The following is a 111982-nucleotide window of genomic DNA, read 5'->3' as shown; positions in this document are numbered from 1 at the left end:
CTGGTTTACCTCGCGCGCCATGACCGACACACCGCGCCCTCCAGACCGCCCGATTGCGCGCCTCTTGCGCCTTGTGCTGGGCAATTTCGATGCCCCGCCCGGCAAGCGCCGCATCGCGCTGGCCCTGGCCTATGGCGCGCTCTGTCATTTTGTCTTCGCGGCAGCGGTCCTCTGGATGTTCTGGACGCTCTACAACGGTATGACGACCGGCTTCGGCGCGGTGCCCTGGCCCTGGGCGGCGCTGACGAACCTTGCCCTGCTGCTGCAATTTCCGGTTCTGCATTCGCTCCTGCTGAACGGCAAATTCGCCTCGTGGCCGGCGCGCGTGTTCCCCGAGCCTTATGGGCCAGTCCTTGCCTCGACGACATACACGATCTTTGCCTCGCTGCAGCTGCTGGCACTGTTCCTCCTCTGGACCCCGTCCGGCATCGTGTGGTGGCAAGCCGAGGGCGGCGCGAAGGTCGCGGTGACGCTGCTCAACCTCGCTGCATGGGGGTTTCTGATGAAATCGAACCTCGACGCCGGGGCGGAGCTGCAATCGGGTGCGCTCGGTTGGATGTCGCTGCTGCAAAAGCGCAAGCCCAACTATCCGGACATGCCCCAGACGGGCATCTTCCGCTTTATCCGCCAGCCGATCTATCTCGGCTTCGCGCTGACCCTCTGGACCGTGCCGACCTGGACGCCGGATCAGCTTGCGCTCGCGCTGGGCCTGACCGCCTATTGCGTCATCGCGCCGCGCCGGTTGAAGGAGCCGCGCTATCGCCGCCGCTTCGGCGCGCGCTATGAGACCTACCAGGAAAATACCGGCTACATGCTGCCGAAGCGGACGGGGACGCGATGAGCGAACAGAAGCGCAACAACCTGGCGATCTACGACGACGTCGCCGCCAAGTGGTGGTCCGACGAGATCCGGTGGGTCCGCACATTGAAGAACCTCGTGCCCGCGCGCATGCGATACTTCGACCGCTTCGCTTCATGGGACGGGGCCAAGGTTCTCGATCTTGGCTGCGCCGGGGGCTTCATGGCCGAGGCGCTGGCGCGCCGCGGCGCGCATGTCACGGGGCTCGATCCGGCGGAAGACGCGATTGCGGCGGCCCGCGCCCATGCAGACGAAGAAGGTCTCGCAATCACCTATGATATCGGCACGGGCGAGGGGATGTCTTACCCGGACGCGGCCTTCGACGCGGTGGTCTGTGTCGATGTCCTCGAGCACGTGGCCGATCTGCAAAAGACCCTGGACCAGGTCGTGCGCGTCCTGAAACCCGGCGGGCGATTCTTCTTCGACACGATCAACCGCAACCGGATCGCGCGGCTCGCCGCGATCACCATCGCCGAAGACGTGGTCCGCATCCTGCCCAAGGGCACGCATGATCCCGAGATGTTCATCAGGCCTGAAGATCTGCGCGCAGGCTTTGCCGCCGCCGGTTTGACCGATCTCGACATGACAGGCCTTGGCCCGCGCGGCATAAGCCTGCGCGGCGATCTGACCTTTGGCGCCCTCCCGTTGAAAACCGTTCAATATATGGGCGTCGCGGAGAAACCGGCATGACGGTGGCGGCGCTTCTTGCAACTGCGCTCCTTTTCGGCGGCAGCGTGCTCTACTCCTTCGGCTTCGCCGCGTTCCTCTTCAAGAACCTCGGGGCACAGGAAGCAGGCCGGCTCCTGCGCCTGGCTTTCCCGCACTTTTATGTCTTTGTCATCGCGATCGCGTCGATCGCCGCCGCGTTGCGCCTGCCCACGGACGGCCTCTCCGCGATCATCCTAGCCGCCATTGCGCTTTCGACGATTCCGGCGCGGCAGATCCTCATGCCCGCGATCAACCGCGCCTCCGATGCCGGTGACAAAGCCCGCTTCGGCCGGTTCCACGGGGTGTCGGTCGCGCTCGGCCTCGTTCAGATCGCTGCGATGGCATACGTTCTGACGCGCTTTCTCTAATCCTGTCTTTGGATTGGCGAAAATACCGCGGGAGCGCGAGGGCAGCGCCCTCGCCGCCGCGCCCGAGGCGCGGCGCGGGTCGCCTCGGGCCTTTGCCCGAGGCGAAACCCTTCAGAGACCGATCATTTCCGCCTGGCGCACGATCACCTCGGCCTGCTTGATCGACGCGATATCGACGAGCCGCCCTTTGTAGACCGTCGCGCCTTCGCCGCGCTTGGTGGCCTCTTCCATCGCCGTGAGGATCTCGCGCGCCTCGCTCACCGCGTCCTCCGACGGTGTGAAAACCTCGTTCGACAGCGCGACCTGCTTAGGATGGATCGCCCATTTGCCGACCATGCCGAGCGTCGCCGAGCGCCGCGCCTGCGCGCGGAAGCCCTCGTCGTCCGAGAAATCGCCGAACGGGCCATCGACCGGCAACACGCCATGCGTCCGGCAGGCCGCGACGATGGCCGCTTGCGCCCAGTGCCAGGGATCGGACCAGTACTGCTGACCCTCGCGGTGCATGTAATACCATTCCTGCGTGCCGCCGATCCCGGTTGTCGCCATGCCCATCGAGGCGGCGAAATCCGCAGCGCCGAGGCTCATCGCCTGAAGGCGTGGCGTCGCGGCGGCGATCTCCTCAACATGGGCAATGCCCGCAGCGCTCTCGATGATGACCTCGAAGCCGATCGCCTTCTTGCGCCCCTTGGCGCGCTCCACCGCCGTGACCAGCGCGTCGACCGCGTAGAGATCGCCGCCATTGCCGACTTTCGGGATCATGATCTGGTCGATCCGGTCGCTCGCCTGCTCGAGGATCTCCACGACATCGCGATACCAATAGGGCGTATCGAGCCCGTTGATCCGCACCGAGAGCGTTTTCTCGCCCCAGTCGATATCGCCGATAGCGGCAATGACGTTGGCCCGGGCGGTGTCCTTGTCGTCCGGCGCGACCGAATCCTCGAGATCGAGATTGATGACGTCGGCCTCCGAGGCCGCCATCTTCTCGAAGATCGCCGGGCGTGAGCCGGGCCCGAAAAGCTGGCATCGGTTGAGGCGGGCGGGCGGAGCGGGCTGGATACGGAAGGACATGTGGGTAATCTTCTTTCGTTTCGCGTTGCCTGAGGGATATTATGTTGCGTCGCAGCATTCAAGCGGCTTTTCCGCAGCGCGGCAGGACCGCCTCTTTTCCGGGCAGCTCTCCCGCGGGAGCGCAGACCGGCGTTCGCCGGATCTTGCCGCCCCGGCCGCCTCGTCTACCTTGCGACGCAATGACACGCACGGGGGCAAGACCGATCCCCGCGCAAAAATCGTCGCAGAGATGCCGGTCTTGCGGGACAGGATTCGCAGAACCGGCCCTGCGGCGCATGAAAAACGAACGCAATTCGCAACGGGCTCGCCGATACCGAACGGCAAGCCGACGGAGGACAGACATGATCGAGACGCCATATCTTCTTTTCCTGGGCGATGCGCCCGACCCTCTTGCCGCCAAGGTCGCGCAAGGGATCAAGGATTGGCGGCCCGACAATTGCGTGGGCCAGATGCGGCTCGAGGGCTGCAATGCCGATATGGGCCTTGAGGACATGACCCTCGCCGAAGCGAAAGCCGCCGGTGCCAAGACGCTGGTGATCGGCGTCGCCAACCGGGGCGGCGTGATCTCGGACAAGTGGAAGGCCGTTCTGATGGATGCGCTCGACGAGGGCTTCGACCTTGCCAGCGGCCTGCACAACCTTCTTCGCGACGAACAAGAGCTGGCCGCGAAGGCCGCCGAGACCGGCCGCACCTTGCACGATGTCCGCATCCCGACGGTCAAGTATCCGATCGCCGACGGCAAGAAGCGGACCGGCAAGCGCGTCCTTGCGGTCGGCACGGATTGCTCCATCGGCAAGATGTACACCGCTCTCGCTCTCGATGCCGAGATGAAGGAACGGGGCATGAAATCCTCGTTCCGCGCGACGGGCCAGACCGGCATCCTCATCACCGGCGAGGGCGTGCCGCTCGACGCGGTGATCGCCGATTTCATGGCCGGTGCCGTGGAGTGGCTGACGCCCGACAACGATCCCGACCATTGGGACGTGATCGAGGGGCAGGGCAGCCTCTTCCACATCTCCTATTCCGGGGTGACGCTGGCGCTCATTCACGGCGGCCAGCCCGACGCGCTGATCCTCTGTCACGAGCCGACGCGCACGCATATGCGCGGTCTGCCCGATTACGCGCTGCCGAGCCTCGAGGATCTGCGCGATCTCGCCCTGGCGCTCGCGCGGGTTGCGAACGAGAAGTGCGAGGTGGTCGGCATCTCGGTCAACACCAAGGCGCTCGGCGAGGATGAGGCGAAATCCTATCTCGCGAGTCTGGAAGAGCAGCTCGGCCTGCCCGCGGTCGATCCCTATCGCCACGGCGCAGGCAGGCTCGTCGACGCGCTGGCCACGATCTGAAGCAAGCCTTGAGCGGAGACGAAACATGACGATCACCGTCACCCGTGACCTGTTCAGGCTGGCCGAGGCCTTCACCATCAGCCGCGGCTCGCGCACCGAGGCGCAGGTCTTGACCGTTCGGATCACCCGCGACGGGGTGACAGGCTGGGGCGAATGCGTGCCGTATGCGCGCTACGACGAGACGCTGGACAGCGTGACCGCCGAGATCGAGGGGCTGCCGCAGGGCATCGACCGCACCGCCCTGCAAAAGGCGCTGCCCGCCGGTGCGGCGCGGAACGCTGTCGATTGCGCGCTCTGGGATCTTGAGGCGAAGGCGGCGGGTCGCCGCGTCTGGGAGCTTGCGGGCCTTGCTCGGCCTGGCCCCGAGATCACCGCCTATACGCTCTCGCTCGATACGCCCGACAAGATGGAAGCCTCGGCGCGGAAACACGCCCACAGACCGCTGCTCAAGATCAAGCTCGGCACCGAGGACGACATGGCCCGGCTCGAGGCCGTGCGGCGCGGCGCGCCCGAGGCGCGGATCATCGTCGATGCCAATGAAGGCTGGAGCACGGAGATCTATTCGGAGCTCGCGCCGCATCTTGCGCGCCTCGGCGTCGCGCTGGTGGAGCAACCCCTTCCGGCAGGCGATGACGAGGCGCTGGTCGGGCTCGACCGTCCGGTGCCGCTTTGCGCCGACGAGAGCTGCCATGATCGCGCGTCGCTGCCCGGACTGCGCGGCAAGTACGATGTGGTGAACATCAAGCTCGACAAGACCGGCGGCCTGACCGAGGCGCTGCTTCTGAAAGAGCAGGCGCTGGCCGAAGGCTATGACGTGATGACCGGCTGCATGGTCGGCTCGTCTCTCGCGATGGCCCCGGCGGTGCTCGTGGCGCAAGGCGCGGTGGTGACCGATCTCGATGGCCCGCTTCTCTTGGCCGAGGACCGGGATGTGCCGCTCGTATTCGACGAAGAGGGTGTGCATCCTCCGGCGGCGGCGCTGTGGGGGTGAGGGCAGACGTCAACCTGATCGAACAGCAAGACGTCTGGACGCCCGCACGCGAGCAGCCTGCCTGCGAAGTTTCGCACTCTTGACGCGCCGCCCCGCGCCCGTGAAAACCGAGATCCGAACCTTCAGGAGATCGATCCCATGACCCGCACCGTCTACGTCAACGGCGAGTACCTGCCTGAACACGAGGCCAAGGTGTCGATCTTCGACCGCGCCTTCCTGATGGCGGACGGCGTCTACGAGGTGACGAGCGTTCTGGACGGCAAGCTCATCGACTTCGACGGACATGCGAAACGGCTCCAACGCTCGCTCGACGAGCTCGACATGAAGAGCCCGGTGACGATGGACGAGCTGCTCGAGATCCACCGTGAACTCGTGCGTGTGAACGAAATCGACGAGGGTCTCGTCTACCTGCAGGTCACGCGCGGCGCGCCCGCCGACCGCGATTTCGTCTTTCCCGATCCCGAGACGACAGAGCCGACGCTGGTCCTTTTCACGCAGTCCAAGCCCGGCCTCGCCGACAGCCCGGCGGCAAAGCGCGGTATGAAGGTCATCTCCATCGAGGACCAGCGCTGGGGCCGCCGCGACATCAAGACGGTGCAGCTGCTCTATCCGTCGATGGGCAAGATGATGGCCAAGAAGGCCGGGGCGGACGACGCCTGGATGGTCGAGGACGGCTTCGTTACGGAAGGCACCTCGAACAACGCCTACATCATCAAGGGCAACACGATCATCACCCGTGCGCTCTCGAACGACATCCTGCACGGCATTACCCGCGCCGCGGTGCTGCGCTTCGCCCGCGAGGCGCAAATGCAGGTCGAGGAGCGAAATTACACGATCGACGAGGCGAAAGAGGCAGATGAGGCGTTCATCACGTCTGCCTCGACTTTCGTGATGCCGGTGATCGAGATCGACGGCACGCCCGTGGGCGAAGGCACGCCGGGTCCGCGCGCCGCCCGTCTGCGCGAGATCTATCTCGAGGAAAGCCGCAAGGCCGCGATCTGATACGTCAGTCGAAGTAGCTTGCCGCGATCTCGGCAAGCCGCTCGGCCGACAGGATCGGTGGAACGAGGGAGCGAAGCGCGACGTCGCCTCCGAGCACGTTCGCATGGCTGCCATGCGCATGGACGGGCTGGACGTGAGGCTTACGAGACAGCACCTCCGCTTCCACCGCGAAACACGGCCTGATGGGCGGTCAGCGGCGCACGGATCGTCGCGATACTGTCCCGTTCGGGATCGATTGTGACCATGAGCGGAACCGCCACGATGCCGCGCGCCGTCTTGCGCGAGAACGGGTGCTGCCGGCAGCGACAGACCTGCGGCAAAAAGTGACGTGAACTTCATGTGGGTGTCCCAGCGTTCCCTAGGGGAAGGTTGGGCCCGCCGCGGCGAAACGACGTTGACGATCTCGTGCAGGACGCCGGGCCAGCGGGGCCGGTCTCGCAGTGGAACCCGGCGTCTTCGGGTCTACCTGTCACCACGACGAAAAGGAGGCATCATGTCCAAGACCATCCTCTACGGCTTCAACGGGTCGACCTATGTGCGAACGACGCGAATTGTCATGCGGCGCAAGGGGGTCGAGTACGACCAGGTCCCTGTCGATGTGCTCGAAGGCGAGCCGAAACAACCCGAACATCTCGAGCGGCACCCTTTCGGCAAGGTGCCGGTGCTCGATATCGACGGGCACCGCATCCGCGAGACCGATGCGATAGTGCGCTACATCGAAGCGACCCGCGACGGACCCACGGCGATGCCCGAGGACGCCTGGGACCGCGCGCGTATGGACGAGATCATCTCGCTCATTCACGGTTACGGCTATGACGCGCTCGTCGGTGCGGCCTTCTATCACCTGATCCCCGGTTTCATCGGCGACCCGGACGAGGCGCAGCATCACGGGACGGTCGAGACGGCCAAGACCTTCATGCGCCTTGTCGGCGAGATCCGGGGCGATGATCCCTGGCTCGCAGGGAACAGCGTGAGCCTCGCCGACTACTATCTCGCGCCGCTTGTCTTCTATATCGGCCTGACGCCGCACCGGCACGAGTTCCTCGAAGCGGGCGGCTTGTCTGAGTGGTGGTCCAGCATCTCGGACGATCCCGATTTCGCCGCGACCGAGCCCGATATGGGCTGAGCCGCACAAAGGCCGCCGGTGCGCTGGACAAGGTGCCGCGCGGCCTTTGACATCGCTTGCATAGCGCCCCATTTTTACGGATAAGCCGATCTTGAAGACGGAGGTCACTCATGCGCGCACGCATCTATCAGCCCGCCAAGACGGCCATGTCCTCGGGCTGGGCGAAAACAAAGCATTGGGTTCTCGAGTTCGTGCCGGAAAGCCCGCGCACGGTCGATCCGCTCATGGGCTGGACCTCGTCGGATGACACGCAGGCGCAGGTTCGGATGACCTTCGAGACCAAGGAAGCCGCTGTGGAATATGCCCGCGATCACGGCATCGACGCACAGGTCTTCGAGCCGAAGCGGCGCAAGCATAACGTGCGCCCGCGTGGCTACGCGGAGAATTTCGCCTATCACCGCCGGTCGGCCTGGACGCACTGAGCGTTACCGACCGGACCCACAAACAGATGAGCCGCGTCGCGCAAAGCACTGACGCGGCTTTCTTTTATTTTTCGGTCGGCCGGGCGCCCCAGGATGTTTTCACAAGTCCGCCGTTGCGTTTGTCGCGCCTCACTCAGCAGTGATCCGCCGAAACATCGCTCGACGCGACGTAAAGATCTTCCTTAGGTTGCGGCCATTCTTGGTCTTGCTACGCTTTGTGCAGTTTCGGCCACGCGACCCTCCAGGTCCGACGCCGGAGAACCTTTTCCGATACAGGGAGAAAGATTTGACCCGCATCGCGCGATTGACCCTGACGGCATTGCTGTCGAGCACCGTTCTGACCGGTGCAGCCACCGCCGCCTTCGCCCAGGAGACGCATCCCGAAACCGGCGAGGAACTGGCGGAAGACCAGACCTTCACCTATCGCCTGCTTGACGATGTCAGCTCCCTCGATCCGCAGATCGTCGAGGACGTGGACGGCTCCGATGTCGTTCGCGACCTGTTCGAAGGTCTGATGAACCAGGACGCGCAGGGCAACCTCGTGCCGGGCGTGGCCACGGGCTACGAGGTCAGCGACGACAACCTTACCTATACCTTCACCCTCCGGGAAGATGCGCGCTGGTCGAATGGCGAGCCGGTCACCGCCGAGGATTTCGTCTACGCCTGGCGCCGCGCGGCCGATCCCGCGACCGCTTCGCCGTATCAGTGGTTCATGGAGCTGATGTCCATCGAGGGCGCGTCCGAGGTCATCTCCGGGGATGCCGAGCCCGACACGCTGGGCGTCCGCGCGATCGATCCGCAAACCTTCGAAGTCACTCTGACGACGCCGCTGCCGTATTTCGCGCAGATGACAACGCACTCGACCACCTTCCCGACGCCGCAATCGGTGATCGAGGAGCACGGCAATTCCTGGACCCAGCCCGAGAACATCGTCTCGAACGGTGCCTATGTTCTGACCGAGTATCGCCCCGGCGAGCGGATCGTGCGCGAGCGCAACGAGGAATACTGGAACAACGAGGAGACGATCCTCGACCGCACCGTCGGCCTCATCATCAACGACGAGAACGTGGCGCTGACACGCTACCTCGCAGGTGAGCTCGACCGGACGGAGATCCCCGCCGGCCAGTTCCAGCGGCTGAGCGAAGAATACCCCGAAGAGGCAACGAGCTTCCCGCGCCTGTGCAACTACTACTACACGTTCAACCTCAGCGATTCGGGCCCCGAGGCGTTTAAGGATCCGAATGTCCGCAAGGCGCTAGCGCTCGCGGTCGACCGCGAAATCATCGTGAACAACGTCAAGGGCGGGGGCTGGCCGCCGGCTTATACCTTCACGCCCGATGCGGTCGCGGGCTTCTCCCCGCCGACGACCGAAATGGCCGAGATGACCCAGGCCGAGCGTGACGAACGCGCCAAAGAGCTTCTGGCCGAGGCCGGCTACGGCGAGGACAACCCGCTCGAGTTCGACATGATCTACAACACCGACGAGGCGCACCAGAAGATCGCCGTCGTCATGAGCCAGATGTGGAAGCAGAAGCTCGGTGTCGAGACCAACCTGTCGAACATGGAGTGGAAGGTCTTCCTCGAGACACGCGGCCAGCAGGATTTCGATCTCGCGCGCGGCGCATGGTGCGGTGACTACAACGAGGCGTCGACCTTCCTCGACCTGCTCGACACCGATTCGGGCTACAATGACGGTAAGTACTCCAACCCCGACTACGACGCCCTTCTCGAAGAGGCGAAGACGGCCGAGGATACCACGCCGCTCTACACCGAGGCCGAGGAGATCATCGCCGAGGACATGCCGGTGATCCCGATCTACCATTATGCGGGCGTCTACATGCTCGACAGCGATGTCGGGAACTGGCCCACCGAGAACGTGGAGCAGAACTGGTACTCGCGTAACCTCTACAAGATCGCCGAGTAAGCACACCCGGTCCGAGCGCCGCCCTGCATTCTCCGACACGGGGGATCGGGCGGCGCTCTCGTTTTTCGCGGATTTCGTCACATGCTGCTTTATACCCTTCGCCGCCTCCTGGTCGCGATTCCGACGATCCTTTTGCTGGTGATCGCGGCCTTCTTCATGATGCATCTCGCGCCCGGCGGGCCCTTCACCTCCGAGCGGCCGCTGCCGCCCGAGGTGATGGCCAATATCCAGGCGCAATACGGTCTCGACCAGCCGCTGTGGAAACAGCTCTGGGACTACTTCTTCAACATCGTCGTCAACTTCGACTTCGGCCCCTCCTTCGTGCAGAAGGACCGCTCGGTGAATGACGTGATCGCGCAAGGCTTTCCGATCTCGCTGACCTACGGCGCACTGTCCTTCCTCGCGGCCACGGTGATTGGCGTGATCCTCGGCATCGCGGCGGCGACCCGGCACAACAGCTGGGTCGATTACTCTGCGGTCTCGCTCGGCATCGCGGCGCAAGCCCTGCCGAACTTCATCATGGGTCCGATCCTGATCCTCGTCTTCACGCTCTGGCTGGGCCTTCTGCCGGGCGGCGGCTGGAACGGCGGTCAGTGGGAATATCTCATCATGCCGGTCATTGCGCTGGCCACCTCCTATATCGGGTCGATCGCGCGGATCACGCGCTCCTCGATGCTCGAAGTGATGAACTCGAACTTCATCCGAACCGCGCGAGCCAAGGGGCTGCCGGACCGCACGATCATCTGGCGGCACGCGATGAAGCCGACGCTGTTGCCGGTCGTCTCCTACCTGGGGCCGGTCTTCGTCTACGTGCTGACAGGCTCGGTCTTCGTGGACCTCTACTTCTCCACCGGGGGTCTGGGGCAATCCTATGTCAGCTCGGCGCTGACGCGGGATTACGCGGTGCTTCTCGGCATCACGATCCTCTATGGCGCGCTGACCGTGATCGTGAACCTTCTCACCGACCTGGCCTATGCCTGGTTCGATCCGAAAATCCGGTACTGAGGGGCGGGCAATGTTTGGTAGATCTGAAAAAGCCGCTGCACTCTCGGCGGACATCACCGATTTCAAAGCGGTTCGCGGCCGGTCGCTCTTTCGCGATGCGATGGGGCGCTTCGTTCGCAACAAGGCGGCGATGGCGAGTGTCGTCATCCTGACGCTGATCGTGGCCTTCGTCATCTTCGGCCCGCTTTTCGCGGTCTGGGACAATGAAGAGATCGACTGGGCGAACATGGGCGATATCCGCCGCATGGGCGCACCGTCGCTCGAGAACGGGCATTATTTCGGCCTCGACGAGCTTGGCCGCGATCTATACTCGCGCACGATCCAGGCGACCCGCACATCGCTGCTCGTGGGTCTCATCGGGGCGACGATGGCCCTGATCGTCGGCACAGCCTGGGGCGTCATCGCGGGCTTTTACGGCGGACGGCTCGACAGCGTGATGATGCGCTTCGTCGACATCCTGCTCGCGATCCCGCTGACGCTTGTCCTCATCTTGATCCTCGTCGTGGCAGGACGCAGCTTCATCGCGCTTTTCCTCGCGCTCGGCGCCGTGTCGTGGCTGACGATGGCGCGGATCGTGCGCGGGCAGACGCTGACCCTGAAGACGCGCGAGTTCATCGAGGCCGCGCGGGCAGGGGGCGTCTCCGAACCTGCGATCATCTTCCGGCATATCCTGCCGAACCTCATCGGGGTGGTGATCGTCTACGCCTCGCTTCTCGTGCCCGAGATGATCCTTGCCGAAAGCTTCATCTCCTTCCTCGGCCTTGGCATCTCCGAGCCGATGACCTCGCTCGGTAAGCTCATCGCCGAAGGGGCCGGAACGATGGCCTATGGCACGCTTTGGCAGCTGATGTTCCCCTTGTTCTTCTACGTCACGATTATCATCACGATGTTCTTCATCGGTGATGGCCTTCGTGACGCGCTCGATCCGAAGGATCGCTGACATGACCGATGTGACACAGACCTCGACGGCAGGCAGCATCCTGTCGGTGAAAGACCTGAAGGTCGGATTCGAGACGCCAGACGGGACCGTCGAGGCGGTAAAGGGCGTCTCCTTCGACATCCGTGCGGGCGAATGCCTCGGCATCGTGGGCGAGTCGGGCTCCGGCAAGAGCCAGAGCTTCATGGCCGCGATGGGACTTCTGCCGCCGAACGGACGCGCGACGGGATCGGTGACGCTCCAGGGGCATGAGATCCTCGGCCAGCCGATCTCGCACCTCAACCGCGTGCGCGGGGCCGATGTCGGCATGATCTTCCAGGATCCGCTCACCGCGCTCACGCCGCACCTGAAGGTCGGCGACCAGATGGCCGAGGTTCTGAAGGTCCACAAGGGTCTGACCGGACGCGCGGCCCGGCGCCATTGCCTCGACTGGCTCGAGCGCGTGCGTATTCCCGAGGCGGAACGGCGTCTCGGGCAATATCCGCACGAATTGTCGGGCGGGATGCGCCAGCGGGTGATGATCGCGCAGGCCATGCTCTGCGAGCCGAAGCTTCTGATCGCCGACGAGCCGACGACCGCGCTCGACGTGACGGTGCAGGCCGAGGTGCTCGACCTCATGGACAATCTCAAGCGCGAGCTCGGCACGGCGATCGCGCTCATCACCCACGACATGGGCGTCGTGGCGCGGATGTGCGATCGCATCAAGGTCATGCGGTTCGGCGAATTCGTGGAGGACGGCTCGGTCGACGATGTGTTCTCGAACCCGCAGCACGCCTATACGCGCCGGTTGCTCGAGGCGATGCCGCGGATCGACAAGGGCGATGCCGGCGGCCAGGTCGCAGGCGAGGAGATCCTGCGCGTCGAGGATCTGAAAGTTCATTTCCCGGTCAGCGTGAAGGGTGGCCTCTTCGGGCGCACCGTGCCCCTGCGCGCGGTCAACGGCGTCAGCTTTGGCGTACGCGGCGGCGAGACGCTGGGCATTGTGGGCGAGTCGGGTTGCGGCAAGTCCACGCTCGCGCGCGCGGTCCTGCGGCTGATCGAGCCGTCCGATGGCAGCGTGAGCTGGCTCGGCAGCCCGCTCCACGCCTTCGACAAGTCCGCGCTGAAATCGGCGCGAAAGGATCTGCAGATCGTCTTCCAGGATCCGCTCGCGAGTCTCGATCCACGCATGACCATCGCCGACAGCATCGCCGAGCCGCTCAAGACCTTCCGCCCCGATCTCACGCGCCGCGAGCGCCATGACGAGGTTATCGCGATGATGGAGCGGGTCGGGCTCGAGCGCGAGAAGTTCAACCGCTATCCGCACGAGCTCTCGGGCGGGCAGAACCAGCGCGTCGGCATCGCGCGGGCGATGATCAACAAGCCCAAGCTCATCATTTGCGACGAGGCGGTTTCCGCGCTCGACGTGTCTATCCAGGCGCAGATCGTGACGCTGCTGAAGGAGCTGCAGGCCGAGTTCGGCATGTCGATGCTCTTCATCAGTCACGATCTGTCGGTGGTGCGCGAGATCTCCAACCGGATCATGGTGCTGTATCTCGGCCGGATCGTAGAGATGGGCGAAGCCGACACGATCTGCGCGCGGCCGGTCCATCCCTATACCCGCTCGCTGATCTCGGCGGTGCCGGTGCCCGATCCGCAGGTCGAACGCACGCGCCAGCGCATTCGCCTGCCGGGCGAATTGCCCTCGCCGCTCGACACCAAGGCGGCGTTGCGTTTCCTGCCTTCCAAGCTCGAGGCGGGTGAGACCGATTACGTGCCCGAACTGCGCGAGATCGCGCCAGGCCATTTCGTGGCAGAGCATGACGATCTCGAGGTCATCATGAAATCCGAGGCGGCCTGAGGCGCGACCGCACGACAGGACAAGAAAAAAGCCCGCCGATCTGGCGGGCTTTCTTCGTTTCAGGAATGGCTCACGCCGCCACGTCGTAACGGTCGAGCATCATCACCTTGGACCAGGCCTCGACGAAGTCCTTCACGAGCCGCGCTTCGCCGTCGCTCGCACCATAGACCTCAGCGATCTGACGCAGCTGGCTGTTCGACCCGAAGATCAGATCGCAACGCGTCGCGGTGAACGCGGTTTCGCCACCCTCGCGGGTCTTGATGTCGAACAGCATCTCGCTCTCGTCCTGCGGCACCCATTCGTAGTCCATGCTGGTCAGAACGTCGAAGAAGTCATTCGACAGAACGCCCGGCCGATCAGTGAAAAGCCCATGCTTGGAGCCGTCCCAGTTCTGGTCGAGCACCTTGAGTCCGCCCGCAAGCGCCGTCCATTCAGGCGCGGTCAGCGTAAGGAGCGCCGCGCGGTCGAGAAAGATCTGCTCGGGCGAGACATTGTAGCCGATATCCGTGCGGTGGAAGTTGCGGAACCCGTCCGAGACCGGCTGAAGCCATTGGAACGTCTCGTCGGTCCATTCCTGGCTCGCATCCATGCGGCCGGGCGTGAAGGGCACCTCGACATCGTGGCCGGCGTCCTTCGCGGCCTTCTCGACCGCTGCCGCGCCGCCAAGGACGATGAGATCGGCCATCGAGACGCACTTGCCGCCGCTTTGGGCCGCGTTGAACTCGGTCTGGATCTTTTCCAGCGCCGCGATCACCTCGGCAAGCTCAGCCGGACGGTTCACTTCCCAATCCTTCTGCGGCCAGAGCATCACCCGCGCGCCGTTCGCACCGCCGCGCTTGTCGCTGTCGCGGTAGTTCGACGCCGAGGCCCAGGCCGCCGAGACGAGTGCGGGCACGCCAAGTCCGGTCCCGAGAATCTTCGCCTTCAGATCCGCGATGTCCGAGGAATCCACGACCTCGTGATCGAGCGCCGGGATCGGATCCTGCCAGGGCAGGTCCTCTTCGGCGACCTCGGGGCCGAGATACCGGACCTTCGGGCCCATGTCGCGATGCGTGAGCTTGTACCAGGCGCGGGCGAAGGCGTCCGAGAAGTAGTCGAAATCTTCCAGGAACTTCTCGCAGATCTTGCGGTATTCTGGATCTTCCTTGAGCGCGATGTCCGAAGTCATCATCATGAGCGGGTGCTCGACGCCGTCAAGATGCGCGTCCGGGGTCTTGGGCGCATCGGGATCTTTCGGCTTCCACTGGATCGCGCCTGCGGGTGAGGAGGTCTGCTCCCACTCATAGGCGAAAAGGTTGGTCAGGTAGTCGTTGTCCCATTCCGTCGGATTGGGGGTCCACGACCCTTCGATCCCGTTGGTCATCGTGTACTCGGCAAAGCCGGTGCCTTCGGGATTCATCCAGCCCATGCCCATCGCCTGAATCGGTGCGCCCTCGGGGGCAGGACCGATCTTGTCGGCACTGACCGCGCCATGCGACTTGCCGAACGCGTGGCCGCCCGCGATGAGCGCGACCGTCTCCTCGTCGTTCATCGCCATCCGGGCGAAGCTTTCGCGAATATCGCGCGCGCTCTCGAGCGGGTTGCCGTTGCCGCGCGGACCTTCCGGGTCGACATAGATCAGAGCCTGGTGCGTTGCACCGAGCGGATTTTCGAGCTCGTAATAATCCTCGTCCGGCTCGCCGTTCCAGCGCATGGTTCGGGTGACCATCTGGTTCGGATGCCCTTCGAGCGGCCCCGGCGCGGTCTCGGACGGCTTCTTGCCGTTCCAGCCTTCAGGCCCCCAATAGGTCGCACGGTCCGGCTCCCAGGCATCGATGCGCCCGCCGCCGAAACCGAAGGTCTTGAACCCCATGATCTCCAGCGCGCAATTGCCGGCCAGCACGATCAGGTCGGCCCAGCTCAGCGCCGCACCGTATTTTTTCTTGATGGGCCAGAGCAGGCGGCGCGACTTGTCGATATTGCCGTTGTCCCACCACGAGTTGATCGGCGCGAAGCGCTGCATCGCCTCGCCAGCGCCGCCGCGCCCGTCTGCGATCCGGTATGTGCCTGCGGAATGCCAGGCCATGCGGATCATCTGCGGGCCGTAATTTCCATAATCCGACGGCCACCAGGAGACCGAAGAGGTCAGCAGCCCCTTGATCTCGCGCTTGAGTTCGACGAGGTCGATCTTCGAGAACGCCTCGGCGTAATCGAAGGATGTCCCGAGGGGATCCGCCTCGGTGGGGTTCTGGTGCAGTAGTTCGACCTTCAGCCGGTTCGGCCACCAATGGTCGAGCTGCGGCTCGGAGCCGATCGCTCCGCCGACCCGGTCGCCGCGAAACGGGCAGCGCCCTTCGGTCTGTGCGTTATCTTTCATGAGGCTGGTCCTTCTGAGCATTCCTTGAGCCGCAATGGCGTCGCATCCGGTGATCCTCGCGCACGGCTCTTGAGGGCAACACATGAGGCCCGCATTCGGTTCGTCCAGCCTCGGAAACGTGAGGAGGCCCGCACGCTCTTGCCTCGCGCCGCCTTTCGCGGCATCACCAAGGCCGTGCGGTCCCTTAGCTCAACTGGATAGAGCAGCTGACTTCTAATCAGCAGGTTTGGGGTTCGAGTCCTCAAGGGATCGCCAGAACAGCCTTTCCCGAGCTGAACCCTTGACCGCTTGCGCGGCCTGCGTCCTACTTTGCATAAGCGAAGGAGAGGCGCATGGCGATACCGATCCAACCACCGGGACCGACCGAGGTCGACGCGATCCGCGCCGCGGCGTTTCTGACACGCATCGTGAACGGAGAGAGCGAGGTCGCGGCCGAGTTCGCGGACCCTTCCGTGGAACACGGATATGGCGACGATTACGCCAGCTTCATCGCGGCGACGACAGCAGGTGCCCCGGGCGGCGCATGGCACGTTCTGGGGGCGGAGGATTTTCCGCCGGGCAGCTTCGGCGCGGACGTGCGCTACACCGAGGGCGGGCTCTATATCGGCGGGCCGCGCAACGGGGCCGAGGCCTTGGCGGTGCAGGCAGAGATCGGCGGCGAGACCGTGCTGATCCTGACCTTCCGAGGCTCGGACGGTGTGGACGCGCTGCTTGGCCAGACCTTCACCGCCCAAGGCGCTGCGGCGTATTACGACGACCTTTCTCCGTTCATCGAGGCGGCGGCACTTTATGCGGGCGATCCCGCGAACGGGATCGATGCGGTGATCGTGGCAGGGCACAGCCTCGGCGCGACGATGGCCGACATTTTCACGCTGACCGACGCGGAACTTTTCGCCGGGTTGCCTCTGACCGTTGTATCGATCGCCTCAGCAGGCGTGCCGCCAAGTCTCTTCCCGGATGCAAGCGGTCCTTTGACCCCGCCCGAGGCGGTCACGCATCTCGGCATCGCCCATGCCGGCGATCCGATCCGCTTTCCCGAGGCCGAGCCGCTTGTGCTTAACCAGGTTCTGGTCGACAACCTGCATTTCGCGCCCGACATCGTGATCGAATTGCCGAGCGTCGACACCGATGTCCGCGGCGATCCGCCCTTCGGGGCGGAGCACAGCTCTGTTCTTTACTGGGAAAATCTCGCCGCGCTCACCGATGATCCGCTCTTCGAGTTCTACGAGGATCAGACGCTGATCCTCGGCGCGTCGGACTACGGAACCGTGCCAGACTATACCGGCACGGGCACATTGCCTTCGGGCGAGGTCATCGGTGCGGAGGGCTTTTCCGTGGACGATGACGCGCCGGGGCTCCTCGGAACGGAAGGCGATGATTTCATCCTCGGGCTCGACGGCAACGACCGGCTGATCGGGCGTGCCGGCGATGATCTTCTGTCCGGTGGAGAGGGCGCGGATACGCTCATCGGCGGGGCGGGCGATGATGTCCTTCTCTTGCGTACGGGCGATGCCGCATCTGGCGGCAGCGGCGCGGATCGGTTCATCGCCGATGCCGGAGCGGACAGCGCGCTGATCCTCGGTTTCGATCCGGGCGCTGACGTGATCGACCTTGCGCTGACCGGCGCGGAGGAGGCAGACCTTGTGATCCGATCCGGCGCATTCGTGGCGCATGTCGATTACGGATCCGGCGCGCTCACGCTCTTCGGCGCCGGCACGAGCCTTGTCTCGCCCGAGGATTTCGTTTTCGCCGAGCCCGAGCTTCTGGTCTAGGCGGCGGGCAGGTCCACCGCCTCGACCGACAGAATTGTAGGCAGATGACGCGCGATCTCGGACCAGCTCTCGCCCGCGTTGTGGCTGGCGAAAAGAGACCCTGTATTGGTGCCGAAATAGATACCGAGGCTATCCTTGCCGCCCGTGGACATCGCCTGCCGCAGAACCGTGAAATAACAGTTCTTCTCAGGCAGTCCGGCCTGGTGCTTCGTCCAGGAGGCGCCTCCATCCCGGGTGCGCCACACCGCCGCCGAGGCGTCCGGCGGATAGCGCCCGGCCATGTCGCCATTGAGCGGGATTACCCAGGCCGTGTCGGCGTCGTCCGGATGCGAAGCGATGGGAAAGCCGAAGGTCGAGGGCAGGCCCTGACCCACATTCTCCCACGAGCGGCCGCCATCGGCCGACCGATAAGTGCCGTGGTGGTTTTGCTGCCAGATCACGTCGCCCGCGGCAGAGGCCGCGCGCACCATGTTGTGCACGCAAAAACCGATGTCCTCGGGGGTGCCGGCGGCAGGGTGGGCGGAGACCTCTGAGGGTGTATTCGCACGCCGGACCCGCCGTTCCCAGCTGTCGCCACCATCCTCGGAGGCGAAAACGCCTGCCGCGGAGATTCCGACCCAGAGCTTCGCGGCATCGCGCGGATCGGTCAGGATCGTGTGCAGCGTCAGACCCGCCGCGCCGGGGGTCCAGTCGGCTGCGGTGGGATGGTCGGTCAGCGCATCGAGCGCGTGCCACGTCTCTCCGCCATCGGTGCTCTTGAGAAGCGTTGCGGGCTTGGCCCCGGCATAAAGCGCATCGCCCGACAGGTGCAGCGACCAGATCGCATGGAGACTGTCCGCGAAGGGCGCATCGCGCACGGGCTCGAGCCCGAACATCTCGCGTGCGCTTTCGTCGGCTTCGAGCCAGCTGTCTATCTCACCGGTGGATAGCTTGGCGAGCCGCCAGTTTTGTCCCCCATCGCTCGAGCGGAAGACGCCCGCGCCAAGAAAGTCGTTGCCCCCACCGGCCCAGATCGTGCCGGTCTCAGGGCAGCCGGCCATGTGGTTAATCGGCCAGCCTTCGCAATGCGGGCCGGAGATTTGCCAGTCCGTGCCCGTGTCTTGGGTCAGAACGAATGCGCCTTTGGTGGTGCCGACAAGAAGATGGGTCATGCTGCGGCCTCTTGTGCAGGAACACCCCAGCATATCACGACGGGCGCGCGCACAGGCATGAGAAATCGGGCCGGAACCCTGCCGGGGTCACTCCGTCGCTTCGGTTTCCGTCGGCGATCCGCTATTGCGCGGCCCGGCGTCGCCCAGGCGCACGGCGGAGTTGCTCGCCGTCCGGTCGGCGGCCGAGAAACCGTAGGTGTTCAGCCCGAACCAGGCTCCGACAGACACGACGGCGATAGCGACAAAACCCAGGATCATGGCTTTCATTCTTGGTCCTCCTTGGGGGCGGTCTCCTGGCGCAGATAGGCGATCAAATCCGCCCGATCCTCTGCGCCCGTGATCCGCTGCATGGGCATTTTCGTGCCCGGAATATAATGGTCCGGGCCGATATCGAAGAGGGCATCGACGGTCTCTTCCGTCCAAACGAGGTCGGAGACTTCGAGCGCGTCGGAATAGGTGTAATCGTCGACGGTGCCCGCCCGGCGCCCGAAGAGATCATGCAAGGACGGGCCCGCGCGGCGCGCCGAGCCGGGGGTGAGGGTGTGGCAGATCGAGCATTTGCGTTTGAACTGTCGCTCGCCGTTCGGCATCTCGTCGGGATCGCTGAGGAAGGCGGCATCCTCTGTCTGCATCTGCTCTTGGTCGGAGAGGGTCGCAACCGGCCAGGCATGGACCGCAGTATCGAGCCCGGCGGCATAAAGCATCTCGCTCGATGGCGCGAAAGCCAATGCCCAGATCGGCCCGCGTGTGGCTGCGCGGAAGTCCCGCTCGATGCTCCAATCCTCGGTTGCGACCACCGAGATGAAGCCCTCGCCGTCGCCAATGGCCAGCCGTGCGCCGTCCTGCGAGCGCGCCAGCGCCAGGATCGGTCGACGGTCAAGGGTGAGATCGGCAAGCGATCTGCCCGTCCCCAGCTCGATCACCCGCGTGACGCCATCGACCGCGCCATAGGCGAGCCAACCTGCGCCTTCATCGAGGATGAGCTCGTTGAGGCCGAAGCCGTGTTCGACGACGCGTGTTTGCTCTGTCCCGGTGTCGACAGCCCAAGTGCGGATCGTGCCGTCGGCGGAAGCCGAGTAGAGAAGGGCGCCGCCATCGGCGAAAGCCACGTCGTTGACGGGCCCGTCATGGCCCAGAAGAAAGCGCGGCGCGCCGCCGCCCCTGGGCCAGAGACCGACCGACCCGTCCCAGCTCGCCGAGGCGATGAATTCCTCCGAGGAGGCGAGGGCCATGACCTTGCCCTGATGTCCTTCGAGCCGCTCGGAGCCGCCCGAGACGAGATCCCAGCGAATGAGGTCGAAATCGTCCGCGCCCGAGACAAGCGCGCTGTCGGAAAGGAAGTGCACGGTATTCACGGCGGCCTCGTGACCGTCTTGCCAAGCGGGCTCCGCATCGCTCCAGAGCCCGACCGCGTTGTCGAAGCTTGCCGTCGCAACCTTCCCGGAAGAGCCAACGGCAATATCCATCACGGGACCGCCATGACCCTCAAGGCGGTGATACTCCTCGGCTGCGACGGGCAGGGCGCAACCGAGGCTCAGGGCGAAAAGAACGCCGCGCATGGGTTCATTCCGCCGGGGCGGTGCTGCCTTCGGGCTGTTTCACCTCACCTTTTGCGAGCTTCTTCTCGGCCCAGATGGAGTGGTGCTCCCGCGCCCATTGCTCTTCGACCTGGCCGGAGCCCATCGCGTCGAACGCGCCCTCCATGCCGATCGAGCCGATGTAGATATGCGCGAGGATCACAGCCATCATCACGAAGGCGACGATGGCGTGCCAGAGCTGCGCGAACTGCATTTCTTCCTGCGGTTCTAGATCGGTCGGGAACGCCTCCATCCCGAAGAGCGACGGCACGCCCCAGGAGTTGAGGTGTTCGAAGGTCGGCTCGAAAAGCGTGATCTGGAACGGGAAGAGGAGCGCGAGCCCCGAGGCCGACACCGACGCGCCGAAAAGCACCACGACCCAGAAGATCATCTTCTGGCCCGCATTGAACTTCTTCGCGGGCGGATGACCCTTGATGAGCAGGCCGCCACCCTTCGCGATCCACTTGATATCGGTCTTGTCGGGTATGTTGTGCGCGACCCACATCACGAAGACCATCACGAGACCCAGCATGAACGCCCACGCGACGTTGTTATGCAGCCATTTCGAAGCAATCGCGATGTCCGAGAAAAGGTTCAGCCCGAGGATCGGGATCAGGAACTCGCGTCCCATCAGCGTTATGAGCCCCGTAATCCCGAGTATGATGAACGACCCCGCGATCAGCCAGTGTCCGAAGCGTTCGATCCCGGTGAAGCGTTCGATCCGGCGGCCGGTTTTCTGCCCATCGATTTCGATGCGGCCTTTGACGAAATAGAACAGAGCCAGCAGGGCCAGCGTGCCCAGAAGAAGGTACCCGCCCCAATGCAGGACCGGCCCTTCGCGCAGCTCGAGCCACCATTGCCCGCCATCCTGCATGATGACGTTGGAGGCCGGACCCCGCGCTTGCGTCGTGATCTCGCGCTCGTCGAAGCGGAAGGCGCGCCAAAGATCCGCGTCGGAGGATCCGCCGAGCGTGCCGAGCGGGCCATCCGCGCCCGCCGAGGGATCGGCCTCCTCGCCCACGAGCGTGCGCCGTGCCGGAGTGTCGCTCGAAGAGAGGCCCTCCTGCCGCCGAAGGATGTCCTCGAGCGTGGTGGTCGCCTGATCCGGCGTGGCCTGTTGCACCTCGGGGTCGACCGCCTGTGCGGAGACGCTTCCGGGAAGCGCGAGTGCAATCGTCAGACTGAACAGAAGCGATTTCAGGAAGGGCATCATAGGTATCCTCTGGATTCATCGCCGTGACTGGGATGGGTCGGAACGGCCTTGCCTGAGGCCGCTCGGAGTCATCCGCCGAAAGCTGTATCCGCCTGACAAATCGGGGCCGGCCTTGCGACCGGCCCCCGTGACTGCGTGCCGAAGGAACTACTGGCCCTTCTGGTCGTAGGCCGTTCCCCAGCCCCATGCGCCGGAGCCGAAGCCGCGGGCGACGACGCGTTCGCGGTAGATGTCGGAGACGACATCGCCGTCACCGGCCAGAAGCGCCTTTGTGGAGCACATCTCGGCGCAGATCGGCAGCTTGCCCTCCGCGATGCGGTTGCGGCCATATTTCTGGAACTCCGCCTGCGACATGTCCTCTTCGGGACCGCCGGCGCAGAAGGTGCACTTGTCCATCTTGCCGCGGCTGCCGAAATTGCCCGCTTGCGGGTATTGCGGCGCGCCGAAGGGGCAGGCGTAGAAGCAGTAACCGCAGCCGATGCAGAGGTCCTTGGAGTGCAGGACGACGCCATCGGCGGTCTGGTAGAAGCAATCCACCGGGCAGACCGCCATGCAGGGTGCGTCAGAGCAATGCATGCAGGCGACCGAGATCGAGCGCTCGCCCGGCTGGCCGTCCTGGATCGTCACAACGCGGCGGCGGTTGATGCCCCAGGGGACCTCGTGCTCGTTTTTACAAGCCGTTACGCAGGCGTTGCATTCGATGCAGCGTTCGGCGTCACAGAGAAATTTTGCGCGTGCCATTTTTCTTGATCCTCCTTACGCGGCCTCGATGCGGCAAAGCGTGGCTTTGGTTTCCTGCATCTGCGTGACCGAGTCGTAGCCGTAGGTTTGTGCGGTGTTTGTGGATTCGCCGAGCACGTAGGGATCGGCACCCTCCGGATAGTAGGAGCGGCGATCCTCGCCCTGCCAGAAGCCGCCGAAGTGGAACGGCATGAAGGCGACGCCCGGCGCGACACGTTCGGTGACCATGGCCATCACGCGGATCTTGCCGCCGTTCGGGCCGTAGACCCAGACCTGGTTGCCGTCGCGCACGCCGAGATCGTTGGCGTCACGCGGGTTCACCTCGATGAACATGTCCTGCTGCAATTCCGCGAGCCAGGGGTTGGAGCGCGTCTCGTCTCCGCCGCCCTCGTATTCGACCAGACGGCCGGAAGTGAGGGTGATCGGGAAGTCCTGCGAGTAATCGTCCTTCTGGATCGACGAATAGAGCGTCGGAACGCGCCAGAACTTCTTGTCCTCGTAGGTCGGGTAGTCGGCCACGAGGTCGTAACGCGGCGTGTAGAGCGGCTCGCGATGGACCGGGACCGGATCGGGGAAGGTCCAGACCACGGCGCGGGCCTTGGCGTTGCCGTAGGGCGCGCAGCCATGGGCGATCGCGACGCGCTGGATGCCGCCCGACAGGTCGGTCTTCCAGTTCACTCCGCCGAGCGCGGTGTTGTAATCGCTCTCGATCGGACCGGTCTGTGACTGCTCGCCGACATCCTGCTGACCGTTGCCCTGCGTGGTCGGGCGCTCGCCCTCCCAGCCGGCGACGCGCTCGATCGCGGTGCGCTCCTCGTCCGTCAGGTCGCCGTCCCAACCGAGATCGACGAGCATCTGGTAGGTGAACTCCGGGTAGCCGTCCTGGATCTCGGAGCCGACCGGGTAGACGCCTTCCGCAAGAAGGTTGTCGCCGTCCCGCTCCACGCCGAAGCGGGCGCGGAAGCCCATGCCGCCATCGGCGACAGGCTTGGAGATGTCGTAGAGGTTCGGCGAGCCCGGGTGGTTCATCTCGGCCGTGCCCCAGCTCGGCCAGGGCAGACCGTAATAGTCGCCGTCAGCCGGACCGCCGAGCGCTTTCAGCGTCGTGCGGTCGAAGGTGTGCTGGTTCTGCATGTGGGTGCGCATCCGCTCCGGCGACTGGCCGGTATAGCCGATGGTCCACATGCCCCGATTGAACTCGCGTGTCAGGTCTTCGATCAGCGGCTCGTCGCCATTGACCTCGATATTGCGGAAGAGCCGGTCCGAGAAACCGAACTTGTCCGCGAACATCTTCATGATGACGTGGTCGGCCTTCGACTCGAAGATCGGATCCACCACCTTCTCGCGCCATTGCAGCGAACGGTTCGACGCGGTGACCGAGCCGTAGGTCTCGAACTGGGTTGCCGCGGGCAGCAGGTACACGCCGTCGGTGCGGTCCTGCATGATCGCGGTCACGGTCGGGTAGGGGTCGATCACGACGAGAAGGTCGAGCTTCTCCATCGCGGTCTTCATCTCCGGCAGACGCGTCTGCGAGTTCGGCGCGTGACCCCAGAGAACCATGGCACGGGTGTTGTCGGGCTGGTCGATATTCTCGGCATCCTCGAGGACACCGTCGATCCAGCGCGACACCGGGATACCGGTCTCGTTGATCATCATCCGGTCGGCCCCGTCGGCGCCGGCGCCTTCCATCACGGCGAAGCGGCCGCGGAGCCAGTCGAGATCCTCGTCCCAGACGCGCGCCCAGTGGCCCCAGGCACCATCCGTCAGGCCGTAATAGCCAGGCAGCGTGTCGGCGAGAACGCCGAGGTCGGTCGCGCCCTGCACGTTGTCATGGCCGCGGAAGATGTTGGTGCCGCCGCCGGCCGCGCCCATGTTGCCAAGCGCAAGCTGCAGGATGCAGTAGGCGCGGGTGTTGTTGTTGCCGTTGGTGTGCTGGGTGCCGCCCATGCACCAGATCACGGTGCCGGGACGGTTGTTGGCCAATGTCCGCGCGACGCGCTCGAGCTGCGAGCCCGGCGTGCCGGTGATGCGCTCGACCTCTTCGGGATCGTACTTGGCGACTTCGTCGCGGATCTGGTCCATGCCCCAGACACGGGTGCGGATGAATTCCTCATCCTCCCAACCGTTCTCGAAGATGTGCCACAGGATGCCCCAGACGAGCGCGACGTCCGTGCCCGGACGGAAACGGACATACTCGTCCGCATGCGCCGCGGTGCGCGTGAAGCGCGGGTCGCACACGATCATCGGCGCGTTGTTCTGCTCTTTCGCCTTGAGAAGGTGCAGGAGCGAGACCGGATGCGCCTCGGCGGGGTTGCCGCCGATCACGAAGATCGCGCGGGAATTGTGGATGTCGTTGTAGGAGTTGGTCATGGCGCCGTAGCCCCATGTGTTCGCAACGCCCGCAACCGTGGTCGAGTGGCAGATCCGCGCCTGGTGGTCGATGTTGTTCGTGCCCCAGTAGGCCGCGAACTTGCGCAGAAGGTAGGCCTGCTCGTTGTTGTGCTTGGCCGAGCCCAGCCAGTAGACTGAATCCGGACCGCTCTCGTCACGGATCGACATCATCTGGTCGCCGATCTCGTTGATCGCCTCTTCCCAGGAGATGCGCGTCCACTCGCCGTCGACCTTCTTCATCGGGTACTTGAGGCGGCGCTCGCCGTGGGTGTGTTCACGCACCGACGCGCCCTTGGCGCAATGCGCGCCGAGGTTGAACGGGCTGTCCCAGCCGGGCTCCTGACCCGTCCAGACGCCGTCGCGGACCTCTGCGATCACGGTGCAGCCGACCGAGCAGTGGGTGCAGACGGATTTCACGGTCTTGACCGCGTCGTCGACCGCTTCCTGCGCCGAGGCGCGGGTGACCGAGCCGGCGGTCGCGCTGATCGCGGCAAGGCCACCGATGGCGAGGCCCGATCCGCGCAGGAAGGCGCGGCGGTCGACGGACTTCCCGGCAACCTCGGACAGAAGCCCCGTTCGGGCGGCGCGTCGCGCAACTCCGCTTGTCTTTTTCTTGAGCATGGTTCCCTCCGTTATCGTCACCCACGGGCGCTTGTGCGTCTCGGGGCTGATGCCGGCAGGCGGGGACGTGACGCCCGATGTGCCGGCAGATTCTGTGCGCGCGCCTTAGAAGCGGGCGCTGTCGAAATAGGCGCGGGTATGTGCGGTATCACGCAGGCCGGAGCCCTGCTGGCCGTCATCGACCGCCGCTTCGGCCTCGGTGCCCGAGGTCGCGACGACGGCAAGCGCGGCCGGGGCCGCGGTGCCGGCGAGTTTGAGGAAGCCGCGGCGGCTCTTGTCCGCTTTCTGGTCTTTGGACATATCGTCTCTCCCTTCCTTGGCGGACGCGGGCCGATCTCTTCGGGCTCGTCCTTGGGTGTCTAGCGGCCCGGCTGAGGCCGCTTCGTGCCGGATCACTCCGACGTCAATCTGAAACCTTCGCGCTCGATCTCGACGAAGGCGCGGCCGACCGAGCCCACCGCGGCGTAGAGCATCGCGGATTTGGCGGTCTCGAGATCGGCAAAGAAATGGCCCGCCCAGGGCGCGATATGACGGTTGAAGAACGTCCTCTGATCCTCGAGCGGCGCAGGCTCTCCGAAGCGGCCGACGATCAGCGCGCCCATCACTTCCATCAGCGAGGCGATGTTGTCCTCGGGCTCGAATACGTTGGGCGAACGGCTGAGGCCCCGCGCGCGCAGATCCTGTCGCAGCGTGGCGAGCGGCTTCTCGTTCAGGAACCCGGTGAGGTAATAGCTCGCATAGGGCAGAAGCTCGCCGCGGCCGAGACCGATGAAGAGCTTGTTGAACTCACGTTCCACGTCCTTGGGCGAGGAGGTCTTGGCGCAGTCGGCAAGCCGCACGATGGCCTGACCGAGATCGCTCTTGTCTCCAGACAAGCCGCCGACCTGCGCGAGGAGCAATCCATCCGGCGGCCCTGCAAGAAGCAGGCCGAGGAAATTGTAGAGATCGGCGCGGAGCCGGTCTTCCTCGGTCACCTCTTGGTTCGCCGTTCGAGCGATGCTCATTCTCCCCCCTCAAATCTGAAGCGCATGCGGCGGGGTCGCCGCTCTGCGTGCTCCTCCGTATGCCAAGGTGTTCCGACTTCCGACACCCCCTCCACTACGACCTTGGTCGTATATTCAGGGTTCGACTCAGATGCGCGCTGCATATTGTTGTCTGACGCTGCATAATTTCCCGAAGCCTCTTCGGTGGCTTCGGATGCAGGTGCAGAAAATGCCGTCTCCTGAGGCGTTTCGGGCTCGGAGTTGACCCTGTCCGGGGTGGTCGCGTTCGCCTTCTCCTCGGCCTCGCGCGCCAGCGCTTCGACATGGGCGCGCATCCCCTGGCCGAGTTGGTAGGCGGTTTTCACGCCGGGGCTGTCGGTCGCTGCCGCGGTGAAGTCCCCGTCGTAATCGTTGAGACCATCGACGCAGGCGAGAACCGGGTTCGAGCGCCACAGCTTCCGCATCGCGCGGCGGCGAAGCCGCTCTGGAATTTCGCGGCGCATGAAGCCCGCGATCCCGTCGCCGGGCATCAGGTCGTCCGGGTCGGGCAGGCCGAACTGTTCGAGGATGTCCGCGTCGCTCTTCTCTTCGAGGGATCGCGCCTCGGCATCGAGCGCCGCCTCTTCCGACCGACGGACCTCTTCGACTTCTTCAGCCGCGACGCGCGCCTTGCGGCGCGACCAGAAATCACCGCCCCTCATCGCGTGCCCCGTTGGCGCCGCTCGGTCGGCGCGCGATAGATGTCGCTCGGCTTCGAGATCCGCGGATCGCCGAGGCGCGCCTCGCCCTCTTCCATGGGCCGCCGCTTGCGCTTGACGAATTTCTCTTCGCGGTAATGCGTCTCGATCCAGCGGCCCGCCCAGCCGATGAGCCCATCGGGCAGCGCGACCTTCTCGACCAGCTCATCGCCGGATTGCTCGAAAAGGGCCGCTTCGTGCGGGGAAAGCGTGACGAGATGGACGTACCAAGGGAAGCCCTCGCGCGCCGAGGGGCGCAGGATGACGTATGCCGCGGGCACCGGCTCGGACAGCGCGACGCGATACGCCTCTGCCTCGCCTCGATACAGCGTCAGGGGGACGGTTGCCGCGAGATATTCCACGCGATCACCGTCACGGCGCAATTCGCGCCAATCGGCGTTCCTGGGTGCGTCGACGAGAAGCGCGCGGGGCTGCCAGACTTCGCGCTGCCAGCGCGTCACGCCCGGTCTGCGCTCCACGATCACGCCGACAGTCAGGCTGACCGACTTGCGGCCTGCCATGTCATTGTCTTCGGACAAGTCTTTCTCTCCCTGTAGCCGCACATCTTTGTGGCTTTCGCACGGCTGGATAGAACTATACCATCCAGCTCCGAAATCCGAAATCACGATTTCCCGAATTGCGGGATCGCCGCGCCGCGCGGCATCCCCGGCCGGAAGAGCCGCGGGACTAGGGGGAGCCATGCCGAAGAAAATCCTGCTTTGCGATTGCCTGGGCTCGCAAAGCCTTGATGCGGAAAAGATCGCCGCCGCGACCGGGCTCGAGACGAGCCGCGTGCACACCAAGCTGTGCCAGGGCGAGACCGAGGCCGCCGCGAAGGCGCTTGGGCAGGGCGACACGCTGGTGGCTTGCGGACAGGAGACCGCGTTCTTCGAGATGTTGGCCGAGGAGTTGGGCGTCGAGCCTCCCGCCTTCGTCGATCTGCGCGACCGCGCAGGGTGGTCGGACGAAGCGGATGAGGCCGGTCCGAAGCAATCCGCGCTCGCCGCCGAGGCCCTGATCGAAGTGCCGCTGCCCGGCACCCGCGATGTGATCTCGGAAGGCACCTGCCTTCTTATCGGGTCGGGTGAACTGGCCTTCGAGACCGCCGCGACGCTCGCCGACCGGCTTGCCGTGACCGTTCTGCAGGGCGACGAGACGGAGCCGCCCGCCGACCGACGCTTCGATGTGGTTCGGGGCCGGATCCGCAAGGCGCACGGCGCGCTCGGCGATTTCGGGGTCACGATCGACGGCTTCCGTCAGCTTCTGCCCGGAGGACGCGGCACCTTTACCTTCGACGAGCCCGTCGATGGCGCGGCCTCGTCCTGCGACATCATCCTGGACCTGACGGGCGGCACGTCGCTCTTTCCCGCGCCCGAAAAGCGCGAAGGCTATCTGCGCGCAGATCCCGGCCGCCCGGTGGAGGTCGTGCGCCAGGCCGCGCTCGCCGCAGAGATGGTCGGCACCTTCGAAAAGCCGCTCTACGTGCGGACCGAGCCTGCATTGTGCGCCCATTCGCGCGCCGGTCAGACCGGCTGCACGCGCTGCCTCGATATCTGCCCGACCGGTGCGATCCAGCCCGAGGGTGAGCATGTCCGCGTCGATCCGATGATCTGCGCGGGGTGCGGCGCGTGTTCGGCTCTGTGCCCCTCTGGAGCGATCACCTACGACGCGCCGCCCGTCTCCAGCGTCTTCCGCAGGCTCGAGACCCTGGCGCGGACCTTCCGGCGGGCAGGCGGCGCCGCGCCGAGATTGCTCGTGCACGATGCCGACCATGGCGCCGAGATGATCCGCCTCGCTGCAAGATTCGGGCGCGGGCTTCCGGCCGATGTCATCCCTTTCGAGACCACCGCGCTCGCCGGCTTCGGTCACGCGGAGATGGTCGCGGCGCTTGCCGCCGGGTTCTCCCGCGTCGACGTGCTGATGTCCCCGCGAACCGAGCGAGACACGCCCGAGCGCGAGACGGCACTGGCCAATGCGCTGACCGGACAAGACGCCGTGCGGCTCCTCGATGTCGCCGACCCCGACGCGCTACCCGAGGCGCTTTACGGCGGCGCGTCGCCCGCACTCTGCGCGCCCGCATTGCCGATGGGCACTCGGCGGCAGGTGGCCCGCGTCGCTGCGAAGGCTTTGCAGCCCGATGCGGAGATTGTCGATCTGCCGCAAGGCGCGCCTTATGGCGCGGTGCTCGTCGATACGGATGCCTGCACGCTGTGCCTGTCCTGCGTCTCGCTCTGCCCCTCGGGCGCGCTTGGCGATAACCCCGACAAGCCGCAGCTCCTGTTCCAGGAAGACGCCTGCCTGCAATGCGGGCTCTGCGAGAATATCTGCCCCGAGGATGCGATCGCGCTCGAGCCGCGCATGAACCTCACCGACGGGGCCCTCTCGCAGCAGGTCTTGAACGAGGAGGAGCCCTTCGCCTGCATCGAATGCGGCGCGCTCTTCGGGGTGAAATCCACCGTCGAGCGGATCACGGAGAAGCTGGCCGGGAACCACGCGATGTTCTCCAACCCCGATGCGATCCGCATGATCCAGATGTGCGACGATTGCCGGGTGCAGGCGCAATTTCACAGCCAGAACAACCCGTTCCAGGGTGGTGAGCGTCCGCGCGTCCGTACGACAGAGGATTACATGGGAGAGAGCCCCTCCAAGCGCCGCGACCATTGAGGCCGAGTGTCAGAGCGCGTTCGGCACGAGATCCCGCGGAGGCTCTGCGGCGTCCGTGGCGCGCTGTTCGTGGGGCGGCAGGATCATCCGCAGCGCGTCGAACGGCAGCCTGCCCGTCAGAAGATCGCGATAGAGACGCATGAGGCCGGGCCGCGTATAGGCGGACCAATGGCAGATGGGGTGGCGCGGCGCGCCGATCTGGTAGCCCGCCGCTGAAAGACGCTGGAGGCTCACGGCGTCGTCGATCCGCAGGGAGACACCGCGCCCACATTCGACATCGCTGCGGACAAGGGGCAGGGCGGGCCGCCCGCCGGCCGCCATCGCCGCAAGGTAGAGCGCCTCGAACACCCGGTTTTCCCGCCCCGCGACCGATGCGATCCGAACCGTCCGTCCGGCAGCCGAGTGTCGCGCGGTCGTCAGGTCCGCCCGCGTCGCGGCCGGAGCCAGAAGCAGCGCGCTCTCGATGCTGCGCGCGGGCGCGGCGGCGAGCGCCCTCAGGATGACCTTCGCACCGAGCGAATGGCCAATGGCCGAAATCGGACGATGCGGTGCGAGAAGGCGCAATTCCCGCACGAGCTCGGCAAGGCGCGCACCTGCGGCATCGGCCTCGCGCGCCGCTTTCCAGATCGAGCCCCGCGCGGGCCAGCCGAAAGAAATACCAAGCGCGGCATCCGGTCCGGCCTCAAGACAGCCGAGCCGCCGCGGCCAGCTCATCCGCCGCGTGCCGTCCGCCCGCCGCTGCGGATAGGCGTTGAAGAGCGTCTCGTGCGGGCAGTGGATGCCCCGGCCCGGTGCGTAGGTGAACCCGTGAACCATCAGGATGATCGGCCCCGAGGAGCCGGCGAGGGCTTCGGCCATCTGGGCCGCAAGGGGCATGTCCGCGTCATGCGGCACAAGCCCCTCGGGCAGCGCTGTGACGGGCAGGACGGGCATCTGCTCGGGCCTCCTGTTTTGCCCGAGCGGATACGCCCCGAGGATGATGCCCACGTGACGTCTGCGCGACGTCTCCATGACAGTCTTGACGTGTGGGAATCGGGCCGCTACCAGCAGCTTCGTGGCGATTTGTTCACCGGATTGCGGGCCACATTAAACATGCCGCTAAAGAGGTCAGACGAGAGCGTTCTTCCAGAAGAGCCCCTTTCGCTTGACCGCGACGGGGCTTTTTTGATGCGCCGCCCGGACGAGGCGGCAGGAGGCTGAAATGACGACGCGCAAGACCCGCACCAACCTTGTCCACGGCGGCACCCGCCGCTCGCAATATGGCGAGCTGAGCGAGGCGATCTTCCTCACGCAGGGCTTCGCCTATCCCAGCGCGGAGGATGCCGAGGCACGCTTCCTCTCTGCCGGGGAAGACGAATTCATCTATGCCCGCTACGGCAACCCGACCGTTCGCATGTTCGAGGAACGGATCGCGCTGCTCGAGGGTACTGAGGACGGGTTCGCCACGGCGAGCGGCATGGCGGCGGTCAACGGTGCGCTGATGTCGATGCTGAAGGCGGGAGATCACCTTGTATCCGCCCGTGCGCTCTTCGGCTCGTGTCTGTACATCGTGGACGAGATCCTGCCGCGCTTCGGCGTCGAGGTGACGCTGGTGGACGGCGCGGATCTGGACCAGTGGCGCGACGCCGTGCGGCCGGACACCAAGGCTGTCTTCTTCGAGTCGATGTCGAACCCGACGCTGGAACTGGTCGATATTGCAGGCGTGGCCGAGATCGCGCGCGGCGTCGGCGCGGCGGTGATCGTCGACAACGTCTTCTCGACGCCGGTCTATTCCGATGCCGTCGCTCAGGGCGCGGACGTGGTGATCTATTCGGCCACCAAGCATATCGATGGGCAGGGGCGCACGCTGGGCGGCGTGATCCTCGGCACGCGCGAACATATTCGCAAGGTCGTAGAGCCTTACATGAAGCATACCGGCGGCTCGATGAGCCCGTTCACCGCCTGGGTGCTTCTGAAGGGTCTAGAGACGATCGACCTGCGTGTCCGGGCGCAAACCGAGAGCGCGGGCCACATCGCCGAGGCGCTCGAGGGCAACACGCGGCTGTCCCGCGTGATCTATCCCGGCCTCGAAAGCCACGCGCAGCACGACCTGGCGCTGCGGCAGATGGGCGCGGGCGGCACGATGCTGGCCTTCGAGATTTCGGGCGGCAAGGAGGCGGCCTTCCGCTTCATGAACGCCCTCGAGATCGTTCTCATCTCCAACAACCTCGGCGATGCCAAGACCATCGCGACGCATCCCGCGACAACGACGCATCAACGTCTGTCGCAAGAGATGAAGGACGCGCTGGGTATCAGTGACGGGCTCATTCGCCTGTCCGTCGGGCTTGAGGATGCAGAAGACCTGATCGGCGACCTGGAGCAGGCGCTCGCGGCCATGTGATCGGGGGACTACCCCCTCCAAATCATTGAAATTCCGCTGATCCGGGTCACTTTGTCGGACGTAAGATGAAAGCGGTCGGCAAATCGGGCGGCCGCGTCCTATATCTTCGCGTGACCAGACGGAGTGCCCCTCATGAACGTCCATACTCCAGAACTCGAGCGTAAGCCGAGCCGTGAGGCCGCCAGGGAAGCCCTGGCGCTCCTGCGCGACTGGGCCGGCGCGTCCGATGACGACGAGATCGCCGAGCTCGATCCGGCCATCGCCCGTCTCGTCTCGGGCGCGGATGCCTATCCTGACCTTGCGCGCGAATATGATGCGGCCTTCGACGTGGATGCCGAATACAAGGACACGCTACCCGATCTGCAGAACGGGCCGTCCTCGCTGATCCGCGGCGCGCGCCGCGCGATCCAGCATGTCGGCATCTCGAATTTCCGTCTGCCCGTGACTTTCCGCACCCGCGACAACGGCAACGTGACGCTCGAGACCTCCGTCACCGGGTCCGTGAGCCTCGATGCCGACAAGAAAGGCATCAACATGTCGCGGATCATGCGGTCCTTCTACAAGCACGGGGAGAAGACGTTCTCGTTCGAGGTGATCGAGTCGGCACTCGACGATTACAAGAGCGATCTCGAAAGCTTCGATGCCCGCATCAACATGCGCCTGCGCTTTCCTCTCAGGGTCGAGAGCCTGCGCTCGGGGCTCGAGGGCTTCCAGTATTACGACATCGCGCTCGAGCTGGTCGAGACCGCAGGGCAGCGCCGCAAGATCATGCATCTCGATTATGTCTATTCGTCGACCTGCCCGTGCTCGTTGGAACTCAGCGAACATGCCCGCAGGGAACGGGGCGTGCTCGCAACGCCGCATTCGCAGCGTTCCGTCGCGCGCATCTCGGTCGAGACCACGGGCGATGACTGCCTCTGGTTCGAGGATCTGATTGAGCTTTGCCGCAAGGCGGTGCCGACCGAGACGCAGGTCATGGTCAAGCGCGAGGATGAACAGGCCTTCGCGGAGTTGAACGGCGCGAACCCGATCTTCGTCGAGGATGCCGCGCGTCTGTTTGCCGAGCAGCTTCAGAAGGACGCCCGCATCGGCGATTTCCGCGTCGTGGCAAGCCACCAGGAAAGCCTGCACAGCCATGACGCCGTTTCGGTTCTGACCGAAGGGCCGCTCTTCGAGCAGGAGAGCCTCGATCCAAAGCTCTTCTCGACGCTCTTTCACGTCGGCTGACATAGGCTCGCAAAAAGCCGAACGCGCCCGCCATGTCCGGCGGGCGTTTTTCTTTCCGTTGCGTGTAGGCGAGAGATCCTACGGGAGGCATGGGCGCATCGCATCGGAGATCCCGCGACCCTGCGCGCTTGACTTGGCCCAAGGCCCACGCCAACGCTCGCCGTCATGTTCGACGTCCGCCCCGTAGCCTATGTGATCGGCCTGCTGGTGACCTGCCTCGGCTTGACGATGCTGGTTCCGATGCTGGTCGATATTGCCGAAGGCCGGGGCGAATGGCCGGTCTTCGCGGAAAGCGCGATCATGACCATCGCCGCCGGCGGGCTGATCGCGCTCGCGACGCAGAATGCGGTCAAGGAGCGGATGTCCTTGCAGCAGATCTTCCTGCTGACGACCGGCGTCTGGCTGGTTCTTCCGATTTTCGGTGCGATCCCATTTATCCTCGGTGCAACCGAAGCGCGATTCATCGACGCCTTCTTCGAAGCGATGTCAGGCATGACGACGACTGGGTCCACCGTCTTCACAGGGCTCGACGAGCTGCCCAAAGGGCTGCTTCTGTGGCGCGGCCTGCTGCAATGGTTGGGCGGGATCGGTATCATCGTGGTCGCGATGGTCTTTCTGCCCGAGTTGCGCGTGGGCGGGATGCAGATCTTCCGCTCCGAAGCCTTTGATACGATGGGCAAAGTCCTGCCGCGCGCGGCCGAGATCTCGTCCTCGATCTCCTCGATCTATATCACCATCACTCTGACCTGCACGCTCGCCTATATCGCGACCGGCATGAACGTGTTCGATGCCACGGTCCACGCGCTGACGACGGTTTCGACGGGCGGATTCTCCAATTACGATGCGTCCTTCGGCACCTTCGCGGGGCCGGCGGAATACGTCGCTTCCTTCTTCATGATCCTCGCGGCGCTGCCCTTCGTGCGCTACGTGCAGCTGGTAAACGGCCAGGAACGCGCGATCCTGCGCGACAGTCAGATCCATGTCTTCCTGATCATCATCGGCGTTCTGGTGGCCGTCACGGTCTCGGTGCTTCTGACGCTCTATCCGCGCCATCCCGAGGCCGCGCTGCGCGAGGCGCTGTTCAATATCGTCTCGATCATGACCGGCACGGGCTATGCCTCCGTCGATTACATGACGTGGGGACCGTTCCTGATCGCGATGTTCTTCTTCATCGGCCTCATCGGTGGCTGCGCGGGCTCGACCGCATGTTCCATCAAGGTCTTTCGCTGGCAGCTCATGATGGCCTCCGTTCGCAGCCAGCTGCGCCGGATCCGCACGCCGCACGGGCTTTTTGCGCCGCGTTTCGAGGGACGGCCCGTGGGCGAGGACGTGCTGTCCTCGGTCGTGACCTTCTTCCTGTTCTTCATCGTCACGCTTGGGCTTTTCGCCGTGGCGCTCGGCATGACAGGGCTTGATTTCATAACCTCACTCTCAGGTGCGGCCTCTGCACTCGCCAATATCGGTCCCGGCCTCGGCCCGATCATCGGGCCTGCGGGCAATTTCGCGCCGCTCAACGATGCCGCGAAATGGCTTCTATGCCTTGCGATGCTGATGGGGCGGCTCGAGCTGATGGCGGTGCTCGTTCTGTTCACCCCGCGGTTCTGGCGGGGCTGAGGGATGGCGCACCTTTTCGACATGGTGGAGGAGACCGGCGCCGAGACGCGCGAGCTGGCGCTGTCGGGCCGCCTGACCGTGTTCGAGCTGACAGAGGCGCAAGCCGCCTTGGACGCACTGCCCGCCGACCGCGACGTCCGTGTCGATCTGTCGAACCTGTCGCGCATGGACACGGCGGGGGCCTGGGCGCTGGAGCGGCTGCGGGACCGGCTGGAAGCGGCGGGCCATGATCTGACGCTTCTCGGGGCGTCCGACGCGCTCTCGCAGCTCATGACCCGCGTGGACCACGCCATTGCAGAGCCCGAACCGTCATCGCAACCTGTCCGGCGCGGGGTGGCCGACCGGCTCGCGGAGCTTGGCGAAGGCGTTGTAACGGCGGGGCGCGGCGGGGGCGTCTTTCTTGGCGTCTTCGGCCTGTTTCTCGCCCGTCTCGGTCGGTCGCTGCGGCATCCAAGCGAGTTCCGACTGACTGCCCTTGTCGCGCATTGCGAGGATGTCGGCTTGCGCGCCGTGCCCATCGTGAGCCTTCTGTCCTTCCTGATCGGCGTTGTGCTGGCGTTCCAGGGTGCGACGCAGCTTCGGCAATTCGGGGCGGAGGTCTTCGTGGTGGATCTCATCTCGATCTCGATCCTGCGCGAGCTCGGCATCCTTCTCACCTCGATCATCGTCGCGGGCCGCACCGCCTCTGCCTTCACCGCCGCTATCGGCTCGATGAAAATGCGTGAGGAGATCGACGCGATGCGGACCCTGGGCATCGACCCGGCAATGGCGCTCTTCGTGCCGCGTATCCTGGCGCTCGTCTTGATGCTGCCGATCCTCGGTCTCGTCGCCAACGTCATGGGGCTTCTCGGAGGCGGCATCATGTCGCTTCTCGTCCTCGATATCTCGCCCGCGATGTTCCTCACGCGTCTGAGCGAGGGCACGGATCTGGCCAACGTGCTGATCGGCCTGTCGAAAGCGCCCGTCTTCGCCATCATCATCGGTGTGGTGGGCTGCAATGCCGGGATGCAGGTCGGCTCCAACGCGGAGAGCCTGGGGCGGCAGACCTCGAAGGCGGTGGTGCAGGCGATTTTCGCGGTGATCGTCGCCGATGCCATCTTCTCGGTCTTCTTCGCGCAGTTGGGGGTCTGACATGGAGGATCCGGTCATTCGCCTCCGCGGCATCCGCAACCAGTTCGGCAGCCAGGTCGTGCACGACGATCTCGATCTCGACGTGCAGCGCGGCGAGATCCTTGGCGTTGTCGGCGGATCGGGAACGGGCAAATCGGTTCTGATGAAGACCATCATCGGTCTTCAGACGCCCCGGGCCGGAAAGATCGAAGTTCTGGGACATGATCTGACGGGCGGCGATCCGGCAGCCCGCGCGGTGGTCGAGGACAATTGGGGCGTGATGTTCCAGGACGGCGCGCTCTTCTCGTCGTTGACCGTGCGCGAAAATGTCGAAGTGCCGCTGAAGCGGGTGCCGGGTCTTGCCCCCGAGGCGCGCCGCGCGCTTGCGGATCTGAAGATCGCGATGGTGGGTCTCGGTCCCGAGGCGGGCGGCAAATATCCCTCCGAGCTCTCGGGCGGGATGCGTAAACGGGCCGGGCTGGCCCGCGCGCTGGCGCTCGACCCCGAAATCGTGTTCCTCGACGAGCCGACAGCCGGGCTGGACCCGATCGGGGCTGCGGAATTCGACCGGTTGATCCATGGACTTAGCCGGGCGCTGGGTCTAACGGTGTTCCTGGTAACGCATGATCTCGACACGCTTTATGCGGTCTGCGACCGTGTGGCGGTTCTGGCCGAACGGCGCGTTCTCGTCACAGGCACGATAGAGGAGATGGCCCGCGTGGATCATCCTTGGGTTCACGACTACTTCCACGGCCCGCGCGCTCGCGCGGCGCAGGGCGGGGCGTGATCGCGCGGTATGGAGACGCGCGCGAATTATATCCTGATCGGGGCCTTCACGCTTCTGGGCTTCCTGGGGCTTCTGGGTTTCGTTCTGTGGTTCGCAGGCGTCGAGCTCGATGACGAATACGCCTATTACGACGTGAATTTCACCTCGGTCGCGGGGCTTTCCAACGCCGCCGACGTGAGGTTTGCGGGGCTTCCCGTGGGCCGGGTCGTGAGCCTTGGCCTTTCGCCAGATCGTGACGGCACGGTGCGTGTGCGCCTCGAGGTCGAAGCGGACACGCCGGTGCGGACCGACAGCGAGGCCACAGTGGAAGCCCAAGGCGTCACGGGGGTGTCCTACGTCGGCATCAGCGCGGGCACGGCGGATGCGCCGTTTCTGGCGGAAGCATCCGACAGCGCGATCCCGACGATCCCGGCAGGCACATCCGTCCTGCAATCCTTGAGCGAGGATGCGCCGGAGCTTCTCTCTGAAGCGCTCGAAGTGGTGCAGGATCTCAATGCCTTGATGAGCGAGGAGAACCGCGGCCGCGTAGATACGATCCTCGGCAACGTGGCCGATGCCTCCGAGAGTTTCTCGAGCGTGCTCGAAAGCTTTTCCAACGTGACCGAGCAGATCTCGGATTTTTCCGAGCAGATCGACCGGTTCAACACCACGCTCGAAACGCTCTCGGCGGACCTTTCGGTCGTTCTCGATACGGCCAACACGACGCTCGTCTCCGTCAACGATCTCGCGCAGGACGGGCAGGTTCTGCTGCAACGGGGGCAGGGCACGCTCGACGCGGCGACCGAGACGATCGACAGCACGCGGGGATATCTGTCGAATGACCTGCCCGCGCTGACCATCGAGTTGCAGGGGGCCATCGCCGATCTGCGTCTCGAACTCATCGAGTTGACCGATGACGCGACCGAGACGCTGGCGACGCTGACCTCGGCTGGCGCCGTCGCGCAGCAGCGCTTTGAAGAGGCCGGTCCGCTCATCGCGGAAACCTCCGCGTTGATCGAAAGCTTCGAGATCGCGTCCGACTCGATCTACGAGACATCCGAGAATATCGACCTCCTCTTCGAAGAGGACGGCCAATGGCTCATCGACGAGATGCGCGCCGTGGTCGCCGATACCGCCGAGGTGGTCGAGGTGATCTCGGGCGTCGCTCAGGAAGATCTGCCGGTCGTCATCGCCGATGTGCGCAGCGCCACGCAAACCGCGCGCCGCGTGATCGAGGAGGCGGGCGCGGATGTGACCCGCACTGCCGAGGGTGTGGCGGGGCTTACCGATGATGCCGAATTGGCGCTCGCGACCGCGACGACGACTTTCGCCACGGCGAACGGCACGCTCGAGGCGGTCAATGAAGCGCTTGTGACCGGCAACCGGACACTGGTCGCGGCAGAGCGCGCCTTCAACGGCGCCGACCGGGTGATCAACACCGAGATCGCGGCCATTACCGAGGATCTGCGCGGCGCGATCACCAGTTTCGACGCGGCTATCGCAGAAGTGTCGGAGGACATTCCCGCGCTCAGCCAGGATCTTCGCGAGGCCGCTGCCGTCGCCGAGGCGACATTCCGCGAAATCCAGAGCGTCGTTGCGCGGAGCGGCGGGCCGGTCGCGACCTTCGCCGCCGATGGGTTGCCGCAATACTCCGCGCTTGCGTCCGAGACGCGGCGGCTCATCCGCAATCTCGATCAACTGACGCGGCAATTGTCGCGTGATCCCGCGCGGCTTCTTCTCGACCGCGACACGCCCGAATTCCGCAGGTAGACTGACCCTATGACCCGCTTGGCCCTCATTTTCGCACCGCTCGCATTGTCCGCTTGCTCGGCGCTCTCCGCGTTGTCGGATGCGACCCAAGTGCTCGACGTCTACGAGCTGCGTGCGCCCGAGGGTATAGCGGAAGCGCCGCGCCGGTCTCGCCTCAACGTGACCGTGGAGTCGCCGACGACCACGGGCGCGCTCTTGACCGACCGGATCATGATCAAGCCATCCGAGCTCGAAGCGCAGTATCTGCCGGGGGCGCGCTGGGGCGAGGAAGTGCCGGTCATGGTGCAATCGCTGATGCTCCGCAGCCTGCAGGCCACGGACGGTTTGTCCTATGTGGGACGCGAGCCGCTCGGCCTGTCGGGGGACGTCGCGATCGTCAGCGATGTCATCGACTTCCAGGCGCGCGATCTTGGCGAGCAGGCCGAGGTGACGCTGCGGATCTCGGTCCAGCTCGTGCGCGAGGAGGATGTCGCCATCCTCGCCAGCCGCACCTTCGCGAGCCAGGCGGTGTCGGCCTCGCTCGAGACGCCGGATATCGTCGCTGCCTTCGATGCGGCCTCGGACGAATTGATGGTGGCCTTCGCCGATTGGGTCGTGACGGGGCTGCGCTGAGGCCCGGTCAGTCCACCGAGCGGAAGCTGTCGGCGCGCGCCCGTTTCCAGCGCAAGCGGAAATCGGGAAAGTCGTCGGCATCGTCCAGAAGCGCGCCTTCGCGAATGTAGGGATAGACGCGGTCCATCTCGGCCATCTCGCTGTCCTTTTGACGCACCATGAAGTGCCGCGGCAGGAATTCGCTGGGATTCGATAGCCCCGCGGCACCGGCCATTTCCGCAAGCGCGTGCAACGTCTTGCGGTGGAAATTGTAGACCCGTTCGGCCTTGCTTGGCACGTCGAGCGCCCGCTGGCGCAGCGGATCCTGCGTCGCGACGCCGGTCGGGCAATGGTTGGTATGGCAGGCCTGCGCCTGGATACAGCCGACGGCGAACATGAAGCCGCGCGCGGCGTTGCACCAATCCGCGCCGATCGCCAGCGCCCGGGCGATGTCGAAGGCCGAGGTGATCTTGCCCGCGGCCCCGATCTTGATCCGGTCCCTCAGGCCGGCGCCCCGCAGCGCGTTGTGCACGAAGGTCAGTCCTTCGACCATCGGCATGCCGACATGGTTGGCGAATTCCAGAGGCGCCGCGCCGGTGCCGCCTTCCTTCCCGTCCACCACGATGAAGTCCGGGGTGATCCCGGTCTCCAGCATCGCCTTCACGATGCACATGAATTCGCGCCGGTGCCCGATGCAGAGCTTGAAGCCGACGGGCTTGCCGCCCGACAGATCGCGCAATTGCGCCACGAATTCGAGAAGCTCGATCGGTGTCGAGAAGGCCGAATGCGCCGCCGGGGAAATGCAATCGACGCCCATCGGGATCTCGCGTGCTTCTGCAATCTCGGCCGTGATCTTGGAGCCGGGGAGCATGCCCCCATGTCCCGGTTTCGCGCCCTGGCTGAGCTTGATCTCGATCATCTTGACCTGCTCGAGCGCCGCCTGCTCTGCGAAGCGGTCGGGGTTGAAGCGCCCGTCCTCCGTCCGGCAACCGAAATAGCCCGAGCCGATCTCCCAGATGAGGTCGCCGCCGCCTTCGCGGTGATAGCGGCTGATCGCGCCTTCGCCGGTGTCATGGGCAAAGCCGCCCTTCTTCGCCCCGGTGTTGAGCGCGAGGATCGCATTGGCCGAGAGCGAGCCGAAACTCATCGCGGAGATATTGTAGAGCGAGGCATTGTAGGGCTGCTTGCAATCCGGCCCGCCGATCGTCACGCGGAAGTCTTGCTCATCGAGCTGCGTAGGCGCGATGGAATGGGTGAGCCATGAATATCCGGCCTCGTAGACACGTTCCTGCGTGCCGAAAGGCCGGCTCGATTCGTCCTGCTTGGCGCGCTGGTAGACGAGGCTGCGCGCCTCGCGGCTGAACGGCTCCTCGTCCTTCTCGCTCTCGATGAGGTACTGACGGATCTCGGGGCGGATGCCCTCGAAGATGAAGCGCATGTGCCCCAGGATCGGGTAATTTCGCAGGATCGCGTGGCTGCTTTGGGTGACGTCATAGACGCCGACGAGCGACAGCGCCAAGAAGAGAACGAGCGGAAGGACGAACCAGACGGAGACGGCAAGGGTCAGGATCAGCGAAAGCACAGCGAACGCCACGCAGCCCGCGAAAGTCCAATAGCGTTCGTGTTCGCGCGCCCAATCCATTCCGGTCTCTCCTTTGCGTCTTGCCTACCTCCCAATCGTGAAGCTTTTACCTACGGTTTCCAACGCACTTTCTGTTTTCAGGGCCGCTGCCGCAATCTCACCGCACAATCGCCGCGTCCGAAGGATAGGGAGATTGTCACGTAGCGATGCGACAGCTTCCGGCGCAGCGAGGTCACGACGTGGCGAAACCGAGCCTGCAAGAACTTGCCTCCGCAAACGAGGCACGCATTCTGCGCGTGCTCTCGGTGGCCGAGGCTGTCTGCGGTGAACCGGTCAGCGATGTCGAATCGCCCGGCGGGGTGTTCCGGGCCAGCCTGCGGCTCAAGATCGATGGACGCAGCGTGATTGCGACGGCGCGCAGCCAGGGGCGCACGGCACGCGAGGAAGCGCTCGTTCTCAGGGCGCTCTCGGATATCACCGATCGCGTGCCCGTGGTTCTGGGCTGTCAGTCGGGCGTTCTGTTGCAATCGGATCTCGGCCAGAACCGGCTCGACCTCGCGATTGCGCGGGCACCGGTGGGACGCCAGGCACTGCTCGCCGAAGCCGCCGCATCGAGCCTTGTCGATCTGCACGCAGCGGCCGATCGCACCGCGCTGTCACGCGCGCTCGATCCGCTTGATGATCCCGAAGAGCAGGCGGCGCGGCGTATCCTCTCGGCCGACGCGCTGGCCCCTTTTGCAGCAAAGGGCGAGGTGGTGTTCGACCGGGCAGCCGTGATGCGCGCGCTTTGCGCCATCCCGCGGGCTTTCGTCAAAGGAGATTGCCGTCCCGCGAATGCGACGCTTGGCGCTGACAGGCGCGTTCGCTGGTTCGACTTTGAAACCTGCGGGCCTGGTCCGCGTGTGCGCGATTTCGCCGAGCTGATTGTCGACCCGGTCTGGACACTGCCGCCAGACCGGCTCTTCGCTGCTGTCGGAGCACGCGCCGGCTGCGCCCATGCAGCCCTTTCGCTGCATACAGCCTTGAGGGCGGCAGAAGCTCTCGAACGGCTGATGACCGAGGCGCAGGCCCATGGCTGGCAGTCACGTGGGCAAGTGCTGGTCGAGGATGGGCCTGGCGCGAATGCAACCTTCGCGGCGCGCATTGCCGACATGGGCGCGATGGGCGCGGGACAGTCGCGGCTGCTCGAACCGCTGGTCCTGCCATTCTCGCGCGCTGCGCGGCATTTCCGGCAGGTTGCGCGGCAACCGGGCCGGACAGGGACGCGCTGCTCCTAGCCGTGCTCTCGCACATGCATCAGCCGGGCCATGTCGAGCATCCGCGCGGAGAAGCCCCATTCGTTGTCGTACCATCCGAAGATGCGGAGCTGCCGATCCCCGACAGCCATCGCCTCCTGCGGCGCAAGGACGATGCTTTCGGGACGTGCCCGCAGATCGACCGAAACGCACGGATCCTCGGTGAGGCCGATCACCGCCGAGGTGTCGGCGAGGGCGCGCACAGCGTCCGCGGCGTCAGATCCGTGGGGGCGGGTCAGTTGCACCACCAGATCGACCGCTGAAACCGAGATCGAGGGCACCCGCACCGCCGCGCCCGTGACGCGGCCTGCGAGCTCCGGCAGCACATGGTCGATGAGCTTCGCCGCGGATGTCGTCGTCGGGACCATCGACACCGCCGCTGCGCGCGAGCGTTCGAACGGGCCGCGCGGCTTGTCGACGGTCGGTTGGCTGCCCGTATAGCAGTGGACCGTCGTCATATGTCCCGTCTCGACCCCGTAGGCGGCATCGAGCGCTTTCAGGAGTGGCGCAAGCGCATTCGTCGTGCAGGACGCGTTCGAGACGATGCGGGCGTCGCCCAGCATGTCCTCGTTCGCGCCGAGCACCAGCGTGCGCTCGGCCTCGAGGCACGGGCCCGAGATCAGCACGTTGCGCGCCCCTGACGCCAGCCCCGCCTCCGCCGCCGCCCTTGCATCTGCCGCACCGGTGCAGTCGAGTAGAATATCGACCTCCGACAGATCGAGATCGGCGGGCGTTTCGGCCGCGTGGAATGGCATCTCGTAATCGTCGACGGTCAGGTGTCCGTCCGAAGTCGTGGTCTTGCCGGGATAGGGGCCGTAGACGCTGTCATAGCGAAAGAGGTAGGCGCAATCCTCGAGCGGCGCGATGTCGTTCAGAAGCACGACCTCGATATCCGCATGGGCCGGATCGCTCAGGACCTGGCGCAGGATCGTCCGGCCGATCCGTCCGAACCCGTTGATCGCAATCCGCATGTGATCCCCCGAAAACAAAATGCGCGCGCCCCGAGAAAGGCGCGCGCGCGGTCTGAGTTCAAGCGCGGAATTGTACCGTCACAAAGGCTCAGGCGACGTTTTCGAGACGGGTCTCCGGGGTGACGCCGAGCGCGAAACAGACGTCGCGCGTGAGCTCGGGGCGGTTCAGCGTGTAGAAGTGCAGCTTGTCGACGCCGCCCTCGATGAGATCGGTGCAAAGCTCGGTGCAGAGCGCTGTCGCCAGCAGATCTTCGCGACCGTCTCGTTCGGCCGCATCGAATGCCTCGATGACCCAGGCAGGGATCTTCGTGCCGCAGCTTTCCGCGAAGCGACGTGCGCCTTTCCAGTTCTCGATCGGGAAGATGCCCGGAACGATCGGCTTGTCGATCCCGGCCTTCTCGCAGGCATCGCGGAACCGGAAGAACGTCTCCGCCTCGAAGAAGAACTGCGTGATCGCCTCGTCCGCGCCCGCATCGAACTTGCGCTTGAGGTATTCGACATCCGCAGTGTCGCTGGGCGCTTCGGGGTGGATATCGGGATAAGCGCCAACGCGGACCGTGAAATCGCCCGTCTCTTTCAGCGCCGCGATCAGCTCGCAGGAATTGGCGAAGCCGCCATCGGTGGGCGTGAACCGGGTTTCGCCCTTCGGCGGATCGCCGCGAAGCGCCACGATATCCGTCACGCCGACCTCTGCGAAGCTCCGCGCGATACCCAACGTCTCTTCGCGGGTGGCGTTCACGCAGGTCAGATGCGCCGCTGTCCGGAGGCCCGAATGCTTGTGAATCGCGCTCACTGCCTCGCGCGTCAGCTCGCGGGTGGTGCCTCCCGCGCCATAGGTCACTGAGACGAAACGCGGATTCAGCGGCGCGAGTGTCTGCACCGTGTCCCAGAGCCGGAACGAGGCTTCGATGTTTTTCGGCGGGAAGAACTCGAACGAGATCTCGGGACGGGTCATGGACGGGCTTCCTTTTGCTTTCCATTGCTTGTCGCATGGCGAGAAAAGTGAGACAAACTCATAAATCTCAAGAACAACATGAGACGAACTAAGAGATGCACATCGAGTTCCGCCATTTACGCACGATAAAAGCCATTCACGAGGCTGGCGGGCTGGCGCGCGCGGCAGACCAGCTCAATATCACGCAAAGCGCGCTCAGTCACCAGATCAAGGGGCTTGAGGATCAGGCCGGGGTGGAGCTTTTCGTGCGGCGCTCCAAGCCGATGAAGCTCTCGCCGGCCGGATTGCGCCTCTTGCGGCTCGCCGAGCAGGTGTTGCCGCAGGTCGAGGCGCTGTCGGCCGAGTTCGACGGTTTGCGAAAAGGCGTCTCGGGCCGGATGCATATCGCGATCGAGTGTCACGCCTGTTTCGAATGGCTCTTCCCGGTCCTCGAGGCTTTCCGCAAATCGTGGCCCGATGTCGATGTCGACATCCGTCCCGGTCTTGCCTTTGACGCGCTGCCTGCGCTCCTGAGGGAGGAGGTGGACCTCGTCGTCTCGTCCGACCCCGAGGATCTGCCCGGGGTCACCTTCACCGAGCTCTTCGACTACAACCCGGTTTTCGTCGCCGCCTCGGCGCATCCCCTGGCTCAGAAACCCTATATCGAGGCCGAGGATTTTCGTGGACAGACGCTCATCACCTATCCGGTGGAGCGTTCCCGTCTCGACATTTTCTCCCGGCTTCTGACGCCTGCAAAGGTGGAGCCGGCCGCCATCCGGCAGGTGGAGCTGACCGCCGTCATCCTCCTGCTCGTCGCCTCGAACCGGGGTATATCGGTTCTGCCCGATTGGGTCGTTCGGGAGGTGAAATACAATTCCGATTACGTCACGCGCCCACTGACGAAAAACGGCGTCACGCGCAGGCTTTATGCCGCGACCCGCACCGCCGATCAGGGCAAGGGTTACGTGCAGGAGTTGATCTCGCTCGCCCGCAAGGAAGCAGGGCGGCTGCAGGCGGCCTGAGCTTTGTGGAACCGCAGGCGCGATGCGCCTGTTGGCCCCCGATACCAATGACGGCAGAGCGGAGACCATTCATGAAAATCTACGGCATCAAGAATTGCGACACTTGCAAACAGGCGCAGAAGGCGCTTCCCGACGCGGAATTCGTCGATGTGCGCGAAGACGGCATGCCGGGCGAGGTTCTGGCCGACGCGCTGGAGCGGTTCGGCGACCGGATGCTCAACATCCAATCCAAGACCTATCGCGAGCTCTCCGAAGAGGACCGCAAGAAACAGCCGGTCTGGATCATCGGCGCGCATCCGGCCGCGATGAAGCGTCCGCTGATCGTCAAGGGCGACGAGATGTATCTCGGCTTCGGAGCTGACACGCGCGAGGCGCTCGGGGTGTAAGCCTCAGGCCGGCTGCAGCCGGCCAGCACCGGCGGCGCGGCGCGCGAGGACTTGGTCGACAGACAGCGCGCCCGCCCCCTTCACCGCGATCAATGTCAGCGCAAGCACCCAGAACGCCCGCTGATCGAGAATGACCCCATCCGGTAACCGGTCGAACCAAGCGCCCAGCGTTTCTGTATGTGCGATACCGCCATGACCGTAGAGATCGGTCAGGCTCTGGATGACGATGAACCCGATCATCGCGATCGCCGCCGGCCGGGCAATCAGGCCGATCACCAAGAGAAGCGGAAGCACGAATTCGGCATACGTGCCGGCAAGCGCGACGAGGTAGTGAAACCCGCCGAGCTGGCTCGCGTCATAGCCGACCGCCTCGAATGCCCTTGGAAAGACCTGTGCGTAGGCTCCGAGCGAGAGGCTGACCGGCCCTCCATCGAGCTTCGTCAGCGCCGCGTGCCAATAATAGACGAGCAGGGTTGCCGCGAAGACGAAGCGGGCGATCAGCGGCAGCACGAGGTCGCGCGCATCCGCGGGCGTGAAAAGAAGGCGGGTCAACATGAGGCGGCTCCGGTCTCTGGCGCGGAGAGCGCGCCGGTTTCAAGAAGAAGGGTGAGCGTGGCAGGCAGATCGAACTTCGGGCCTCCGCGCTCCTGTGCCGCGCCGAAGGTCTCGCCCGCGCCAAGCGCCGAAAGGAAAGCATAGGCGCCCTGCGGCAGAAGGTACGGCGCGGGATCGAACCGGGGCCGCAGGATCGCGACCGCCTCTCCGCCGCCTGTCGGTTTGTCCTGCGTTTCGCCCATCGTGAAGGCGCGGATCTGGTGAATCGGCCAATTCGACGAAACAAGCCGCAGAGAAGGGGCAAGCGTCAGGTGCAAGGCTGCGAGGTCGTCTTCCTCGAGCCCGGTCAGAGCGGCGGGATCGAGCGGGGTGTGATCGGCAGCGTGGTAGCTCTCGCGCATCGCGAGATCGACGCGCGCGATGTCCGAAAGGTAGGGCAGATGCGCGAGCGGTGGAAACGCGGCAAGGAAGGCCGGGAACGCTCGGCCATATTGCGCCAGGATCGGGCTCGTCGGCGGGCTCTGGCGGATGAAAACGCTGGCGACGCGGCGCAGGTTCTCTTCTCCGATGAGGCGGGTGACGGTCGGAAAGCCGGTCTCGATCGCACCTGTCAGCGAGACGGCCACGTTGTTGCGATAGACGTTGTAGCGCCGATCAGCGCACCGCCCCGCACCACCAGAAAGTCCATGCGGGATCGCGGCAGATGGCTCCATGAGCGCCGCGCGGAATTCGCACTCTCGGCTCATGCGAGCACCCGCGCGAGCGCCTCGTCGGCCCTTCGAGCCTCTTCGGCCAGAACCGGCCAGGCGGGCACGTCCGTGTCCCATTCGATAAGGACGGGGCGCGGTCCGGTGCGGCTGAGCACCTTGTCCAATAGCGCCCAGACCGGATTCGCCACCTCGCATCCGTGGCTGTCGATCAGCAGCGCCGCGCCGTGATCGTTTGTGTCCTCGTCATGCCCGCCAAGATGGATCTCGCCCACCGCCTCCAAGGGGAAGGCGTCGATATAACCCTCGGGAGAGAAGCCGAGATTGGTCGCCGAGACGAAGACGTTGTTCACGTCGAGAAGCAACCCGCAGCCGGTGCGGCGCACGAGCTCCGCGAGAAATGCGGGTTCGTCCCAGGTCGATTCGGCGAAGGCGAGGTAAGAGGACGGGTTCTCCAGCAGCATCTGGCGGCCGAGCGCCTCCTGCACCTCGTCGATATGCGCGGCGACGCGGGTCAGCGTCGCGTTCGTGTAGGGCAGGGGCAGAAGATCGTTGAAATAAGCACCGTCATGGGTCGACCAGGCGAGATGCTCGGAAAACGCGGCAGGCTGCACCCGGTCCAGGAGCAGCCGGAGCCGCGTCAGGTGGTCGCGATCAAGCCGACCCTCGCCACCGATGGAAAGCCCGACACCGTGAACGGAGAGCGCAAAGCGTTCAGACAAAGCGGCAAGCTGGGCCTGCGGGCGCCCGCCACCGCCCATGTAGTTCTCGGCGTGTATCTCGAGCCAGCGGACGGGTCCCGGGCCGCGCATCAGGTCGTCGAAATGGCGCGATTTGAAGCCGATGCCTGGCGCCTGGGGCAGGGCCGTCTGGTTGAGATCGAACATGTCGGTGCGTCCTTGCGGTGCGGGGGAGGCGCGGGGCAGCCTTCTGCCCCGCGCGATCGGATCAGCCGGTCGGCAGGTCGCGGTCGAGCTCTTCGAGCGAGCCCTCGCGCGGCGTGCCATCGGCCATCTGCGGCAGATCGATCTCGGTGCAGGTGCCTGCTTCGACGAGGGTCCAGGCATTGCCCTGGTAGTCGACGGTCGAGGTGCCCGCGCAGGTCGTGCCGGGGCCGGCGGCGCAATCGTTCTCGCCGGCGAGCGAGACGCCGTAGCACTTCTCCTGGGCCTGGGCATGGGCACCAGTTGCGGCGAAGTTCGCGGCGACGGCACCGACGAGGGCGGCGGTCTTGATGGTCTTGGACATGGATGTCTCCGTTGCGGCATTCGGGGTCAGAGGCCCGCCGGGCAGGCCGGTCGGGCTGGTCCAAGCCTGACCCGCGACCTTGCGCCGCGCCATTCACGGGAGCGTCAATCACGGACGCCTGACCCTTTCGCAGGTGCGGCAGGTTCCGAGGAGTCCCGTGGAATCTTGTAATATCAATGGGTTGTTTCGGCTGCGAGACTTGGCCGCGCGCAAGCCGGTGTAACACTCAGCGATGAAAGTGACGCGAATGTTGCAAAGTCGCGCTTGCGCCGGAGGCGCATCGCGTGTCGCTCTCACGCAATGTTACAAATGCGCGCTGCGCCTCAGGGGATCGGATCCATCAGCGCATCCCGCGCACGGCAGTCGCGCACCACATCCGCGCCGCAGGTCACGGGCTCCAGATCGCGGGTCAGGCAGAGCCGCGCCTCCTGGATGCGTCCCTCCCGGCAGGTGATGGTCAGCATGTCGGGCTCGAGATCGGGATTGTCCCGCAGGAACGCCTCTTCAACCACGGCGGCGGGCAGCGTCACGGGGTCTTTCAGACGGCGGAACACCTCGGGCAGCACGACCGCCTCGAACGCTTCTTCTGCGGTCTCGTAATAATCAGTGGCACTCAGCCCCGAACAGGTGCCGTGCTTCTTCCACTGATGCCAGGCGAGGCCGGACGTGCCCATCACATCCGCCATACCCGCAGTCATCGCGCGCGACGGCGGGCCATGGGGCGTCCGGCAATAGGACGGCCAGCCCGTCTCGAATTGCGGCCAAAGTCCGTGCAGGATCCAGCCGGCATCCCGCTCGGGCGCGCATTGCGGCGAGCCCCGCGCGTCGCCTTCGAGCGCGCACCAGGTCGGAGACCAGCTCATCGCCAGGACGTAATAGTCGAACTCGCCCGCGATCTCGCCCTCTGCCAGCGCAGGTGCGCCGAGGCAGATCATCAGGCTCGCGATTTTCTCTTTCCACCGGATCATGGCGTGACTATATAGCGCCCAAGTTCCCCGACAACGGAAACCGACCCGGATCGTCCGGGTGCCCTGGGCCAGACGCCCCGGGCCACGAAGAAGACATGCGAAGGAGACATCATGGCCAAGCTCTTGCACCCCAAGGCGACCGCCGTCTGGCTCGTGGACAACACCACGCTGACGTTCAAGCAGATCGCCGATTTCACCGATATGCACGAGCTCGAGATCCAGGGCATCGCGGATGGCGACGTCGCCGCCGGCGTGAAGGGGTTCGATCCCCTGTCGAACAACCAGATCGCACCCGGCGAGATCGAGAAGGCCGAAAAGGATCCGCTCTACAAGCTGAAGCTCAAGCACAACCCGGCCGCCGTCGACGAGGACAAGCGCCGGGGTCCGCGCTATACGCCGCTGTCCAAGCGCCAGGATCGCCCTGCCTCGATCCTGTGGCTGGTGAAGTTCCACCCCGAGCTGTCTGACGCGCAGATATCCAAGCTCGTTGGCACGACCAAGCCGACGATCCAATCGATCCGTGAGCGCACGCACTGGAACATCTCGAACCTGCAACCGATCGACCCGGTCGCGCTGGGTCTGTGCCGGCAGTCGGAGCTCGATGCCGCCGTTGCCAAGGCCTCCAAGAACCAGGAGCAGGTGATGAACGACGACGAGCGCCGCAAGCTTGTCTCGACAGAGCAGTCGCTCGACATGGATCCCGAACCGCGCCTGCCCTCCAGCATGGAAGGGCTCGAGAGCTTCTCGCTCTCCGATCCGCGTGACGGCGAGGACGACGAAGAAGAGAAGGGCAACCAGAACTACGCGGATGCCGATTCCTTCTTCAACCTGCCCGACGACGATGACGATGAGAGCGAGGACAAGGACGAGCGCGGCTGAGATCGCCCGTCCAGCGCTCGGGGAAAGGCCCGCTTCGGCGGGCCTTTATCGTTTTAAGCCGGGCAGCGACAGGGTGTGGCACGACTGCGCTAGACGCCGTGTCAGCCTCTTTTGAGCAGGTGCCTCCCGATCTCGACGACCGGGAGGCTCTTGATGCAGGCGATCAGCCGACAGCGGCGCCGTCGGTCCGCTTGACCGTCACGATGGCCGAGCGGGGCAGCATGCCTTCGCCGTCGGGGAACGGGGCGCCCGGGTGCTGGATGCCGACGAACATCGTGCGGCGGTCGGACGACCAGGTCAGGCCGGTCACTTCGCTGCCGTTCGGGCCGGTCAGGAAGCGGCGGATCTCGCCGGTCTCGGGATCGCCAGCGAGCATCTGGTTGTTGCCCATGCCCTCGAAGTCGCCCTCGTTGCTGTCGTCGCCATCGGTCTGGATCCAGATGAGGCCGGTCGTGTCGATCTGCATCCCGTCGGGCGAGTTGAAGAGGTTCCCGGCGTTGATGTTGTCGGTCCCCGCGTAGGGCCCGTCCGTGTGGACGTTCGGGTTGCCGGCCATCACGTAGAGATCCCACTCGAAACCGTCGCTGCCGTGGTCGCCGCCCTCGGGACGCCAGCGGACAATCTGACCGTATTCGTTGGTCTCGCGCGGGTTGGGCGCGTTGACCTCCATCGGATCGCCGCCCGCATTGGTCAGGACATTGCCGCTGTCGTCGGTCGCGCCGCGCCGCGAATTGTTGGTGAGGCAGCAATACCCTTCGGGCGCAGTCGGGTTGACGGCAATCCATTCGGGCCGGTCCATCGTTGTCGCGCCGACGGCCGAAGCCGCGGTGCGCGTGAAGATGGCGATCTCCGCAGCGTCCATGCCGGTCGCCTCGGGCGTCAGCGCGACCCAGCGGCCGCTCTGGTCGTCTGAGAAGGTCGCGGCGTAAAGCTGACCCTCGACCAGCAGCGTCGAGGTGTCGCCACCCGCTTCGTAGGCATCGCGGCTGACCCACTTGTACATGAACTCGCCGCGCTCGTCGTCGCCCATGTAGACGACGAGACGATTGTCCCCGGCCAGCGCGTAGGCGGCGTTTTCGTGCTTGAAGCGGCCGAGCGCGGTGTGCTTGACGGGCGTCGCGCTTGCGTCGCTGGGGTCGATCTCGACGATCCAGCCGGCGCGATGCGGCTCGTTGGGGTTCGTGCTGACGTCGAAGCGCGAATCGTAAAGATGGTAATTGTAGCCCCATCCTTCCGAGGAGATGCCATAGCGGGCGTAGCCTGCCGCGACCTGCTCATCCGTCGGCATCTCGCCGGTCGCGCCGAAGTAGCCGTTGAAGTTTTCCTCGCAGGTCAGGTAGGTGCCCCACGGCGTCCGGCCCGAGCCGCAATTGTTGAACGTGCCAAGCGATTGCGTGCCCGTCGGATCGTCCTCGGTCTGCAAAAGCGCGTGGCCGGCAGCGGGGCCGTCCAGCATCATCGGCGTGTTGTGGGTGATGCGGCGGTTGTAGGGGCTGTCGATGACGACGGACCAGCCGCTCTCGCCCTCTTCGACCTCCATGACTGTCACGCCTTGGAAGTTCTGCAGGCGCAGAACGTCATCGGCAGAGCTGGGGCTCCGCTCGTCCTCGAGGCTGTCAGCCGCTGCGGTGGTCGAGCCGACGAGGTTGATGTCGTTGTTGGTGTACTCGCTGTTCACCACGAGGATCTCGCGACCATCGACCGAGAACAGCTCCATCCCGTCGGTGTTCTCACCGAACACGCGGTCGGAGCCTTCTGTCGGAATACCCGTGTCCTGGCTGAACTCCGGCGCATCCGAGAAGAGCGGATCGCCCCAACGCACCAGCACTTGCCAGTCGTAGCCATCGGGCACGTGGATCGTGCCATCGGTCTGCGCGGCGATCTGTTCGAAGGGGAAGCGTCCCGCCCCTTGGGCAAGAGCGGTCGATCCCTTCAGGCCGGTCAGGCCCATGACGGCTGCGCCGGAGCCGAACGCAAGAACTCCGCCCAGAAATCCGCGGCGAGAGATCGCGCGCTCTACGACACGATCGAAGTCCTGCGTCTTGGCGCGCGGGAACCGTGCCTCGTCCCACTCATCGAACGTGAGGCCGTGATGCTTGTCGTCTTTCATTTCGTCCATCCCTGGTGTGCGATCTGTCCTGTGGTGGACGCCCATCCGCCCGCCAGAGATCAAGCTAGCCGGTGTGTTTGACGGCGGCATGACAAAGGGGCGCGTGCGCCGTCAGGAACCGCCAAGGTGAATGGAGGTCGAGAGCATCGCTCAGGCGGCTTTGTCATGGGATGTTTTCGCAGTCAGCTTACCGGTCAAGCCCCGTGAAATCCGCACGCCATGATGTGAGCGGCGTCAGAAAATCGTGGATCGCCGACAGTTTGGAGGCGCTTTCGGTGGCGATTGCCTCGGCGTTTCCCGCGCCTCCAGTGCGCCAGCGCGCAGATCCGATCACGCGCTCGTTTACCGCGAAGCCCGGCAGGACGCAGCTTTCCGCATTGCAATAAACGACGAGCGGCAAATTGCCCCCGAAAGGAGAGCGCAATTGGCAGGAGATCTCGGCTGCATTCGGCGACTCGGCGCACAGGTAGTCGGATCCCCGCGTGATCCGTGCCTCGCCCGGCGCAAGCCGCGTGCGATGCGTCTCGGCATGACCCTTCGTCACGGCGGCGATATCGTCAACCGCGGCCAGGCGCAGCGCCTCGAGCGCGGTTGGCAGAACCGACGGATCGTAGGCGATACTTCGCGTGATCGGGATCGGATTGCCGCGCCCGTCCTTGGCCACGTCCCGCGCATCACGGCAGACCGTTTCTTCCCTCAAGAGAAGCGGCGTTTCCTCGAAATCTTCTGCGCGAAAGGTCGGACCGCCCCGGACGATCATCTCGGGTGTCGTGATGCCGAAATCGACGAAGCGATAGAAATCGGGGCAGGGCGCGGCGGAGGCGAGACCGGGACCGAAGCTCAACGCGGCGAGAAGTAGCGTGACACGGCGCATGGCACCCCAGACATGACGCGCGACCGACATGGCCGCGATGCCCACCAGTTAAGCCTGAACCGCATGCCGGGCGCAAATCGTCTCGCTATAGAGATTTCCGCGCATTCAACGCCGCGGTGATCGTGCCGTCGTCGAGATAGTCGAGCTCCCCGCCGATCGGCACGCCTTGGGCCAGCGAGCTCAGCCGCACCCGACCCTCCAGCTGGTCGGCGATGTAATGCGCTGTCGTCTGCCCGTCGATCGTGGCATTGAGCGCGAGGATCACCTCCTCGATCTCCTCGCCGGCGACGCGGTCGAGAAGCTTGGGGATGTGCAATTCCTCCGGTCCGATCGCGTCGAGCGCCGAAAGCGTGCCGCCGAGGACGTGATAACGCCCCTTGAACACGCCCGACCTCTCCATCGCCCAGAGATCGGCGACATCTTCAACGACGCATAGAAGGCCCGTCGCGCGCGCCTCGTCGCTGCAGATCTCGCAGATGTCCGAGGTGCCGACACTGCCGCAATTGAGGCATTCGCGCGCGGTGCGGGCAACGGTTTCCATCTGCTCGGCGAGCGGCTGCAAGAGAACCGCGCGCTTGCGGATGAGATGCAGCACGGCGCGCCGGGCCGACCGGGGGCCGAGCCCCGGTAGCTTTGCCATCATCTCGATGAGTGCGTCGATCTCGGAGCGACCTGCCACGTCTGTGCGTCCGGCCCGCTCAGAACGGCATGTTCATGTCCTTGGGCAGGCCCATGCTCTCGGCGAGCTTGCCCATCTCTTCCTTCTGACGCTCCTGCGCGCGGCCCTGCGCGTCCTTGATCGCGGCGAGGATCAGGTCTTCAACCACTTCCTTGTCGTCGCCATTGAAGATCGACGGGTCGATGTCGAGCGACTTCAGCTCGCCTTTCGCCGTGCAGGTCGCCTTCACAAGGCCAGCACCCGCTTCGCCCTCGACCATGATCGAGTGCATCTCTTCCTGCAGCTCGGTCATCTTGGTCTGCATTTCCTGGGCCGCCTTCATCATTTTGCCCATGTCGCCCAGGCCGCCTAATCCTTTGAACATCTCGATCTCTCCGGTTCTTTGTCTTGCTGTTGAGTCTGGGGACGGCGGGGGCCGCCCGCAAGGTCAGTCATCCTCGAACGGATCCCATTCGTCCTCGACCTCGGGCAGGGCTTCGGCTTCTGCCGCGACGGCCTCCTCCTCGGGCGTGACGACCTTGAGGATGCGTGCCTTGGGAAAAGCATCTAGAACTGCGCGCACCATCTCATGGGCTTCGGCTTCCTTCTTGAGGGCCAGCTCGGAGGCGTGTTCGGTCTCGTAGATCGTGGGCGCGTCGCACTCGTTGACGATCGTCACTGCCCAGCGATTGCCCGTCCAACGCGTCAGGGCCGCGCCCAGCCGTTGCGCGAGATCCTTGGGCGCATCGTCGGTGGGCGTGAACTCAATCCGCCCCGGACGGTAACTCGCCACGCGCATGTAGCGCCGTGCCTCGACCAGAAGCACCCCGTCACGATTGGCACGGATGAGCTCGATCACGTGATCGAAAGTCGGATAGCGCGCGAGCGCGTCTTCCGCGGCGACGGCTCGCACCGTATTGCCAGACTGCGCCGACGGGCCGGAGGGGCCGCTATGGGTCGGAACAGGAGTATGAGAGACGCCCTGCGCCATGCTGCCTCCCGAGGGTGCAGCGTTGCCTCCACCGCCACCTGGCGGCTGAGGCGGCGGCGTCTCAGACTGCAATTTGCGCACGAGATCCTCTGGCGAGGGCAGTTCAGCCACATGCGTCAAGCGGATCACCGCCATTTCCGCGGCCATCATCGAATTCGGCGCCGAGGAAACCTCCTCGAGCGCCTTCAGCAGCATCTGCCACATCCGCGTGAGCGGCCGCATGCCCAGCGACTGGGCGAGCGCCTGACCGCGTGTGCGCTCATCGGGCGAGATCGTCGGATCTTCCGCCGCCTCGGGCGTGATCTTCACGACGCTGATCCAGTGGGTGATTTCCGCCAGATCCCGCAGGATCGCCATCGGATCGGCGCCGTCGGCATATTGCGCCGAAAGCTCTGACAGCGCGCCGGCCGCATCGCCCCGCATGATCGTCTCGAAAAGGTCGAGAACACGCGCGCGGTCCGCCAGACCCAGCATCGCGCGCACTTCGTCCGCCGTGGTCTCGCCCGCGCCATGACTGATCGCCTGGTCGAGCAGCGATGTTGCGTCCCGCGCCGAGCCTTCGGCGGCCCGCGTGATGAGGGCCAACGCATCCTCTGTGATCTGCGCGCCTTCGGTATCTGCAATCCGGCGCAGAAGGGCGATCATCACCTCGGGCTCGATGCGCCTCAGATCGAAGCGCTGGCAGCGCGAAAGGACCGTGACGGGCACTTTGCGGATCTCGGTCGTCGCGAAGATGAACTTCACATGCGCCGGGGGCTCTTCCAATGTCTTCAGAAGCGCGTTGAACGCGCTCGTCGACAGCATGTGAACTTCGTCGATGATGTAGATCTTGTAGCGCGCCGAGGCCGCCCTGTAATGCACCGAGTCGATGATCTCGCGCACATCCCCGACACCCGTGTTCGAGGCCGCGTCCATCTCGAGGACATCCACATGCCGTCCCTCGGCGATAGCGACGCAATGCTCGCATTGCCCGCATGGCTGCGTTGTCGGACCGCCCGAGCCATCGGGCCCGATGCAGTTCATGCCCTTGGCGATGATCCGAGCCGTCGTGGTTTTCCCGGTGCCGCGGATCCCCGTCATGATGAACGCTTGCGCGATCCGGTCGGCTGCGAAGGCGTTCTTGAGCGTGCGGACCATCGCGTCCTGGCCGACGAGGTCGGCGAAAGTCTCGGGCCGGTATTTCCGGGCGAGAACCTGGTAGGCGGTCGAGGTCTCTGTATCGCTCATGCGGGGAATGCTCGTCGCTCGCGTTGGACTTGTCCAGCAGGTTGGGGCGGCGCGCCCGATAATCTTAAGTAAGATTATCGGCCCTGAGAAAATTCTATTATTTTCTCAGGGCCGGGGCGTCAGCCGAGGGCCGCGTCACACCGTCCGCAGACGCCGGGATGCGTATGGGTGCCGACATCGGGCAGGATCTTCCAGCAGCGCTGGCATTTCTCGCCCTCCGCCTTGGCGAAGACCACCGCGACGCCCTCGATCTCGGGAAGCCGGTACGCCTCAGCAGGCGCGGTATCGCCGGTGATCTCGACATCGGAGGTGATGCAGACATCCTCGAAATGCACGCTTTCGAGCGCGGCGCGCGTCGCCGCGCTGTCCACATGCACGCGCGGTGCGGCTTCGAGCGACGCGCCGATCACCTTCTCCGTGCGCTGTACCTCGAGCGCGGCGGTCACCACGCGGCGCACGCGTCGGATCTCGGCCCATTTCGCGGCGAGGCCGTCATCACGCCAGCTCCCGGGCGTCTCCGGCATGTCCTCGAGATGGACGGAGCTGGTCTCACTCGGGAACCGCTCCAGCCAGACTTCCTCCATCGTGAAGACGAGAACAGGCGCGAGCCACGTCGTCAGGCGATGGAAGAGGATGTCGAGCACCGTCCGCGCGGCGCGGCGGCGTGCCGTATCGCCATCGCAATAAAGCGCGTCCTTGCGGATGTCGAAGTAGAAGGCCGACAGCTCCACGGTCGCGAAGTTGAACAGCGCCTGGAATACGCCCTGGAAGTCGTAGGCGGCATAGCCGGTCCGCACCCGCTCATCGAGTTCCGCAAGGCGATGCAGCACCCAGCGCTCGAGCTCGGGCATGTCCTCGGGCGCGGTGCGGTCGCTTTCCTCGAAATGCGCCAGCGCCCCCAGCATGAAGCGCATCGTGTTGCGCAGACGCCGGTAGCTGTCGGCGACCCCTTTCAGGATCTCTGGCCCGATCCGGAGATCTGCGGTGTAGTCCGACTGGGCAACCCAGAGTCGCAGGATATCCGCGCCGTATTGCTTGGTCACGTCGTCCGGGGCCACGGTGTTGCCGAGCGACTTGGACATCTTGTTGCCCTTCTCGTCGAGGGTGAAGCCGTGGGTCAGAACGCCGCGATAGGGCGCGCGGCCCTGCGTGCCGCAGCTTTGCAGCAGCGAGGAATGGAACCAGCCGCGATGTTGGTCCGTGCCTTCGAGATAAAGATCGGCGATTCCGTCCTCCGAGCCGTCCTCGCGGTCGCGCAGCACGAAGGAATGCGTGCTGCCGGAATCGAACCAGACGTCGAGGATGTCGAAGACCTGGTCCCACTCTTCGTGGTCGTATTCGTTGCCGAGGAAGCGCTCCTTCGCGCCGGGTTTGTACCATGCATCCGCGCCTTCCTCTTCGAACGCGGCGAGGATGCGGGCATTCACATTCTCGTCGCGCAGGAGGAAGTCGGCATCGGTCGGCATTGCGCCCTTGCGGGTAAAGCAGGTCAGCGGCACGCCCCAGGCGCGCTGGCGCGACAGCACCCAGTCGGGCCGCCCTTCGATCATCGTGTAGAGCCGATTGCGCCCGGTGCGCGGCGTCCAGGTCACCTTGTCGATCGAGGTGAGCGCGCGCTCGCGGATCGTGGTGCCGTTCTCGTCCTGACCATCGCCCACCGGCTTGTCGATCGCGGCGAACCATTGTGGCGTGTTGCGGAAGATGACCGGTGCCTTGGAACGCCAGGAATGCGGGTAGGAATGGGTCTGCCGCCCCCGCGCCAGCAATCCGCCCGCTGCAACGAGCGTGTCGATGACGGCCTTGTTGGCCTTCTCCTCCTTGCCCTTGTGGTTGAAGACGCGCAGCCCCGCGAAGATCGGCACATGAGGCAGGAATTCGGATTCCTCTCCGACATTGTGCGTCATCCGGTCGAGCCAGCCGCGCTTCTGGAAGCATTCGTAGTCTTCGGCGCCGTGGCTCGGTGCGGTATGCACGAAACCGGTGCCGGCATCGTCGGTGACATGATCGCCGTCGATCATCGGCACGTCGTAATCCCAGAAGCCGTTCGCGCCCTCGAGATCCCGGAAGGGATGCGCCAGCGTCATCGCGGCGAGCTGATGCTGCGTGACATGCCCGAGACGGCGATACATCGTCTCGTCAAGCCGCGCGCGGCCCATCACGTCCTCGGCGAGAGCATCGGCGAGGATGTAGCGGTCCCCGATCCGGGCCCAGCATTCCTCGGGCCGGCCCGTGACCTCGTAGAGCCCGTAAGAGATCTCGGGGTTGTAGGCGACCGCCTTGTTGGACGGGATCGTCCAGGGCGTCGTCGTCCAGATCACGACCTTCGCGCCTTCGAACTGCGCCGCCGTCGACAGCTTTGCCGCTTCGGCTGCCTCGCGCGATCCGTCGGGCGCTTCCTCGTCGGACCATTCGGCATCGGGCAGGTCGAAGGACACGATCCGGAACGGCACCCAGATCGTGTGGCTCTGGTGATCGTGATACTCGATCTCCGCCTCGGCGAGCGCGGTCTTCTCAACCGGCGACCACATCACGGGCTTCGAGCCCTGGTAGAGCGTCCCGTTCATCAGGAACTTCTGGAACTCCTCCGCGATGATCCGCTCGGCGCGGAAATCCATCGTCAGGTATGGCTTTTCCCAGGTGCCGGTGATGCCCAGCCGCTTGAACTCATCCCGCTGCACATCGATCCAGCCTTCGGCGAACCTGCGGCATTCCTGCCGGAAATCGACGATATCGACCTTGTCCTTGTCGAGACCCTTGGCGCGGTACTGCTCTTCGATCTTCCACTCGATGGGAAGGCCGTGACAGTCCCAGCCGGGGATATAGCGCGCATCATGGCCCATCATCTGCTGCGAGCGCACGACCATGTCCTTGAGGACCTTGTTCAGCGCGTGGCCGATATGCAGGTGCCCGTTGGCGTAGGGCGGGCCGTCATGCAGCGTGAAGGGCTTGCGGCCTTCCGCTTTCTCGCGAAGGCGATCATAGATACCGATTTCCTCCCAGCGCTCGAGCCAGCCGGGCTCGCGCTTGGGAAGCCCTGCGCGCATCGGAAACTCGGTCTGCGGCAGGTTCAGGGTGTCTTTGTAATCGGGCGTGTCGGTGGTGTCGGCGCACATGAGTGGCGTCCTCGGAAAGTTCAGCGAATGGATCAGAAATCAGGGCGGCGCGGCAGGGCAGACGCCTTTGTCCCGGCGGACCGTATCAGCACGGCGCCGGGCACGTAATTCGCAGGATGATCGCAAACTGTCTCATCTTCGCCCGACTTATAGGAGCGCTGCCTGCGATGGTCCAGAGGTAGCGAACGCGGGCAGGGGCGGCGGGAACCTGCCCGGGTGCGACGACCGCCATGGCGAATTGCTGCTCAACGGCAGGTGCCGCGATGCAGCGCGGCGGAAACCGGCGCGGCGGATCCAGCGCAAAAGGCAAGGATCGGCGCATTTTCCGGGCCGCGCGGGGCGCCCTCTACCCGCCGTGGCAGAGCGCTCCAATCTTTGAAGACATACGCTGCAGGAAAGGAGAAACTCATGGCCTATAGCGATCATGGTCCGAACCGGACAAACCCCTACACGGTCAACCCGACCGGCGTGAACAACGATCCTTTCGCGCCGCCGGCAGCGACCGGCAAGAACGCGACCTCGGGGCTTCTCGTGGCGCTGGGGCTCATCGTCGCCCTGGTGGTCGGCCTCAGCTTCGTCGGCGGCGGCGGCGATGGCGAGACGACGCCCGCCCAGGAGCCCGCCGCGACAAGCGCTGTCGAGAGCGCCGGTACCGCCGCGACGGATGGCGCGGCAGGCGAGACGGCACCCGCTGCGGGTGCCGAGACCGCACCGCAAGCTGGCACCGGCCAGTAAATGCTCGACGGAGCCCGGCACCGCTCGGGCTCCGTCTTTGCGCTTCCTCCCCTTAGCGCGGGGATTTGTCGAAAAGGTCCGTAAGGCTGGTCGTGACGATCCGGCGCACGGAGGGTCGGCGATCCGCCGAGAACGGCAGGGGGCGACACACCTCCATCGCGGCGACACCGACGCGTGCGGTCAACGCGCCGTTGACCAGACCCTCGCCAAACCGACGCGACAGCCGTGCGAGAAGCCCGCCGCCGAGGATCGGCTCGATCATGTCGTCCCCGACCGCGACAGCGCCCGTCGCAACCAGGTGCGAGAAGACCGCTCGTGTCAGCCGCCACGCTCCGAGCGTGCCCGAGCGGCCCCCGTAAATCTCTGCGATCTTTCGGATCATCCTCAGATTGGCGCTGAGCGCGGCGAAGACATCCGCGAAGGCCAGCGGAACAAGCGCGGTCACCGCTGCAACCTGCCTCGCGGCGGCCTGCACTTCGGCCGTGGCGCGTTTGTCGAGCGGGGCCAGCAGCTCGCGTTCAGCCAGACCAAGCAGCGCTTCGGCGTCGAAGACGTCTCCCTGCCGCTCTTTGAGCCGATCACGCCCCCAGCGGGTGTCGTCACGGGCCGAGTATAGCGAATCGAGCCGCGTCGCGACATCGCGGGCAGCCTCGAGACTGTTCTCGGCCAGCGCATGATCGGCAGCGCGTTGCAGCCGGTCGAGCCGCGCAAGGCGGGCAAAGGCCGACATCTCCTTGATCGCGATCAGAAGCGTCACGAGAATGAAAAGGCCGAAGAGGGCTGTCACCACCCAGCCAAGGATCGGGTTCGCGGCCAAGAGCGAGGTCGCGAAATTCCAGGCCGCGATGGAGATCACGGTCGCGAGAATCGCGCCCAGGAGCGACCAGAACCACCGTGCGAGCCGCGAGGGTTTGCGCGAGGCGAGCGTCGCGGCCGTCGCCATCGCCCGCCCGTCGGGGCCGGGCTCGGAATGATCGCCAAGATCGGGAACGGGCGGCGCATCGGCCGGGCCGGGCCGCACGTCTTCGGGAGTGTCGAGTTCGATCAGGACGGGGCGCTTCTTGTCGCTCACAGGCGGTCTCCGATCAGGAATTCTGCGGCCCTGTCGAGCCGGATATGCGGCGGCCCGTCTCCGGGGCGCAGTGACAGCGGCGCGGGGGCGAAGGACATGATGCCGTAATCGCCCGCGAGCCACTCCTCGGCATCCCCGCGCAGAAGGCTCTGCGGATCCTCGGGCAGATCGCCGGGCCAGAGCGCGGCCTCGCGGCCCGTCTCCAGAAGGCGTCCGCGCACGCAGGCCAGCTCCTCGCCCTTGACCTCGCGGGTCTCCTCCACGGTGGCGCGGAGGCTTGCGATCGCCATGGCGCGGGTCTTCGCGCCGGCGAATTCCGCCCGGTCCGAGGCCTCGCGCGTCATCGCCTTCATCAGCGCGGTCAGCCGTTCGTGCTGGGTGTGGTGCAGGTGGTCGGCCTTGGTCGCGGCGAAAAGGATGCGCTCCACCCGCTTGCCCATCAGAAGCTGCGACAGGAAGGCGTTCCGGCCCGGACGGAAAGCGCCGAGGATATCGGCCATCGTGCGGCGCAGATCCGACAGCGCATCCGGCCCCTTGTGGATCGCGCCGAGCGCGTCGACCAGGACGACCTGCCTGTCGATCCTGGCGAAATGCTCCCGGAAGAAGGGTTTGACGACGCGCGACTTGTAGGCCTCGTACCGGCGCTCGAATTCTCTCCAGAGCGAGCGGCGCGGTGCGGCGTCCTCGGGCGGCAGCGGCGCGAAGGTCAGGACCGGGGAGCCGGCGAGGTCGCCGGGCAGCAGAAACCGTCCGGGCGTGCAGTCGGAATAGCCTACATCACGCGCGGCCTGCAGATACTCGGTGAAGGTCTGTGCAAGGCTCTGCGCACGCGCCTCATCGAGCTCTTTCGAACTTTCTTCGCCCTTGGCGGCGGTGAGAAACGCGCGCGCCTCGTCTCTTTGCTCGAGCCGGGACAGCGTCTCGCGGGACCATTCCGCATAGCTTTTCTCCAGAAGGCCCAAATCGAGGAGCCATTCGCCGGGATAGTCCACAATGTCGAGATGCACCGTGCGCGGCCCCTGCAGCCCGCCCAGAAAGCCCGTCGGCTTGACCTTGAGCGACAGGCGCAGCTCGGAGACGGCGCGCGTGCTGTCCGGCCAATGTGGCGTCTTGGAAGTGAGGGCCGCCAGATGCGTCTCGTAGTCGAAGCGCGGCAACGTGTCGTCTGGCTGAGGTTGCAGATAGGCCGCCGTGATGCGCCCCTCTGCCGCCGCCGAAAGCTGACCCATCCGCCCCCGCTCCATCAGGTTCGCCACGAGCGAGGTGATGAACACCGTCTTGCCCGAGCGCGCGAGGCCCGTGACCCCCAGCCGGATCGACGGTTCGAAGAACGCGCCCGAGACGGTATCGCCCACCGCCTCGACGCTGCGGGTGAGTCTGTCTGCGATATCGTCGATGAGCACGGGGCCTCCGGGTCTGTCGTCTCGGGCGAAGATAGGGGCTTGCGCGCCTGCGTGCCAGTGGGCGGGTCTTGCCGGGACGTGGCGCTTTGGCTAGGGCGAGCCTCATGCCCAGATACGCGCTCATGGTGGAATATGACGGCGGCCCCTTCGCGGGCTGGCAGCGCCAGGCTGACCAGCCGTCGGTGCAAGGCGCGATCGAGGCGGCGCTGGCGAAACTCGAGCCCGGCCCCCACACGATCGCAGCGGCGGGGCGGACGGATTCGGGCGTGCATGCGCGCGGGCAGGTCGCCCATACCGATCTGGCGAAAGACTGGCAGCCGTTCCGCCTGCAGGAAGCGCTGAACTACCATCTGAAACCCGCCCCGGTGGCGATCCGCAGGGCGGCGCGCGTCGGCGACGAGTTCCACGCGCGGTTCTCGGCAGGTGAACGGCGGTATCTTTACCGGGTGCTCAATCGACGGGCGCGGGCGGTACTGGAAGCTGGCCAGGTCTGGCAGGTGCAAAAGTCGCTCGATCTGAGCGCGATGCGCGAGGGCGCGGCGCTGCTCCTCGGCAAACACGACTTCACCACCTTCCGATCCACGATGTGTCAGGCGAAAAGCCCGGTAAAGACGCTCGATGCGTTCGAGGTCGACGAGATCGAGACCGAGGCCGGGCGCGAAATCCGCTTTCGGCTGCGCGCGCGGTCCTTCCTGCACAACCAGGTGCGCTCCTTCGTGGGTACGCTCGAACGCGTGGGCGCGGGGGCCTGGAGGCCCGAGGATGTGCGCCGCGCGCTCGAGGCGCGGGATCGCGCGGCCTGCGGGCCGGTGGCACCCCCACAGGGGCTGTATCTCATGGGGGTCGGGTACCCCGAGGATCCTTTCGTCTGATCCCGCTCGCGAAGGCCGTGAGCCGCGCTTGAAGCGCCACGGCACGAGGCTAGCTCGCGCTCCATGAAAAACGCATTGGTGATCGGAGCGTCGGGCGGTATCGGCTCGGCGGTGGTAGCGGAGCTCGAAAAACGCGGGCTTCAGGTGACGGGGCTGTCGCGGTCGGAGGACGGGCTCGACGTGACTGACGAGGCGTCGGTCGAGAAACATCTGGGCGGTCTCGAAGGACCGTTCGATCTGGTGTTCTGCGCGACCGGTGCGCTCGAGATCGATGGCGCGACGCCCGAGAAAACGATCCGCGATCTCGATCCCAAGGCGATGATGGATCAATTCCGGCTGAATGCTGTCGGCCCCGCGCTCGTGCTGAAACACGCGATCCGCCTCGTGCCCCGGCGCGAATCGGCGGTGATGGCGGTGCTCTCGGCGCGGGTCGGATCGATCGGCGATAACGGTATCGGCGGCTGGTATTCCTACCGCACCGCGAAGGCGGCCGTAAACCAGCTCGTGCATACAGCCGCCATCGAGTTCGGGCGCTCCTACCGGCATCTGTCCTGCGTGGCGCTGCATCCCGGCACCGTAGAGACGCCTTTCACCGAGAAATACGCGGACAATCATCCGACCGTGACGGCGGAGAAAGCGGCCGAGCGGCTTTGCGATCTTTTCGAGCAGCTGACGCCAGAGCATACGGGCGGTTTTTACGATTACGCCTTCGAGGAGATCGTCTGGTGACCCGGCTCGTTCTGGTATTGGGCGATCAGCTCTCCGAGACATTGTCGGCACTCAAGGAAGCGGATCGCGAGACGGATGTCGTGGTGATGGCCGAGGTCGCCGATGAGGCGACTTACGTGCAGCACCATCCCAAGAAGATCGCGTTCATCTTCGCCGCCATGCGGAAGTTCGCGGCCCGGCTGCAGGAGGATGGCTGGGATGTGCGCTACACGCAGCTCGACGATACCGACAATTCCGGCTCCATTCCCGGCGAACTGACGCGCCGCGCCGAGGAAACCGGCGCCACGGAGGTCATCGCCACGCAGCCCGGCGAGTTCCGCCTGATCGAGGCTCTGGACGAGATGGGCCTCAAGGTTCGGCAACTCGCCGACGACCGCTTCCTCACCGATCTGGGATGGTTCGAGGAGTGGGCCAAGGGGCGCAAGACGCTTCGGATGGAGTATTTCTACCGCGAGATGCGGAAACATCTCGGCATCCTCATGGAGGATGGCGAGCCTGCGGGCGGGCAGTGGAATTTCGACCACGACAACCGCAAGCCTGCGCCCGACGAGGTCGCGTTCGGCGGGCCGATGGAGTTCACGCCCGACGAGACGGTAGAAGAGGTGCTCGACCTCGTCGAACGCCGCTTCGGTAATTCCTTCGGCGACGTGCGCCCGTTCTGGTTCGCGACCGATCAGGGTCAGGCGCGCCGGGCGCTGACGCATTTCGTCAAGCACGCCCTGCCGCGCTTCGGCGATTTCCAGGACGCGATGATGGGGGACAACCGGTTCCTCTATCACTCGGTGATCTCGGGCTACATGAATATCGGCCTCCTCGATCCCCGTGAGGTCTGCGAGGCGGTCGAGGAAGCCTGGCGCGAGGGTCACGCGCCGATCAACGCCGTCGAAGGCTATATCCGTCAGGTCATCGGCTGGCGCGAATACATGCGCGCCATCTATTTCCGCGAAGGGCCGGATTATCCGCGGCGTAACTGGCTCAACCATCAGCGCAAGCTGCCGCCGCTTTATTGGGGGCAGGAGACGAAGATGCGCTGCCTCTCGAAGGCCGTGGAGGAGACCAAGGAAGAGGCCTACGCTCACCATATCCAGCGTCTGATGGTCACGGGCAATTTCGCGCTGCTCTGCGGGATCGACCCGGCCGAGGTCGAGGATTGGTATATGCGCGTCTATTTCGATGCGTTCGAATGGGTCACAGCGCCCAACACGGTCGGTATGAGCCAGTTCGCCGATGGCGGCGTGATCGCCTCGAAACCCTACGTCTCGTCAGGCTCCTATATCGACCGGATGTCGGATTACTGCGGCGACTGTCATTACAGCGTGAAACAGAAGACAGGGGAGGGTGCCTGCCCGTTCAACGTCCTTTACTGGCACTTCATGGATCGCCACCGCGAGCGGTTCGAGAAGAACCCGCGCATGGCTCAGATGTATGGCACATGGGACCGGATGAAGGACGACAAGAAGGCGACGATCCGCGCCGAGGCCGAGGATTTCCTGAAACGCTTATCGGACGGCGAGGTGGTCTGAGCGCTCAGGCGAGCCGGGTTTCGATCCGCGCGCCGTGTTCGAGCGTGCGGTGAACCGGACACTTGTCCGCGATCTCGAGGAGTTTGGCCCGCGCCGCTTCATCGAGCGCGCCTTCGAGCGTCACGACTCGCAAGAACTGGTCGATTTTGCGCGCCTCGCCGGTCGCGGCGTCCTCGGCATGCACCTTGTCGTGGCTCACATCCACCTCGACATGGGCGAGCGGCAGTCCCTTGCGCCGCGCATACATCCGGATCGTCATCGCCGTGCAGGCCCCCAGCGCGGCGGAGAGAAGGTTGTAGGGCGTCAGCCCCAGATCCGTGCCGCCGACCGAGGTCGGCTCATCGGCAAGGATGTGGTGGCTCGCGGTGACGACATCCTGCAGGAATCCGTTGGGATCGTTCTCGGAGACGCGGACGATGCCCTCGGGCGCATGCGGATGTGGTTCGGGCTCTTCAAGATCGAGATAACGCTCCGCCCAAGCCGAGATGATGGCGGCCGCGTATTCGGCATCCGCGATGCGGCTGACGAGGTGATCGGCCTCGTCGAGCGTAACGAAGCTCTTGGGATGTTTCGCCGCGCTGAAGATCTGGGTGGCGTTCTCGATCCCGACCGTCGCATCTCGCGGCGCGTGCAGAACGAGAAGCGCGCGGCGCAAACCCGCGATCGCGGGGCCGAGCTCTGCGGAGCTCACATCGCGGACGAAGTCGCGGCTGATGCGAAAGGGGCGACCGGCAAGAGAGACTTCCGCCACGCCGTCTGCCTCGATCCGGTCCAGCGCATCCGAAAAGTTATGCGTTACATGGCCGGGATCGAACGGCGCGCCGATCGTGGCAATCGCGCGGGCGCTCGGGATTTCGGCGGCCGCTTTGAGGACCGCCGCTCCGCCGAGCGAGTGCCCGATGAGCAGGGACGGGGCAAGACCCTTCGCGGCCAGTGCCTCTGACGCGGCGATGAGGTCAGCGACGTTCGAGGTGAAGGATGTGTTCTCGAACTCGCCGCCGGAATGACCGAGCCCGGTGAAATCGAAACGCAGGACCGCGAAGCCCTCGGCGGTCAGACGTCCCGCGATCCGGCGCGCGGCCGCGATATCCTTCCCGCAGGTGAAGCAATGGGCGAAGAGCGCCGCCGCCCGCGGCTCGCCGCGCGGCAGGTCGAGCCGTCCGGCAAGCGAGTTGCCATGCGCGCCTTCGAAGGTGAGCTTTTCCGTCGGCATGATGGTTCCCTTTCCTCGCGATCGACGAGGACAGGGCTAGCCGCTTGCCGGTCACGGCGCGAGCGGGAATATCCCGCCGTCACGCCTTCCTGATTTCTGTGACGGATTTGAGGACGCGCGTGCCGTCATCCTGCTTGATGAGAAACGCCGGCTCGTCGACGCTGGCATGGCGCGTGATCTCGCTGCCCTTGATCGTGCGCGTCACCTCCTGTGTGAAGCGCTCCACGATCTCGCCCGAGGCGGTGCCTTGGCCCCAATCCCATTCGACGCGGTCTCCGGTGGCGTAGCCCATGACGCTCTCCTCGATGAAATCACATCGGGCGAACTGTCGGGCAGGCTGACCCGTTCCCGGAGGCAGCGATCACTCCGTCGTGTTGTCCTGCGTCTCGTCGCTGGCTTCGGGAGCCGCGGGCGTGTCGGGCGCTTCCTCGGCCGCGCCTTCGGCAAGCGCGCCGTTGACCCAATCGCCGCTGGCTTCCTCGCCGGTGGCATACCGCATCGTTCCCTCGCCCTGGCGTTTGCCCGCCGCGAACGTGCCTTCGTAGACATCGCCGTTGGCATAGGTGGCGACGCCCTGGCCGGAGATCTCTCCGTTCTCCCAGGCACCTTCGTAGATGAAGCCGTCGGGCATCTCCATCCGGCCTTGCCCGTGGCGTTGGCCGTCCTCGAACTCGCCGGTATAGACCGTGCCGTCGGGATAGGTCGCGGTGCCTTCGCCCTCGCGCTCGCCGTCGATCCAGCCGCCTTCGTAGCGATAGCCGTCGGGATAGGTCATCACGCCCTGGCCGTGGTTGCGCGCATTGCGGAAGCCGCCCTCGTAGACGAGACCGTTGGCGTATTCGGCCCGGCCTTCGCCCTCGATGACGCCGCCGACCCAATCGCCCGCATAGGTCGATCCGTCGGGATAGGTGATCGTTCCTTCACCGTCCGCAAGCCCGTCGCTGAAGCTGCCTTCATAGACCGAGCCGTCAGGATACGTGACGCGCCCCTGGCCCTGGATCTCCCCGGCGACCCAATTGCCGGTATAGACATAGCCGTCCTGACCCTCGAACGTGCCTTGCCCTTCGCGCTGGTCGTTCGCGAACTGACCCTCATAGGTATCGCCGTTCTCGTAGGTCACGCGGCCCTGGCCCTCGCGGCGGCCCGCGACGAGCTCGCCTTCGTAGACATCGCCGTTCGGCTGGGTCAGCTTGCCGGTCCCGTCGATCTGGCCGTCATCCCACATACCTTCGTAGATCAGACCGTCGGGCATGGTGAGTTTGCCTTCGCCGTCACGCTTGCCGTCCGCGACGCGGCCCTCGTAGAGCGAGCCGTCGGGATAGGTGATCGTGCCGTTGCCTTCCTTGGTGCCGTTGACCCAGTCGCCCTCGTAGACGTAGCCGCCGGGGGAGGTCATGGTCCCGCGCCCGTGATGGAGCGCGTTGCGGAAGGAGCCTTCGTAGCGCACGCCGTTGGCATAGACCGCAATGCCCTGGCCGGTGATCTTGCCGTCGACCCAGGTGCCCTCGTAGGTGCCGCCATCGGCGAAGATGATCTTGCCGACGCCGTCGGGCTTGCCGGCTTCGAACTCGCCTTCATAGACCGACCCGTTCGGAAAGCGGGCGGTGCCGGTGCCGCGGATCTCGCCTTCGACCCATTGCCCCGAATACTCGTAGCCGTTCGGCAGCGTGTAGGTGCCCTCGCCGTGCTGGAGGCCATCCTGGAAGGTCCCCTCGTAGACGCCGCCATCGTCGTATTGCTTGGTAATGACCTCGCCGTCCTGCGCGGTCGCCATGCCGCCCGAAAGGGCCAGTGCGGCGATCAGGGCCGCGTGCGAGTAGTTCCGAAAGGATGCCATGCTGCTCTTTCCCGCCATGTTGGCCGCGTGTTGCGGGCTTGCCACGAAGGTAGTCAAGGCGGGGGCCGGGCACAACGGGTTTCGGGGGCGGGCGCGGCGACGGGTTCCCCTTGCGCGGGGTTCTGCTATGTCCCCGCCAAAGGCAATTCAGGCGAGGCGACATGGCCGATACCTTCCGGATCACACTGGCGCAGCTCAACCCGACGCTGGGCGATCTTGCGGGCAACGCCGCCAAGGCCCGCGAGGCCTGGGAGGCCGGGCGCGCGGCGGGCGCGGACCTTGTGGCGCTGCCCGAGATGTTCATAACGGGCTACCAGACGCAGGATCTCGTCCGCAAACCGGCCTTCCACACCGCTGCCATCGAGACGGTGCGCCGTCTGGCCGAGGAATGCAGCGACGGACCCGCGCTCGCCATCGGCGGGCCTTGGTTGGAAGGGGCCGAGCTCTACAACGCCTACCTGATCCTCGAGGGCGGGACCGTGCGTCACGCGGTGCTCAAGCACCATTTACCGAACGATGCGGTCTTCGACGAAGAGCGGCTCTACTCCACCGGGCCGCTCGGCGGACCCTACGCCATCGGCGGCGTCCGGATCGGCAGCCCGATCTGCGAGGACGCCTGGTACGAGGACGTGGCCGAGACCCACGAAGAGACCGGGGCGGAGTTTCTGCTCGTGCCCAACGGCTCTCCCTATCATCGCGACAAGTATGATCTGCGCCTGACGCATATGGTCGCGCGGACGGTCGAGACCGGCCTGCCGCTGATCTACCTCAACATGGTGGGCGGCCAGGACGATCAGGTCTTCGACGGCGGCTCCTTCGTTCTGAACCCCGGCGGCAAGCTCGCCTGTCGCTTGCCGGTCTTCGACGAGGAGATCGCGCATCTGACGCTCATTCGCACCCCTGAGGGCTGGCGCGCCGAGGCAGGTCCGGTCGCGCCGCAACCGGACGCCTGGGAACAGGATTACCGCGCCATGGTCGAGGGCCTGCGCGACTATCTAGGCAAGTCGGGCTTTTCCCGCGTGTTGCTAGGGCTGTCGGGGGGCGTCGATTCCGCGCTCGTCGCCGCCATCGCCGCCGATGCGATCGGGCCCGAGAACGTGCGCTGTGTGATGCTGCCATCGGAATACACGTCGGTGCACTCGCTCGAAGATGCCAAGGCCGTCGCCCGGATGCTTGGCTGCCACTACGATTTCGTGCCGATCACCGAGGGCCGAGATGCGATCACCGCAACGCTCGCGCCGCTCTTCGAGGGCCGCTCGCCGGACGTGACCGAAGAGAACCTGCAATCGCGCCTCAGGGGTCTGCTGCTGATGGCGCTGTCGAACAAGTTCGGCGAGATGCTCCTGACCACCGGCAACAAGTCCGAGGTCGCGGTCGGCTACGCCACGATCTACGGTGACATGGCGGGCGGCTACAATCCGATCAAGGATCTCTACAAGACCCGCGTTTTCGAGACCTGCCGTTGGCGCAACGCCAATCACAGGCCTTGGATGAAGGGCCCGGATAGCGCGGTGATGCCCGAGCGTGTGATCTCCAAGCCCCCCTCGGCGGAGCTTGCGGCGGATCAGAAGGACAGCGACAGCCTGCCCGAATACGACATCCTCGACGGTATCCTCGAGATCCTGATCGAAGGCGACGGCTCCATCGAGGATTGCGTCGCTGAAGGGTATTCCCGCGAAGACGCGGTCAAGGCCGAGCGTCTGCTTTACCTGTCGGAATACAAGCGCTTCCAATCCGCGCCCGGAACGCGGCTCACGCCGAAGGCCTTCTGGCTCGACCGTCGCTACCCGATCGTGAACAGGTGGCGCGACGGGAAGGCGTGAGCCTTATTCCCACCAGCGGTCGATGACGGCGATGTCCTCGTCCGACCAGCCGAAATGATGCGCGAGCTCGTGCACGGTGACATGCGCGACGAGATCCTCGATCGTCACATCGCCGCGGTCGCGCCATTCTGCGAGGATCGGTTCGCGAAAGAGCCAGATCGTGTCGGGCCAGGGCGCGGGGTCGGCGAAGCTCTTTTCGGTCATGGGAATGCCGTCGTAGAGTCCTGTCAGCTCCAGCGCATCCTCGAGACCCAGCTCATCGAGCATGTCCGGCTCGGGCCAGTCCTCCACGCGCAGCACGATGTCTTGCGCGCCTCTGGCGAATTCCGCGGGCAGGGCCTCGATCGTGCGCCGTGCCATAGCCTCCATCTCCGCGAGGCTCGCGCTCTTTCGAACACTCATTGTGCGGTCTCTCGCGAGGCGGAACGGGCGGCTTTGACATACGTTCTGGCCCGTAACGCAACAAAGGGAAGATCGGTCATGTCCGCTCCGAAAATCGCAGTCATTTTCTACTCCACTTACGGCACGAACCACGCCATCGCAAAGGAAGCCGAAGCCGCATTGAAAGAGGCCGGCGCCGAGGTGCGTTTGCGCCGCATCGCCGAGACCGCTCCGAAAGAGGTCGTCGAGTCGCAGGATGCCTGGAAGGAACAGCTCGACGCCATGTCGGACATCCCCGAGGTGAGCCATGACGATATGCTCTGGGCCGACGGCTACTTCTTCTCCTCGCCCACGCGCTACGGCTCGGTGACGAGCCAGATGCGCGCCTTCATCGATACGCTCGGGCCGATCTGGCAAGAGGGCAAGCTCGTCAACAAGACCGTGACGGCGACCACCTCCGCAAAGACGTTGCATGGCGGCCACGAGACGACGCTGCTCGGGTTTTACACCAGCACGATGCACTGGGGCGCGATTCCGGTCACGCCCGCCTATGCCGATCCGATCCAGTTCGAGGCTGGCGGCAACCCCTACGGCGTGTCGGTCGTGGCAGGCGAGTTCGACGACAAGCTGAAGCAAGCCGTCGCGGCGCAGGCCAAGCGCCTAGTGGACGTCACCTCCAAGATCATCGCCTAAGCCGAGGCTTTGCGAAAAAGCCCGTTTCTTTGAGTACGAAACTCGCTCGGCCCGGATTTCACATCGAAATCCGGGCCGATTTCTTGTCGGATACCGGCCCTAGGCCAATTCGAATTCGGCGAGCGGCTCGTGGACCGCGCCCGATTTCGTCAGGATCGACTCGTAAAGCACGAATTTGCGGGCGGGCACCTCGTCGATCCGCATCGTGCTTTCATGGGCGAGGAACGCGGCGAACTTGCGTTCCTCCTCAGGCGTGCGCCGCTCGGGGAGCCGGGCGAACGTGACATGGGGGCGAAAGCGCCTCCGCTCCAGAACGAGCCCCGCGCCCGTGAGCCGGGATTTCACACGTGCCTGCAGATCGCTCAGCGCCGCGCCGCCATCGGCGTCGAGTGCAAGGGCGGTGCCATAGGTCGACAGACCCGAGAGGCGAAACGAAAAGGCCGGCGGCTGCAGCGTCTCCAGCGCATCCGCCGCTTCGCGCAGAAGCGGCTCTTCGACCTCGCCGAGGAATGCGAGCGTCAGGTGCATGTTCTCGGCCGGAACGACCGAGCCGAACCCCAGCCGATCCCCCATCGCTTCGAGCACTTCGGCATCCGAGGCGGGCAGGGGCAGGGCAAGAAAGGCGCGCATGGCTCGTCTCCGGATTTCACCGCCTCAGGCTTGGCGGAGGGCCGGAGCCTCTGCAAGGGGTCGATATGGACAAGGGCGAGGCTTTGTGAAACACGACGCCCTCGTATTTCAGCCCTCAGATCCCGGACCGCGCCGCATGACCGTCACCCGCTTTGCCCCGTCTCCCACTGGCCATATCCACGTGGGCAACCTGCGCACCGCCCTGATGAACTGGCTCATCGCGAAGAAAGAGGGCGGCACGTTCATCCTGCGGATCGACGACACCGATCCCGAACGCTCGCGCGAGGAATATGTCGACGGGATCAAGCGTGATCTCGAATGGCTCGGCCTTGGCTGGGACCGCGTCGAGCGGCAATCCGAGCGGCTCGACCGCTATCACGCAGCCGCGGACGATCTGCGCGAGAAAGGCCGGTTCTACGAGGCATTCGAGACGCCGACCGAGCTCGACCTCAAGCGCAAGAAGCAGCTCAACATGGGCCGGCCGCCGGTCTATGACCGTGCCGCCCTCGCGCTCAGCGATGCAGAGAAGGACGCGCTGCGCGCCGAGCGCGGCGATGGCCATTGGCGCTTCAAGCTCGATCATCAGCGGATCGAGTGGGAGGACGGCATCCTCGGGCCGATCTCCATCGATGCGGCCTCGGTCTCGGACCCTGTGCTGATCCGCGCGGATGGCCAGTTCCTCTACACGCTCGCCTCCGTGGTCGATGACGTCGAATTCGGCATCACGCACGTGGTGCGAGGCTCGGACCACGTCACCAACACCGCGACGCAGATCCAGATCATGGCCGCCCTTGGCGCGGATCATCCGGTCTTCGCGCATCACTCGCTGCTCACGGGCCCTGCCGGCGAGAGCCTGTCCAAGCGGCTCGGCACGCTCGCGCTCAAAGATCTTCGCGAGGCCGGGATTGAACCCGAAGCGCTGTTGTCGCTGATGGCGCGGCTCGGCTCTTCGCAGCCAGTGGAGCTGCGCCTGTCGCTCGCCGAGATCGCGGACGGCTTCGAGCTGTCGCAATTCGGCTCGGCGCCCACGAAGTTCGACGTGAACGACCTCTATCCGCTGACGGCGCGCAAGCTGCACCAGTTGCCCTATGAGGATGTCGCGAGCGAGATCACAGCGCTTGGCGTGCCCGAGGACAAGGCGCCGCTCTTCTGGCAGGTGGCCCGCGACAACATCACCACGCGCCGCGATCTTGCGGCCTGGTGGACGATGTTCTCCGAAGGAGCGGAGCCGAAGATCGATCCCGAGGACGAAGCCTTCGTGGCCGAGGCGATGACGCTTCTGCCCGAGCCGCCCTACGATGCGGACACCTGGTCCACATGGACGCAGGCGGTCAAGGAGCAGACGGGACGCAAGGGCAAGGGTCTCTTCATGCCGCTCCGCCGTGCGGTCACGGGCATGGATCGCGGCCCCGAGATGGCCGACGTGATGCCCTTGATGCAGGTGGTGCGCGCCCGGAAAGGCTAAGCTGGACGAACGTCGATCCCGCGCGCGGCGAGCGCGGCGTCGATCCAGGCGGTCTCTTCCCCGGTCAGTGCCTGCGCGCGGGGATAGCGCGGGCTCGGACGATCGTTGAGGACGGGCGCGCTGTCCCAGCCATCGGTTGTCTCGAAGAACCGGACAGCGCCGGCCTCGCCGAACATGTCGAGATAGCCCTGCAGCACGACGTCGAGATAGCTGAGCAGGATCGGCCGGCCCTCGTGTGCGGGCCGCCGCCGCGCCTCGGGCACGGAATAGATCGCGATGGATCTGAGCTCTCCGGCTTCGTGCAGCACGGCGGTCGTCGCGTCGAGCCGGTCGTATTCCTTTTCGCGCGTATCGAGCGTCTGCCAATCCGCGCCCGGCACGGCCGCGATCAGCCCTTCGATTTCGTGACCTGGCGCGGGCACGGCGGTCAGAACCGCAAGCGGATGCGCCTCGACATGGACCCAGGCGCGCCGCCATCCGGTTGCCCGCGCAAGGTGCGCCGGCCGGTTGCTGTGGGTTCTCTGGTTCACCAAAGACCCGTATCCGAAGAAAAAAGGTGTGGTCATAGCTTTTAATAAGATGGCGTGTTAGGGACATCAACGGCGCACCGGCCCCTTCACCATGTGCGCCGCCAAATCAAGCGTCATTCGGGAGGCGGTCCGATGCGCGTCAATAAAAGAACGAACATCGCCGTGCGCGTACTCATGTATTGCACGGTCCACAGGGATAAGCTGGTTACGAAAGCCGAGATTGCGCGCAGCTGCAATTCCTCGGAGCACCATCTTGGGCAGATCGTGAATCAGCTCGCGCAGCTCGGCTACCTGTCCACGCGACGTGGACGGCATGGTGGCCTCATGCTCGGCATGAACCCCGAAGATATCACGCTCGGCACGTTGTTTCGTCATTTCGAGTCGAAAGGCGCGATCGTCGAGTGTTTCCAGGAAAGCGGGAATACCTGCCCGCTCGTGAATGCCTGCCGGCTTCGCGCGTCGTTGCAGAACGCGATGGAAGCCTTTTTCGCGGCGCTCGAGAACGTGACCGTGTCCGACCTCGTGGTCGACAATACGGAGCTTGCGGCGCTGTTCGATCTCCCGGACGACAAAGCGGCGGTTGCGAGTCCCGAACACGCAGGCTAACGTCACGCGCATCAGCAAAGGGAGAACCGGCCGCGTGCCGGTGCCGAAGGAGCAACCGCCCCGGAAACTCTCAGGCCGCAGGACCTTTGCCGAAAGACACTCTGGAGAGAGGCTCGCACAATAAAGCAGCGGGCCCGCCGAAGGGATAGCGATCTCAGGCGCAAGGACAGAGGGGGCGTTCCTGGCAGAGGCTTGCTCTGCCGCCATACGTGCCGGATAGTTCATCCGGACGAGCAACGGGGGAACGCCGTGAGCGAGAAAGACGCCGACGCATACTCGGACTGGCAGAGCCACGATTGTGCCTGCGGGATGCCGCACGGCCCGGATGGCGGGCATGCGGCCGGCTGCGATGGCAGCGAGCTTTCCGAAGACGAACCCCGGACCGAAGACGGCCTTCTGATGACGCCGCTCCATGCGCTGCATGTCGAGCTCGGCGCGAAGATGGTGGAATTCGCGGGCTATTCGATGCCCGTGCAATACGCGATGGGCGTGCTGAAAGAGCATCTTCACACGCGCGAGAAGGCGGGACTTTTCGATGTCAGCCACATGGGACAGGTCATTCTGGTGCCACGCAAGGCCTCGGCCAGCGCCGCGCTCGAAGCGTTGGTGCCGCAGAACATCCAGGGGCTCGAAGAAGGCCGTCAGCGCTATGCGCTTCTGACCAACGATGAGGGCGGGATCGAAGACGATCTCATGGTCGCCAACAAGGGCGATCACCTCTTCGTCGTGGTCAACGCGGCTCGCAAGGAGCCGGATCTTGCGCGCCTGCGCGAGGGGCTCGAGCCGGGTGTCGTCGTCAAGCACGTCACCACCCGCGCGCTTCTGGCGCTCCAGGGTCCGAAGGCCGAGGCGGTTCTGTCCGGCATCGCGCCCGAGCTTGCAGAGATGCGCTTCATGGATGTGCGCGACGTCGTGGTGGACGGGATCGAGATCTGGGTGTCGCGCTCCGGCTACACCGGCGAGGACGGGTTCGAGATGTCCGTGCCCGCCGATGCGGCGGAGAACTTCGCACGCAAGCTTCTGGCGCATGAGGACGTCGCCCCCATTGGTCTCGGCGCGCGCGATTCGCTGCGCCTTGAGGCGGGCCTTTGCCTTTACGGCCATGACATCGATGCGGGCACCTCGCCGGTCGAGGCCGCCCTGAGCTGGTCGATCCAGAAGATTCGCCGCGCCGATGGTGCGCGGTCAGGCGGCTTTCCGGGCGCGGACCGAATCCTGCGAGAACTGGCGGAAAGCGCCCCGCGCATGCGCGTCGGCCTCAAACCCGAGGGCCGCGCGCCGATGCGCGAAGGCGTGCCGCTTTATGCCGCCGAAGACGGCGCGGATCCGGTCGGGCATATCACGTCGGGCGGCTTCGGGCCGAGCACGGGGGGGCCTGTCGCGATGGGCTACGTTCCCGCCGCGATGACTGCGCCGGGCACCGTCCTATATGGCCAGCTGCGCGGCCGCAGATTGCCCGTGACCGTAACGAAGCTGCCCTTCGTTGCGCCGAATTTCAAACGCTGAGCTGACAGAGAACGAGGGTAGGCAAGACATGAAATACACCGAAGAGCACGAATGGCTCGACATCGACGAGGACGGCATCGTGACCGTCGGCATCACCGTGCACGCGGCCGAGCAGCTGGGCGACGTGGTTTTCGTCGAATTGCCGGATGCGCCCAAGACGGTCTCGAAGGATGACGAGGTCGTCGTGATCGAGAGCGTCAAGGCCGCCTCGGATATCCTCGCCCCGATCGATGGCGAGATCGTCGAGGTGAACGAGACCATCGTGGACGATCCCTCCAAGGTGAACGACGACCCCGAAGGCGATGCGTGGTTCTTCAAGATGCAGATCGAGGACGCCTCCGTGCTCGACGATTTCATGGACGAGGCCGCCTACAAGAAATTCATCGCCTGACGCCGCCGGCCGCGGATCGGCCGGCCATCCAGGCGAACGACGACGCGGCGCATCGGCCGCTTGACGAGGCAGACGGGCGGATGCCGCGCAACGCGCATCCGGCCCGGCGCGATGACAGAGCGAGATGTGACATGAGCTTTAAGCCGACCGATTACGACCCGTATGATTTCGCGAACCGCCGCCATATCGGCCCGTCTCCCTCCGAGATGGACGAGATGTTCGCGCGGCTCGAGGTCGCCGATCTCGACGCGCTGATCGACGAGACCGTGCCGAAGGCGATCCGCCAGGAGGACGCGCTCGATTTCGGCGCGCCGCTCTCCGAACGTCAGCTCATATTCGAGATGCGCCAGATCGCCAAGCGCAACAAGGTCCTGACGACGATGATCGGACAGGGGTATCACGGCACGGTCACGCCGCCCGCGATCCAGCGCAACATCCTCGAGAATCCCGCCTGGTACACCGCGTACACGCCGTATCAGCCGGAGATCAGCCAAGGCCGGCTCGAAGCGCTTCTGAACTACCAGACGATGGTCTCCGATCTTACCGGGCTCGAGATCGCCAATGCCTCGCTTCTCGACGAGGCGACGGCCTGCGCCGAGGCGATGACGATGGCGCTCCGGAGCGCAAAATCGAAGGCCAAGGGCTTCTTCATCGACGAGAATTGCCATCCGCAGAACATCCATGTGATGAAGACGCGGGCCGCGCCGCTCGGCATCGAGGTGGTGGTCGGCGCGCCCGAGACGCTCGATCCCGAGGCCGTGTTCGGCGCGATCTTCCAGTATCCGGGCACCTATGGCGGGCTTTCCGACTTCTCTGATCCGATCGCGGCGCTCCACGAGGCTGGCGCGCTCGGCATCGTCTCCGCCGATCCGATGGCGTTGTGCCTTCTGAAAGAGCCGGGCGCGATGGGCGCGGATATCGCTGTCGGCTCGACCCAGCGTTTCGGCGTCCCGATGGGCTATGGCGGCCCGCACGCGGCCTATATCGCGACAAAGGATGCGTATAAACGCGCGCTGCCGGGACGCATCGTCGGCGTGTCCATCGACGCGCAGGGCAACCGCGCCTACCGCCTCGCGCTGCAGACGCGCGAGCAGCATATCCGCCGCGAGAAGGCGACTTCGAACGTCTGCACCGCGCAGGCGCTTCTGGCGGTGATGGCGGGCTTCTACGCGGTCTTCCACGGGCCCGAGGGGCTGAAGGCGATCGCGCAACGCATTCACCTGAAGACCGCGGCGATGGCCGAGGGGCTTGAGGCGGCGGGCTTTGCCATCGAGAACCCGGAATTCTTCGACACGATCACCGTCGATGTCGGCCTCTTCCAGAAAGGCATCCTCGCGGGCGCGGTGCGCGAGGGCGTGAACCTGCGGCCCGTCGGCAAGACCCGCGTCGGTATCACCCTCGACGAGACGACACGGCCCGAGAAGATCGAGGCGGTCTGGCGTGCGTTCGGGATCGAGCGGAGCTATCGCGAGGCCGAGACCTACCGGCTCCCCGATCCGCTGCTCCGCACCTCCGATTACCTGCAGCACGACGTCTTCCACATGAACCGCGCCGAGACCGAGATGATGCGCTATATGCGCCGGCTTGCCGATCGGGACCTCGCGCTCGACCGCGCGATGATCCCGCTTGGCTCCTGCACCATGAAGCTGAACTCGGCGGCGGAAATGATGCCGGTGTCCTGGCCCGAATTCTCGATGCTGCATCCGTTCTGCCCGAAGGGTCAGGCGGAGGGCTACACCCAGCTGATCGACGATCTGAATGCCAAGCTCTGCGCGATTACCGGCTATGACGCGATCTCGATGCAGCCCAATTCCGGCGCTCAGGGCGAATATGCCGGTCTGTTGACGATTGCCGCCTATCATCGCGCGAAGGGCGAAGGGCACCGCAATGTCTGCCTGATCCCGGTCAACGCGCATGGCACCAACCCGGCTTCCGCGCAGATGGTGGGCTGGAAGGTTGTCGCGGTGAAATGCGACGAGATGGGGTCCATCGACCTCGAGGATTTCCGCGCCAAGGCCGAGAAACACTCGGCCGAGCTTGCCGGCACCATGATCACCTATCCCTCGACGCACGGCGTCTTCGAGGAGACCGTGAAGGATGTCTGCGCCATCACGCATGAGCATGGCGGGCAGGTCTATATCGACGGGGCGAACCTCAACGCGATGGTCGGGCTCTCGAAGCCGGGCGATCTGGGCGGCGATGTGAGCCACCTCAACCTGCACAAGACCTTCTGCATTCCGCATGGCGGGGGAGGGCCCGGTATGGGACCGATCGGTGTGAAGGCGCATCTGGCGGAGCATCTGCCCTCCGATCCGCTAGCCGAGGACGGACCCGGCCCGGTCTCCGCCGCACCCTTTGGCTCGCCGTCTCTGCTGCCGATCTCCTGGGCTTATATCAAGATGACCGGCGGCGCGGGGCTGACGCAAGCGACCAAGGTCGCGATCCTGAACGCCAATTATATCGCCAAGCGCCTCGAAGGTTCTTACGACGTGCTCTACAAGGGCCGGAAGGGACGTGTTGCGCATGAATGCATCCTCGACGTGCGGCCCTTCCAGAAGTCGGCGGGCGTCACGGTCGACGACATCGCAAAGCGGCTGATGGATTGCGGCTTCCACGCGCCGACCATGTCCTGGCCCGTAGCCGGCACGCTGATGGTGGAGCCCACGGAGAGCGAAACCAAGGCCGAGCTCGACCGGTTCTGCGATGCGATGCTGGCCATCCGCGAGGAAATCCGCGCCATCGAGGAAGGCCGGATGGATGCGGAGAACAACCCGTTGAAACACGCGCCCCACACGATGGAAGATCTCGTGCGCGACTGGGACCGACCCTATTCGCGAGAGGAAGGCTGTTTTCCGGCAGGTGCGTTCCGCGTCGACAAGTATTGGCCGCCGGTCAACCGCGTCGACAACGTCTACGGCGACCGCCACCTCATCTGCACATGCCCGCCGATGGAGGATTACGCCGAGGCCGCGGAATAGCAGGATCGCCCGGCGATCCTGCGCGGGTTTCCGCACGCGGAGACCCGGAGTCCACGATGAAATCCGGGCACACATCCTCGAAGGATGTGTGCGCTCAGTCCAGCAGGAAGGACCAGAGGTCGCGCAGGTGCGTCCACGTGGCCTCGTCGCGCGCCGCGAGAAGGTAGCCGCCCATCGGCCCGGCGCGGTACTCCGAGCCATCGAGCATCGCCACGTGACCGCCCGCGCGCTCCGCGATGAGTGCGCCCGCGGTGTGATCCCAGGGCGTGAGCCCCGCCGAGAACACGAAATCCACACCGCCTTGCGCGAAGACCCGGTATTCGTGACAGCCGCAGCGCAGTTGCATCGCGCGGGTAAGCTTGGGGAAGGTCGCGGCCATCTCGGCCCGCTTGTCCTCCGGCAGGAGGCTGAGGCCGACGAAGCCCGCTAGATCCTCTGTGCCGCTGGCCTCGGCCACGCGTACGGGCCGGGTGCCGCGCCGGGAACGGACGAATTCGGCAGCGCCGCCGGCCTCGGCCCAGATGCAATCATCCATCACCGGGTCGTAGTGCAGGCCGAAGACAGGCACGCCGTAGCGTGAGACCGCGACGATCACACCGAAGGTCGCGATGCCGTTGGCGTAGTTCCAGGTTCCGTCCACCGGGTCGATGATGAAGGCAGTTTCAGCCTCCGCGATACCGTCCACGATCTCGGGCCGCTCCGACGCGGCTTCCTCGCCGACGATCAGCGCGCCTGGAAACATCTGCGCGAGGCCGCGCCCGATCATCGCCTCGGCGGCACGATCGGCTTCGGTCACGAGATCCTGTGGACCCGTCTTGGTCGCGATGTCGGTGCTGGCGAGGTTGCGAAAGCGTGGCAGGATATCGGCGCCGGCGGCGCGGCGCACGAGGTTCAGAACCTGGCGCTTCTGCGCGCGGCTGAGCGTGGTGACGGGGGCGGGGAGGCTGTCTTGCATCGGGGGCTCCTGTGCGGGCAGTCGGGCACGGGCCTAAGCCAGCCCGCCCCGCTTGCCAAGTGTCATTCCCGGGCGCGCAGCACTTGAGCGGGCCGGGCCGCGAGCGGGCGCCAGACAAAGGCGAGCCCGGCCAGAAGCGTCGCGAGGATGCCGCCAAGGACGATGCCGAGGACTGACGGCCAGATCACGGAATAGCTCGTTTCCATCAGGAAGGTCGACACCGCCCAGCCGCCGAGGATTCCCGCGACGATGGCGACAATTGCCGCCCCGGCACCCAAAAGCGCCGAGCGCAGGGCAAAGCTGCGCAGGATTCGCCCCCTGCTGGAACCAAGGGTCTTCAGCACCGCCGCCTCGTAGGTGCGGGCCTGCTCGCCCGCCGCCGCCGCGCCGATCAGCACGAGAAAGCCGGTCAACAGCGTCGCTGCCGCGCCCCAGCGCACTGCTTCTGCGACGCCGTCCAGAAGCTCCGACACCCGGTCGATGGCGTCGCGCACGCCGATGGCGGTCACGTTCGGGTAGGCGTCCGAGACCTCGCGCAGGATGCGGGCCTCTTCTTCGGGTTCGGCATAGACCGTCGAGATGAACGTATGCGGTGCGGCCTCCACCGACGCGGGATTCATGGTCATCACGAAACCGATCCCGGCGGTCGAGAAGTCGACGACCCGGAAGGAGGTGATCTCCGCGGTGATGTCGCGGCCGAGAATGTTCACGGTGATCTCGTCGCCGAGCGACAGGCCAAGTTCTTCGGCCTCTTCCTCGGCAAAGCTGATCTGCGGCGGGCCGTCGTAATCCTCAGGCCACCACTCGCCGGCGACGACGCGGGTGCGTTCGTCGGGAGTGGCGGAATAGGTGATCCCCCGATCGCCGCGCACGACCCAATGATCGCCCGCGACCTCGGTGGCGGGCCTGCCGTTGATCTCGGTGATGACGCCGCGCAGCATCGGTGCGCTGTCGACGCGGGAGACGACCGGGTCATCGACGATATCGCGAAACCCCTCCATCTGGTCTTTCTGGATATCCACGAAGAAGTAGGAGGGCGCCACGTCGGGCAAATCCCGCTCGATGGCGGAGCGCAGGTTGCCGTCGATCTGGCCGATGGCGGCGAGGACGGCGAGGCCGAGCCCGAGCGACAGAACGACCGAGGCGCTTTCCTCGCGCGGGCCGCCGATGGAGGCGAGCGCCCACCTGAGAGCGGGGCGGCCCCTGGCGGCGGATTGTGTCCGGCGCGCCGCTGCGCGGATCAGGAAAGCTGCGCCGACAAGGATCAGTAGCGAGCCAAGGATGCCGCCCGCGGTCCAGAGAGTCAGCTCTGCATCACCGGAGAACAGCATCGCCGCGCCGACCAGCAGGACAAGCAGCACGCCAGTGACCGCGATGTAGACCGGTGCGGGCAGCGCCTTGGCCGAGGCCAGCGCATCGCGAAAGAGCGTCGCCGCGCGCACCTCTTCGGTGCGGGCAAGGGGCCAGAGCGTGAAGAGCAGCGCGGTCAGAATTCCGTAAAGCGCAGCTTCCGCGAGCGGCGCGGGATGGAGTGTGAAGAGCGTCGGCACTGGCAGCGCGTCCGAAATGAGCGGCGCGAAAAGCAGCGGCACGCCTGCACCCAGAACGAGACCGATGGCGATGCCGAGAAGGGCCAGCGCACCGACCTGCAAGAAATAGGTAAGGAAGATCGTCTCCCGCGTGGCCCCGAGCGTCCGCAAGGTCGCGATGACGGAGGTCTTCCGCGCCAGATAGGCACGCACTGCCGAAGAGACGCCGACGCCGCCGACGGCCAGCCCCGAGAGGCCCACCAGCACGAGGAAGCCGCCCAGCCGTTCGACGAATTGCGCGGTGCCCGGCGCGCCATTGCGCGCGTCGCGCCAGCGGATGCCGGCGTCGCGGTAGCGCTCCTGCGCCTCCGCTTCGATGGCATCGAGGTCAGTCTCTTCCGGCAAAAGCAGACGGTATTCGGATTCGAAAAGCGTGCCCGGCTCCAGGAGCCCCGCACCGTCGAGCGCTGCCGTCCGAACGATGGTGCGCGGGCCGAAATCGAAGCCCCCGCCTGCATCGTCGGGCTCGCGCTCGATCACCGCAGAGAGCGTGAAGGTCTTCTCGCCGAGCCGAAACGTGTCGCCCGCCGAGATCCCGAGACGGTCGGCGAGGATAGGGGCCATGACGGCCCCATCCCCTTCCAGCGCTTCGGCCAATGGCATCTCGGGCGCGAGGATCACCTCGCCCAGAAGCGGGTAGGCGTCATCGACCGCCTTGATCTGGGTGAGGCCCCGTTCGGCCGCGTCGCCTTCGCCGACCACCGCCATCGAGCGGAAATCCACGACCTCGGAAACAGCGGTCGAGACGCTTTTGAGCCAAGCGCGCTCGTCTTCGGTGGCGTAGCGGTAGGTGAATTGCGCCTCGGCGTCGCCCCCGAGAAGCACCGCGCCCTGGTCCTCGAGCCCCGCCTGGATCGCCGAGCGGACCGACCCGACGCCGGCAATGGCAGCGACGCCGAGTGCGAGGCAGGCTAGGAAGATACGGAAGCCTTTGAACCCGCCGCGCAATTCGCGCCGGGCAAAGGTCGCAGCGGTGCGAAAGCTCATTCGGCGGCCTCCGCCACTTTCTCGGTCGAGATGCGCCCGTCGGTCAGCGTCACGACCCGGTCGCAGCGGTTCGCGAGGTCGGGCGCGTGGGTCACCAGGACGAGTGTCGCGCCATGCCGGTCCCGAAGACCGAAGAGCATGTCCATGATCGCCTCGCCGTTGACCCCGTCGAGGTTGCCGGTCGGCTCGTCGGCGAGAAGTATCTCGGGCCGCGGGGCGGCGGCACGGGCGAGCGCGACGCGCTGCTGCTCGCCGCCCGAAAGCTGCGAGGGATAGTGATCGGCGCGATGACCGATACCGATCGCATCAAGCTCCGCGCGCGCCTTGTCGAAAGCCTCGCGGTCCCCCGCCAACTCGAGCGGCGTGGCGACATTCTCGAGGGCGGTCATCGTGGGGATGAGGTGAAAGGACTGGAACACCACGCCCATGTGATCGCGGCGGAACCGCGCGAGCCCGTCCTCGTCCATCGCCGTCAGATCCTGACCCAAGGCCGAGACGGTGCCGCCCGTTGCGCGCTCGAGCCCGCCCATGACCATCAGCAGGGAGGATTTGCCCGACCCGGACGGCCCGATAAGGCCCAGCGTCTCACCGGACGCGACCTCGAGCGAGATCTCGTGCAGGATCTCAACCGGCCCGGCATTGCCGTTGAGGCTCAAGGTCACATCTTTCAGGGTAAGAACCGATTGAGAAGGTGAAGCCATGTCGTGCCAAGTCCTGCCCGCTTGCATGTTGAAGTCGTTCACATATGGGGCTGCCGCCCGTGCGATCAACGCGAGCGCGCTCACGCTTTTCGTGTCTTTCGCGGCGGTCGGCGCGGCGCGGGCCGAAACGCTCGAACTTGTCGCGCTCGGCGACTCGCTGACGCAAGGCTATGGCCTGCCGCAGGGCGAGGGGCTGGTGCCCACGCTTCAAGCCTGGCTCGACGACCAGGGCGCGGATGTCGAGATTGTGAATGCCGGTGTGTCCGGCGACACCACGGCCGGCGGTCTGTCGCGCGTCGCCTGGTCGCTCACCGAGGAAACCGACGCGATGATCGTGGCGCTTGGCGGAAACGACCTCCTGCGCGGGATCTCACCGGATACCGTGCGCGCCAACCTCGATGGCATCCTGTCGGAAGCCGAGGCACGGGATCTTCCCGTGCTCCTGGTCGGTCTGATCGCGCCGCCCAACTACGGGCCGGACTACAAGCGTGATTTCGAGGCGATCTATACCGATCTCTCGCAAGAATATGACACGCTTCTCTACCCCGAATTCTTCGCCAATCTCAGGGACGATGAGGGAAACGCCTCCCCCGACCGGATTTCCGCCTACATGCAGCCCGACGGGATTCACCCCAATGCGGACGGCGTGGACCGGATCGTGGAGGATATGGGGCCGGTCGTGCTCGAGCTTCTGGAGAAGGCGGGCGGGTAGCGTCGCGTTCTACTTGCCACGCCGCTGACGCAGCCAGCCGCCCAGGAACCCGCCGACGCCGCCCGCGAGCATGATGACCCACCAGGGCGATTGCAGCTCGAACCCGAGAAGCTCCGACAGACCATAGCCTGCGAGCCCCGCGACAAGACCGACGAGAGCGAAACGGGCTGGCTGACTGAGACGAGACATCGGCTCCTCCTTTGCGCGCCGCGATCATACCGCGCCGATCTTTCAGGTCAAAGAGCGGAGCCGCGCACGAAAAAGGGCGCCCTAAGGCGCCCCTCGAAACCGTCGGTGACTGGGCTCAGGCCAGTTCGAGGTTGATCGCAGATTCACGGCCGTCGCGGCCGGTCTGCAGCTCGTAGTTCACCTTCTGGTTGTCGGCGAGGCCGGTGAGGCCCGAACGCTCGACAGCAGAGATGTGGACGAATACGTCCTTACCGCCGGAATCCGGGGCGATAAAGCCGTAGCCTTTGGTTGTGTTGAACCATTTGACGGTGCCAGTGGCCATCGTCGTGCTCCTTAGTCGTAGTGTCTGCCCGCACTATTGCGGCAGGTCGGCGTAGTCATTGGAAATCGAGAGACTGGCCTTGGTGGAAGGAGCAGATCGATGTTCGTAACGTAGCAGTTAGAGTCTGTGCGTGTTTTCCGAGATTCTGGCAAGAAAAAACGATGTGAGCTCACAAGACGTGACATGTTCGCGCAGTGCTCTCGGGGTCTTGCCGAATGGAGCGCGTGGTCCATGTTTGCAAAGGCAAGCCGTGACTGCAACAGGAAGAGAGCAGCGATGACCCGGGAAGAAATGCAAGCGCGCTATAAACTTGCGAAGGCGAAAGTCGAGCGTCATGAGCAGATCGAGGCCGGACAAGCCTCCGCTCTCGCTTATGCCGCGTTCGCAACGAAGCACAGCTTCGATGAAAGCGGCCTGTTGCGGAGCGCTGCCAAGGCGGCCGAGCTTTTCTGCATTGCCGCGCTGGGAATCGTCCCGATCCTGCTGTTTTTCTACGTCGTCTGACGTCGCGCGAATCAGTAGCCTTGGTCTGTGGATGCGGCGTCCTGCCGGACGGCGCTTGCCACGCCCGCCATTGTCCCGATCCCCGCGCAAAGCAGATAGAGCACAAGCGCGCCCCCTGCGCCGAAGCCGAAGAACATGATCGCCATGAAGCCGGCGATGATGCCTGCAAAACTCGATGCGATCAGGGACATGATGACCATCTGCCGTCTCCGTGTGACGATCCGCCCAATCTGGACGATATCTCTTACCGAGACATAAACAGCGGCGCATTATGGCTGCTTCATGGCGTCTTCGGTTCGGTTTCTTGCCGCTTAGGCCCGTTTTTCATGAATGCGCGCCAAAGGTGGTGGGGCAGGCGCCGCGCAAGCTGGCGCGAGATATCCGCATATTCGGTCTCACCGGCCAGCAGGCGCAAGTATTCGTACTTCAAAGAACGGGACCGGCGAAACCCTGCGATGAACGCGCTCTGAAACCGAGGTTGGAAGAGCAACGGTCGGATGAGCCGCGCGTGCTGCATCGAGCGGTGGATCGGCGCAAGCTTGCGCCGGTAAAGCGGCAGGGCGCGTTTCGGGTCCCCTTCGGACAAGGCAGCAATCGCCGCCTCGGCGGCAAGGCGTCCGCTTTCGAGTGCGTGACCGATGCCTTCTCCGGTGATCGGATCGACAAGTCCCGCCGCATCGCCCGCCAGCAGCACCGAGTCCCGGCCCGGAATGCGACGCGGGGCGCCGAACGGCAGGTATTGGCCCTTCACATTGGGACGGCCCACGACGCCGCGTTCGGCCAAGTAAGTCGCGAGCCGCGCCTTGAGATCGGGATTGCGTGCGTGGATGCCTCCGATGCCAATCGTGGTGCCGCAGGTCTTGGGGAAGACCCAGCCATAGCCCCAGTTGGCGGCACCGAAGTCGATTCGCAGCTCGGGTGGGGTCTGTGGCTCGGGCAGTTCGACCTCGAGCGCGAAGCCGATCTCCTTGGGATCGAAGGGACGTCCGTAGAGCGCGCGCGCGATTGCGCTCGATACGCCGTCGCAGCCGATCACGACGTCCGCCGCCAGTGAGATCTCGCCCAGTGACAGGACGGGCCGCGGTCCGGACAGATCGATGCCCTGCGGCACGTGCCCGCTGAAATCCTGCGCCCCGGCATCCAGCGCCGCTTCGAAGAGCGACAGGTCGAGGCTTTCGCGCATCGTGAGATAGAGGGGCGGGATGTCGTCATACCGCCCAAGATCGACACCGAACGCTCCGAAGGTGATCGCGTTCTTCGTCAGGTGCGGCGCGGCAGGAAGGTCTGTGCCGAAAGCTCGGCGATGGCTGGCAACGGCGCGGCCGGAAAAGGCGCCGCCGCACAATTTGTGTCGTGGAAAGCGTGCCTTGTCGACGAGCGCGACAGACAGCCCGGCGCGCGCGGCGCTGACCGCCGCGGCGCTGCCCGCCGGGCCGGCCCCGACGACGACGACATCGAAGTGCCGCGAGATGCGGGCCTCTGCCCGCACGCTCTTATAGGACCTTGACCGGAGTTCCGGTCGGTACCCGCTGGTATAGGTCGATTACGTGGTCGTTGATCATCCGGATGCAGCCGTTGGAGACCGACCGGCCGATCGACGAAGGCTGATTGGTGCCGTGGATGCGGTAGAACGTATCACGACCGTTCTGGAACAGGTACAATGCCCGCGCACCGAGCGGGTTGTTGGGGCCGCCGGGCTGAACGTAATCGTTGTCCTTGAAACGTGCGTAGGTCTGCGGCTCGCGCTCGATCATCTCGTCTGTCGGACGCCAGGTCGGCCATTCTTTCTTGACCTCGATGATCGCATCGCCCTGGAATTCGAGACCGGCACGACCCACGCCGACGCCATAGCGCCGCGCCTGGCCCGGCGCTTCGACGAAATAGAGGAAGTGCGCCCGCGGCATGACGATAATCTGTTGCGGCGCAAGGCTGGACTTCACCTGAACGGTTTGCGGCATGTATATCGGTTCGAGCTGAAAGCCCTGAGCGCGCGCGATGGCCGGCGCGGCAAGGCTCGCCGCGGCGGCGGCGACGAATGTGCGGCGGTTAAGCATGGATATCCCCTTCGGTTCGAGCAGCCCCGCTATTGTTCCCCGAGCGATTCGAACGGGCAAGCCTGCACGAATCAAACGCGGTAACGTCATGGCGCACGGGCCACATTTGAGGCCGGAGCATCGGATCACCGGCTTTGCCCTGCTCAACCCATGCGGAATCCGCTTGGTTCCAACGGATGAATCGTGCGCGACCCTTTGCAAATCCGGCGCAAAATACCTATTCTTCGTAGCAATAGTGAGCACCCGCGATGGGCGCGGCCTCACTGAAACCCACTCCCAAACAGATTGGATTTCTCATGACCGAGGTGAAAACCGGCGACACGGTTCAGATTCATTACACCGGCACGTTGACCGACGGCTCCACCTTCGATTCCAGCGAAGGACGTGATCCGCTCGAGTTCACGGTCGGCTCCGGCCAGATCATTCCGGGTCTCGACAAGGCGATGACCGGGATGAGCGTCGGCGAGAAGAAGACCGTCGCGATCCCCGCCGACGAGGCGTATGGCCAGCGCCAGGACGAGGCGCTGCAAGCCGTCCCGCGCGAACAGATCCCGGCGGATATCCCGCTCGACATCGGCACGCAGCTTCAAGTGCAAACGCCGAACGGCCAGGTGATGCCGGTGACGGTGGCTGAAGTGACCGAGGAGCAGGTGACGCTCGACGCGAACCACCCGCTCGCGGGCAAGGACCTGAACTTCGATATCGAGCTCGTGGACATCAAGGCGGCCTGACTCGCCGATGACCCCATGATGGTTCAAGAGGCCGGGCATTGCGCCCGGCCTTTTTCGTTTGAGGGGAAAGGGGCGCTTCAATCGGATGCGAGGATCGCCACGATCTCGTCTATCGCGGCGCGGATCGGCGGATCCTGCCGGGCGTCGTGATGGGCGAGCAGCCAACTTTCATGTGTCAGCTCCTCGATGGGCTCTGACCGACGCACAAGGTTCCTGAGCGAGCTCTCTACGAACGTCGGCAGGATCATGAGGCCATGCCCGGCCTCGGCCAACTCGAGGCAGATCCGGGGATCCTGTGCCACTGCGACGATCTCGCGCCCGTGCCGTTCGTGCAGCCAGCGTTGCGACGGCGTGTCGGGCGGGGCAGCAATATAGCCTTTTGCCTTTTGGGTTCCGTAGACCGCGAAGCGCACCGTCGCCAGCGCCCGTCGTGCGAGCCACGGATGATCCGGCGCGGCATTGCGTATGCCGATATCAGCCTCGCGTCGGGCAAGGTCGAGAGACGCCGTGGCTGGCACGAAATGCGGCAGCCACGTGCGCTCGGGATCCGCGGAAAGCCTGCGCGCGATCGCGTGAGACGTCCAGAACCCGGCCGTGATCCGCACCGGCGGACGGGCATCGCTCAGGGATCGCCACCGCTCCACGCGGCGGCGCACTTCGGCGAGCCCGCTGAGCTCCGCCGCCAGTGAGACGCCCTCGGCGCTGAGTGCGTAACCCCTTTTGCCGCGAAGGAAGAGTGTGCGTGCGAGGTCGCGCTCAAGCGCCGTCATGCGCCGCGACAGGGTCGGCAAGGGGACGCCGGTCCTGCGGCTCGCCTCACCGAGCGAGCCCGCATCGGCGACGGCGGCGAAAAGGGCGAGGTCGTCCAGGGAGGCTGGGGTTTCATTCATGAAACCCATGTTGCGAAGATCGCCGCTCAAAGGTCAAGCAAGGCTTGGCCATATCTCATTCAGACTAACAGGAGTGAGATACGTGATGATGATCCTCAGACCCATTCAGAGCGACGGCACCGAGATTCGCCAAGACTTTCGCGCCGTGCGCGCGCGCATTGCCAGCCGTGAGCGCTGGGCACGCCGGCACCGCTGGCTCACGCTCAGGGCGCGCGTCTTTGGTCGGCGTCAGTCGCGCTTGCCCGAGAACCGTGCCTGCCAATCCTCGCGCTCGGCATCGGTGATCTTGCGGAAGGTGACGTCCGGCACCGCGAAGGCGTGACCCGCAGGTAGGGCCTCAAGCGCTGCGTCGATGTCGTCCGGCCAGTCCGCGCCCTCGGCGCGCATCGCTTCGAGAAGCTGCGCCGCGGCGTCGGGGATGAACGGCCCGGAAAGAACCGCGTATAGCCGGACCAGGTTCAGGCCGAGCCGGATCTGCATCGCGGCCTGTTCGGGATCTTCCTTGAAGGTGGCCCAAGGCGCGGCGTCCTGCAGGTATTCGTTGCCAGCGACCCACATAGCACGAAGCGTTGAAGCCGCTTTCCGCACTTCCATCGCTTCCATCTGTTCTTCGTATTTTTTGAGCTTTAACAGCAGGTAAAGCGTGAGGTCTTTTTCTGCTTTCGACCAAGTGCCGCCCTCGGGCACGACTTCGCCGAACTTCGAGCGGCAGAACTTCGTCACGCGGCTCGCGAAATTGCCGAGGACGTCCGCAAGATCCTTGTTCACCGAGGATTGGAAATTCTCCCAGGTGAACTCGGCATCCGAGCTTTCGGGCGCATGGCTCAGAAGCCACCAGCGCCAGTAATCGGCCGGCAGGATCTCGAGCGCCTGGTCCATGAAAACGCCGCGTCCGCGCGAGGTCGAGAACTGCCCGCCCTCGTAATTGAGGTAGTTAAACGACTTGATGTAGTCGACGAGTTTCCACGGCTCGCCGGAGCCGAGGATGGTCGCGGGAAAGCTCAGCGTGTGGAACGGCACGTTATCCTTGCCCATGAACTGGGTGTAGGTCACATCCTCCGCGCCCTTGTCGGTGCGCCACCAGCGCTGCCAATCGTCGCCCTTGCCGGCATCGACCCATTCCTGCGCCGAGGCGATGTATTCGATGGGCGCGTCGAACCAGACGTAGAAGACCTTGCCCTCCATGCCCGGCCAGTCTTCGTCGCCGCGCTTGACGGGGATACCCCAATCGAGATCGCGGGTGATGCCGCGATCCTGCAGCCCGTCGCCGTCATTGAGCCACTTCTTTGCGATCGAGGTCGTCAGGACGGGCCAGTCGGTCTTGCTGTCGATCCATGCCTCGAGCTCGTCCTTCATCGCCGATTGGCGCAGGTAGAGGTGCTTGGTCTCGCGCATCTCGAGATCCGTCGCGCCCGAGATCACCGAGCGCGGATCGATCAGGTCCACCGGGTCGAGCTGCTTGGTGCAATTGTCGCATTGATCGCCGCGCGCATCCTCGAAGCCGCAATTGGGGCAGGTGCCCTCGATATAGCGGTCGGGCAGGTAGCGCCCGTCGGTTGGCGAATACATCTGGGTTTCGGAGACCTCGCGGATCAGGCCCTTGTCGGCCAGAACGCCCGCGAAATGCTGGGTGAGCTTTTCATTCTGCTTGGAAGACGAGCGCCCGAAATGGTCGAAGGAGAGACGGAAGCCCTCGGCGATCCGAGCCTGGACCTCGTGCATCTCGGCGCAATATTCCGCGACCGGCTGCCCGGCTTTGGCGGCGGCCAGCTCCGCGGGCGTGCCGTGCTCGTCCGTCGCGCAGAGGAACAGAACCTCGTGGCCGCGTGCGCGCTGGTATCGGGCGAAGAGGTCAGCGGGAAGCTGCGAGCCGACGAGGTTTCCGAGGTGTTTGATCCCGTTGATATAGGGAATTGCCGAGGTGATGAGATGTCGCGCCATGTCCGGGTGTCGCTTTGCCTGTGGTGGAGCTTTGGGCTCCTCCTAGCGGATGGGCGCGGCAGAGAACAGAGGGGCCGGCTTCTAGACCGGGATGGGCGCGGCGAAGAGGCCGGTCTCGTCGTGCCGGAGCGAGAAGGCGGCGGGCGGAGCCATGCGGGCGCGCACCCGCCGGGCCGTCCAGCGAGCGCGGCTTGGGGCATGATCGGGGCTCACATGCCAGCGGCTCTCGACCCCCGCCGCGCCGCCCTCGCCGGGTGTCAGCAAAAGGCCCGTGGGCCGCTGGCGCATCTCCGCCCCGGTCTCGGCGGCAAGGTGAAGGCGGCGCACGGGCGTCAGCCCCGGCGCTTCGTCGAGATCGGCCACGGCCAGCGCCACCGCGCCCGCGCGGAGCGTCTCTTCCAGCGCCCAAAGACGGTCGATCGGACGTCGTGCGGTCACGAACAGGAACCGTCCCGGATCACAGAAGGGCGCCATCCCGTCGGGGTTCATCCCGCTGCCGCCGGGCCCCGAGATCCAGATCACCGGCCCTTGAGCCGCCCTTGCCAGGAAAGCCGCGAAGGCGAAGCGTCCAAGCCCGCAGGCCTCGTGCACGCGCCCTTCGGTCAGGGCGATGTCGCCCGCCACGGTGAGCGCGGGGGCCGCCTTGAGCGGTTTGCGGCTGAGAAGCAGATCGGTCATGCGAGATAAACTAGAATGTTCGCAATTTGTTCTCAAGGGTGATGACGTCCGGATCGCGACCAAAGGCGACTTGCCGGGGCCTCTGCGCCGTGCAACCCATTGTGTCATCGAACATGTATGGTTTCGTCTCTATGCGCCTTTCCGGCTTCTCCCTTCTCGCCGCGCTCGCCTTTCCCGTCATGGGAACGGCTGCCGAGATCACGGTCTTCGCGGCCGCCTCGACCCGCGATGTGCTCGCCGAGGCGGCGGAGATCTATTCGGAGAGTTCCGGCGACGAGATCCGCATCGCGCCCGCAGGCTCTTCCGTCCTCGCCCGCCAGATCGCGCAAGGCGCGCCCGCCGATGTCTTTGTCTCCGCCAATCCCGAATGGATGGACTGGCTGGAGGAGCGCGACGCCGTCGACCCCGAGACGCGGGCTGCGCTGTTCGGCAACCGGCTCGTGCTGATCGCGCATGGGGCAGGGGCGGCAGGCAGCGCGGAGCTTGCACCCGGCGTCGATATCGCAAGCCGGCTCGGCCCTGAGGACCGGCTCGCCGTGGCGCTCACGGATGCGGTGCCGGCAGGGATCTATGCCCGCGCCGCGCTCGAAAGCCTCGGGGAGTGGGAGGCGCTCGCGCCACGCCTTGCCGAGGCCGACAATGTCCGCGCGGCGCTGGCGCTCGTCGCGCTCGGAGAGGCGCCGCTCGGCATCGTTTATGCGACGGACGCCGCCGCGGAGATGCGGGTCCGCGTCGCAGGCACCTTTCCCGAGGACAGCCATCCGCCGATCCGCTACGTCGGAGCCGTCACCACAGCCGCGGCGGAACCAGAAGCCGCGGCAGCGTTCCTGCGCTGGCTCGGCGGGCCTCAAGCACCGGACATCATCGCGCGCCACGGCTTTGCGCCGCTTCCCGAGTAGAGTATCGCGGAGGTCATGGAGACGCTCGGACCCGAAGCCTGGCAGGCGGTGCGCCTGTCGCTCAAGGTCGCCTTCTGGGCGACGCTGGCGGCAATGCCGCTCGGGATCGCGGTCGCTTACCTTCTGGCGCGGGTGCGGTTTCCGGGGCGGGGCCTTCTCAACGGGCTGGTACACCTGCCGCTCATCCTGCCGCCGGTGGTAACGGGCTACCTGCTGCTTCTGGGCTTCGGGCGGCAGGGTCCGATCGGCGCGGCGCTCCATGAGCTTTTCGGTATCACGCTCGCCTTCCGCTGGACCGGCGCGGCGCTTGCGGCGGGCATCATGGCCTTCCCGCTTCTGGTTCGCGCGATCCGACTTGCCATCGAGGCGGTCGATCCGAAACTCGAAGAGGCCGCCGCGACGCTTGGAGCCTCGCGGATGCGGGTCTTCGCGACGGTGACATTGCCGCTCATCCTGCCGGGCGTGATCGCGGGGGCGATCCTCGCCTTCGCCAAAGCGATGGGCGAATTCGGCGCGACGATCACCTTTGTCTCGAACATACCCGGCGAGACGCAGACCATCCCCTCTGCGATCTATGCCTTCCTGCAGGTTCCGGGCGGCGAAGGCGCGGCGATGACGCTGGTGGTGATCTCGCTTGCCATCGCGATGGCAGCTCTCTTTCTGTCGGAATGGCTGGCGCGGCGGGTCGCAGCGCGGGTGGCGGGCCGATGACGCTGTCGGTCGATGTGCGGAAGCGGCAAGGCGCGTTTCAACTCGACGTGGCCTTCGAGGCCCCGGACGGGGTGACGGCGCTGTTCGGGCGATCGGGCTCGGGCAAGACCTCGCTCGTCAACGCGGTTGCGGGGCTCGCGGCGCCAGACAACGGGCGTGTCGCGGTCCAGGGCGAGACATTGTTCGACGCGCGCGCCGGCCATTCCGTGCCAGTCCACGCGCGCCGCATCGGCTATGTCTTTCAGGAAGCGCGGCTTTTTCCGCATCTCGATGTGCGCCGCAATCTTCTCTACGGGCGCCGCGCGCGGGGGCTGTCGGGCGAGGGCGCGCTCGATCACGTGGCCGAGCTTCTGGGTATTGCGCCGCTTCTCGCCCGTCGGCCCGGCGCGCTCTCGGGCGGAGAGGCGCAGCGCGTCGCCATCGGCCGCGCACTTCTGTCGGAGCCTCGACTGCTCCTCATGGACGAGCCGCTCGCCGCGCTCGATGCGCCCCGCAAGAACGAGATCCTGCCCTATCTCGAACGGCTGCGGGCCGAGACGGGCCTGCCGATCCTCTATGTCAGCCACAACCTCTCGGAGGTGGCGCGGCTCGCTACGCATATCGTTGTCCTGGAAGAGGGGCGCGTGCTGAAGTCGGGTTCGGCGGAGGCGCTTCTTTCGGATCCGAGCCTCGTTCACGTGATGGGCCTGCGCGAGGCGGGCGCGGTCCTGACTGCCGAGGTCGCGGGCCACGAGGCGGACGGGTTGACCGAGCTTCGCATCTCTGGCGGGCGGCTGTATTTGCCGCGGATCGATGCGGCGGAGGGCGCGCGACTGCGCGTGCGAATCCTCGCGCAGGACGTGATCGTCGCGACAGAGCGTCCCGAGAACATCTCTGCCCTCAACGTTTTGCCCGCGACGGTGCGCGCCATTCGCCGCGGCGAAGGACCGGGCGTGATCGCTCAGCTGCAGGTCGGCGAGGACGCGATCCTCGCCCGCATCACCCAACGCAGCGCCGAGACGCTCGCCCTCTCCGAAGGCACGGCCTGTTTTGCCGTGATGAAATCCGTCGCGGTCTCGCCAACCGATGTCAGCCAGGGCTTGCGACGCGAGGCGTGACGGATAGGGTTCGCGCCGAACGATTTGGAGACAGCGACATGAAGAAGAACAAGCTCGGCCGGTCCGGCATCGAGGTGACGGAGGTCTGCCTCGGCACGATGACATTCGGCTCCCAGACCGATGCAGAGACCGCGCATGCCCAGATCGAGCGCGCGGGTGCGGCGGGCATCGACTTCATGGATGCCGCCGAGATGTATCCGGTGAACCCGGTGAAGGCCGAGACCATCGGTCATACCGAAGCGATCATCGGGGACTGGTTCGAGAAATCCGGCAGGCGAAACGACTGGGTTCTCGCAACGAAAGTATCGGGCGCAGGGCTCGGCGCGGTGCGGGACGGCGCGCCGATCAGCCCCGCGACGATGACAGAGGCGCTCGAAGCCTCGCTCCGCCGGCTGAAGACGGACGTGATCGACCTCTACCAGCTGCATTGGCCGAACCGGGGCTCCTACGCCTTTCGCCAGCAATGGAGCTTCGCACCCTGGGAGCAGGACAGCGCCGCAACGCGCCAGCACATGTCGGATGTCCTTGGCTGGGCCGCCCGCGAAGTCGAGCGCGGGACGATCCGCGCGATGGGCCTCTCGAACGAGAGCGCCTGGGGCACGATGGCTTTCAACCGGATCGCCGAGGCCGAGGGGCTGCCCCGCATGGATGCCGTGCAGAACGAATACTCGCTCCTCTACAGGATGGCCGATACCGATCTCGCCGAGGTTCTTCTGCACGAGGAGGTGGGCTTCCTGCCGTATTCGCCGCTCGGTGCGGGGCTTCTGTCGGGCAAGTACCAGGATGGAGCGATGCCGAAAGGCAGCCGGATGGAGGTGAACGTCGCTGATGGCGGAGCGGGCGATCTTGGCGGGCGCAAGACCGACCGGGCCTTCGAGGCGGTTGCGGCATACCTGCAGATCGCGCGCGACTTCGGGCATGATCCGGTCCACATGGCCTTCGCCTGGTCCGCGCGGCGGCCCTTCGTGACCTCGTCGATCTTCGGGGCGACCACGCTCGATCAACTCGATCACGCTCTGGGCGCGATCGAGACGGAGCTGTCGCAGGACTGCCTGGACGCGCTCGACGCGGCCTGGCGGGCACACCCCTTCCCGTACTGAACATGGCCTTTCGTCCGCTCGGGCGGGCGCCGCTCAGATGATCGAGCCCTGGATCCTTTTCACGCTGAGCGCGGCGGCCTTCCAGACGCTGCGTTTCGCACTGCACAAGATCCTGAGCCTGGGCGGTCTCTCGAGCACCGGGTCGAGCTTTGCGCGCTTCGCCTACGCGATGCCATTCGCCTGGGCGGGCGCGGCGTTCTGGCTCTGGCTGCAAGGGACGGGGCTGCCGCCGCTCGGGCGCGCGTTCTGGCTATACGCGCCTGCCGGTGCACTGGCGCAGATCCTTGCGACGATCTGCGTGGTCGCGCTGTTCGAGACGCGCAACTTCGCGGTGGGCATCACGTTCAAGAAGACCGAGGTGATCCAGACTGCGCTTCTCGCCTTCATCGTCCTTGGCGAGGCGGTGTCTCCGGGCGGCTGGGCGGCGATCCTGATCGGGCTTGCGGGCGTGCTGCTCTTGTCCGAAACGCCGGGGATCGCGGGCCGCTGGTGGCAGCGGATCGGGCCGCGCGAGGTGGCACTCGGCCTCGGCTCGGGCTTCTTCTTCGCGATCTCGGCGGTGGGCTACAGGGGCGCAACGCTGGCCGTCGCCTCGGACGATCCCGTCACGCGCGCAATCCTGTCGCTCGCACTTGTCACTCTGATGCAGACGGCCGCGCTCGGCCTCTGGCTGCGGCTTCGTACGCCGGGCACTCTCTCGGCGGTTTGGGCTGTGCGCGCACGGGGCGTCTGGCTCGGTGCGGCCTCGATGGCAGGCAGCGTGTCGTGGTTCTCCGCCTTCACGCTGCAGAACGCGGCTTATGTGCAGGCGCTGGGACAGGTGGAGCTGATCTTTTCCGTCGCGGTCTCCGCGCTCTTCTTCCGGGAGAGCGTCACGCGGCGCGAGATCGCGGGCATCGCGGTGCTGACGCTCTCGATCCTCGTTCTGATCCTCGCGCTCTGAGCCCGTTGCGGCGGCGCGCGCGCCGCGCTATGCCCGCGCCCCATGAAGGACCGGCATTCCACGGGCGCCCCCTGGCGCAATTTCTACGGGCGGCTCAAGGGCAAGGGCCTGCGTAAGTCGCAGGAAGCCTATCTCGACGAGGATCTGGCAAGCTACGCGCCGGGCCCGGTCGGATGGGAAGAAAACCCCGAGCGCAACCCTCTCGACGTGGCCGGCATGTTCGACGGCAAGCCCGTCTGGCTCGAAGTCGGTTTCGGCGGCGGCGAACATCTCGTGCACCAGGCGCTGGAGAACCCGGAGGCCGGTATCATCGGCTGCGAGCCCTATATCAACGGCGTTGCGATGCTGCTCGGCAAGCTCCGCGACAACCCGGCGGGAAATGTCCGCATTCATCCCGGCGATGTGCGCGACCTCTTCGACGTTCTGCCCGAGGCATCGCTCGACAAGGCGTTCCTGCTCTATCCCGATCCTTGGCCGAAGAAAAAGCACCACCGCCGCCGGTTCGTGACGCCTGAGCATCTGGAGCCACTCGCCCGCGCGATGAAACCGGGCACGGAGTTCCGTGTGGCGACGGACATTCCCGATTACGTCCGGCAGACCTTGCAGGAAGTGCCGAAAGCCGGATTCACCTGGACAGCCGAAGGGCCGCGCGACTGGCGCACCCCTTGGGACGACTGGATTTCCACCCGTTACGAGCAGAAAGCGCTCCGCGAAGGGCGCGTGCCGCATTACCTCACCTTCCGGCGGGACGGGGCGGCGGCGTGAGCGCGATCTCCTGGCCCGAGGGATACGCGCGGCTGATCCTTGACGAGGTCGACAGCACCAATGCCGAGGCCGCGCGGCAAGCACGAACGTCAAGCGGGCCGATCTGGATCATGGCGCATCGCCAAACCGCCGCACGGGGGAGGCGGGGACGGGCCTGGCGCGTGCCCGAGGGAAATTTCTCCGCAACGCTTCTGCTGATGCCGTCCGAGCCGCCGGAGCTTGTCGCGCTGCGTTCTTTCGTGGCGGCGCTGGCGCTTTTCGATACCTGCGTGCGGCTGACGGGCAGGGTCGAGCCCTTCGCGCTGAAATGGCCGAACGACGTGCTTCTGAACGGCGGCAAGCTGGCGGGTATCCTGCTGGAAACTCTCGGGAATGTCGCGCGGGTCGATCACCTTGCGATCGGGATCGGCGTGAACCTCATCGCGGCGCCCGATGCGAGCGAGGTCGAGGACGGCGCGGTGCGGCCCGTGGCTCTGCTTCCCGAGACAGGCGCGGACCCCACGCCGGAGACGTTCCTAGACCATTTGGCGGCGGACTTCGCGCGTCATGAAACCAGCCTCAAGACCTACGGCTTCGCGCCGATCCGCGAGGCCTGGCTCTCGCGCGCGGCGCGTCTTGGAGAGGTCATCACCGCGCGGACCGGCAGCACGGAGACGCGCGGCACCTTCGAGACGGTGGACGCGCGCGGCAATCTTGTCCTAAAGACGCCGGAAGGCCGCGTTTCCATCGCCGCCGCCGATGTCTTCTTCTGACCCTCAACGGAGGCGGCGCACCATGCTTCTCGCAATCGATTGCGGCAACACCAACACGGTCTTCTCGATCTGGGACGGGACGGAATTCCTGGCGACCTGGCGGACCTCGACCGAACATCAGCGCACGGCGGACCAGTATTACGTCTGGCTTTCCACGTTGATGAAGCTTCAGAACATCGAGGCCGAGATCACCGACATGATCGTCTCCTCGACGGTGCCGCGTGTCGTCTTCAACCTGCGTGTCCTTGCGGATCGCTATTTCAACACCCGTCCGATTGTCGTCGGGCGGCCCGATTGCCTGATGCCCATCGATGTCCGCGTCGATGCGGGAACGCAGGTCGGCCCCGACCGTTTGGTCAATACCGTCGCGGGGCACGACCTTTACGGCGGTGATCTCATCGTCGTGGATTTCGGCACCGCCACGACCTTCGACGTGGTCGATACCGATGGTGCCTATGTCGGCGGGGTCATCGCGCCGGGGGTGAACCTGTCGCTCCAGGCGCTCCACGAGGCGGCGGCGGCGCTTCCGCATGTGGATATCTCCCGTCCGCAGCGGGTCGTGGGCACGAACACGGTCGCCTGCATGCAGTCGGGCATCTTCTGGGGCTATGTCGGCGTCATCCGCGAGGTCTGCGCCCGCATCAAGGCAGAGCGGGACCGGCCCATGAAGATCATTGCCACCGGAGGGCTCGCGCCTTTGTTCCAGCAGGCCGAAGACCTATTTGACGACTGGAAAGACGAACTCACGATGCACGGTTTGACCGTCATCCACAATCACAACAAGACCGAAGGAAACATCCGATGAGCGCCAACCGACTGATCTACCTGCCCTTGGGCGGGGCGGGCGAAATCGGCATGAACTGTTACGTCTATGGCTACGGCGCGCCCGACAAGGAGCGGCTGATCGTCGTCGATATGGGCGTGACCTTCCCCGACATGGACACGACGCCCGGCGTCGATCTCATTTTCCCCGACGTCAGCTGGCTCAAGGCGCGGCGCGACCGGATCGAGGCGATCTTCGTGACCCACGCCCACGAGGACCACGTGGGCGCGGTCGCGCATTTCTGGGAAGAGCTTGGCGCGCCCGTTTATGCCCGTGCCTTCACCGCCAATATCGCCCGGCGGAAATTCGACGAGCGCGGCCTTTCCCCCGAGATCGTCCGCACGCAGGAGCCTTGGCCCGCGACGCAGCAGGTCGGGCCGTTCAGCGTTGGCTTCGCGCCGATCTCGCATTCGATCCCCGAAAGCTCCGGCATGGTGATCGATACCGATCTCGGCCGCGTCGTGCATACGGGCGATTTCAAGATCGACGTGACGCCCGTCGTCGGAGAGCCGTTCGAGCGCAGCATCTGGGAAGAGATCGGCAAGAACGGCGTGACCGCGCTCGTCTGCGATTCGACCAACGTCTTCTCCGAGCATGAAGGCCGGTCCGAAGCCACGGTCGGGCCCGAGATCGAGAAACTGCTTCTGGACGCCAAGGGCATGGTTGTCGCCACGACCTTCGCCTCGAACGTCGCGCGCCTCAAAACGCTGGCCGAGGCGGGTGTCCGGGCAGGGCGAACGATCGTCCTCATGGGCCGCGCGATGCAGCGCATGGTCGAGGCCGCCAAGGAGACGGGCGTTCTGACCGGCTTTCCCTCGACCGAGCCCATCGAGGCAGCGGGCGACATTCCGCGCGAGAATCTGATGCTCATCGTCACCGGCAGCCAGGGGGAGCGCCGCGCGGCCTCCGCTCAGCTGGCGCGCGGCAAGCATTTCGGGATCGAGCTCAAGGACGGCGATCTGTTCCTGTTCTCCTCCAAGACCATTCCGGGCAACGAGAAGGGCGTCATCCGCATCATGAATCAGCTCTCCGAGCGCGGTGTCGATGTGGTCGACGATTCCTCGGGCAAGTATCATGTCTCGGGTCACGCCAACCGGCCGGACCTGATCGCGATGCACCAGCTGACCGATCCGAAGCTGGTCGTGCCGATGCATGGCGAGCATCGCCATTTGCGGACCCACGCCAACCTGGCCGCGCAGCACGGGCGGCGCGGCGTTGTCGCGCCCAACGGGACGATGATCGACCTGACGACCGGGAAACCCTGCGACTACGTGGAGACAGGCCGCGTCTATCTCGACGGCTCCGTGCAGGTCGGTGCGCTCGACGGTGTGGTGCGCGACCGGATCCGCATGGCGCTGAACGGCCATGTCACGGTGACGCTGGTTCTTGATGAGGACAACGAGCCTCTGGGCGAGCCCTGGGTCGACCCGATGGGTCTGGCCGAGACGGGACGCAGCCAGCAGCCGCTTGACGCGGCGCTGGAGGAAGAGCTCGCGCAGTTCGTCGAACGCGCCAAGCCCAAGGTGCTCGCCGATGACGACGCATTGGAAGAGGGGCTGCGCCGCACGGTGCGGAACGCCGCGCAGAACGAAATCGGCAAGAAGCCGGAAGTGACAGTCGTCATCTCCCGGCTCAGCTGATCACTGAAGCGAGGGGTCGCGGTCCTCGGGGTTCTGGAACTGTCCGTCAAGCGGCGGCAGGTCCGGCCCCTCGGAGCCCGAGCAATAATACAGCGCGCCGCCCACGCCGACGAGCGTGACCCCCGCGCCGACGGCGGCGACCGGTGCGCCAACCGTGCCAAGGGCCGCCGTGCCCGCGCTGCCGAGCGCGCCCAGCACCAGATCTCGCGACCCTGACAGGATCAGGGCGCCCGAGCCGTGGACGACCCCGTCGAGCCGCTCTTTCGTCTCGCCAGATTTGCGCTGCACCGCCGAAGCGAGCGCGGCTGTCGTGCTGACGGTCGCATCCGCGGCGGCATTGACCTTCTGGCAGGCGGTCTCCGTGCAGCGGCCGCGGTAATTGCGCGCGCCGGGCACAAGGATGTAGCCGGTCTCTTCTAGCTCCGACAGGCAATAGCCGTTCACGTCCTGCGCGGGCACCTGGTCGGCGAGATAGGTGATGATCGTCTGGCTGTCGCATTCCGGCGGGCGGCCGCGCGCGCGGTCCCAGCGTCTGGACGGCCAGTCGACCAGCCTCTCGCGGATGCCGGGGCTGGAGCGATCCTCGCCAAGCTCTTCGGTGTTGATGACGATTTCGCTGGCATTGACCGTCGCGGTGCACTCCTGCGCAAGCGCTGGAGCGGCGAAAAGCGACGCGGCAAGGGCCGCCGAAGCGGTGCGAAACATGGGATTATCCTCATTTTCATTGGCCTGTGGGACCAGAGGATATCCCAGGCAGCGGAACTTGCATCCCGTGCCCGGTCACATCGGCGTAACCGCGCTCAGCCGACTTTGCGTTCGTCGAGGCTCTTGGCGATGAAGGTGGGCATGTGATCGCCCATACCGACGACGTCATCCTGCTTGCCGCCGCGCTGCCCGCCGCGTCCGCCGCGCGAAGACTTGCCGCGCTGCGACTTGTCGTCGGATTTCGGCTCGGGCTTGGCTTCGGACTTCTGCTCGGAGGTCTCGTCCTGTTGTTCGGACTGGACCTCTTTCGGCGCATCCGTCGCGGCGTCGCTCGCTTGAGGCGTCTTGCTGCGCGAGCGCGAGCGGGACCGGGATTTGCGCGGCTTTTGATTGCTCTCGTCGCCTTCGGCCTCTGCGCTGGTTTCGGGCGCGGTGTCACCGAGCGGGTTGTCGAGGCGCGGGATCGGCTTGTCGATCAGGCGCTCCACGTCTTCGAGGTTCTTCTCGTCGCGCGGAATGCAGAGCGTCATCGCCTTGCCTTCACGGCCTGCGCGACCCGTCCGGCCGATCCGGTGAACGTAGTCCTCGGCATGGCCCGGAACGTCGAAGTTGAAGACGTGGCTGACCGACGGCACGTCGAGGCCGCGCGCGGCCACGTCAGATGCCACCAGGATCTTGAGCGATCCCGCGCGGAACCCTTCAAGCGTCCGCGTCCGCACCGACTGGTCCAGATCGCCGTGGATCGGGGCCGCGTCATAGCCATATTTCTTGAGCGATTTCGAAACGATATCCACGTCGACCTTGCGATTGCAGAAGACGATGGCGTTGGTCAGCTTCTCGCCCTCGGCATCGATCAGGGCCCGCAGCGCCCGGCGTTTGTCGCTATCGGCGCGGTCGCGGCGCGAGGATTTCAGCATCAAGACGCCCTGCTCGATCGTCTCGGAGGCGGTGGCCTGCCGGGCAACCTCGATCCGTGCCGGTGCGGCGAGGAACGTGTTGGTGATCCGCTCGATCTCCGGGGCCATCGTGGCCGAGAAGAACAAGGTCTGCCGGGTGAAGGGCGTGAGCGAGAAGATACGCTCGATATCGGGAATGAAGCCCATGTCGAGCATCCGGTCGGCTTCGTCGACGACCATGATCTCGATGCCGGTCAGCAGCAGCTTGCCACGCTCGAAATGATCGAGCAGGCGACCGGGCGTCGCGATCAGCACGTCCACGCCCTTGTCGATGAGTTTGTCCTGCTCGGCAAAGCTGACGCCGCCGATCAGCAGCGCCTTGGTGAGCTTCACATGCTTGGAATAGGTGTCGAAATTCTCGGCCACCTGGGCGGCAAGCTCGCGCGTGGGCGCGAGCACGAGGCTGCGCGGCATCCGGGCGCGGGCGCGACCGCGGGCGAGCTTGGTGATCATCGGCAGCGTGAAGCTGGCCGTCTTGCCCGTTCCGGTCTGCGCGATGCCGAGCACGTCCCGGCCCTCGAGCGCGTGGGGAATGGCCCCCGCCTGGATCGGGGTGGGCGTCTCGTAGCCCGCTTCTTCGATGGCTTTCAGCACTTTCGGGCTGAGGTTCAGATCTGCAAATTTGGTCATGTGTATCCGGTGTTCACGGACACATCCTGGCCCGTGCGTCTGCGTAAGATAACCCCGCGCAAGGGGTCGGGGCCGGCAGCGCGCCGGCAAGCGTGCCGCTCTCTAGCGAAAAGGGGCGATGACGTCAATCTGACCTGCCGATACGGACTATCGCGAACCGCGCTCATGACCGAAATGTCGCGCAACGAGCGCGGGCAGGTCCATGCGGCGCGAGACAAGGAGGCCCTCCGCCGCGAGCCGGGAGCGGAGGTCGGGCGTCGCCAATGCCACGATATCGTAGAAGCGGCGGAGCCCGGATTCGCCTTCGTCGGCCTCGATCTGAGTGAACAGATCATGCAGCTTGAGAGCCCCTGAGCCGCGCGCTTGCGGCTTCAACTCAGCCCGGTAGGAGCCCCGGGTCACGCGAAACCTGTAGGCGGCGAGAAACGCCTCCCAGCTTTCGGCGTGGAAATGGCCGAGCGGAATGTCGGGCAGGGCGACTTCACCGGGGTTCTGCACGTCGCCGAGCCGGATATTGTGGATGCGGATCTGCAAGCCCTTGTGGCCGGTTCGGATGAAGAGCTTGCCCGCGACATGGCTCAGAAAACCGCCTGAGAGGTGCCGGGACGCGTCGCCGAAGATGCGTTGCGCCGCATCCTGCCGCGCCGTCTGATCGACATGGAACGCCTTGAAGTGACGCATCGAATCTCGCGCAGGCGTATCGCTTTCCCGCGCGAGTGCCTCTGCCGGCCGCATCCGCGCGCAGAGGGCGTCTTTCGGCAGAGAGGCAAGCGCGGCGGACACGGATCCCTCGGGCAAAAGAAACTCGTCCACGTCGATATGGGCGATCCAGTCGAGCGTGCCCGCGCGGTTATAGGCGTGCCGCGCGTTCCGGCACTGGCGGTTCTGGTGCATGTCGGGCCGGCCGCCCTTGTTCTTCCAGTAGGCGGGGCCGGTTTCTGTCACATTGATCTGCGGATGCGCGTTAAGGACGCGCGCAGCCTCAGAATCGCCGTCGTCGAGATAGAGAAACAGCCGCTCGGCGCCGAGGTCCAGATGCCATGCGGCGAAGTCGAGGATACGCGGCAGCGGGGCTTTGATCGTCGCGACAATGCCCCAGCGCATCAGGCGGCGCGGCCCCGGAAGACGCGCGCGACCGCCCCGTCGAGATCGAGCGGATGCAGCTTCAGCATGCCGTGCGCGGCCAGCTTTGCGCGCAGCTCCGGCGTGTCGCGGCAGATTTCGTCGAAGAAGGTGCGAAGGCCCGCCTCGCCGTCTTCGTCCTGCAACATGCCCAGAATATCGGCAACGCCGAGCCGGCCCGGCCGCTCGCTTTGCTTGGCATAGGATCCGCGGGTGCGCCGGAAATCGAGGTGACGCAGGAATGTCTGCCAGTCGGGGGCGTGTAGATGGGCCAGAATCACGTCGCTGAGCGTGACTTTGTTCGTCACTTCCGCCCCGCGATGCTTGAGCGCATGGATACCGAACCGCGTCTCGGGGATGCCGGTGCGGGCAAAGACCTTGCCCGTCGTGTGACTGAGGAAACCGCCATAGAGGTGCATTCCGAAGGTCGGATAGATGTCCTGAACCTCGGCTTTGCGGGTGCCTGCCGCGGCATGGGTGAGCTTGAAGGCCGAGGGCAGGGAGCCGTCGTCCGGAGCGAGCGCCTCGACCGGCGTTATCCGTGCAAGCGCGGCCGAGGGCGTCACGTCGGCGAGGATCTCGGCAATGGGCCGGTCCGGCAGCAGAAACTCGTCCACGTCGATATGCGCCAGCCAATCGAGCCGGTCCGCCTCGGTTTGAAGCGTGCGCGTGGCATTCCAGACCTGGCGGAGCTGGTGCGCCTCCATGCGCGGCTTGCCGAGCCCGTCCCAATAGGCGGTGTCGCAGGTGATCACCCGGATACGCGGATCGCGGGACAGCGCGGCGGCGGTTTCGGGCTGCGGGACATCGAGGAAGATGTGCATCGCGTGCGCGCCGAGTTCGAGGTGATGCGCGGCAAAGCGCAGCGCGGCCTCGGTTTCGGCCTTGATCGTCGCGACCACCCCCCAGCGCAGCGTGCCTGCTGTCAGCCGGGCCGCGCGGGCTGGAACTGGCGCCATGTTCACGGGCTTTTTCTTCTCGGGCTTGGCGCCGTCCTCGCGTTTCTGTTTGCGTGCCTTCATCGTCGCGAGGCGCTGGAAGATCGTAGCGGGGTCGTCGATCAGCGCGCCGATCAGATGCTGCGCGAGCGGCCGGATCACCGGCGCGGCCTCGGCTTCCTGCCAGAGCCGCCCCAGCATGTTCACGTCGAGCCCGCCATGCAGGATAGAATAGGAATCCATCTGCATCGGCAGCTTGGATTTCACCTTGTCATCCAACGCGAAGGCCGCGTCCGGCTTGCGCCCGGAATAGAGGCGTTCGGTCTCATAGAGCTTCATCGCGCCGAACAGGGTCGACAGGGCAAGCCCGCTGGCGCGCTCCTCTGGTGTTGCACCGTGATCGCCGAAGGTCGTGACCGCAGAAACCTGCCACCGCAGATCGAGCGCGGCGAGCAGGAACTCCGCCTCTTCGGCCCAGAGCCGGCGGAAGAGTGCAGGCGCATGGTTCGGCCAGGATCGCTTGCGAAGATGCGCGATCAGGAGACCGTGCAGGCAGGCCAGTTCCGAGGCGCCGGTGAATTCCTCCCGGAGCGCGAACCGTTTGCGATGGTAGGCAGAGCGGAAAGGCGGGGCCTCTGACGGATCCTCGGCTGGCGGGCTGATGCGTGTCGCCTTCAGCGGTGCGAGGTCGATGTCGACAGGCGGCAGCGCCTGGCCTTCAGCATAGGTGATCGGGTCGCGCCGTCCCTCCATCTGGGTCAGCACGGCGTCGATCCCGCCGGGATAGGCGGGGCGTTTGCCCGTGTCTTTGCTCATCGCGAAGAGCGTGGCGCAGCAAATCGGCCCGAACAAGGCCAAACGGCGGAATGGTCGTGACGCGAAGCGCTCAGACCATCATCTCCTTCGTCGCGGAAAGCGTCACGTCGGGATAGTCGCGCACGATCCGGTCGATGTCCCATTGCAGGCGCGTGAGGTATACCAGATCGCCGTCATTGTCGGTCGCGATATGCTGCTTGTTGGCGTTGACGAACTTGTCCACGGCCTGCTTGTCGCCATGCACCCAGCGCGCTGACGTGAATTGCGAGGGCTCGAAGCGGACGGGCAGGCCGTATTCCAGCTCGATCCGGCTGCCCAGAACTTCGAACTGAAGCTGGCCCACGACGCCGACGATGAAGCCCGAGCCGATATTCGGCTTGAAGACCTTGGCGGCGCCTTCCTCTGCGAATTGCATCAGCGCCTTCTCAAGGTGCTTGGCCTTCATCGGATCGCCCGCGCGGCAGGATTGCAGAAGCTCCGGCGCGAAGGAAGGAATGCCCGTGACCTTGAGCGCCTCGCCCTCGGTCAGCGTGTCGCCGATCCTGAGTTGCCCGTGGTTCGGAATGCCGATGATGTCCCCCGCCCAGGCCTCCTCGGCCAGCTCGCGGTCGGAGGCGAGGAACAGGACCGGGGCCGAGATCGTCATCGGTTTCTTGGAGCGGACGTGGGTGAGCTTCATTCCGCGCTCGAAATGCCCCGAGGACAGGCGCACGAAGGCGACCCGGTCGCGGTGCTTGGGGTCCATATTGGCCTGCACCTTGAAGACGAAGCCTGTGACCTTCTTTTCCTCGGGCGCGATCTGGCGCGGCTCTGCGGAGGTGGGCTGCGGCTCTGGCGCGAGCCGGCCGATCCCGTCCATCAGCTCCTTCACGCCGAAGGAATTGATCGCGGAGCCGAACCAGATCGGTGTCATGTGACCCTCGGCCACGGCTTGCGCGTCGAGTGTCGGCAGCAGCTCGCGCGCCATCTCGATCTCCTCGCGCAGCTGCGCGAGCCGCTCCGCCGGAATGTGGTTTTCAAGCTCGGGATCGTTCAGTCCCTTGAGCTCGATGCTCTCGGCGACGCGGTTGCGGTCGGCGCGGTCCATGAGCTCGAGCCGGTCGTTGAGCATGTCGTAGGCACCGAGGAAATCGCGCCCCATGCCGATGGGCCAGCTGGCCGGGGCCACGTCGATCGCGAGGTTCTCCTGGATCTCGTCGATGATCTCGAACGTATCCCGGCTCTCCCGGTCCATCTTGTTGCAAAAGGTCAGGATCGGAAGATCGCGCAGGCGGCAAACTTCAAAAAGCTTCTGCGTCTGGCTTTCAACGCCCTTCGCGCCGTCGATCACCATGATCGCCGCGTCCACGGCGGTCAGCGTGCGGTAGGTGTCTTCCGAGAAATCCGAATGGCCGGGCGTGTCCACGAGATTGTAGCGAAAATTGTGGTAGTCGAAGGACATGGCGGAGGCCGAGACCGAGATCCCGCGGTCCTTCTCCATCTGCATGTAATCGGACCGCGTGCGTCTCGCCTCGCCCTTGGCGCGCACTTGCCCTGCCATCTGGATCGCGCCGCCGAAGAGCAGAAACTTCTCGGTCAGCGTGGTCTTGCCCGCATCGGGATGCGAGATGATCGCAAAGGTGCGGCGCCGCGCGATTTCGGGCGGCAGGTCGGGGCGGTTCGTGGGCACATCGAGCATGACGCGCGATATAGTCCGGGCGCGGGGCCGCCGCAATCGGTGCATCGCGCGGCGCGGGAACCGAGAGAGCGGCAGGGATGTTTGTCACCCGGACCCGCAGGAGACGATCATGGCCGACCGCCCGAGCATCAAGAACGAGAAGCTGTACGAGGATTTGCGCGACGAGGGCATGTCCAAGGAAAAGGCGGCGCGGATCGCCAATGCCAAGGCCAATGACGACATGTCCCCCTCGAAGAAAGGTGGCAAGCAACCCCCTTACGAGGAGTGGAGCAAGGACGAGCTTTACGAGCGCGCGCAGGAGATCGGCATCGAGGGCCGTTCGGACATGACCAAGGACGAGCTGATCGAGGCGCTGCGGCAGCATTGACGATTTCCGTTCCCGAATCGCCGCGCTCACGCTATGGTGAGAACATTAGGTGAACAAAGTTCAGGAATACTGCGATGAAATTGTTGGAATTGGCGGAAAAGCTCGTGGCCGGCTGCCGTGACGGCAGCGATACGGCCAATCTCGACACGCTGTATGCGCAGGATGCGGTGTCGGTCGAAGCTGTCTGCATGCCCGGCGCGGAGAGCCGAGAGACGCACGGCCTTGAAGGCATCAAGGGCAAACACGCCTGGTGGAACGAGAACATGGAGCTGCTGGATGGCACGATCTCTGGTCCGTTCCCGCATGGCGAGGACCGGTTCGCGGTACATTTCGCAATGAAGGTGCGCGACAAGAACAGCGGCGAGACCACCGAGATGGAGGAGGTCGGCGTCTATCACGTCGCCAACGGAAAAATCGTGCGGGAAGAGTTCTTCTATAAGATGGACTGATTTGCGAAAATGCGCGCGCGCGGCGGCAATTATTTTCCGCGCGTTGCGTTTATTCAAAGCGTTACGCGAATCCGCAGATCAAACCGCCCGAAAGCCTTATCCGCTCGACGATTTTCGCAAGGCGGATATCGCATCCGCTCGTTTCAAAAGATCCTCCGCAACCTCGAGGGCGCTGTGCGAGCTTTCCTCGTGATCCGGCAGCAGCGCCGACAATCGATCGCCGAGCTCGCCCGGCAGAATGGCGGCGGTCCGCTCGTCCACGAGCATGGATTCAGCGGCTATACCTTCCGCGAAGATGATCTGATGCTGATCGAAGAGCATCTGGAAATAATCGACGAAGCCTCCCGACAGTTGGCGGATCGTCTCCCCGTTCACGAGGTGCCGCGCGCGGACCAGAAGCTCGGAGCGTCCCGCGCCAAGCTCGTCGCTGCGCTGGTAGATGAAGAGCCTGTGATCGGGACTGACGACCAGATCGTTGAGATTGTTGAGAACACCCGCCTTGATCTCCACCGGCGCAAAGCCGCCCACCGCGCGTGTGGTGCGCTGCCCGATCCAGCGGATTGGCTGCGGGCCGTCATCGCGGGTCAGAACCTTGTCGCCGACCTTCAGATCTTCGACCGCGCGCTGCTCTCCGGTGGCAAGCGCGATGAGTGTGCCGCGCGTGAACGACACGCAAGCCTGCTGGGCAAAGCTCGACAGCGCGTTCTCGGTATCAACCCCCACGAGCGCGTAGTCCCGCTTGGGCGTGATCGGCGCGAGGGGTAGAAGATAGGTGTCCGCGACATCGCCCTCGTCATCGGTTTCAACGAGCACGATCGCCTCTGTCGTCTCGCCATCGCCCGACATCAGCGTCAGCGCGCAATCGAGGTGTAGGGCGGCGCCCGGCTCGCCGACCTCGGTGCCCGGTGCGACCGAGAACGGGCGATCGGGATGCGGCACGACACGCAATGTGACCTCATGCGCCACGGGCGACAGTCGGTAGATATCGTCGAGTTCGATCTCGCCCGCAAAGCCGACCGGATCCCCCAGATTCGCGCCATTCACGACGCGAAAATGCTCTGCCCGGAAGACGGACAGGGACTGGGCGGACCTCGCGGAGCCGGGTTTCGGCATCAGGGGCACTCTCTCTACTCGCGCTCGGGCGCGAAACAGGTCACTCTGCCCCCATAATTCGTGATCAAATATGTCATCAAAGGGCCGGTATGCGGGTCTTTTATCGACGTATCGGCAACAAGAAAAGGACAGGACATGGATCTGGGCATCTCTGGCAAAAGGGCACTGGTAACGGCATCGTCGAAAGGTCTCGGGCGAGGCTGCGCCGAAGCGCTGGCCGAAGCGGGCGTCGACCTTGTACTGAACGCGCGAGGCGAAGAGGCGCTTTCGGCAACAGCGCAGGCAATCCGCGACGCGCACGGGGTCGAGGTGACAGTGCTGGCCGCCGACATCGTCTCCGAGGAGGGTCGCGCCGCCGTCCTCGAGGCGGCAGGACAGGTCGACATCCTCGTGACCAATGCAGGCGGCCCCCCGCCGGGTGTCTGGTCGGACTGGAGCCGGGACGATTTCATCGCCGCGCTGGAGGCGAACATGCTGACCCCCATCGCGCTGATGCAAGCCATGCTGCCAGGCATGATGGAGAAGGGCTGGGGCCGCGTCGTCAACATCACCTCGCAATCGGTCAAGGCACCGATCCCGGCGCTGGGACTCTCGAACTCGGCGCGGGCCGGGCTCACCGGCTTCGTCGCGGGCACCTCGCGACAGGTCGCCCAGCATGGCGTGACGATCAACAACCTTCTGCCGGGCGCGCATGACACCGACCGGATCGACGCGCTCGACCGCGCCGCGGCGGACACGCAAGGCACCAGCCTAGAGGACGTGCGCGCCGCCAAGTTCAAGACCATTCCGGTGCGGCGCTACGGGACCGCGGCGGAGTTCGGGCGCACCTGCGCGTTCCTGTGCTCGCAGCATGCCGGATACATCGTGGGGCAGAACATCCTCGCCGATGGCGGCGGCATCAACGCGACGCTCTGATTTGGCGCGCGGGCCGGACGGGGCAGGGGGCGGGGCTGGCACCTCGCTCGCCGACCAGTTGTTCAATGCAGAAACCGTTGCGGTTCTGGGTTCTGAGCATGCGCATCTGCCGGGGTTCGACCGGGCCGCCTTCGAGACGGAGGCGGTGAGGGGCCTTGCCGAACGTAGTCTCATGCAGCGGATCGACTGGATCGCCACCTGTCTCGAGGCACAGCTTCCGCGCGACTTTCCCGCCCTGGCCGACGCGCTCGAGGATGCGATGCCGCCGCCACTCGATTCGACGCGCCGGGACGACGATTTCGGTCGCTTCATCCATGCGGTGCCGGGCGTTCTGGCGGTGCGCCACGGTCTCGAGATGCATCCCGATCGCGCGCTCGATCTTCTCCATGCCGCGACCCAGCGCTTCTCGATGGAATATTACATCCGGCCTTTCCTCGACCGCTGGCCGGAAATGACCCTCGCGCGGCTCGAGGGCTGGGCGGGCGATCCCAACTACCACGTCCGTCGCCTCGTCTCTGAAGGAACGCGGCCACGCCTGCCTTGGGCGCAGAACATAACGCTGGCCCCGGATCGCGCGCTGCCGCTTCTAGACATGCTGCACGCCGATCCAACGCGGTATGTCACGCGCTCAGTGGCCAACCACCTGAATGATCTGACAAAATCGGATCTAGCCACCGTGGTTTTGCGTCTTGAGGCCTGGCGCGCGGAAGGGCGGCAGGGCGCGGGCGAGCTCGACTGGATAACACGCCACGCGCTTCGCACGGCGGTCAAGCGCTGCGAGCCACAAGCCCTCAAGCTGCTCGGATATGACCCCGAGGCGGCACTCGAGATCGATCTCGACGTGTCGCCGACGGCCCGGATCGGCGAGGCGCTGCAGATCGCGGCGGAGATCTCCGCTGCATCCGAGACCCGCCTTGTTGTCGATTACCGCATACGCTTCCATCGGCCCTCCGGCCGTCCCGGTGAGAAGGTCTTCAAGTTGGGCACGGGCCGCGCCGTTCCGGGCGCGCCCCTCACGCTCTCGAAACGGCACCCGATCAAGGCAGCGGCAACAACCTTCACCTGGCATCCCGGACCGCATGTGCTCATCCTGCAGGTGAACGGACGCGACCTCGCCGAAGCGTTTTTCGACGTGGTCTGAGCCGCGGCCCGTCACCCCTCCACGGTCTGCCAGCGCGCCTCGAGCGCCTCGAGCGCGGCCACGCGCTCTTCGGTCTTGGGGTGGCTCATGAGCCATGCGGGCACCGCGCCCGCACGAGCGCCGGTCAATGCTTCGAGCTTCTTGAAGAGGGATTTCTGCGGGCCGACACCGATTCCGGCCTTCGTCAGAAGCGCCGCTGCATAGGCGTCGGCCTCGAACTCGTCCCCGCGCGACAGCCGTGCGGCCAGGAGGGACGTCAAGGCATTGGCGATCCAGACACCGATGCCGGGAATGATCCGACCCAGCACCATCGCAAGTGCCGCACGGATCGCGTTCTGCCCCGAGAAGTCGATCATGCGCCGCTTGGAATGGCCAAGCGCAACGTGTCCGAGCTCATGGGCGATGACCGAGGCCAGCTCTTCTCCCGACACCTCGCCAGAGCGGTATTTCCGGTAAAAGCCGCGGGTGATGAAGATGCGCCCATCGGGCGCGGCGAGCCCGTTCACCGGGTCGATCTCGTAGATATGAACCTTGATGCGCGGCACATCGAGCGCGCGGGCGAGCTTGCCAAGGATGTCGCGCAATCCCGGATCGGCGAGCTCGGTCGACTTCTCGTCGAGCTCCTTGCCCGTCCGCCAGGCGGAAAATCGGTACATCGCCAGCGCGTAGAGAATCGCGAAAATGATCGGGGTGAGCTTCAGCATATCCCCAATATGGGGCGCGATGTGCCGAACGAAAAGCGCCCGGAAGCCTGTGCTCCCGGGCGCGTTATCAAGGCGTGGATCGCGAAGCTCAGGCGAGCTTGGCGTCCATCGTGATCTCGGCGGTGCCGCCCGCATAGAGCTTGGAGATGGGGCAGCCGTCCTTGGCCGCGTTCGCCGCTTCCATGAACTTGTCCTCGCTGAGACCCGGTACTTTCGCGGTCACGTCGAGATGGACCTTGGTGACGGAAAAGCCGTCGCCGTCCTTCTCGAGGCTCACCGTTGCCTTCGTGTCGATGTCGTCT

Annotated in this window: 107 protein-coding genes, 1 tRNA gene and 3 riboswitches (1 of these 111 cut by a window edge); of the genes, 53 read left to right on the top strand and 55 right to left on the bottom strand. The window is 65.3% G+C overall.

The window, feature by feature from the left end; genetic code table 11:
* Nucleotides 1-19 precede the first annotated feature (19 nt).
* The 3 genes from BM171_RS07765 to BM171_RS07755 are packed head-to-tail and all read left to right on the top strand — an operon-like array spanning nt 20 to nt 1934.
* Complete coding sequence (locus BM171_RS07765; RefSeq protein WP_245760206.1) at nt 20-841, top strand: methyltransferase family protein; 822 nt, start codon at nt 20-22, stop codon at nt 839-841.
* Complete coding sequence (ubiG, locus tag BM171_RS07760; RefSeq protein ID WP_093010305.1) at nt 838-1548, top strand: bifunctional 2-polyprenyl-6-hydroxyphenol methylase/3-demethylubiquinol 3-O-methyltransferase UbiG; 711 nt, start codon at nt 838-840, stop codon at nt 1546-1548. The genes BM171_RS07765 and ubiG overlap by 4 nt, the downstream gene beginning before the upstream one ends.
* On the top strand, nt 1545-1934 hold the full coding sequence (locus tag BM171_RS07755; protein ID WP_093010303.1) for a DUF4149 domain-containing protein: 390 nt from the start codon (nt 1545-1547) through the stop codon (nt 1932-1934). Before ubiG ends, BM171_RS07755 begins: the two co-directional genes overlap by 4 nt.
* 111 nt (nt 1935-2045) lie before the next feature.
* Here BM171_RS07755 and BM171_RS07750 read toward each other — a convergent pair whose 3' ends face one another.
* Nucleotides 2046-3002 carry an L-malyl-CoA/beta-methylmalyl-CoA lyase gene (locus BM171_RS07750; RefSeq protein WP_093010301.1) on the bottom strand — a complete coding sequence of 319 codons (957 nt, stop codon included), beginning with the start codon at nt 3000-3002 and terminating at the stop codon, nt 2046-2048.
* Nucleotides 3003-3343: 341 nt separating this feature from the next.
* Between BM171_RS07750 and dgcN the strand changes: the two genes are divergently transcribed.
* The 3 genes from dgcN (at nt 3344) to BM171_RS07735 (ending at nt 6338) form a co-directional block, all read left to right on the top strand.
* Entirely contained in the window at nt 3344-4345 is a 1002-nt protein-coding gene (gene dgcN, locus BM171_RS07745) for an N-acetyltransferase DgcN (protein WP_093010299.1), read from the top strand.
* 25 nt (nt 4346-4370) lie between these two features.
* Nucleotides 4371-5336, top strand: a complete 966-nt coding sequence (dgcA, locus tag BM171_RS07740) for an N-acetyl-D-Glu racemase DgcA (protein WP_093010297.1) — start codon at nt 4371-4373, stop codon at nt 5334-5336.
* Nucleotides 5337-5474: 138 nt separating this feature from the next.
* Entirely contained in the window at nt 5475-6338 is an 864-nt protein-coding gene (locus BM171_RS07735; protein ID WP_093010295.1) for a D-amino-acid transaminase, read from the top strand.
* A 4-nt stretch (nt 6339-6342) separates the two neighbouring features.
* Here the strand turns inward: BM171_RS07735 and BM171_RS18890 are convergent, their stop codons facing one another.
* A complete protein-coding gene (locus BM171_RS18890) occupies nt 6343-6492 on the bottom strand; it encodes a hypothetical protein (protein ID WP_175497515.1) in 150 nt (49 codons plus the stop codon).
* Between the two features lie 339 nt (nt 6493-6831).
* Between BM171_RS18890 and BM171_RS07725 the strand changes: the two genes are divergently transcribed.
* From BM171_RS07725 to BM171_RS19335, 6 genes are all read left to right on the top strand, one after another.
* Nucleotides 6832-7464 carry a glutathione S-transferase family protein gene (locus BM171_RS07725; RefSeq protein WP_093010291.1) on the top strand — a complete coding sequence of 211 codons (633 nt, stop codon included), beginning with the start codon at nt 6832-6834 and terminating at the stop codon, nt 7462-7464.
* Between the two features lie 110 nt (nt 7465-7574).
* The gene (locus BM171_RS07720) at nt 7575-7886 is read left to right on the top strand and encodes an ETC complex I subunit (protein ID WP_093010289.1); all 312 of its coding nucleotides are present in this window, start codon (nt 7575-7577) and stop codon (nt 7884-7886) included.
* 286 nt (nt 7887-8172) lie between these two features.
* On the top strand, nt 8173-9810 hold the full coding sequence (locus tag BM171_RS07715) for a peptide ABC transporter substrate-binding protein (protein ID WP_093010287.1): 1638 nt from the start codon (nt 8173-8175) through the stop codon (nt 9808-9810).
* An 81-nt stretch (nt 9811-9891) separates the two neighbouring features.
* Complete coding sequence (gene oppB, locus BM171_RS07710) at nt 9892-10815, top strand: oligopeptide ABC transporter permease OppB (protein ID WP_093010285.1); 924 nt, start codon at nt 9892-9894, stop codon at nt 10813-10815.
* A gap of 10 nt (nt 10816-10825) precedes the next feature.
* Nucleotides 10826-11755 carry an ABC transporter permease subunit gene (locus tag BM171_RS07705; RefSeq protein WP_093010283.1) on the top strand — a complete coding sequence of 310 codons (930 nt, stop codon included), beginning with the start codon at nt 10826-10828 and terminating at the stop codon, nt 11753-11755.
* A gap of 1 nt (nt 11756) precedes the next feature.
* The gene (locus BM171_RS19335; RefSeq protein ID WP_093010281.1) at nt 11757-13592 is read left to right on the top strand and encodes an ABC transporter ATP-binding protein; all 1836 of its coding nucleotides are present in this window, start codon (nt 11757-11759) and stop codon (nt 13590-13592) included.
* 70 nt (nt 13593-13662) lie between these two features.
* Here the strand turns inward: BM171_RS19335 and katG are convergent, their stop codons facing one another.
* Nucleotides 13663-15948: a catalase/peroxidase HPI gene (gene katG, locus BM171_RS07695; protein ID WP_093010279.1), complete on the bottom strand. Its 2286-nt coding sequence runs from the start codon at nt 15946-15948 to the stop codon at nt 13663-13665.
* A gap of 178 nt (nt 15949-16126) precedes the next feature.
* Between katG and BM171_RS07690 the strand changes: the two genes are divergently transcribed.
* Nucleotides 16127-16203 (top strand) — tRNA-Arg (locus BM171_RS07690).
* A 77-nt stretch (nt 16204-16280) separates the two neighbouring features.
* On the top strand, nt 16281-17720 hold the full coding sequence (locus BM171_RS19330; RefSeq protein ID WP_093010277.1) for a calcium-binding protein: 1440 nt from the start codon (nt 16281-16283) through the stop codon (nt 17718-17720).
* On the opposite strand, the gene BM171_RS07680 is transcribed toward BM171_RS19330, so the two are convergent.
* From BM171_RS07680 to BM171_RS07635, 10 genes are all read right to left on the bottom strand, one after another.
* Entirely contained in the window at nt 17717-18871 is a 1155-nt protein-coding gene (locus tag BM171_RS07680) for a WD40/YVTN/BNR-like repeat-containing protein (RefSeq protein WP_093010275.1), read from the bottom strand. The two genes, BM171_RS19330 and BM171_RS07680, sit on opposite strands and share 4 nt — an antisense overlap.
* A gap of 87 nt (nt 18872-18958) precedes the next feature.
* Nucleotides 18959-19138, bottom strand: a complete 180-nt coding sequence (locus BM171_RS07675) for a hypothetical protein (protein ID WP_093010273.1) — start codon at nt 19136-19138, stop codon at nt 18959-18961.
* Nucleotides 19135-20430 carry a c-type cytochrome gene (locus BM171_RS07670; RefSeq protein ID WP_093010271.1) on the bottom strand — a complete coding sequence of 432 codons (1296 nt, stop codon included), beginning with the start codon at nt 20428-20430 and terminating at the stop codon, nt 19135-19137. Before BM171_RS07670 ends, BM171_RS07675 begins: the two co-directional genes overlap by 4 nt.
* 4 nt (nt 20431-20434) lie before the next feature.
* Nucleotides 20435-21658, bottom strand: coding sequence for a formate dehydrogenase subunit gamma (locus BM171_RS07665; RefSeq protein WP_093010544.1), 1224 nt, complete (start codon nt 21656-21658; stop codon nt 20435-20437).
* A 150-nt stretch (nt 21659-21808) separates the two neighbouring features.
* The gene (gene fdh3B / locus BM171_RS07660) at nt 21809-22402 is read right to left on the bottom strand and encodes a formate dehydrogenase FDH3 subunit beta (RefSeq protein ID WP_093010269.1); all 594 of its coding nucleotides are present in this window, start codon (nt 22400-22402) and stop codon (nt 21809-21811) included.
* Between the two features lie 15 nt (nt 22403-22417).
* Nucleotides 22418-25414 (bottom strand): formate dehydrogenase subunit alpha, encoded by a 2997-nt coding sequence (locus BM171_RS07655; protein WP_093010267.1) that lies wholly within the window; start codon nt 25412-25414, stop codon nt 22418-22420.
* Between the two features lie 105 nt (nt 25415-25519).
* Nucleotides 25520-25714, bottom strand: coding sequence for a twin-arginine translocation signal domain-containing protein (locus BM171_RS07650; RefSeq protein ID WP_093010265.1), 195 nt, complete (start codon nt 25712-25714; stop codon nt 25520-25522).
* Nucleotides 25715-25806: 92 nt separating this feature from the next.
* Nucleotides 25807-26418 (bottom strand): TorD/DmsD family molecular chaperone, encoded by a 612-nt coding sequence (locus BM171_RS07645; RefSeq protein WP_093010263.1) that lies wholly within the window; start codon nt 26416-26418, stop codon nt 25807-25809.
* A complete protein-coding gene (locus BM171_RS07640; protein ID WP_093010262.1) occupies nt 26415-27098 on the bottom strand; it encodes a DUF3306 domain-containing protein in 684 nt (227 codons plus the stop codon). Before BM171_RS07640 ends, BM171_RS07645 begins: the two co-directional genes overlap by 4 nt.
* Nucleotides 27095-27673: a DUF3305 domain-containing protein gene (locus tag BM171_RS07635; RefSeq protein WP_245760205.1), complete on the bottom strand. Its 579-nt coding sequence runs from the start codon at nt 27671-27673 to the stop codon at nt 27095-27097. The genes BM171_RS07640 and BM171_RS07635 overlap by 4 nt, the downstream gene beginning before the upstream one ends.
* 160 nt (nt 27674-27833) lie before the next feature.
* Between BM171_RS07635 and BM171_RS07630 the strand changes: the two genes are divergently transcribed.
* A complete protein-coding gene (locus BM171_RS07630; RefSeq protein ID WP_093010258.1) occupies nt 27834-29798 on the top strand; it encodes a 4Fe-4S binding protein in 1965 nt (654 codons plus the stop codon).
* A gap of 9 nt (nt 29799-29807) precedes the next feature.
* Here BM171_RS07630 and BM171_RS07625 read toward each other — a convergent pair whose 3' ends face one another.
* Nucleotides 29808-30731, bottom strand: a complete 924-nt coding sequence (locus BM171_RS07625; RefSeq protein ID WP_093010256.1) for an alpha/beta hydrolase — start codon at nt 30729-30731, stop codon at nt 29808-29810.
* Nucleotides 30732-30842: 111 nt separating this feature from the next.
* Nucleotides 30843-30921, top strand: a riboswitch (SAM riboswitch).
* Between the two features lie 78 nt (nt 30922-30999).
* On the opposite strand from BM171_RS07625, the gene metZ reads away from it, so the two are divergent.
* The 7 genes from metZ (at nt 31000) to BM171_RS07590 (ending at nt 39277) form a co-directional block, all read left to right on the top strand.
* Nucleotides 31000-32178, top strand: coding sequence for an O-succinylhomoserine sulfhydrylase (metZ, locus tag BM171_RS07620; RefSeq protein WP_093010254.1), 1179 nt, complete (start codon nt 31000-31002; stop codon nt 32176-32178).
* Nucleotides 32179-32310: 132 nt separating this feature from the next.
* Complete coding sequence (gene folE2 / locus BM171_RS07615; protein WP_093010252.1) at nt 32311-33405, top strand: GTP cyclohydrolase FolE2; 1095 nt, start codon at nt 32311-32313, stop codon at nt 33403-33405.
* 165 nt (nt 33406-33570) lie between these two features.
* Nucleotides 33571-35019 carry a TrkH family potassium uptake protein gene (locus BM171_RS07610; protein ID WP_093010250.1) on the top strand — a complete coding sequence of 483 codons (1449 nt, stop codon included), beginning with the start codon at nt 33571-33573 and terminating at the stop codon, nt 35017-35019.
* A 3-nt stretch (nt 35020-35022) separates the two neighbouring features.
* Nucleotides 35023-36150, top strand: coding sequence for an ABC transporter permease (locus BM171_RS07605; protein WP_175497513.1), 1128 nt, complete (start codon nt 35023-35025; stop codon nt 36148-36150).
* Nucleotide 36151: 1 nt separating this feature from the next.
* Nucleotides 36152-36916, top strand: coding sequence for an ABC transporter ATP-binding protein (locus BM171_RS07600; RefSeq protein WP_093010248.1), 765 nt, complete (start codon nt 36152-36154; stop codon nt 36914-36916).
* Between the two features lie 9 nt (nt 36917-36925).
* Nucleotides 36926-38665, top strand: coding sequence for an MlaD family protein (locus tag BM171_RS07595; protein WP_093010246.1), 1740 nt, complete (start codon nt 36926-36928; stop codon nt 38663-38665).
* Between the two features lie 9 nt (nt 38666-38674).
* Nucleotides 38675-39277: an ABC-type transport auxiliary lipoprotein family protein gene (locus BM171_RS07590; RefSeq protein ID WP_093010244.1), complete on the top strand. Its 603-nt coding sequence runs from the start codon at nt 38675-38677 to the stop codon at nt 39275-39277.
* A gap of 7 nt (nt 39278-39284) precedes the next feature.
* Here BM171_RS07590 and BM171_RS07585 read toward each other — a convergent pair whose 3' ends face one another.
* Nucleotides 39285-40898 (bottom strand): FMN-binding glutamate synthase family protein, encoded by a 1614-nt coding sequence (locus BM171_RS07585; protein WP_093010242.1) that lies wholly within the window; start codon nt 40896-40898, stop codon nt 39285-39287.
* Between the two features lie 146 nt (nt 40899-41044).
* On the opposite strand from BM171_RS07585, the gene BM171_RS07580 reads away from it, so the two are divergent.
* Entirely contained in the window at nt 41045-42115 is a 1071-nt protein-coding gene (locus BM171_RS07580) for a phosphotransferase (RefSeq protein WP_093010240.1), read from the top strand.
* Here the strand turns inward: BM171_RS07580 and BM171_RS07575 are convergent.
* Both BM171_RS07575 and metF read right to left on the bottom strand, forming a co-directional pair.
* Nucleotides 42112-43104, bottom strand: a complete 993-nt coding sequence (locus BM171_RS07575) for a type I glyceraldehyde-3-phosphate dehydrogenase (RefSeq protein WP_093010238.1) — start codon at nt 43102-43104, stop codon at nt 42112-42114. The genes BM171_RS07580 and BM171_RS07575 overlap by 4 nt on opposite strands.
* 88 nt (nt 43105-43192) lie before the next feature.
* The gene (metF, locus tag BM171_RS07570) at nt 43193-44059 is read right to left on the bottom strand and encodes a methylenetetrahydrofolate reductase [NAD(P)H] (RefSeq protein WP_093010236.1); all 867 of its coding nucleotides are present in this window, start codon (nt 44057-44059) and stop codon (nt 43193-43195) included.
* Nucleotides 44060-44154: 95 nt separating this feature from the next.
* Here metF and BM171_RS07565 point away from each other — a divergent pair, with 95 nt between their 5' ends.
* On the top strand, nt 44155-45060 hold the full coding sequence (locus BM171_RS07565; RefSeq protein WP_093010234.1) for a LysR family transcriptional regulator: 906 nt from the start codon (nt 44155-44157) through the stop codon (nt 45058-45060).
* Between the two features lie 71 nt (nt 45061-45131).
* Nucleotides 45132-45446, top strand: coding sequence for an ArsC/Spx/MgsR family protein (locus tag BM171_RS07560; protein WP_093010233.1), 315 nt, complete (start codon nt 45132-45134; stop codon nt 45444-45446).
* Between the two features lie 3 nt (nt 45447-45449).
* Here the strand turns inward: BM171_RS07560 and BM171_RS07555 are convergent, their stop codons facing one another.
* The 5 genes from BM171_RS07555 to BM171_RS07535 form a co-directional block, all read right to left on the bottom strand.
* Nucleotides 45450-46001, bottom strand: a complete 552-nt coding sequence (locus BM171_RS07555; protein WP_093010232.1) for a DoxX family protein — start codon at nt 45999-46001, stop codon at nt 45450-45452.
* Nucleotides 45995-46747 carry an HvfC/BufC N-terminal domain-containing protein gene (locus BM171_RS07550; RefSeq protein WP_093010231.1) on the bottom strand — a complete coding sequence of 251 codons (753 nt, stop codon included), beginning with the start codon at nt 46745-46747 and terminating at the stop codon, nt 45995-45997. The genes BM171_RS07555 and BM171_RS07550 overlap by 7 nt, the downstream gene beginning before the upstream one ends.
* Nucleotides 46744-47595: an MNIO family bufferin maturase gene (gene bufB / locus BM171_RS07545; RefSeq protein WP_093010230.1), complete on the bottom strand. Its 852-nt coding sequence runs from the start codon at nt 47593-47595 to the stop codon at nt 46744-46746. Before bufB ends, BM171_RS07550 begins: the two co-directional genes overlap by 4 nt.
* Before the next feature lie 61 nt (nt 47596-47656).
* On the bottom strand, nt 47657-47956 hold the full coding sequence (locus tag BM171_RS07540) for a BufA1 family periplasmic bufferin-type metallophore (RefSeq protein WP_093010540.1): 300 nt from the start codon (nt 47954-47956) through the stop codon (nt 47657-47659).
* A gap of 323 nt (nt 47957-48279) precedes the next feature.
* A complete protein-coding gene (locus BM171_RS07535; RefSeq protein WP_093010229.1) occupies nt 48280-48924 on the bottom strand; it encodes a ribonuclease T2 family protein in 645 nt (214 codons plus the stop codon).
* A gap of 111 nt (nt 48925-49035) precedes the next feature.
* On the opposite strand from BM171_RS07535, the gene BM171_RS07530 reads away from it, so the two are divergent.
* Nucleotides 49036-49803: a DUF1013 domain-containing protein gene (locus BM171_RS07530; RefSeq protein ID WP_093010228.1), complete on the top strand. Its 768-nt coding sequence runs from the start codon at nt 49036-49038 to the stop codon at nt 49801-49803.
* A 163-nt stretch (nt 49804-49966) separates the two neighbouring features.
* Here the strand turns inward: BM171_RS07530 and BM171_RS07525 are convergent, their stop codons facing one another.
* The 6 genes from BM171_RS07525 to ileS form a co-directional block, all read right to left on the bottom strand.
* Nucleotides 49967-51913 (bottom strand): PhoX family protein, encoded by a 1947-nt coding sequence (locus tag BM171_RS07525; RefSeq protein ID WP_093010538.1) that lies wholly within the window; start codon nt 51911-51913, stop codon nt 49967-49969.
* Nucleotides 51914-52100: 187 nt separating this feature from the next.
* Nucleotides 52101-52832 carry a hypothetical protein gene (locus BM171_RS07520; RefSeq protein WP_093010227.1) on the bottom strand — a complete coding sequence of 244 codons (732 nt, stop codon included), beginning with the start codon at nt 52830-52832 and terminating at the stop codon, nt 52101-52103.
* 40 nt (nt 52833-52872) lie between these two features.
* On the bottom strand, nt 52873-53466 hold the full coding sequence (gene recR / locus BM171_RS07515; RefSeq protein ID WP_093010226.1) for a recombination mediator RecR: 594 nt from the start codon (nt 53464-53466) through the stop codon (nt 52873-52875).
* A gap of 19 nt (nt 53467-53485) precedes the next feature.
* Nucleotides 53486-53830, bottom strand: a complete 345-nt coding sequence (locus tag BM171_RS07510) for a YbaB/EbfC family nucleoid-associated protein (RefSeq protein WP_093010225.1) — start codon at nt 53828-53830, stop codon at nt 53486-53488.
* 63 nt (nt 53831-53893) lie between these two features.
* Nucleotides 53894-55672, bottom strand: a complete 1779-nt coding sequence (locus tag BM171_RS07505) for a DNA polymerase III subunit gamma/tau (RefSeq protein WP_281244604.1) — start codon at nt 55670-55672, stop codon at nt 53894-53896.
* A gap of 110 nt (nt 55673-55782) precedes the next feature.
* Complete coding sequence (gene ileS, locus BM171_RS07500; protein ID WP_093010223.1) at nt 55783-58776, bottom strand: isoleucine--tRNA ligase; 2994 nt, start codon at nt 58774-58776, stop codon at nt 55783-55785.
* Nucleotides 58777-59184: 408 nt separating this feature from the next.
* On the opposite strand from ileS, the gene BM171_RS07495 reads away from it, so the two are divergent.
* Nucleotides 59185-59511, top strand: a complete 327-nt coding sequence (locus BM171_RS07495; protein WP_093010222.1) for a hypothetical protein — start codon at nt 59185-59187, stop codon at nt 59509-59511.
* A 52-nt stretch (nt 59512-59563) separates the two neighbouring features.
* On the opposite strand, the gene BM171_RS07490 is transcribed toward BM171_RS07495, so the two are convergent.
* Together BM171_RS07490 and BM171_RS07485 are read right to left on the bottom strand one after the other, a co-directional pair.
* Nucleotides 59564-60583, bottom strand: a complete 1020-nt coding sequence (locus BM171_RS07490; protein ID WP_093010221.1) for a YcjF family protein — start codon at nt 60581-60583, stop codon at nt 59564-59566.
* Complete coding sequence (locus tag BM171_RS07485) at nt 60580-61986, bottom strand: YcjX family GTP-binding protein (protein ID WP_093010220.1); 1407 nt, start codon at nt 61984-61986, stop codon at nt 60580-60582. The genes BM171_RS07490 and BM171_RS07485 overlap by 4 nt, the downstream gene beginning before the upstream one ends.
* Before the next feature lie 104 nt (nt 61987-62090).
* On the opposite strand from BM171_RS07485, the gene truA reads away from it, so the two are divergent.
* From truA to BM171_RS07470, 3 genes are all read left to right on the top strand, one after another.
* Nucleotides 62091-62858, top strand: coding sequence for a tRNA pseudouridine(38-40) synthase TruA (gene truA, locus BM171_RS07480; protein ID WP_093010219.1), 768 nt, complete (start codon nt 62091-62093; stop codon nt 62856-62858).
* Between the two features lie 63 nt (nt 62859-62921).
* Nucleotides 62922-63587, top strand: coding sequence for an SDR family NAD(P)-dependent oxidoreductase (locus BM171_RS07475; protein ID WP_093010218.1), 666 nt, complete (start codon nt 62922-62924; stop codon nt 63585-63587).
* The gene (locus BM171_RS07470) at nt 63584-65110 is read left to right on the top strand and encodes a cryptochrome/photolyase family protein (protein ID WP_175497512.1); all 1527 of its coding nucleotides are present in this window, start codon (nt 63584-63586) and stop codon (nt 65108-65110) included. The genes BM171_RS07475 and BM171_RS07470 overlap by 4 nt, the downstream gene beginning before the upstream one ends.
* 4 nt (nt 65111-65114) lie before the next feature.
* Here the strand turns inward: BM171_RS07470 and BM171_RS07465 are convergent, their stop codons facing one another.
* The 3 genes from BM171_RS07465 to BM171_RS07455 form a co-directional block, all read right to left on the bottom strand.
* Entirely contained in the window at nt 65115-66323 is a 1209-nt protein-coding gene (locus tag BM171_RS07465; protein WP_093010217.1) for a bifunctional alpha/beta hydrolase/OsmC family protein, read from the bottom strand.
* Between the two features lie 79 nt (nt 66324-66402).
* A complete protein-coding gene (locus BM171_RS07460; RefSeq protein WP_093010216.1) occupies nt 66403-66615 on the bottom strand; it encodes a hypervirulence associated TUDOR domain-containing protein in 213 nt (70 codons plus the stop codon).
* A gap of 69 nt (nt 66616-66684) precedes the next feature.
* Nucleotides 66685-68160: an MORN repeat-containing protein gene (locus BM171_RS07455; protein WP_175497511.1), complete on the bottom strand. Its 1476-nt coding sequence runs from the start codon at nt 68158-68160 to the stop codon at nt 66685-66687.
* A gap of 161 nt (nt 68161-68321) precedes the next feature.
* Between BM171_RS07455 and BM171_RS07450 the strand changes: the two genes are divergently transcribed.
* Nucleotides 68322-69983 (top strand): NAD+ synthase, encoded by a 1662-nt coding sequence (locus tag BM171_RS07450; protein WP_093010215.1) that lies wholly within the window; start codon nt 68322-68324, stop codon nt 69981-69983.
* Between the two features lie 3 nt (nt 69984-69986).
* Here BM171_RS07450 and BM171_RS07445 read toward each other — a convergent pair whose 3' ends face one another.
* Complete coding sequence (locus BM171_RS07445) at nt 69987-70385, bottom strand: metallopeptidase family protein (RefSeq protein ID WP_093010214.1); 399 nt, start codon at nt 70383-70385, stop codon at nt 69987-69989.
* Between the two features lie 78 nt (nt 70386-70463).
* On the opposite strand from BM171_RS07445, the gene BM171_RS07440 reads away from it, so the two are divergent.
* Nucleotides 70464-71057: an NAD(P)H-dependent oxidoreductase gene (locus BM171_RS07440; protein ID WP_093010213.1), complete on the top strand. Its 594-nt coding sequence runs from the start codon at nt 70464-70466 to the stop codon at nt 71055-71057.
* A gap of 99 nt (nt 71058-71156) precedes the next feature.
* Here BM171_RS07440 and thpR read toward each other — a convergent pair whose 3' ends face one another.
* Nucleotides 71157-71687 carry an RNA 2',3'-cyclic phosphodiesterase gene (thpR, locus tag BM171_RS07435; protein WP_093010212.1) on the bottom strand — a complete coding sequence of 177 codons (531 nt, stop codon included), beginning with the start codon at nt 71685-71687 and terminating at the stop codon, nt 71157-71159.
* A 136-nt stretch (nt 71688-71823) separates the two neighbouring features.
* Between thpR and gltX the strand changes: the two genes are divergently transcribed.
* On the top strand, nt 71824-73152 hold the full coding sequence (gene gltX, locus BM171_RS07430) for a glutamate--tRNA ligase (protein ID WP_093010211.1): 1329 nt from the start codon (nt 71824-71826) through the stop codon (nt 73150-73152).
* On the opposite strand, the gene BM171_RS07425 is transcribed toward gltX, so the two are convergent.
* Complete coding sequence (locus BM171_RS07425) at nt 73149-73718, bottom strand: gamma-glutamylcyclotransferase family protein (protein ID WP_093010210.1); 570 nt, start codon at nt 73716-73718, stop codon at nt 73149-73151. The two genes, gltX and BM171_RS07425, sit on opposite strands and share 4 nt — an antisense overlap.
* A gap of 96 nt (nt 73719-73814) precedes the next feature.
* On the opposite strand from BM171_RS07425, the gene BM171_RS07420 reads away from it, so the two are divergent.
* The 4 genes from BM171_RS07420 to gcvP all read left to right on the top strand — a co-directional run bounded on the left by BM171_RS07420 (nt 73815) and on the right by gcvP (nt 79163).
* On the top strand, nt 73815-74288 hold the full coding sequence (locus BM171_RS07420) for an RrF2 family transcriptional regulator (RefSeq protein WP_093010209.1): 474 nt from the start codon (nt 73815-73817) through the stop codon (nt 74286-74288).
* Between the two features lie 8 nt (nt 74289-74296).
* Nucleotides 74297-74384: riboswitch (glycine riboswitch) on the top strand.
* A gap of 1 nt (nt 74385) precedes the next feature.
* A riboswitch (glycine riboswitch) is annotated at nt 74386-74462 on the top strand.
* Nucleotides 74463-74687: 225 nt separating this feature from the next.
* A complete protein-coding gene (gene gcvT, locus BM171_RS07415; RefSeq protein WP_093010532.1) occupies nt 74688-75794 on the top strand; it encodes a glycine cleavage system aminomethyltransferase GcvT in 1107 nt (368 codons plus the stop codon).
* Nucleotides 75795-75822: 28 nt separating this feature from the next.
* Nucleotides 75823-76185, top strand: a complete 363-nt coding sequence (gcvH, locus tag BM171_RS07410; protein WP_093010208.1) for a glycine cleavage system protein GcvH — start codon at nt 75823-75825, stop codon at nt 76183-76185.
* Nucleotides 76186-76316: 131 nt separating this feature from the next.
* Entirely contained in the window at nt 76317-79163 is a 2847-nt protein-coding gene (gcvP, locus tag BM171_RS07405; protein ID WP_093010207.1) for an aminomethyl-transferring glycine dehydrogenase, read from the top strand.
* Between the two features lie 94 nt (nt 79164-79257).
* On the opposite strand, the gene BM171_RS07400 is transcribed toward gcvP, so the two are convergent.
* From BM171_RS07400 to BM171_RS07390, 3 genes are all read right to left on the bottom strand, one after another.
* Nucleotides 79258-80118 carry an inositol monophosphatase family protein gene (locus tag BM171_RS07400; protein ID WP_093010206.1) on the bottom strand — a complete coding sequence of 287 codons (861 nt, stop codon included), beginning with the start codon at nt 80116-80118 and terminating at the stop codon, nt 79258-79260.
* A 62-nt stretch (nt 80119-80180) separates the two neighbouring features.
* A complete protein-coding gene (locus BM171_RS07395; protein ID WP_093010205.1) occupies nt 80181-82694 on the bottom strand; it encodes an ABC transporter permease in 2514 nt (837 codons plus the stop codon).
* Nucleotides 82691-83395: an ABC transporter ATP-binding protein gene (locus BM171_RS07390; RefSeq protein WP_093010204.1), complete on the bottom strand. Its 705-nt coding sequence runs from the start codon at nt 83393-83395 to the stop codon at nt 82691-82693. Before BM171_RS07390 ends, BM171_RS07395 begins: the two co-directional genes overlap by 4 nt.
* A gap of 25 nt (nt 83396-83420) precedes the next feature.
* On the opposite strand from BM171_RS07390, the gene BM171_RS07385 reads away from it, so the two are divergent.
* Nucleotides 83421-84107 carry an arylesterase gene (locus tag BM171_RS07385; protein WP_093010203.1) on the top strand — a complete coding sequence of 229 codons (687 nt, stop codon included), beginning with the start codon at nt 83421-83423 and terminating at the stop codon, nt 84105-84107.
* 9 nt (nt 84108-84116) lie between these two features.
* Here BM171_RS07385 and BM171_RS07380 read toward each other — a convergent pair whose 3' ends face one another.
* Entirely contained in the window at nt 84117-84296 is a 180-nt protein-coding gene (locus tag BM171_RS07380; protein ID WP_093010202.1) for a hypothetical protein, read from the bottom strand.
* A 115-nt stretch (nt 84297-84411) separates the two neighbouring features.
* Nucleotides 84412-84618 carry a cold-shock protein gene (locus BM171_RS07375; protein WP_093010201.1) on the bottom strand — a complete coding sequence of 69 codons (207 nt, stop codon included), beginning with the start codon at nt 84616-84618 and terminating at the stop codon, nt 84412-84414.
* Between the two features lie 231 nt (nt 84619-84849).
* On the opposite strand from BM171_RS07375, the gene BM171_RS07370 reads away from it, so the two are divergent.
* Nucleotides 84850-85122 (top strand): hypothetical protein, encoded by a 273-nt coding sequence (locus tag BM171_RS07370; protein WP_139218679.1) that lies wholly within the window; start codon nt 84850-84852, stop codon nt 85120-85122.
* 11 nt (nt 85123-85133) lie between these two features.
* Here BM171_RS07370 and BM171_RS07365 read toward each other — a convergent pair whose 3' ends face one another.
* The 3 genes from BM171_RS07365 to BM171_RS07355 form a co-directional block, all read right to left on the bottom strand.
* Nucleotides 85134-85322, bottom strand: a complete 189-nt coding sequence (locus tag BM171_RS07365) for a hypothetical protein (RefSeq protein WP_093010199.1) — start codon at nt 85320-85322, stop codon at nt 85134-85136.
* An 80-nt stretch (nt 85323-85402) separates the two neighbouring features.
* Nucleotides 85403-86611, bottom strand: a complete 1209-nt coding sequence (locus tag BM171_RS07360; protein ID WP_245760204.1) for a geranylgeranyl reductase family protein — start codon at nt 86609-86611, stop codon at nt 85403-85405.
* Between the two features lie 4 nt (nt 86612-86615).
* Entirely contained in the window at nt 86616-87176 is a 561-nt protein-coding gene (locus BM171_RS07355) for a L,D-transpeptidase (protein WP_093010198.1), read from the bottom strand.
* A 296-nt stretch (nt 87177-87472) separates the two neighbouring features.
* Here BM171_RS07355 and BM171_RS07350 point away from each other — a divergent pair, with 296 nt between their 5' ends.
* Nucleotides 87473-87907 (top strand): FKBP-type peptidyl-prolyl cis-trans isomerase, encoded by a 435-nt coding sequence (locus tag BM171_RS07350; protein ID WP_093010197.1) that lies wholly within the window; start codon nt 87473-87475, stop codon nt 87905-87907.
* A gap of 77 nt (nt 87908-87984) precedes the next feature.
* Here BM171_RS07350 and BM171_RS07345 read toward each other — a convergent pair whose 3' ends face one another.
* The 3 genes from BM171_RS07345 to BM171_RS07335 form a co-directional block, all read right to left on the bottom strand.
* Nucleotides 87985-88797 (bottom strand): LysR family transcriptional regulator, encoded by an 813-nt coding sequence (locus tag BM171_RS07345; protein WP_093010528.1) that lies wholly within the window; start codon nt 88795-88797, stop codon nt 87985-87987.
* Nucleotides 88798-89025: 228 nt separating this feature from the next.
* Nucleotides 89026-90738: a methionine--tRNA ligase gene (gene metG / locus BM171_RS07340; RefSeq protein WP_093010196.1), complete on the bottom strand. Its 1713-nt coding sequence runs from the start codon at nt 90736-90738 to the stop codon at nt 89026-89028.
* An 81-nt stretch (nt 90739-90819) separates the two neighbouring features.
* Complete coding sequence (locus BM171_RS07335) at nt 90820-91416, bottom strand: ImuA family protein (protein ID WP_093010195.1); 597 nt, start codon at nt 91414-91416, stop codon at nt 90820-90822.
* Nucleotides 91417-91547: 131 nt separating this feature from the next.
* On the opposite strand from BM171_RS07335, the gene modA reads away from it, so the two are divergent.
* From modA to BM171_RS07290, 9 genes are read left to right on the top strand one after another with little or no spacing between them, the layout of a single operon-like run.
* Nucleotides 91548-92315 carry a molybdate ABC transporter substrate-binding protein gene (gene modA / locus BM171_RS07330; protein ID WP_093010526.1) on the top strand — a complete coding sequence of 256 codons (768 nt, stop codon included), beginning with the start codon at nt 91548-91550 and terminating at the stop codon, nt 92313-92315.
* A gap of 15 nt (nt 92316-92330) precedes the next feature.
* The gene (gene modB, locus BM171_RS07325) at nt 92331-93026 is read left to right on the top strand and encodes a molybdate ABC transporter permease subunit (RefSeq protein ID WP_093010194.1); all 696 of its coding nucleotides are present in this window, start codon (nt 92331-92333) and stop codon (nt 93024-93026) included.
* Complete coding sequence (gene modC, locus BM171_RS07320) at nt 93023-94123, top strand: molybdenum ABC transporter ATP-binding protein (protein WP_093010524.1); 1101 nt, start codon at nt 93023-93025, stop codon at nt 94121-94123. The genes modB and modC overlap by 4 nt, the downstream gene beginning before the upstream one ends.
* A gap of 38 nt (nt 94124-94161) precedes the next feature.
* Nucleotides 94162-95223 carry an aldo/keto reductase gene (locus BM171_RS07315; RefSeq protein ID WP_093010193.1) on the top strand — a complete coding sequence of 354 codons (1062 nt, stop codon included), beginning with the start codon at nt 94162-94164 and terminating at the stop codon, nt 95221-95223.
* A 40-nt stretch (nt 95224-95263) separates the two neighbouring features.
* A complete protein-coding gene (locus tag BM171_RS07310) occupies nt 95264-96166 on the top strand; it encodes a DMT family transporter (protein ID WP_093010522.1) in 903 nt (300 codons plus the stop codon).
* Between the two features lie 42 nt (nt 96167-96208).
* Nucleotides 96209-96931, top strand: coding sequence for a tRNA (guanine(46)-N(7))-methyltransferase TrmB (gene trmB / locus BM171_RS07305; protein WP_093010192.1), 723 nt, complete (start codon nt 96209-96211; stop codon nt 96929-96931).
* Nucleotides 96928-97683 (top strand): biotin--[acetyl-CoA-carboxylase] ligase, encoded by a 756-nt coding sequence (locus tag BM171_RS07300; protein WP_093010191.1) that lies wholly within the window; start codon nt 96928-96930, stop codon nt 97681-97683. Before trmB ends, BM171_RS07300 begins: the two co-directional genes overlap by 4 nt.
* 22 nt (nt 97684-97705) lie before the next feature.
* Nucleotides 97706-98488, top strand: a complete 783-nt coding sequence (locus BM171_RS07295; RefSeq protein WP_093010190.1) for a type III pantothenate kinase — start codon at nt 97706-97708, stop codon at nt 98486-98488.
* Nucleotides 98485-100146, top strand: coding sequence for a ribonuclease J (locus BM171_RS07290; protein ID WP_093010189.1), 1662 nt, complete (start codon nt 98485-98487; stop codon nt 100144-100146). The genes BM171_RS07295 and BM171_RS07290 overlap by 4 nt, the downstream gene beginning before the upstream one ends.
* On the opposite strand, the gene BM171_RS07285 is transcribed toward BM171_RS07290, so the two are convergent.
* From BM171_RS07285 to BM171_RS07265, 5 genes are all read right to left on the bottom strand, one after another.
* The gene (locus BM171_RS07285; RefSeq protein ID WP_093010188.1) at nt 100147-100851 is read right to left on the bottom strand and encodes a hypothetical protein; all 705 of its coding nucleotides are present in this window, start codon (nt 100849-100851) and stop codon (nt 100147-100149) included.
* Between the two features lie 95 nt (nt 100852-100946).
* Nucleotides 100947-102437 carry a DEAD/DEAH box helicase gene (locus tag BM171_RS07280; RefSeq protein ID WP_093010187.1) on the bottom strand — a complete coding sequence of 497 codons (1491 nt, stop codon included), beginning with the start codon at nt 102435-102437 and terminating at the stop codon, nt 100947-100949.
* Nucleotides 102438-102584: 147 nt separating this feature from the next.
* Nucleotides 102585-103541, bottom strand: a complete 957-nt coding sequence (locus tag BM171_RS07275; RefSeq protein WP_342741991.1) for a glycosyltransferase family 2 protein — start codon at nt 103539-103541, stop codon at nt 102585-102587.
* Nucleotides 103541-105313: a glycosyltransferase family 2 protein gene (locus BM171_RS07270; protein ID WP_093010518.1), complete on the bottom strand. Its 1773-nt coding sequence runs from the start codon at nt 105311-105313 to the stop codon at nt 103541-103543. The genes BM171_RS07275 and BM171_RS07270 overlap by 1 nt, the downstream gene beginning before the upstream one ends.
* 70 nt (nt 105314-105383) lie before the next feature.
* Nucleotides 105384-106991, bottom strand: coding sequence for a peptide chain release factor 3 (locus BM171_RS07265; protein ID WP_093010186.1), 1608 nt, complete (start codon nt 106989-106991; stop codon nt 105384-105386).
* Between the two features lie 109 nt (nt 106992-107100).
* Between BM171_RS07265 and BM171_RS07260 the strand changes: the two genes are divergently transcribed.
* Nucleotides 107101-107358, top strand: coding sequence for a DUF7218 family protein (locus tag BM171_RS07260; protein ID WP_093010185.1), 258 nt, complete (start codon nt 107101-107103; stop codon nt 107356-107358).
* A gap of 74 nt (nt 107359-107432) precedes the next feature.
* A complete protein-coding gene (locus BM171_RS07255; protein ID WP_093010184.1) occupies nt 107433-107807 on the top strand; it encodes a nuclear transport factor 2 family protein in 375 nt (124 codons plus the stop codon).
* A 96-nt stretch (nt 107808-107903) separates the two neighbouring features.
* Here BM171_RS07255 and BM171_RS07250 read toward each other — a convergent pair whose 3' ends face one another.
* Entirely contained in the window at nt 107904-108920 is a 1017-nt protein-coding gene (locus BM171_RS07250) for a Hint domain-containing protein (protein WP_093010183.1), read from the bottom strand.
* Between the two features lie 135 nt (nt 108921-109055).
* Here BM171_RS07250 and BM171_RS07245 point away from each other — a divergent pair, with 135 nt between their 5' ends.
* Together BM171_RS07245 and BM171_RS07240 are read left to right on the top strand one after the other, a co-directional pair.
* Nucleotides 109056-109835, top strand: a complete 780-nt coding sequence (locus BM171_RS07245; protein WP_093010182.1) for an SDR family oxidoreductase — start codon at nt 109056-109058, stop codon at nt 109833-109835.
* On the top strand, nt 109807-110976 hold the full coding sequence (locus BM171_RS07240; protein ID WP_245760203.1) for a hypothetical protein: 1170 nt from the start codon (nt 109807-109809) through the stop codon (nt 110974-110976). The genes BM171_RS07245 and BM171_RS07240 overlap by 29 nt, the downstream gene beginning before the upstream one ends.
* Nucleotides 110977-110987: 11 nt before the next feature.
* Here BM171_RS07240 and BM171_RS07235 read toward each other — a convergent pair whose 3' ends face one another.
* Nucleotides 110988-111680, bottom strand: a complete 693-nt coding sequence (locus BM171_RS07235) for a M48 family metallopeptidase (protein ID WP_093010181.1) — start codon at nt 111678-111680, stop codon at nt 110988-110990.
* An 88-nt stretch (nt 111681-111768) separates the two neighbouring features.
* Nucleotides 111769-111982, bottom strand: the 3' portion of a protein-coding gene (locus BM171_RS07230) for an OsmC family protein (RefSeq protein WP_093010180.1). The gene runs 224 nt beyond the window's last position; only the last 214 of its 438 coding nucleotides appear in the window; the start codon falls outside the window, past its right edge — the gene reads right to left on this strand; the stop codon is at nt 111769-111771.

Origin of the sequence: Roseivivax halotolerans (genome assembly GCF_900115815.1) — a bacterium.
Taxonomy (GTDB): Bacteria; Pseudomonadota; Alphaproteobacteria; order Rhodobacterales; family Rhodobacteraceae; genus Roseivivax; species Roseivivax halotolerans.
The sequence above is the reverse complement of the archived record's forward strand: the minus strand, read 5'-3'. Positions and strand labels throughout refer to the sequence as shown.

Bases quoted from the DNA above. Each gene is read 5' to 3' on its own strand.
- BM171_RS07275 (WP_342741991.1), bottom strand. From the start codon at position 103,541: ATGCGCTGGGGCATTGTCGCGACGATCAAAGCCCCGCTGCCGCGTATC.
- BM171_RS07650 (WP_093010265.1), bottom strand. From the start codon at position 25,714: ATGTCCAAAGACCAGAAAGCGGACAAGAGCCGCCGCGGCTTCCTCAAA.
- BM171_RS07765 (WP_245760206.1), top strand. From the start codon at position 20: ATGACCGACACACCGCGCCCTCCAGACCGCCCGATTGCGCGCCTCTTG.
- BM171_RS07540 (WP_093010540.1), bottom strand. From the start codon at position 47,956: ATGTCCAAGACCATCAAGACCGCCGCCCTCGTCGGTGCCGTCGCCGCG.
- BM171_RS07600 (WP_093010248.1), top strand. From the start codon at position 36,152: ATGGAGGATCCGGTCATTCGCCTCCGCGGCATCCGCAACCAGTTCGGC.
- gltX (WP_093010211.1), top strand. From the start codon at position 71,824: ATGACCGTCACCCGCTTTGCCCCGTCTCCCACTGGCCATATCCACGTG.
- folE2 (WP_093010252.1), top strand. From the start codon at position 32,311: ATGAACGTCCATACTCCAGAACTCGAGCGTAAGCCGAGCCGTGAGGCC.
- BM171_RS07420 (WP_093010209.1), top strand. From the start codon at position 73,815: ATGCGCGTCAATAAAAGAACGAACATCGCCGTGCGCGTACTCATGTAT.
- BM171_RS07280 (WP_093010187.1), bottom strand. From the start codon at position 102,437: ATGACCAAATTTGCAGATCTGAACCTCAGCCCGAAAGTGCTGAAAGCC.
- BM171_RS07640 (WP_093010262.1), bottom strand. From the start codon at position 27,098: ATGAGGGGCGGTGATTTCTGGTCGCGCCGCAAGGCGCGCGTCGCGGCT.
- BM171_RS19335 (WP_093010281.1), top strand. From the start codon at position 11,757: ATGACCGATGTGACACAGACCTCGACGGCAGGCAGCATCCTGTCGGTG.
- BM171_RS07725 (WP_093010291.1), top strand. From the start codon at position 6,832: ATGTCCAAGACCATCCTCTACGGCTTCAACGGGTCGACCTATGTGCGA.
- BM171_RS07705 (WP_093010283.1), top strand. From the start codon at position 10,826: ATGTTTGGTAGATCTGAAAAAGCCGCTGCACTCTCGGCGGACATCACC.
- BM171_RS07670 (WP_093010271.1), bottom strand. From the start codon at position 20,430: ATGCGCGGCGTTCTTTTCGCCCTGAGCCTCGGTTGCGCCCTGCCCGTC.
- BM171_RS07260 (WP_093010185.1), top strand. From the start codon at position 107,101: ATGGCCGACCGCCCGAGCATCAAGAACGAGAAGCTGTACGAGGATTTG.
- metF (WP_093010236.1), bottom strand. From the start codon at position 44,059: ATGACCCGTCCCGAGATCTCGTTCGAGTTCTTCCCGCCGAAAAACATC.
- BM171_RS19330 (WP_093010277.1), top strand. From the start codon at position 16,281: ATGGCGATACCGATCCAACCACCGGGACCGACCGAGGTCGACGCGATC.
- BM171_RS07315 (WP_093010193.1), top strand. From the start codon at position 94,162: ATGAAGAAGAACAAGCTCGGCCGGTCCGGCATCGAGGTGACGGAGGTC.
- BM171_RS07440 (WP_093010213.1), top strand. From the start codon at position 70,464: ATGTCCGCTCCGAAAATCGCAGTCATTTTCTACTCCACTTACGGCACG.
- BM171_RS07590 (WP_093010244.1), top strand. From the start codon at position 38,675: ATGACCCGCTTGGCCCTCATTTTCGCACCGCTCGCATTGTCCGCTTGC.
- gcvP (WP_093010207.1), top strand. From the start codon at position 76,317: ATGAGCTTTAAGCCGACCGATTACGACCCGTATGATTTCGCGAACCGC.
- modC (WP_093010524.1), top strand. From the start codon at position 93,023: ATGACGCTGTCGGTCGATGTGCGGAAGCGGCAAGGCGCGTTTCAACTC.
- BM171_RS07665 (WP_093010544.1), bottom strand. From the start codon at position 21,658: ATGCCCTTCCTGAAATCGCTTCTGTTCAGTCTGACGATTGCACTCGCG.
- BM171_RS07675 (WP_093010273.1), bottom strand. From the start codon at position 19,138: ATGAAAGCCATGATCCTGGGTTTTGTCGCTATCGCCGTCGTGTCTGTC.
- BM171_RS07375 (WP_093010201.1), bottom strand. From the start codon at position 84,618: ATGGCCACTGGCACCGTCAAATGGTTCAACACAACCAAAGGCTACGGC.
- BM171_RS07475 (WP_093010218.1), top strand. From the start codon at position 62,922: ATGAAAAACGCATTGGTGATCGGAGCGTCGGGCGGTATCGGCTCGGCG.
- BM171_RS07445 (WP_093010214.1), bottom strand. From the start codon at position 70,385: ATGAGTGTTCGAAAGAGCGCGAGCCTCGCGGAGATGGAGGCTATGGCA.
- BM171_RS07365 (WP_093010199.1), bottom strand. From the start codon at position 85,322: ATGGTCATCATGTCCCTGATCGCATCGAGTTTTGCAGGCATCATCGCC.
- ubiG (WP_093010305.1), top strand. From the start codon at position 838: ATGAGCGAACAGAAGCGCAACAACCTGGCGATCTACGACGACGTCGCC.
- BM171_RS07580 (WP_093010240.1), top strand. From the start codon at position 41,045: ATGCGACAGCTTCCGGCGCAGCGAGGTCACGACGTGGCGAAACCGAGC.
- BM171_RS07455 (WP_175497511.1), bottom strand. From the start codon at position 68,160: ATGGCATCCTTTCGGAACTACTCGCACGCGGCCCTGATCGCCGCACTG.
- BM171_RS07465 (WP_093010217.1), bottom strand. From the start codon at position 66,323: ATGCCGACGGAAAAGCTCACCTTCGAAGGCGCGCATGGCAACTCGCTT.
- oppB (WP_093010285.1), top strand. From the start codon at position 9,892: ATGCTGCTTTATACCCTTCGCCGCCTCCTGGTCGCGATTCCGACGATC.
- ileS (WP_093010223.1), bottom strand. From the start codon at position 58,776: ATGTGCGCCGACACCACCGACACGCCCGATTACAAAGACACCCTGAAC.
- truA (WP_093010219.1), top strand. From the start codon at position 62,091: ATGCCCAGATACGCGCTCATGGTGGAATATGACGGCGGCCCCTTCGCG.
- BM171_RS07355 (WP_093010198.1), bottom strand. From the start codon at position 87,176: ATGCTTAACCGCCGCACATTCGTCGCCGCCGCCGCGGCGAGCCTTGCC.
- BM171_RS07240 (WP_245760203.1), top strand. From the start codon at position 109,807: ATGGCGGCGGCATCAACGCGACGCTCTGATTTGGCGCGCGGGCCGGAC.
- modB (WP_093010194.1), top strand. From the start codon at position 92,331: ATGGAGACGCTCGGACCCGAAGCCTGGCAGGCGGTGCGCCTGTCGCTC.
- BM171_RS07285 (WP_093010188.1), bottom strand. From the start codon at position 100,851: ATGTTTCGCACCGCTTCGGCGGCCCTTGCCGCGTCGCTTTTCGCCGCT.
- BM171_RS07535 (WP_093010229.1), bottom strand. From the start codon at position 48,924: ATGATCCGGTGGAAAGAGAAAATCGCGAGCCTGATGATCTGCCTCGGC.
- BM171_RS07510 (WP_093010225.1), bottom strand. From the start codon at position 53,830: ATGTTCAAAGGATTAGGCGGCCTGGGCGACATGGGCAAAATGATGAAG.
- BM171_RS07550 (WP_093010231.1), bottom strand. From the start codon at position 46,747: ATGAGCCGAGAGTGCGAATTCCGCGCGGCGCTCATGGAGCCATCTGCC.
- BM171_RS07560 (WP_093010233.1), top strand. From the start codon at position 45,132: ATGAAAATCTACGGCATCAAGAATTGCGACACTTGCAAACAGGCGCAG.
- BM171_RS07235 (WP_093010181.1), bottom strand. From the start codon at position 111,680: ATGCTGAAGCTCACCCCGATCATTTTCGCGATTCTCTACGCGCTGGCG.
- BM171_RS07450 (WP_093010215.1), top strand. From the start codon at position 68,322: ATGGCCGATACCTTCCGGATCACACTGGCGCAGCTCAACCCGACGCTG.
- BM171_RS07255 (WP_093010184.1), top strand. From the start codon at position 107,433: ATGAAATTGTTGGAATTGGCGGAAAAGCTCGTGGCCGGCTGCCGTGAC.
- BM171_RS07250 (WP_093010183.1), bottom strand. From the start codon at position 108,920: ATGCCGAAACCCGGCTCCGCGAGGTCCGCCCAGTCCCTGTCCGTCTTC.
- BM171_RS07645 (WP_093010263.1), bottom strand. From the start codon at position 26,418: ATGAGCATCGCTCGAACGGCGAACCAAGAGGTGACCGAGGAAGACCGG.
- BM171_RS07295 (WP_093010190.1), top strand. From the start codon at position 97,706: ATGCTTCTCGCAATCGATTGCGGCAACACCAACACGGTCTTCTCGATC.
- fdh3B (WP_093010269.1), bottom strand. From the start codon at position 22,402: ATGGCACGCGCAAAATTTCTCTGTGACGCCGAACGCTGCATCGAATGC.
- dgcN (WP_093010299.1), top strand. From the start codon at position 3,344: ATGATCGAGACGCCATATCTTCTTTTCCTGGGCGATGCGCCCGACCCT.
- BM171_RS07605 (WP_175497513.1), top strand. From the start codon at position 35,023: ATGGCGCACCTTTTCGACATGGTGGAGGAGACCGGCGCCGAGACGCGC.
- metZ (WP_093010254.1), top strand. From the start codon at position 31,000: ATGACGACGCGCAAGACCCGCACCAACCTTGTCCACGGCGGCACCCGC.
- gcvH (WP_093010208.1), top strand. From the start codon at position 75,823: ATGAAATACACCGAAGAGCACGAATGGCTCGACATCGACGAGGACGGC.
- BM171_RS07460 (WP_093010216.1), bottom strand. From the start codon at position 66,615: ATGGGCTACGCCACCGGAGACCGCGTCGAATGGGATTGGGGCCAAGGC.
- BM171_RS07425 (WP_093010210.1), bottom strand. From the start codon at position 73,718: ATGACCACACCTTTTTTCTTCGGATACGGGTCTTTGGTGAACCAGAGA.
- trmB (WP_093010192.1), top strand. From the start codon at position 96,209: ATGAAGGACCGGCATTCCACGGGCGCCCCCTGGCGCAATTTCTACGGG.
- BM171_RS07395 (WP_093010205.1), bottom strand. From the start codon at position 82,694: ATGAGCTTTCGCACCGCTGCGACCTTTGCCCGGCGCGAATTGCGCGGC.
- BM171_RS07525 (WP_093010538.1), bottom strand. From the start codon at position 51,913: ATGAAAGACGACAAGCATCACGGCCTCACGTTCGATGAGTGGGACGAG.
- gcvT (WP_093010532.1), top strand. From the start codon at position 74,688: ATGACGCCGCTCCATGCGCTGCATGTCGAGCTCGGCGCGAAGATGGTG.
- BM171_RS07720 (WP_093010289.1), top strand. From the start codon at position 7,575: ATGCGCGCACGCATCTATCAGCCCGCCAAGACGGCCATGTCCTCGGGC.
- BM171_RS07625 (WP_093010256.1), bottom strand. From the start codon at position 30,731: ATGCCCGTCCTGCCCGTCACAGCGCTGCCCGAGGGGCTTGTGCCGCAT.
- BM171_RS07610 (WP_093010250.1), top strand. From the start codon at position 33,571: ATGTTCGACGTCCGCCCCGTAGCCTATGTGATCGGCCTGCTGGTGACC.
- BM171_RS07385 (WP_093010203.1), top strand. From the start codon at position 83,421: ATGTTGAAGTCGTTCACATATGGGGCTGCCGCCCGTGCGATCAACGCG.
- BM171_RS07495 (WP_093010222.1), top strand. From the start codon at position 59,185: ATGGCCTATAGCGATCATGGTCCGAACCGGACAAACCCCTACACGGTC.
- BM171_RS07370 (WP_139218679.1), top strand. From the start codon at position 84,850: ATGTTTGCAAAGGCAAGCCGTGACTGCAACAGGAAGAGAGCAGCGATG.
- BM171_RS07750 (WP_093010301.1), bottom strand. From the start codon at position 3,002: ATGTCCTTCCGTATCCAGCCCGCTCCGCCCGCCCGCCTCAACCGATGC.
- BM171_RS07400 (WP_093010206.1), bottom strand. From the start codon at position 80,118: ATGCAAGACAGCCTCCCCGCCCCCGTCACCACGCTCAGCCGCGCGCAG.
- modA (WP_093010526.1), top strand. From the start codon at position 91,548: ATGCGCCTTTCCGGCTTCTCCCTTCTCGCCGCGCTCGCCTTTCCCGTC.
- BM171_RS07245 (WP_093010182.1), top strand. From the start codon at position 109,056: ATGGATCTGGGCATCTCTGGCAAAAGGGCACTGGTAACGGCATCGTCG.
- thpR (WP_093010212.1), bottom strand. From the start codon at position 71,687: ATGCGCGCCTTTCTTGCCCTGCCCCTGCCCGCCTCGGATGCCGAAGTG.
- BM171_RS07735 (WP_093010295.1), top strand. From the start codon at position 5,475: ATGACCCGCACCGTCTACGTCAACGGCGAGTACCTGCCTGAACACGAG.
- BM171_RS07350 (WP_093010197.1), top strand. From the start codon at position 87,473: ATGACCGAGGTGAAAACCGGCGACACGGTTCAGATTCATTACACCGGC.
- BM171_RS07335 (WP_093010195.1), bottom strand. From the start codon at position 91,416: ATGACCGATCTGCTTCTCAGCCGCAAACCGCTCAAGGCGGCCCCCGCG.
- BM171_RS07380 (WP_093010202.1), bottom strand. From the start codon at position 84,296: ATGTCTCGTCTCAGTCAGCCAGCCCGTTTCGCTCTCGTCGGTCTTGTC.
- BM171_RS07585 (WP_093010242.1), bottom strand. From the start codon at position 40,898: ATGGATTGGGCGCGCGAACACGAACGCTATTGGACTTTCGCGGGCTGC.
- BM171_RS07530 (WP_093010228.1), top strand. From the start codon at position 49,036: ATGGCCAAGCTCTTGCACCCCAAGGCGACCGCCGTCTGGCTCGTGGAC.
- BM171_RS07595 (WP_093010246.1), top strand. From the start codon at position 36,926: ATGGAGACGCGCGCGAATTATATCCTGATCGGGGCCTTCACGCTTCTG.
- BM171_RS07755 (WP_093010303.1), top strand. From the start codon at position 1,545: ATGACGGTGGCGGCGCTTCTTGCAACTGCGCTCCTTTTCGGCGGCAGC.
- BM171_RS07265 (WP_093010186.1), bottom strand. From the start codon at position 106,991: ATGCTCGATGTGCCCACGAACCGCCCCGACCTGCCGCCCGAAATCGCG.
- bufB (WP_093010230.1), bottom strand. From the start codon at position 47,595: ATGTTCGATCTCAACCAGACGGCCCTGCCCCAGGCGCCAGGCATCGGC.
- BM171_RS07680 (WP_093010275.1), bottom strand. From the start codon at position 18,871: ATGACCCATCTTCTTGTCGGCACCACCAAAGGCGCATTCGTTCTGACC.
- BM171_RS07630 (WP_093010258.1), top strand. From the start codon at position 27,834: ATGCCGAAGAAAATCCTGCTTTGCGATTGCCTGGGCTCGCAAAGCCTT.
- dgcA (WP_093010297.1), top strand. From the start codon at position 4,371: ATGACGATCACCGTCACCCGTGACCTGTTCAGGCTGGCCGAGGCCTTC.
- BM171_RS07390 (WP_093010204.1), bottom strand. From the start codon at position 83,395: ATGGCTTCACCTTCTCAATCGGTTCTTACCCTGAAAGATGTGACCTTG.
- BM171_RS07345 (WP_093010528.1), bottom strand. From the start codon at position 88,797: ATGAATGAAACCCCAGCCTCCCTGGACGACCTCGCCCTTTTCGCCGCC.
- BM171_RS07270 (WP_093010518.1), bottom strand. From the start codon at position 105,313: ATGAGCAAAGACACGGGCAAACGCCCCGCCTATCCCGGCGGGATCGAC.
- BM171_RS07655 (WP_093010267.1), bottom strand. From the start codon at position 25,414: ATGCTCAAGAAAAAGACAAGCGGAGTTGCGCGACGCGCCGCCCGAACG.
- metG (WP_093010196.1), bottom strand. From the start codon at position 90,738: ATGGCGCGACATCTCATCACCTCGGCAATTCCCTATATCAACGGGATC.
- BM171_RS07290 (WP_093010189.1), top strand. From the start codon at position 98,485: ATGAGCGCCAACCGACTGATCTACCTGCCCTTGGGCGGGGCGGGCGAA.
- BM171_RS07565 (WP_093010234.1), top strand. From the start codon at position 44,155: ATGCACATCGAGTTCCGCCATTTACGCACGATAAAAGCCATTCACGAG.
- katG (WP_093010279.1), bottom strand. From the start codon at position 15,948: ATGAAAGATAACGCACAGACCGAAGGGCGCTGCCCGTTTCGCGGCGAC.
- BM171_RS07555 (WP_093010232.1), bottom strand. From the start codon at position 46,001: ATGTTGACCCGCCTTCTTTTCACGCCCGCGGATGCGCGCGACCTCGTG.
- BM171_RS07575 (WP_093010238.1), bottom strand. From the start codon at position 43,104: ATGCGGATTGCGATCAACGGGTTCGGACGGATCGGCCGGACGATCCTG.